This is a genomic window from Litoreibacter sp., assembly GCF_058136045.1.
Map to the genome: position 1 here is coordinate 222901 of NZ_JBYVDD010000004.1, position 110022 is coordinate 332922.

The 110022-nt window shown below is 56.9% G+C and carries 116 protein-coding genes, 1 tRNA gene and 1 other RNA gene (2 of these 118 cut by a window edge); 63 read left to right on the forward strand and 55 right to left on the reverse strand.

The annotated features are described in order from the left end of the window. Positions 1–100, reverse strand: the beginning of a protein-coding gene (locus AC3Y7R_RS06505) for a nucleoside hydrolase (RefSeq protein ID WP_490041213.1). The gene continues 845 nt to the left of window position 1, outside the view; the window shows 100 of its 945 coding nt (coding positions 1–100); the start codon lies at positions 98–100; its stop codon lies beyond the left edge, outside the window. Further along, positions 97–1404: an HlyC/CorC family transporter gene (locus AC3Y7R_RS06510; protein ID WP_490041214.1), complete on the reverse strand. Its 1308-nt coding sequence runs from the start codon at positions 1402–1404 to the stop codon at positions 97–99. The genes AC3Y7R_RS06505 and AC3Y7R_RS06510 overlap by 4 nt, the downstream gene beginning before the upstream one ends. 79 nt (positions 1405–1483) lie before the next feature. Here AC3Y7R_RS06510 and AC3Y7R_RS06515 point away from each other — a divergent pair, with 79 nt between their 5' ends. Then, positions 1484–2311: a metallophosphoesterase family protein gene (locus AC3Y7R_RS06515; RefSeq protein ID WP_490041215.1), complete on the forward strand. Its 828-nt coding sequence runs from the start codon at positions 1484–1486 to the stop codon at positions 2309–2311. A 12-nt stretch (positions 2312–2323) separates the two neighbouring features. Here the strand turns inward: AC3Y7R_RS06515 and AC3Y7R_RS06520 are convergent, their stop codons facing one another. Genes AC3Y7R_RS06520 through AC3Y7R_RS06530 form a run of 3 tightly spaced genes read right to left on the reverse strand, consistent with a single transcriptional unit; the run spans position 2324 to position 4966 of the window. Next, complete coding sequence (locus AC3Y7R_RS06520) at positions 2324–3244, reverse strand: site-specific tyrosine recombinase XerD (RefSeq protein ID WP_490041216.1); 921 nt, start codon at positions 3242–3244, stop codon at positions 2324–2326. A gap of 14 nt (positions 3245–3258) precedes the next feature. After that, positions 3259–4842 carry a hypothetical protein gene (locus tag AC3Y7R_RS06525; protein WP_490041217.1) on the reverse strand — a complete coding sequence of 528 codons (1584 nt, stop codon included), beginning with the start codon at positions 4840–4842 and terminating at the stop codon, positions 3259–3261. Further along, the gene (locus AC3Y7R_RS06530) at positions 4832–4966 is read right to left on the reverse strand and encodes a hypothetical protein (protein WP_490041218.1); all 135 of its coding nucleotides are present in this window, start codon (positions 4964–4966) and stop codon (positions 4832–4834) included. The genes AC3Y7R_RS06525 and AC3Y7R_RS06530 overlap by 11 nt, the downstream gene beginning before the upstream one ends. Positions 4967–5079: 113 nt before the next feature. Between AC3Y7R_RS06530 and AC3Y7R_RS06535 the strand changes: the two genes are divergently transcribed. Continuing rightward, positions 5080–5661, forward strand: a complete 582-nt coding sequence (locus AC3Y7R_RS06535; RefSeq protein WP_490041219.1) for a shikimate kinase — start codon at positions 5080–5082, stop codon at positions 5659–5661. Then, positions 5645–6763, forward strand: a complete 1119-nt coding sequence (gene aroB / locus AC3Y7R_RS06540) for a 3-dehydroquinate synthase (RefSeq protein WP_490041220.1) — start codon at positions 5645–5647, stop codon at positions 6761–6763. Before AC3Y7R_RS06535 ends, aroB begins: the two co-directional genes overlap by 17 nt. 54 nt (positions 6764–6817) lie before the next feature. Here the strand turns inward: aroB and AC3Y7R_RS06545 are convergent, their stop codons facing one another. Then, positions 6818–7429, reverse strand: a complete 612-nt coding sequence (locus tag AC3Y7R_RS06545; RefSeq protein ID WP_490041221.1) for a lytic transglycosylase domain-containing protein — start codon at positions 7427–7429, stop codon at positions 6818–6820. Positions 7430–7598: 169 nt separating this feature from the next. Between AC3Y7R_RS06545 and ssb the strand changes: the two genes are divergently transcribed. Then, the gene (gene ssb, locus AC3Y7R_RS06550; protein ID WP_490041222.1) at positions 7599–8138 is read left to right on the forward strand and encodes a single-stranded DNA-binding protein; all 540 of its coding nucleotides are present in this window, start codon (positions 7599–7601) and stop codon (positions 8136–8138) included. A 318-nt stretch (positions 8139–8456) separates the two neighbouring features. On the opposite strand, the gene AC3Y7R_RS06555 is transcribed toward ssb, so the two are convergent. Next, positions 8457–9788, reverse strand: coding sequence for a DEAD/DEAH box helicase (locus tag AC3Y7R_RS06555; protein WP_490041223.1), 1332 nt, complete (start codon positions 9786–9788; stop codon positions 8457–8459). Positions 9789–10086: 298 nt separating this feature from the next. Here AC3Y7R_RS06555 and AC3Y7R_RS06560 point away from each other — a divergent pair, with 298 nt between their 5' ends. Further along, positions 10087–10494 (forward strand): Fur family transcriptional regulator, encoded by a 408-nt coding sequence (locus tag AC3Y7R_RS06560; protein WP_490041224.1) that lies wholly within the window; start codon positions 10087–10089, stop codon positions 10492–10494. A 103-nt stretch (positions 10495–10597) separates the two neighbouring features. Here AC3Y7R_RS06560 and dgt read toward each other — a convergent pair whose 3' ends face one another. Then, positions 10598–11929 carry a dGTP triphosphohydrolase gene (gene dgt, locus AC3Y7R_RS06565; protein WP_490041225.1) on the reverse strand — a complete coding sequence of 444 codons (1332 nt, stop codon included), beginning with the start codon at positions 11927–11929 and terminating at the stop codon, positions 10598–10600. 195 nt (positions 11930–12124) lie between these two features. Between dgt and eno the strand changes: the two genes are divergently transcribed. The 3 genes from eno (at position 12125) to AC3Y7R_RS06580 (ending at position 14630) form a co-directional block, all read left to right on the forward strand. Further along, positions 12125–13402: a phosphopyruvate hydratase gene (eno, locus tag AC3Y7R_RS06570; RefSeq protein ID WP_490041226.1), complete on the forward strand. Its 1278-nt coding sequence runs from the start codon at positions 12125–12127 to the stop codon at positions 13400–13402. 143 nt (positions 13403–13545) lie between these two features. Further along, positions 13546–14196: a GNAT family N-acetyltransferase gene (locus AC3Y7R_RS06575; RefSeq protein WP_490041227.1), complete on the forward strand. Its 651-nt coding sequence runs from the start codon at positions 13546–13548 to the stop codon at positions 14194–14196. Then, complete coding sequence (locus tag AC3Y7R_RS06580; protein WP_490041228.1) at positions 14193–14630, forward strand: cupin domain-containing protein; 438 nt, start codon at positions 14193–14195, stop codon at positions 14628–14630. The genes AC3Y7R_RS06575 and AC3Y7R_RS06580 overlap by 4 nt, the downstream gene beginning before the upstream one ends. On the opposite strand, the gene AC3Y7R_RS06585 is transcribed toward AC3Y7R_RS06580, so the two are convergent. Further along, complete coding sequence (locus AC3Y7R_RS06585; RefSeq protein ID WP_490041413.1) at positions 14614–15720, reverse strand: anhydro-N-acetylmuramic acid kinase; 1107 nt, start codon at positions 15718–15720, stop codon at positions 14614–14616. The genes AC3Y7R_RS06580 and AC3Y7R_RS06585 overlap by 17 nt on opposite strands. A gap of 88 nt (positions 15721–15808) precedes the next feature. Here AC3Y7R_RS06585 and tyrS point away from each other — a divergent pair, with 88 nt between their 5' ends. Beyond that, positions 15809–17059, forward strand: a complete 1251-nt coding sequence (gene tyrS / locus AC3Y7R_RS06590; protein WP_490041229.1) for a tyrosine--tRNA ligase — start codon at positions 15809–15811, stop codon at positions 17057–17059. 76 nt (positions 17060–17135) lie between these two features. On the opposite strand, the gene AC3Y7R_RS06595 is transcribed toward tyrS, so the two are convergent. Continuing rightward, positions 17136–19430 (reverse strand): NADP-dependent malic enzyme, encoded by a 2295-nt coding sequence (locus AC3Y7R_RS06595; protein ID WP_490041230.1) that lies wholly within the window; start codon positions 19428–19430, stop codon positions 17136–17138. 177 nt (positions 19431–19607) lie between these two features. Continuing rightward, entirely contained in the window at positions 19608–20375 is a 768-nt protein-coding gene (locus AC3Y7R_RS06600) for an NAD kinase (protein ID WP_490041231.1), read from the reverse strand. A 182-nt stretch (positions 20376–20557) separates the two neighbouring features. Between AC3Y7R_RS06600 and glyA the strand changes: the two genes are divergently transcribed. Beyond that, a complete protein-coding gene (glyA, locus tag AC3Y7R_RS06605) occupies positions 20558–21853 on the forward strand; it encodes a serine hydroxymethyltransferase (protein WP_490041232.1) in 1296 nt (431 codons plus the stop codon). 22 nt (positions 21854–21875) lie between these two features. Here the strand turns inward: glyA and AC3Y7R_RS06610 are convergent, their stop codons facing one another. Both AC3Y7R_RS06610 and AC3Y7R_RS06615 read right to left on the reverse strand, forming a co-directional pair. Then, a complete protein-coding gene (locus AC3Y7R_RS06610) occupies positions 21876–22490 on the reverse strand; it encodes a 3'-5' exonuclease (protein ID WP_490041233.1) in 615 nt (204 codons plus the stop codon). A 21-nt stretch (positions 22491–22511) separates the two neighbouring features. After that, the gene (locus AC3Y7R_RS06615) at positions 22512–23153 is read right to left on the reverse strand and encodes a TetR/AcrR family transcriptional regulator (protein ID WP_490041234.1); all 642 of its coding nucleotides are present in this window, start codon (positions 23151–23153) and stop codon (positions 22512–22514) included. Positions 23154–23330: 177 nt separating this feature from the next. On the opposite strand from AC3Y7R_RS06615, the gene AC3Y7R_RS06620 reads away from it, so the two are divergent. The 9 genes from AC3Y7R_RS06620 to AC3Y7R_RS06660 all read left to right on the forward strand — a co-directional run bounded on the left by AC3Y7R_RS06620 (position 23331) and on the right by AC3Y7R_RS06660 (position 30420). Then, entirely contained in the window at positions 23331–23936 is a 606-nt protein-coding gene (locus AC3Y7R_RS06620) for a class I SAM-dependent methyltransferase (RefSeq protein WP_490041235.1), read from the forward strand. A gap of 1 nt (position 23937) precedes the next feature. After that, positions 23938–24234 carry a putative quinol monooxygenase gene (locus AC3Y7R_RS06625; protein ID WP_490041236.1) on the forward strand — a complete coding sequence of 99 codons (297 nt, stop codon included), beginning with the start codon at positions 23938–23940 and terminating at the stop codon, positions 24232–24234. An 8-nt stretch (positions 24235–24242) separates the two neighbouring features. Beyond that, positions 24243–24995, forward strand: coding sequence for an AraC family transcriptional regulator (locus tag AC3Y7R_RS06630; RefSeq protein WP_490041237.1), 753 nt, complete (start codon positions 24243–24245; stop codon positions 24993–24995). A gap of 129 nt (positions 24996–25124) precedes the next feature. Then, positions 25125–25424, forward strand: coding sequence for a hypothetical protein (locus tag AC3Y7R_RS06635; RefSeq protein WP_490041238.1), 300 nt, complete (start codon positions 25125–25127; stop codon positions 25422–25424). Between the two features lie 73 nt (positions 25425–25497). Further along, positions 25498–26781: a homoserine dehydrogenase gene (locus tag AC3Y7R_RS06640; RefSeq protein WP_490041239.1), complete on the forward strand. Its 1284-nt coding sequence runs from the start codon at positions 25498–25500 to the stop codon at positions 26779–26781. Between the two features lie 7 nt (positions 26782–26788). Next, positions 26789–27463: a ceramidase domain-containing protein gene (locus AC3Y7R_RS06645; protein ID WP_490041240.1), complete on the forward strand. Its 675-nt coding sequence runs from the start codon at positions 26789–26791 to the stop codon at positions 27461–27463. A gap of 55 nt (positions 27464–27518) precedes the next feature. Beyond that, complete coding sequence (gene glpX, locus AC3Y7R_RS06650) at positions 27519–28487, forward strand: class II fructose-bisphosphatase (protein ID WP_490041241.1); 969 nt, start codon at positions 27519–27521, stop codon at positions 28485–28487. Next, the gene (gene recJ, locus AC3Y7R_RS06655) at positions 28487–30241 is read left to right on the forward strand and encodes a single-stranded-DNA-specific exonuclease RecJ (protein WP_490041242.1); all 1755 of its coding nucleotides are present in this window, start codon (positions 28487–28489) and stop codon (positions 30239–30241) included. Before glpX ends, recJ begins: the two co-directional genes overlap by 1 nt. A gap of 104 nt (positions 30242–30345) precedes the next feature. Then, positions 30346–30420, forward strand: a tRNA-Glu gene (locus AC3Y7R_RS06660). 72 nt (positions 30421–30492) lie between these two features. Here AC3Y7R_RS06660 and AC3Y7R_RS06665 read toward each other — a convergent pair. From AC3Y7R_RS06665 to AC3Y7R_RS06680, 4 genes are all read right to left on the reverse strand, one after another. After that, a complete protein-coding gene (locus tag AC3Y7R_RS06665; protein WP_490041243.1) occupies positions 30493–31575 on the reverse strand; it encodes a diguanylate cyclase domain-containing protein in 1083 nt (360 codons plus the stop codon). A 35-nt stretch (positions 31576–31610) separates the two neighbouring features. Further along, positions 31611–32213, reverse strand: coding sequence for a heme NO-binding domain-containing protein (locus AC3Y7R_RS06670; RefSeq protein WP_490041244.1), 603 nt, complete (start codon positions 32211–32213; stop codon positions 31611–31613). Between the two features lie 85 nt (positions 32214–32298). Further along, positions 32299–33855 carry a trimethylamine methyltransferase family protein gene (locus AC3Y7R_RS06675; protein WP_490041245.1) on the reverse strand — a complete coding sequence of 519 codons (1557 nt, stop codon included), beginning with the start codon at positions 33853–33855 and terminating at the stop codon, positions 32299–32301. A gap of 137 nt (positions 33856–33992) precedes the next feature. After that, positions 33993–34718, reverse strand: coding sequence for an HAD family hydrolase (locus AC3Y7R_RS06680; RefSeq protein WP_490041246.1), 726 nt, complete (start codon positions 34716–34718; stop codon positions 33993–33995). A 55-nt stretch (positions 34719–34773) separates the two neighbouring features. Here AC3Y7R_RS06680 and AC3Y7R_RS06685 point away from each other — a divergent pair, with 55 nt between their 5' ends. Both AC3Y7R_RS06685 and AC3Y7R_RS06690 read left to right on the forward strand, forming a co-directional pair. Beyond that, positions 34774–35232, forward strand: a complete 459-nt coding sequence (locus tag AC3Y7R_RS06685) for a MarR family winged helix-turn-helix transcriptional regulator (protein ID WP_490041247.1) — start codon at positions 34774–34776, stop codon at positions 35230–35232. Positions 35233–35242: 10 nt separating this feature from the next. Further along, the gene (locus AC3Y7R_RS06690; protein WP_490041248.1) at positions 35243–38425 is read left to right on the forward strand and encodes a reductive dehalogenase; all 3183 of its coding nucleotides are present in this window, start codon (positions 35243–35245) and stop codon (positions 38423–38425) included. A 225-nt stretch (positions 38426–38650) separates the two neighbouring features. On the opposite strand, the gene hemC is transcribed toward AC3Y7R_RS06690, so the two are convergent. Then, a complete protein-coding gene (gene hemC / locus AC3Y7R_RS06695; RefSeq protein ID WP_490041249.1) occupies positions 38651–39598 on the reverse strand; it encodes a hydroxymethylbilane synthase in 948 nt (315 codons plus the stop codon). A gap of 100 nt (positions 39599–39698) precedes the next feature. On the opposite strand from hemC, the gene hemE reads away from it, so the two are divergent. Both hemE and AC3Y7R_RS06705 read left to right on the forward strand, forming a co-directional pair. After that, positions 39699–40742 (forward strand): uroporphyrinogen decarboxylase, encoded by a 1044-nt coding sequence (gene hemE / locus AC3Y7R_RS06700; protein ID WP_490041250.1) that lies wholly within the window; start codon positions 39699–39701, stop codon positions 40740–40742. Positions 40743–40796: 54 nt separating this feature from the next. Further along, entirely contained in the window at positions 40797–42197 is a 1401-nt protein-coding gene (locus tag AC3Y7R_RS06705; protein WP_490041251.1) for a mechanosensitive ion channel domain-containing protein, read from the forward strand. A 3-nt stretch (positions 42198–42200) separates the two neighbouring features. Here the strand turns inward: AC3Y7R_RS06705 and AC3Y7R_RS06710 are convergent, their stop codons facing one another. Beyond that, entirely contained in the window at positions 42201–42662 is a 462-nt protein-coding gene (locus tag AC3Y7R_RS06710) for an Lrp/AsnC family transcriptional regulator (protein WP_490041252.1), read from the reverse strand. A 126-nt stretch (positions 42663–42788) separates the two neighbouring features. On the opposite strand from AC3Y7R_RS06710, the gene phhA reads away from it, so the two are divergent. After that, positions 42789–43595 carry a phenylalanine 4-monooxygenase gene (phhA, locus tag AC3Y7R_RS06715; protein WP_490041253.1) on the forward strand — a complete coding sequence of 269 codons (807 nt, stop codon included), beginning with the start codon at positions 42789–42791 and terminating at the stop codon, positions 43593–43595. Beyond that, positions 43588–43932 carry a 4a-hydroxytetrahydrobiopterin dehydratase gene (locus AC3Y7R_RS06720; protein WP_490041254.1) on the forward strand — a complete coding sequence of 115 codons (345 nt, stop codon included), beginning with the start codon at positions 43588–43590 and terminating at the stop codon, positions 43930–43932. Before phhA ends, AC3Y7R_RS06720 begins: the two co-directional genes overlap by 8 nt. Before the next feature lies 1 nt (position 43933). Here AC3Y7R_RS06720 and hemF read toward each other — a convergent pair whose 3' ends face one another. Next, positions 43934–44824: an oxygen-dependent coproporphyrinogen oxidase gene (gene hemF, locus AC3Y7R_RS06725; protein ID WP_490041255.1), complete on the reverse strand. Its 891-nt coding sequence runs from the start codon at positions 44822–44824 to the stop codon at positions 43934–43936. Positions 44825–44915: 91 nt separating this feature from the next. On the opposite strand from hemF, the gene AC3Y7R_RS06730 reads away from it, so the two are divergent. Together AC3Y7R_RS06730 and AC3Y7R_RS06735 are read left to right on the forward strand one after the other, a co-directional pair. Further along, positions 44916–45305 (forward strand): hypothetical protein, encoded by a 390-nt coding sequence (locus tag AC3Y7R_RS06730; protein WP_490041256.1) that lies wholly within the window; start codon positions 44916–44918, stop codon positions 45303–45305. A gap of 204 nt (positions 45306–45509) precedes the next feature. Then, the gene (locus tag AC3Y7R_RS06735; protein ID WP_490041257.1) at positions 45510–46925 is read left to right on the forward strand and encodes a D-alanyl-D-alanine carboxypeptidase family protein; all 1416 of its coding nucleotides are present in this window, start codon (positions 45510–45512) and stop codon (positions 46923–46925) included. 8 nt (positions 46926–46933) lie between these two features. Here AC3Y7R_RS06735 and AC3Y7R_RS06740 read toward each other — a convergent pair whose 3' ends face one another. From AC3Y7R_RS06740 to AC3Y7R_RS06760, 5 genes are all read right to left on the reverse strand, one after another. After that, positions 46934–48529, reverse strand: a complete 1596-nt coding sequence (locus AC3Y7R_RS06740; RefSeq protein ID WP_490041258.1) for an ABC transporter ATP-binding protein — start codon at positions 48527–48529, stop codon at positions 46934–46936. Continuing rightward, a complete protein-coding gene (locus AC3Y7R_RS06745) occupies positions 48526–49632 on the reverse strand; it encodes an ABC transporter permease (protein ID WP_490041259.1) in 1107 nt (368 codons plus the stop codon). The genes AC3Y7R_RS06740 and AC3Y7R_RS06745 overlap by 4 nt, the downstream gene beginning before the upstream one ends. After that, entirely contained in the window at positions 49629–50714 is a 1086-nt protein-coding gene (locus AC3Y7R_RS06750; protein WP_490041260.1) for a microcin C ABC transporter permease YejB, read from the reverse strand. Before AC3Y7R_RS06750 ends, AC3Y7R_RS06745 begins: the two co-directional genes overlap by 4 nt. Positions 50715–50747: 33 nt before the next feature. After that, positions 50748–52649 carry an extracellular solute-binding protein gene (locus AC3Y7R_RS06755; protein ID WP_490041261.1) on the reverse strand — a complete coding sequence of 634 codons (1902 nt, stop codon included), beginning with the start codon at positions 52647–52649 and terminating at the stop codon, positions 50748–50750. A 183-nt stretch (positions 52650–52832) separates the two neighbouring features. Then, complete coding sequence (locus tag AC3Y7R_RS06760; protein WP_490041262.1) at positions 52833–53354, reverse strand: c-type cytochrome; 522 nt, start codon at positions 53352–53354, stop codon at positions 52833–52835. A gap of 108 nt (positions 53355–53462) precedes the next feature. Here AC3Y7R_RS06760 and AC3Y7R_RS06765 point away from each other — a divergent pair, with 108 nt between their 5' ends. Further along, entirely contained in the window at positions 53463–54296 is an 834-nt protein-coding gene (locus AC3Y7R_RS06765) for a prephenate dehydratase (RefSeq protein WP_490041263.1), read from the forward strand. Between the two features lie 9 nt (positions 54297–54305). Further along, positions 54306–54743, forward strand: a complete 438-nt coding sequence (locus tag AC3Y7R_RS06770) for an NUDIX hydrolase (protein ID WP_490041264.1) — start codon at positions 54306–54308, stop codon at positions 54741–54743. A 28-nt stretch (positions 54744–54771) separates the two neighbouring features. On the opposite strand, the gene AC3Y7R_RS06775 is transcribed toward AC3Y7R_RS06770, so the two are convergent. Next, complete coding sequence (locus tag AC3Y7R_RS06775; protein ID WP_490041265.1) at positions 54772–55257, reverse strand: SRPBCC family protein; 486 nt, start codon at positions 55255–55257, stop codon at positions 54772–54774. 27 nt (positions 55258–55284) lie between these two features. Further along, positions 55285–56250, reverse strand: coding sequence for an NAD(+) diphosphatase (gene nudC / locus AC3Y7R_RS06780; protein WP_490041266.1), 966 nt, complete (start codon positions 56248–56250; stop codon positions 55285–55287). 92 nt (positions 56251–56342) lie between these two features. Between nudC and ffs the strand changes: the two genes are divergently transcribed. Beyond that, positions 56343–56441, forward strand: an RNA gene (ffs, locus tag AC3Y7R_RS06785) — signal recognition particle sRNA small type. 21 nt (positions 56442–56462) lie between these two features. Here ffs and AC3Y7R_RS06790 read toward each other — a convergent pair. Then, positions 56463–57335 carry an alpha/beta hydrolase family protein gene (locus tag AC3Y7R_RS06790; RefSeq protein WP_490041267.1) on the reverse strand — a complete coding sequence of 291 codons (873 nt, stop codon included), beginning with the start codon at positions 57333–57335 and terminating at the stop codon, positions 56463–56465. A gap of 78 nt (positions 57336–57413) precedes the next feature. On the opposite strand from AC3Y7R_RS06790, the gene AC3Y7R_RS06795 reads away from it, so the two are divergent. The 7 genes from AC3Y7R_RS06795 to AC3Y7R_RS06825 all read left to right on the forward strand — a co-directional run bounded on the left by AC3Y7R_RS06795 (position 57414) and on the right by AC3Y7R_RS06825 (position 62446). Further along, positions 57414–57971: a TetR/AcrR family transcriptional regulator gene (locus AC3Y7R_RS06795; RefSeq protein WP_490041268.1), complete on the forward strand. Its 558-nt coding sequence runs from the start codon at positions 57414–57416 to the stop codon at positions 57969–57971. Positions 57972–58055: 84 nt separating this feature from the next. Further along, on the forward strand, positions 58056–59807 hold the full coding sequence (locus AC3Y7R_RS06800; protein WP_490041269.1) for a DNA polymerase III subunit gamma/tau: 1752 nt from the start codon (positions 58056–58058) through the stop codon (positions 59805–59807). 1 nt (position 59808) lies between these two features. Further along, on the forward strand, positions 59809–60201 hold the full coding sequence (locus tag AC3Y7R_RS06805) for a hypothetical protein (RefSeq protein WP_490041270.1): 393 nt from the start codon (positions 59809–59811) through the stop codon (positions 60199–60201). Positions 60202–60227: 26 nt separating this feature from the next. Further along, complete coding sequence (locus tag AC3Y7R_RS06810) at positions 60228–60572, forward strand: YbaB/EbfC family nucleoid-associated protein (protein WP_490041271.1); 345 nt, start codon at positions 60228–60230, stop codon at positions 60570–60572. 18 nt (positions 60573–60590) lie between these two features. After that, the gene (gene recR, locus AC3Y7R_RS06815) at positions 60591–61190 is read left to right on the forward strand and encodes a recombination mediator RecR (RefSeq protein ID WP_490041272.1); all 600 of its coding nucleotides are present in this window, start codon (positions 60591–60593) and stop codon (positions 61188–61190) included. A gap of 113 nt (positions 61191–61303) precedes the next feature. Beyond that, a complete protein-coding gene (locus tag AC3Y7R_RS06820) occupies positions 61304–61852 on the forward strand; it encodes a YeeE/YedE thiosulfate transporter family protein (protein WP_490041273.1) in 549 nt (182 codons plus the stop codon). A gap of 3 nt (positions 61853–61855) precedes the next feature. Continuing rightward, on the forward strand, positions 61856–62446 hold the full coding sequence (locus AC3Y7R_RS06825; RefSeq protein WP_490041274.1) for a YeeE/YedE thiosulfate transporter family protein: 591 nt from the start codon (positions 61856–61858) through the stop codon (positions 62444–62446). A 43-nt stretch (positions 62447–62489) separates the two neighbouring features. On the opposite strand, the gene AC3Y7R_RS06830 is transcribed toward AC3Y7R_RS06825, so the two are convergent. Then, entirely contained in the window at positions 62490–63194 is a 705-nt protein-coding gene (locus AC3Y7R_RS06830) for an HAD family hydrolase (protein WP_490041275.1), read from the reverse strand. A 112-nt stretch (positions 63195–63306) separates the two neighbouring features. Between AC3Y7R_RS06830 and clpS the strand changes: the two genes are divergently transcribed. Genes clpS through AC3Y7R_RS06845 form a run of 3 tightly spaced genes read left to right on the forward strand, consistent with a single transcriptional unit; the run spans position 63307 to position 65508 of the window. Next, entirely contained in the window at positions 63307–63627 is a 321-nt protein-coding gene (gene clpS / locus AC3Y7R_RS06835) for an ATP-dependent Clp protease adapter ClpS (protein WP_490041276.1), read from the forward strand. Positions 63628–63651: 24 nt separating this feature from the next. Continuing rightward, the gene (locus AC3Y7R_RS06840) at positions 63652–64662 is read left to right on the forward strand and encodes a class I SAM-dependent methyltransferase (protein WP_490041277.1); all 1011 of its coding nucleotides are present in this window, start codon (positions 63652–63654) and stop codon (positions 64660–64662) included. A gap of 39 nt (positions 64663–64701) precedes the next feature. Beyond that, positions 64702–65508 carry an SDR family NAD(P)-dependent oxidoreductase gene (locus AC3Y7R_RS06845; protein ID WP_490041278.1) on the forward strand — a complete coding sequence of 269 codons (807 nt, stop codon included), beginning with the start codon at positions 64702–64704 and terminating at the stop codon, positions 65506–65508. A gap of 106 nt (positions 65509–65614) precedes the next feature. Here the strand turns inward: AC3Y7R_RS06845 and AC3Y7R_RS06850 are convergent, their stop codons facing one another. Then, the gene (locus AC3Y7R_RS06850) at positions 65615–67573 is read right to left on the reverse strand and encodes a bifunctional 2',3'-cyclic-nucleotide 2'-phosphodiesterase/3'-nucleotidase (RefSeq protein ID WP_490041279.1); all 1959 of its coding nucleotides are present in this window, start codon (positions 67571–67573) and stop codon (positions 65615–65617) included. Positions 67574–67735: 162 nt separating this feature from the next. Between AC3Y7R_RS06850 and AC3Y7R_RS06855 the strand changes: the two genes are divergently transcribed. Continuing rightward, on the forward strand, positions 67736–68812 hold the full coding sequence (locus AC3Y7R_RS06855; protein WP_490041280.1) for an NAD(P)H-dependent flavin oxidoreductase: 1077 nt from the start codon (positions 67736–67738) through the stop codon (positions 68810–68812). 39 nt (positions 68813–68851) lie between these two features. On the opposite strand, the gene AC3Y7R_RS06860 is transcribed toward AC3Y7R_RS06855, so the two are convergent. Beyond that, positions 68852–69604, reverse strand: a complete 753-nt coding sequence (locus tag AC3Y7R_RS06860; RefSeq protein ID WP_490041281.1) for a DUF1013 domain-containing protein — start codon at positions 69602–69604, stop codon at positions 68852–68854. 140 nt (positions 69605–69744) lie between these two features. On the opposite strand from AC3Y7R_RS06860, the gene AC3Y7R_RS06865 reads away from it, so the two are divergent. Beyond that, positions 69745–70377 carry a ribonuclease T2 family protein gene (locus tag AC3Y7R_RS06865; protein ID WP_490041282.1) on the forward strand — a complete coding sequence of 211 codons (633 nt, stop codon included), beginning with the start codon at positions 69745–69747 and terminating at the stop codon, positions 70375–70377. Between the two features lie 57 nt (positions 70378–70434). Here AC3Y7R_RS06865 and AC3Y7R_RS06870 read toward each other — a convergent pair whose 3' ends face one another. Further along, positions 70435–71421 carry an NAD(P)H-quinone oxidoreductase gene (locus AC3Y7R_RS06870; RefSeq protein ID WP_490041283.1) on the reverse strand — a complete coding sequence of 329 codons (987 nt, stop codon included), beginning with the start codon at positions 71419–71421 and terminating at the stop codon, positions 70435–70437. A 9-nt stretch (positions 71422–71430) separates the two neighbouring features. Continuing rightward, the gene (locus AC3Y7R_RS06875; protein ID WP_490041284.1) at positions 71431–72114 is read right to left on the reverse strand and encodes a COQ9 family protein; all 684 of its coding nucleotides are present in this window, start codon (positions 72112–72114) and stop codon (positions 71431–71433) included. A 110-nt stretch (positions 72115–72224) separates the two neighbouring features. Here AC3Y7R_RS06875 and rpsU point away from each other — a divergent pair, with 110 nt between their 5' ends. Beyond that, complete coding sequence (gene rpsU / locus AC3Y7R_RS06880) at positions 72225–72431, forward strand: 30S ribosomal protein S21 (RefSeq protein WP_121023675.1); 207 nt, start codon at positions 72225–72227, stop codon at positions 72429–72431. 82 nt (positions 72432–72513) lie between these two features. On the opposite strand, the gene AC3Y7R_RS06885 is transcribed toward rpsU, so the two are convergent. After that, the gene (locus AC3Y7R_RS06885; protein WP_490041285.1) at positions 72514–72849 is read right to left on the reverse strand and encodes a winged helix-turn-helix transcriptional regulator; all 336 of its coding nucleotides are present in this window, start codon (positions 72847–72849) and stop codon (positions 72514–72516) included. 135 nt (positions 72850–72984) lie between these two features. Between AC3Y7R_RS06885 and AC3Y7R_RS06890 the strand changes: the two genes are divergently transcribed. Next, complete coding sequence (locus AC3Y7R_RS06890; RefSeq protein ID WP_490041286.1) at positions 72985–73458, forward strand: SRPBCC family protein; 474 nt, start codon at positions 72985–72987, stop codon at positions 73456–73458. A 10-nt stretch (positions 73459–73468) separates the two neighbouring features. Here the strand turns inward: AC3Y7R_RS06890 and AC3Y7R_RS06895 are convergent, their stop codons facing one another. The 5 genes from AC3Y7R_RS06895 to AC3Y7R_RS06915 all read right to left on the reverse strand — a co-directional run bounded on the left by AC3Y7R_RS06895 (position 73469) and on the right by AC3Y7R_RS06915 (position 77484). Then, entirely contained in the window at positions 73469–74062 is a 594-nt protein-coding gene (locus AC3Y7R_RS06895) for a hypothetical protein (RefSeq protein WP_490041287.1), read from the reverse strand. A 9-nt stretch (positions 74063–74071) separates the two neighbouring features. Beyond that, positions 74072–74206, reverse strand: a complete 135-nt coding sequence (locus AC3Y7R_RS06900; protein WP_490041288.1) for an aa3-type cytochrome c oxidase subunit IV — start codon at positions 74204–74206, stop codon at positions 74072–74074. 81 nt (positions 74207–74287) lie between these two features. After that, on the reverse strand, positions 74288–74746 hold the full coding sequence (locus AC3Y7R_RS06905) for a DUF6173 family protein (protein WP_490041289.1): 459 nt from the start codon (positions 74744–74746) through the stop codon (positions 74288–74290). Positions 74747–74749: 3 nt separating this feature from the next. Beyond that, entirely contained in the window at positions 74750–75781 is a 1032-nt protein-coding gene (locus tag AC3Y7R_RS06910) for an MBL fold metallo-hydrolase (RefSeq protein WP_490041290.1), read from the reverse strand. Then, positions 75778–77484: an acyl-CoA dehydrogenase gene (locus AC3Y7R_RS06915; RefSeq protein WP_490041291.1), complete on the reverse strand. Its 1707-nt coding sequence runs from the start codon at positions 77482–77484 to the stop codon at positions 75778–75780. Before AC3Y7R_RS06915 ends, AC3Y7R_RS06910 begins: the two co-directional genes overlap by 4 nt. Positions 77485–77624: 140 nt before the next feature. On the opposite strand from AC3Y7R_RS06915, the gene AC3Y7R_RS06920 reads away from it, so the two are divergent. After that, positions 77625–78560, forward strand: coding sequence for an L-threonylcarbamoyladenylate synthase (locus AC3Y7R_RS06920; protein WP_490041292.1), 936 nt, complete (start codon positions 77625–77627; stop codon positions 78558–78560). Positions 78561–78571: 11 nt separating this feature from the next. Here AC3Y7R_RS06920 and AC3Y7R_RS06925 read toward each other — a convergent pair whose 3' ends face one another. Then, positions 78572–79141, reverse strand: a complete 570-nt coding sequence (locus tag AC3Y7R_RS06925) for a YqgE/AlgH family protein (RefSeq protein ID WP_490041293.1) — start codon at positions 79139–79141, stop codon at positions 78572–78574. 116 nt (positions 79142–79257) lie between these two features. Here AC3Y7R_RS06925 and AC3Y7R_RS06930 point away from each other — a divergent pair, with 116 nt between their 5' ends. Continuing rightward, positions 79258–80082 (forward strand): protein-disulfide reductase DsbD domain-containing protein, encoded by an 825-nt coding sequence (locus AC3Y7R_RS06930; protein WP_490041294.1) that lies wholly within the window; start codon positions 79258–79260, stop codon positions 80080–80082. Here the strand turns inward: AC3Y7R_RS06930 and AC3Y7R_RS06935 are convergent. The 6 genes from AC3Y7R_RS06935 to AC3Y7R_RS06960 form a co-directional block, all read right to left on the reverse strand. Then, entirely contained in the window at positions 80079–83402 is a 3324-nt protein-coding gene (locus AC3Y7R_RS06935; RefSeq protein ID WP_490041295.1) for an efflux RND transporter permease subunit, read from the reverse strand. The genes AC3Y7R_RS06930 and AC3Y7R_RS06935 overlap by 4 nt on opposite strands. A 3-nt stretch (positions 83403–83405) precedes the next feature. Next, the gene (locus tag AC3Y7R_RS06940; RefSeq protein WP_490041296.1) at positions 83406–84860 is read right to left on the reverse strand and encodes an efflux RND transporter periplasmic adaptor subunit; all 1455 of its coding nucleotides are present in this window, start codon (positions 84858–84860) and stop codon (positions 83406–83408) included. Between the two features lie 87 nt (positions 84861–84947). Further along, positions 84948–85490, reverse strand: a complete 543-nt coding sequence (gene moaB / locus AC3Y7R_RS06945) for a molybdenum cofactor biosynthesis protein B (RefSeq protein WP_490041297.1) — start codon at positions 85488–85490, stop codon at positions 84948–84950. An 18-nt stretch (positions 85491–85508) separates the two neighbouring features. Next, positions 85509–86288 (reverse strand): uracil-DNA glycosylase, encoded by a 780-nt coding sequence (locus AC3Y7R_RS06950; protein WP_490041298.1) that lies wholly within the window; start codon positions 86286–86288, stop codon positions 85509–85511. A 339-nt stretch (positions 86289–86627) separates the two neighbouring features. Then, positions 86628–87005 (reverse strand): hypothetical protein, encoded by a 378-nt coding sequence (locus tag AC3Y7R_RS06955; RefSeq protein WP_490041299.1) that lies wholly within the window; start codon positions 87003–87005, stop codon positions 86628–86630. Between the two features lie 85 nt (positions 87006–87090). Beyond that, positions 87091–87372 carry an accessory factor UbiK family protein gene (locus tag AC3Y7R_RS06960; RefSeq protein ID WP_490041300.1) on the reverse strand — a complete coding sequence of 94 codons (282 nt, stop codon included), beginning with the start codon at positions 87370–87372 and terminating at the stop codon, positions 87091–87093. Between the two features lie 47 nt (positions 87373–87419). On the opposite strand from AC3Y7R_RS06960, the gene lgt reads away from it, so the two are divergent. The 4 genes from lgt to AC3Y7R_RS06980 all read left to right on the forward strand — a co-directional run bounded on the left by lgt (position 87420) and on the right by AC3Y7R_RS06980 (position 90711). Continuing rightward, positions 87420–88349 carry a prolipoprotein diacylglyceryl transferase gene (lgt, locus tag AC3Y7R_RS06965; RefSeq protein ID WP_490041301.1) on the forward strand — a complete coding sequence of 310 codons (930 nt, stop codon included), beginning with the start codon at positions 87420–87422 and terminating at the stop codon, positions 88347–88349. Then, positions 88346–89410, forward strand: a complete 1065-nt coding sequence (locus AC3Y7R_RS06970; RefSeq protein ID WP_490041302.1) for a class I SAM-dependent methyltransferase — start codon at positions 88346–88348, stop codon at positions 89408–89410. Before lgt ends, AC3Y7R_RS06970 begins: the two co-directional genes overlap by 4 nt. Continuing rightward, entirely contained in the window at positions 89407–90159 is a 753-nt protein-coding gene (gene pgeF / locus AC3Y7R_RS06975; RefSeq protein ID WP_490041303.1) for a peptidoglycan editing factor PgeF, read from the forward strand. The genes AC3Y7R_RS06970 and pgeF overlap by 4 nt, the downstream gene beginning before the upstream one ends. A 342-nt stretch (positions 90160–90501) precedes the next feature. Continuing rightward, positions 90502–90711, forward strand: a complete 210-nt coding sequence (locus AC3Y7R_RS06980; RefSeq protein WP_490041304.1) for a hypothetical protein — start codon at positions 90502–90504, stop codon at positions 90709–90711. A gap of 93 nt (positions 90712–90804) precedes the next feature. Here the strand turns inward: AC3Y7R_RS06980 and AC3Y7R_RS06985 are convergent, their stop codons facing one another. Further along, positions 90805–92466 (reverse strand): tetratricopeptide repeat-containing sulfotransferase family protein, encoded by a 1662-nt coding sequence (locus AC3Y7R_RS06985; RefSeq protein ID WP_490041305.1) that lies wholly within the window; start codon positions 92464–92466, stop codon positions 90805–90807. Next, a complete protein-coding gene (locus tag AC3Y7R_RS06990; protein ID WP_490041306.1) occupies positions 92466–93470 on the reverse strand; it encodes a sulfotransferase family protein in 1005 nt (334 codons plus the stop codon). Before AC3Y7R_RS06990 ends, AC3Y7R_RS06985 begins: the two co-directional genes overlap by 1 nt. An 80-nt stretch (positions 93471–93550) precedes the next feature. Between AC3Y7R_RS06990 and AC3Y7R_RS06995 the strand changes: the two genes are divergently transcribed. Continuing rightward, complete coding sequence (locus AC3Y7R_RS06995; RefSeq protein ID WP_490041307.1) at positions 93551–94339, forward strand: Hint domain-containing protein; 789 nt, start codon at positions 93551–93553, stop codon at positions 94337–94339. A gap of 2 nt (positions 94340–94341) precedes the next feature. On the opposite strand, the gene AC3Y7R_RS07000 is transcribed toward AC3Y7R_RS06995, so the two are convergent. Beyond that, positions 94342–94842: an Lrp/AsnC family transcriptional regulator gene (locus tag AC3Y7R_RS07000; RefSeq protein WP_490041308.1), complete on the reverse strand. Its 501-nt coding sequence runs from the start codon at positions 94840–94842 to the stop codon at positions 94342–94344. Positions 94843–95010: 168 nt separating this feature from the next. Between AC3Y7R_RS07000 and trxB the strand changes: the two genes are divergently transcribed. Then, positions 95011–95952, forward strand: a complete 942-nt coding sequence (gene trxB, locus AC3Y7R_RS07005) for a thioredoxin-disulfide reductase (protein WP_490041309.1) — start codon at positions 95011–95013, stop codon at positions 95950–95952. 129 nt (positions 95953–96081) lie between these two features. Beyond that, positions 96082–97794 (forward strand): bifunctional sulfate adenylyltransferase/adenylylsulfate kinase, encoded by a 1713-nt coding sequence (locus AC3Y7R_RS07010; RefSeq protein WP_490041310.1) that lies wholly within the window; start codon positions 96082–96084, stop codon positions 97792–97794. A gap of 77 nt (positions 97795–97871) precedes the next feature. Here AC3Y7R_RS07010 and AC3Y7R_RS07015 read toward each other — a convergent pair whose 3' ends face one another. The 3 genes from AC3Y7R_RS07015 to AC3Y7R_RS07025 are packed head-to-tail and all read right to left on the reverse strand — an operon-like array spanning position 97872 to position 99391. Continuing rightward, the gene (locus tag AC3Y7R_RS07015) at positions 97872–98747 is read right to left on the reverse strand and encodes a PhzF family phenazine biosynthesis protein (RefSeq protein ID WP_490041311.1); all 876 of its coding nucleotides are present in this window, start codon (positions 98745–98747) and stop codon (positions 97872–97874) included. Continuing rightward, entirely contained in the window at positions 98744–98974 is a 231-nt protein-coding gene (locus AC3Y7R_RS07020) for a DUF1150 family protein (RefSeq protein ID WP_490041312.1), read from the reverse strand. The genes AC3Y7R_RS07015 and AC3Y7R_RS07020 overlap by 4 nt, the downstream gene beginning before the upstream one ends. A gap of 6 nt (positions 98975–98980) precedes the next feature. Beyond that, a complete protein-coding gene (locus tag AC3Y7R_RS07025) occupies positions 98981–99391 on the reverse strand; it encodes an Hsp20 family protein (RefSeq protein WP_490041313.1) in 411 nt (136 codons plus the stop codon). A gap of 173 nt (positions 99392–99564) precedes the next feature. Here AC3Y7R_RS07025 and AC3Y7R_RS07030 point away from each other — a divergent pair, with 173 nt between their 5' ends. The 4 genes from AC3Y7R_RS07030 (at position 99565) to AC3Y7R_RS07045 (ending at position 102217) form a co-directional block, all read left to right on the forward strand. Continuing rightward, positions 99565–99783 carry a YdcH family protein gene (locus tag AC3Y7R_RS07030; protein ID WP_490041314.1) on the forward strand — a complete coding sequence of 73 codons (219 nt, stop codon included), beginning with the start codon at positions 99565–99567 and terminating at the stop codon, positions 99781–99783. A 57-nt stretch (positions 99784–99840) separates the two neighbouring features. Further along, positions 99841–100332, forward strand: a complete 492-nt coding sequence (purE, locus tag AC3Y7R_RS07035) for a 5-(carboxyamino)imidazole ribonucleotide mutase (protein WP_490041315.1) — start codon at positions 99841–99843, stop codon at positions 100330–100332. Further along, on the forward strand, positions 100325–101404 hold the full coding sequence (locus AC3Y7R_RS07040; protein WP_490041316.1) for a 5-(carboxyamino)imidazole ribonucleotide synthase: 1080 nt from the start codon (positions 100325–100327) through the stop codon (positions 101402–101404). The genes purE and AC3Y7R_RS07040 overlap by 8 nt, the downstream gene beginning before the upstream one ends. A gap of 66 nt (positions 101405–101470) precedes the next feature. Further along, a complete protein-coding gene (locus AC3Y7R_RS07045) occupies positions 101471–102217 on the forward strand; it encodes a hypothetical protein (protein WP_490041317.1) in 747 nt (248 codons plus the stop codon). 36 nt (positions 102218–102253) lie between these two features. On the opposite strand, the gene AC3Y7R_RS07050 is transcribed toward AC3Y7R_RS07045, so the two are convergent. After that, positions 102254–103102 carry an alpha/beta fold hydrolase gene (locus tag AC3Y7R_RS07050; protein WP_490041318.1) on the reverse strand — a complete coding sequence of 283 codons (849 nt, stop codon included), beginning with the start codon at positions 103100–103102 and terminating at the stop codon, positions 102254–102256. Between the two features lie 208 nt (positions 103103–103310). On the opposite strand from AC3Y7R_RS07050, the gene topA reads away from it, so the two are divergent. The 5 genes from topA to AC3Y7R_RS07075 all read left to right on the forward strand — a co-directional run bounded on the left by topA (position 103311) and on the right by AC3Y7R_RS07075 (position 108656). Further along, entirely contained in the window at positions 103311–105941 is a 2631-nt protein-coding gene (topA, locus tag AC3Y7R_RS07055; RefSeq protein ID WP_490041319.1) for a type I DNA topoisomerase, read from the forward strand. Continuing rightward, the gene (locus AC3Y7R_RS07060; RefSeq protein ID WP_490041320.1) at positions 105938–106072 is read left to right on the forward strand and encodes a hypothetical protein; all 135 of its coding nucleotides are present in this window, start codon (positions 105938–105940) and stop codon (positions 106070–106072) included. Before topA ends, AC3Y7R_RS07060 begins: the two co-directional genes overlap by 4 nt. 49 nt (positions 106073–106121) lie before the next feature. Further along, positions 106122–107321, forward strand: coding sequence for a glycerophosphodiester phosphodiesterase family protein (locus AC3Y7R_RS07065; protein WP_490041321.1), 1200 nt, complete (start codon positions 106122–106124; stop codon positions 107319–107321). Between the two features lie 73 nt (positions 107322–107394). Beyond that, complete coding sequence (locus tag AC3Y7R_RS07070) at positions 107395–107973, forward strand: nitroreductase family protein (RefSeq protein WP_490041322.1); 579 nt, start codon at positions 107395–107397, stop codon at positions 107971–107973. Beyond that, the gene (locus AC3Y7R_RS07075; protein WP_490041323.1) at positions 107970–108656 is read left to right on the forward strand and encodes an EI24 domain-containing protein; all 687 of its coding nucleotides are present in this window, start codon (positions 107970–107972) and stop codon (positions 108654–108656) included. Before AC3Y7R_RS07070 ends, AC3Y7R_RS07075 begins: the two co-directional genes overlap by 4 nt. Positions 108657–108664: 8 nt before the next feature. Here AC3Y7R_RS07075 and AC3Y7R_RS07080 read toward each other — a convergent pair whose 3' ends face one another. Beyond that, positions 108665–108940, reverse strand: a complete 276-nt coding sequence (locus AC3Y7R_RS07080) for a DUF1467 family protein (RefSeq protein WP_490041324.1) — start codon at positions 108938–108940, stop codon at positions 108665–108667. Next, entirely contained in the window at positions 108940–109344 is a 405-nt protein-coding gene (gene mce / locus AC3Y7R_RS07085; protein ID WP_490041325.1) for a methylmalonyl-CoA epimerase, read from the reverse strand. Before mce ends, AC3Y7R_RS07080 begins: the two co-directional genes overlap by 1 nt. A 169-nt stretch (positions 109345–109513) precedes the next feature. Between mce and AC3Y7R_RS07090 the strand changes: the two genes are divergently transcribed. Next, on the forward strand, positions 109514–110022 hold the 5' portion of the coding sequence (locus tag AC3Y7R_RS07090; protein ID WP_490041326.1) for a response regulator. Its footprint extends 214 nt past the window's final position; the window shows 509 of its 723 coding nt (coding positions 1–509); the start codon lies at positions 109514–109516; the stop codon falls past the right edge of the window.

The following is a 110022-nucleotide window of genomic DNA, read 5'->3' on the forward strand; positions in this document are numbered from 1 at the left end:
GCACCTCCAGGTCCTCCGGCGAGGCCAGCGCCAGCAAAATTGCCACGGCGTCATCTTGGCCGGGATCCGTGTCGATAATAATTTTGCGAGGGGCACTCATAACGGGCGTACTTTCAATTGGGTCAGACGGTTTTTGTGGCGTTCTATCACTTCGATACGGAAGCCATGGAATGAGAAAACCTGACCAACAGTCGGGATCGACTGGGCCTCGTGGATCACCAAGCCGGCAAGGGTATTGGCTTCCTCATCGGGCAGCGACCACTCGGCCATTCGGTTGAGGTCGCGGATTGTCACCGCCCCCTCAACGACATAGCTGCCGTCGTTTTCTGGCTTCAAGGCCGCCACTTCGGCTTCGTCAAATTCATCGGTAATTTCGCCCACGATCTCTTCGAGAATGTCTTCTAGTGTCAACAACCCTTGCAGCGCACCATACTCATCCACAACCAACGCAAAATGCGAATGCCGCTTCAAAAATTGGCGCATTTGGTCATCTAGTGCCGTGGTCTCAGGCACGAAATACGGCCTGCGTACCACTGCCATAATGTCAAAATCCGACAGGTCAGCGGACATACCACCCGGCCCGCGCACCGCCTCGTTCACCGCACGCAGCAGATCTTTGGCATGCATGACACCGACGATATTTTCCTGCTCCCCTTGGAATACCGGCAGGCGCGTGAAGCGGCTTTTCAGGCATTGGTCAATAATCTCGCTGGGTGGGTCTTCCGCGTTGATCATCTCGATCTCGGAACGGTGAAGCATGATCTCCTCCACGTCCCGCTCGTTCAAATCCAGCGCGCCTAAAAGCCGGTCGCGTTGTTCTTTGTGCACCACGCCTTCCTCATGACCCAGTGCCAAGGCCCCTGCGATTTCCTCGTTCACCGACAAGATGTGGCTATTGGGATCAATATCAACACCAAAAAGCTTCAAGATTTGACGCACCAAGGCGCGCACGGCGGTCACAATCGGCGCAAAGACCAGCACCACAATCGATATGGGACCTGAGACCATTGCGGCGGCCCTCTCGGAATTGGTGATGGCATATGTCTTTGGCAAAACCTCCGCGAAGATCAACACCAACAGCGTCATCACCAACGTCGCCCACGCCACGCCGCTTTCGCCCAATACTTTGGTAAACAGCGCGGTAGCCAAAGACGCTGCAAGAATGTTGACCAAGTTGTTGCCCAGTAAAACCGAACCGATCAACCGCTCGTTATCCTCGGTGATGTTTAAGGCCCGCTTGGCCCCTGGCGAGCCCTTGTCGGCCTGCGTGCGCAGCTTGCCGCGCGAGGCGGCAGTCAGGGCCGTCTCAGAGCCAGAAAAGAACGCCGACAAAAGCAACAAAACGACAATGCCGCCCGAGGTCAGCCAAAAGGCAGTATCAAAGAGTGTTGATGCGTCGTCCATCCGGGTTTTAGACCTTATCAATTGAGGTTAGACATAGGTTATGGGCTGCGCGCCCGAACCATTCAAGGGTAACCCGCAAATGCTCTCTACTCGCCCCTATATCAAGGACCTCGGAATTTTGCAGGGTGATGTCTTGCTGTTTGGCGGTGCCTATTCGAACTTGCAGGCGTGGGACGCACTCAAATCTCTTGCCGAAACTGCGAATTTCGCCCCTTCAAACCGCATTTTCACTGGTGATTTAATCGCCTATTGCGCGCAGAGTTTAGCGGTGGTCCGCTCCTCCCGTGGCCTCTTTGAGGTCCAGTCAATTTTGGGCAATTGCGAAGCGCAGATCAAGGCGGGTGCCACTGATTGCGGTTGCGGGTTCGAGAACGGCACCGCGTGCGATCTTGCCTCCAAAGTTTGGTTCACCCGTGCTTGGGCCGATTTACACCGCGAATTCCCTGATCCCGCCCTGTTGTTCAAAGACACGCCCGACATGTTGGTCTTTCGTCACAACGGCAAGCGCTATGTGGTGATCCACGGCGGGTTCACGGATGTGGCACGGTTCATTTGGCCCTGCTCACCAGAGAGCATTTTTGCCGAGGAACTTGCGGCGATTGAGCATGAGATCGGCTCGTTTGATGCTGTTATTGCAGGGCATTCAGGCATTGCCTTCGAGCGCCATATAGCTGGCAAGCAGTGGATCAATGCGGGGGTCATCGGGATGCCGCCCCATGATGGCCGCCCCGAGACCCGCTATGGCGTGTTGTCAAACGATGGCGTGCGGTTTCACAATCTGAGCTATGATTTTGAGGCCGCCGCGCAGGCGATGGAAGACGCAGGCCTGACCCAAGGCTACGAGACGGCATTGCGAACGGGCATTTGGCCTTCCGAGGATGTTTTGCCGCCGGAATTGCGCCGCTAGATTACAAATGCTTTAGCCTTTGGCCAAAGGGTGGTGCTCTAGAACCAACTCCTTCAACCGCTCGTCCAGCACATGGGTATAAATCTCGGTCGTCGAGATATCCGCATGGCCCAGCAGGGTTTGAATGGCACGCAAATCGGCCCCGTTGGCCAAAAGATGCGTCGCAAATGCGTGGCGGAGCGTGTGCGGCGTAACCTTGGATGGATCAACCCCACCCTCAAGCGCCAATTCCTTGATCAGCATGTAAAACCGATGCCGTGTCAGGTGGCCATCTTTGCTGCGCGACGGGAACAAGAACTTGGAGGACGGTTTACCGTCTTTCTGTGCCGCCTCATCGCGCATATCACGCGTGGTAATCCAAGCCGCCAGCGCATCGCGCGCCGAGCCTGCCAACGGCACCATGCGCTCTTTGCCGCCTTTGCCTTTGACCAGCAACATGCGCGGATCACCACGCGCCGCCGACACTGGCAACGTCACCAGTTCGCTCACGCGCATTCCGGTCGCGTAAAGCAACTCCATCAGGCAAGTGTTGCGCAGCCGGTCATCCTTGCTGCGTGCCGAGGTTTGCGCCGCACCTAACAGGCGGTCCACTTCCTCGACGCTCAGGGTTTTGGGTAGGGATTTCTGACGCCCCGGCCCCTTGATTTGCATCACCGGATTATCTTCGCGCCACCCTTCTTCATAGGCAAAGCGATAGAGCTGTTTAATCGCCGACAAGCGCCGTGCGCGGGTGGCCGACGCCAGACCTTGGGCGTCGCAATGGATCAGGTAATCCTCAACATCACTGCGCGCCACCGCCTCAAACTGTGTGCCGCGATGGTCCAACCAACTGGCAAAATCCAACAAGTCGCGCCCATAGGCCAACCTTGTGTTTTGCGCCGCATCCAACTCGGCGGCTTGCGCATCTAGAAAGGTCTCGATCCAACGCGACATATCCGCAGGCAAGCTCACCCGCGCGGCCTTGTGATCAAGGTATAAAGCGCCATGCGGCGGGCAAAATCATCAAACCCCAAGTGGCGTAACGTACGCAGCCCGCTCTCTAACGCGGAGGGATCGGCACCCGCGCCATCCTCCATCAACTTCACCGCCTTAAGCATCGCCAAGCCGAAGTTTCCAGCCTCAACCAACGTGGCCAGATCGCTGGCTGGCCCTGCGGTTGTGAATGCGGCAGCAATCGCGCTTTCTAACGGGTCCAACCCACCGGCCCCTACAAGTTGCGAAATTTCAGCTCCGTCGCCCCGCGCCACCGCGCGCCATAGCGCAGGTATCTTTGCGGCAATCGCCTCGGAGTTCGCCGCGCTCTCGTAGGCGGGCGACAACATAACCAGCCGAACCGCGTCCTCTTGGGCCGCATCTAAAAGGGGCAAGCCCAGCAAGGCCTCTCCGAACATATTGGCCAAGGCAGGCTCTAGCCCGGCGCGGCGCATGGAACGCACGGCATCCGGCAATTGCGCGGCCACCGAACTTGGATCACGGGCCGTTAGCGCCGTCTCAAAAGCCTGCACCGCATCCACCCGATCCCAGACCCCACCCGAGGCTGCCGGTTGCCGCTCGGAATAAATCGCCAACAGGCGCGAGGGCAAAATCGCACCCGTGCGCGCAAGGCGTTCGGCGGCAGTGATGCGTGGCTTCCACCCGCCATTCTCCGAAAGCGCCGCATAGGCAAAGGCATTGGGTAGCGTCGACAAAGACAGCGGCTCGCCAATGGCCTCATGCATCCGAAAGCTTAACGGGGTGACGCGCGATGGCGCGGGCAACGGTGGCTCCCCCTCGAACACCTCAGGATCAAGGAACCGCGCCATAAGCGCATCCTCGGCGGGGGTGATAACTTTTAACGTCTGCGCCGTGCTCAGCGTCAGGTTGGCCGCGTCCCAATCCCCAGCGCGCGCCATGCAGAAAATGCGCGCCGGATAGGTCGGTGCCATATCAGGTTGGCGCAACATGCGCTTGCAAGCCACGTCTTCCTCGCCAGTCAAAAGGCTGGCATCAAACCAGCGCCGGAACAAAGATGGGGTGCCGGGATCAGCCCGGTCCAGCAAAGCCTTGGCCTGATCTAAGGCCCCCAAAGCCAGCAACACGTCAACACGGGCGTGGAACAAAACCTCCGCCTGAGCAGTGTCTAAGGGGGGCGTCAACTCGGCCAACAACACCGTGTGTATAAGCTCGGCCAATGGTGACGGTAGGTCCGGGCGTAAATCGTTTAATGCGGCACTCAAAATGACGGACCGGCTGGACCCCCAAAAATTGGCAGGCAACCCGGTCACGGCCCCCGGCACCAAGCCGACACCATCGCGGCTGGGTGCACCAAGGGTCGTCGTCGTCACAACGCTGGGCGTGGCAGAGCGCGCAACATCGTCGGCGTGTTTGACCTTTGGGGCCTGTGGCAATTTTGGCGGGGCAACCACGACAGGTGTCGCCACCACGTCAGACAACCAGTCAATCGCAGACAGCGGCTCCTTCGCATGCGCCAGAGGCACCAGCGTCAAAAAGCACGATACAGCAAGGGTCGCTACGTTTTGTTTACTTCGCATCCAGCGTAACCGGTTGATTAACCTCGACCCTATTTGGCGACAGGTCGCCCAAATACGCATAGCCGATAATACCGACGATGCCCATCACGATCAGGAAAATCAGAGCCTTTAGGAGCCTTATCACGCTTGTTATGCCTTTATTATGGGCGACTTATGTCACCGCCCTTTGCGCCTGTTGTTTGATTCATATATGGAATTTCTAACAAGTTCACGCAATTCAAAACAGAAAATGATAAATTGAGCGAGAGAACGCCACCCAAAGTCCTAACTCTGACCCGCCCCTTGGTTCTTGTGGGCATGATGGGAGCCGGAAAAACCGCCATTGGCGGGGCCGTTGCGCGCATACTTGGCGTGCCTTTTCTGGATAGCGACGAGGAGTTGGTACGCGCCGCCGACCGCTCCATTGCCGAAATTTTCGAGCGCGACGGCGAGGCCTTCTTTCGCGCCCGCGAGACCGAGATCATTGCGCGCCTGCTTGACGGGGAGCCCGCAGTTCTGTCCACGGGCGGCGGAGCATTCCTGAGCGAGGACAACCGCGATCTGGTCGCCTCCAAAGGGGTCTCGGTCTGGCTGAAGGCTGATCTGGCGCTGCTTTGGGACCGTGTTCGCCACAAAACAACTCGCCCGTTGCTGCGCACTGACGATCCCTATGCCTCATTGCGCGACATCTACAACGCCCGAACGCCTATTTACGCGCAGGCGCAACTCTACGTCGAAGCCCGGGCGGAATATTCCATTGACGACATGGCCAAACAGGTCGTCACCACCCTGCATGACGCCCACCTACTGAAAGAAACGCCCCATGACTTACCCACATGAAACCGTTCAGGTTAAGCTTGGCGATCGCAGCTACCTCATTGAAATCGGCCACGGGCTGCTGGCACAAGCTGGCGCGCAGGTCACCCCCCTGCTGACCCGCCCGCGCGTGGCGGTGGTCACGGACGCCAATGTGGCAGACCTGCACCTAGAGGATTTACGCGCAGGCTTGGCCGCCTCCGGCATCGAGATGACCCATCTGACCCTGCCCGCAGGCGAGGCCACGAAAAGCTGGCCATACCTAAGCCAAACGGTCGAATGGCTGCTTGAGCAAAAGATCGAGCGCGGCGATATGGTCGTGGCGTTTGGCGGCGGCGTGATCGGTGACTTGGTGGGCTTTGCAGCAGCGATTTTGCGCCGGGGCGTGCGGTTTGTGCAAATCCCGACCTCGCTGCTGGCACAAGTCGACAGCTCTGTTGGCGGCAAAACCGCAATTAATTCCCCCCATGGCAAAAACCTGATCGGCGCCTTCCATCAGCCGTCACTGGTGCTGGCGGATGTGGCCGTGCTGGGCACATTAACCCCGCGCCACGTCCTTGCAGGTTATGGCGAAGTGGTAAAATATGGGCTGCTAGGCGATGCCACCTTCTTTGACTGGCTCGAGGTAAACGCGCCAGATTTGGCCGCCGGAGATGTCACGAAACGCATCGAGGCGGTCCGCTGGTCATGCCAAATGAAAGCCGACATCGTGGCACGCGACGAGACCGAGCAAGGCGACCGCGCCCTGCTCAATCTGGGCCATACATTCGGCCACGCGCTGGAGGCCGCAACCAGCTACTCCGACCGCTTACTGCACGGCGAAGGCGTTGCCATCGGTTGCGCCTTGGCGTTCGAGGTGTCTTCACGCCTTGGGCTGTGCGCGCAAGAAGACCCAAGCCGGGTCCGCGCACACCTAAAAGACATGGGCATGAAAACCGACCTGCGCGACATTGAGGGCAACTTACCTGATGCCGACGCACTGATCGCTCTGATGGGCCAAGACAAAAAAGTCACCCAAGGCACGCTCAACTACATCATGGCACGCGGCATCGGTCAGGCTTTTGTGACCAGCGACGTACCCCCCCAAATCATACACGACGTCTTAGACGACGCACTCCGCCGCTAACTATCATTGTTCCAAAAATATCCCGGGGGAGTGGGGGCTGGCCCCCACTAAATCTTAGCTTCCCAAAATCTTGCGCACATAATTGCGGGTCTCGCGGTAAGGCGGCACCCCGCCGTGCTTTTCAACCGCGCCCGGCCCCGCATTATATGCAGCCAAAGCCAGCCGCCAACTGCCAAACTTGCGGTACATCTGCTTGAGATAACGCGCGCCGCCTTCAAGGTTTTGCTTGGGATCACGTGGATTCACCCCCAGCTTACGCGCAGTCCCCGGCATCAGCTGGGCCAACCCAATAGCGCCGGCATGAGACACCGCATGAGGCTTCCAACCACTTTCTTGCTGCACCAGACGCAGGAACAAATCCGTCGGCACACCATGCTTACGCGCTACGCGTTTAGCATCCCCAAGATAGGCACTTTTTTGCGACCCACGATAGCGCGGGATCGCCGTTTTGGTGGCATAAATGGCCTTCTTGCTTTGCGGCTGCAATTTTCTGGACGCTTTATACTGCGACGACAACCGGCCATCCAGAAGCCGCGCCTGAGTGCTAAAAACTCTGGAGCGGTTGCTCGTTGAGCCAGACGAAGACAGCCCCTCGGCGATTAAGATTTGCGAGGAAAGCGGCATCAACGAAGCCGCTGCCACCAATACCACCAATAACTTACGCATTCATCCGGTCCCACTCACCGCCTCTAATTGCGCGCAATATAGTCAGTTTTTGTGGTTAAACCACCCCCTGAGCCAATACTCGCCCACTACACAGTGTGGTTGTAAGTCTCTCGTTAACCAAATACCGCTGATATAAGAGCATCAATTCAAGATTCGGGAGACCCAGCACATGGCCGGTTCAGTTAACAAAGTTATTCTTATCGGCAACCTAGGGCGCGATCCCGAAGTGCGGAGTTTTCAAAATGGCGGCAAGGTTTGCAACCTGCGCATCGCCACCTCCGAGACATGGAAAGATCGCAGCACCGGCGAGCGCCGCGAAAAAACCGAATGGCATTCAGTCGCCATTTTCCAAGAAGGTCTGGTCCGCATTGCCGAGCAATACCTGCGCAAAGGCTCCAAGGTCTACATCGAGGGCCAGTTGCAGACCCGTAAATGGCAAGACCAAAGCGGCGCTGACAAGTACAGCACCGAAGTTGTGCTGCAAGGTTTTAACGGCTCGCTAACCATGCTCGACGGACCGAACGGTGGCTCCAGCGGCGGTGGTGGCGGTTATGGCGGTGGCGGTGGTGGCGGCGACCCAATGGGTGGCGGCGGCTACGACAGCGGCCCATCGGGTGGCGGTTATGGTGGCGGCTCCGGCGGCGGTGCTAGTGGTGGGGGCGGCCAATCCAGCCCATCGAGCGACATCGACGACGAAATTCCGTTCTAAACCAATTAGAACAGTCAAAAACAAAGGGGCCTTCATGGCCCCTTTTTCATGTCTCAAGTTGATAACTTGGCTATTTTCGCCAAAGCAACACAGTCACTATGAGAAGCCCCAAGAAGACTGCTCCTGGCATCAACACCATGTATTGCAGATCTTCACCAGACAATTGCCAAGGCATTTTCAGGCTACAGTTAGCACTGTTCGAGAACGCACAAGCCATCCCGGAAACGTACAAATACCCGAGCGCCCACAAACCGCCAAAGCAGGTTGTGAGCACCGTCATGATAATTGCCATTGCGCGCTGGAACCGGCTCATCCGGACTATGCCGCAGCAGACGTCGGAGCTTGGCCGCGACGACGGCGGTTACGCTTGCGCTTAGGTGCGCCGCCCGATGGGCCTTCGCCGCCACCCGCCGCTTTTGGCTTACCTTGGCCACGACGACCTCCGCCTCCGCCACCTGGACGGCCGCCTCCGCGATTACCGCCACCGCCGCGTTTCGGCTTGGCTTCTTCCTCGGATTTGGCCCAACGACGACCGCCAGCCACCGGAATAGTGATTTTCAACAGCTTTTCGATGTCCTTCAATTCGCCCATCTCATCGGGGGCGCAAAAGGAAATCGCCTCGCCTTCACGACCAGCGCGTGCAGTCCGCCCGATGCGGTGCACATAGCTTTCTGGCACGTTGGGAAGGTCGTAGTTGTAGACAAAACCAACACCCGGAATGTCGATCCCACGCGCCGCTACATCTGTCGCAACTAGAACGCGCAACGCGCCAGATTTGAACGCCGCTAGTGAGCGATCGCGATGGTTTTGCGATTTATTCCCATGAATGGAGCCGGCAGCAAACCCTTTGCTATCAAGCAACTTCATCAGCTTTTCCGCGCCATGCTTTGTACGGCAGAACACCAACGCGAGATCATCGCGGTGCTTGTCCATCAGCTCAATCAGCAGATCATTTTTAGCCGCCTTAGCGATGTAGTGCACCGATTGCGTGATCTTGTCAGCAGTCTTGCCCGGCGCAGTGACCTGCACGCGGCGCGGGTGGTCAAGATAGGTCGCGGCCAACTCTTCCATCAGCTTCGGCATAGTGGCCGAGAAACACAGGGTTTGGCGCTCTTTGGGCAGCAGCGGCGCAATTTGGCGCAGTGCGTGAATGAAGCCCATGTCGAGCATCTGGTCAGCCTCGTCGAGCACCAAATACTTCGCATCGCCCAGCATCACGGATTTTTGCTGCAACAAGTCAATTAGGCGACCGGGGGTGGCGACCAGAATATCTGTACCGCGCTCCAACGCCTTCTTTTGTGGGTTAATAGAGACGCCGCCAACAACCATGTTGATTTTCAAATGGCCATTACCTTGGAACATTTTCAGGTTGTCACAGATTTGCTTTGCCAACTCGCGGGTCGGCGCAAGGATCAAGCCACGCACAGTGCGCGACGCAGGTTTAGTGCCTATTTTGATTAGATTGTGGATCATCGGCAGACCAAAGGCCGCAGTTTTACCGGTGCCGGTTTGGGCCAAGCCCATAACATCGCGGCCACCCAAAATGATCGGGATCGCTTCTTCCTGGATTGGTGTTGGCGTTGTGATGCCGTTTTCGGCAAGCCTTTCGGCAATTTTGGGGGAGATCCCCAAAGCTTCAAATTTATTCAAGTCATGTCCTCTCGTGACATGTGGCCCCACGCCTAACTGGCTGTGGGGGCGCGTTAAAATGGTCGTGGAGGCGGTTCCCCCACCGGACCCATTCGCGTGAATTTCGGGAACGTATAACACTGCGGCGGTGCATCGCCCCGAACAATAGCGGGGCACACGCGGCACCATTTGTGCGCAGGCTTGAGGGGGAAATGGGCTTCTGCGCACAATAAGTCAAGGCTAGGGTGAAAATTGGGGGTGGAGGCCAAGCACATGCGCGCCTAAAATGCACCTCAAAGCCCCAAGGGAGAGCCGCAAAATGGCCAAGTCCATCATCAGCCGATCGACCGAGAGAGGCCTGCGCATGACCGGCCAACGCCGAGTAATAGCGCAAGTTTTGGAAGAGGCAGAGGACCATCCAGACGTGGAAGAGCTGCACTCTAGGGCTTTGAAAACAGATAGTAATATTTCAATTGCCACCGTGTACAGAACAGTAAAGCTGTTCGAGGAAGCGGGGCTATTGGAGCGGTTGGAATTTGGCGACGGGCGCGCGCGCTACGAAGATGCAGAGCGCGACCACCACGACCACCTGATTGACATGCAAAGCGGTGAAATCATTGAGTTCGTCGACCCCGAGATTGAGGCCCTGCAAGAGAAAATCGCCAAACGGTTGGGGTATCGCCTCAAAGGTCATCGGTTGGAGCTTTACGGGGTCAAGGGCCGCTAAATCAGAGCCCGTTTCAGTACAAGGCGTACAGCACGTACGGAATTTTATACAAATGGTTCGGTTTGAGTGAGGATGAAGCCCCCACCACCCGAATAATAAAGGGCTACGTCCCTGACACCATGCGCGCTATTTTTACAGTGTACCTATCAGTCATCCCTGAAACGAAGTCGGCAAGGGAATGTAGCGCATCATTAGTACTGTTGATGTCCCGCAAATCCAAATCGAGGGCCCGGACCAACTGCACGTCATATCCTTCCAGTTTATTCGGGTCCCACTCAAGGTTACTAAGATTTTCATAAATCGGAACAACCCCGTCTAGGACTCGGTGAAGTACATTCCTTCCTGAAATTTCCAACTCAGTTTTCCGCTTAGCAGTAAAAATTCGGCTTTTTGCTACACGCTTAATTTCTGCAAATTCCTCACTTTTATCCGAAACCTCGATCAAAGAAGATGAAAATGACCCGTCCATGATCTTCGTATAATTTTCTTTGAAGGCTTCCACACAGGCATTGATCGCTGCTCCGATACCGCGGGCTCTCATGTAGGCTATACACTCGCCTTCGGTTTTGTCTGACATATCTTGATTTGATGTTCCTACCAATGGAGTAAGGCAACGTGAAACGGCATCGAACCCCAAATCCCCAGAAATATACGCATCTTCTATATCAAGAATATTGTAGCAAATATCATCGGCTGCCTCGACGAGAAACACCAATGGATGCCGCCGCCACCAATAACCATTTTTATTTTGCTCTCGCTGTAACCCCAGTTTTTGAGCGACTTCAGAAAAAATAAGTTCTTCAGATTTAAATAACCCAAACTTTTTAACGCCACAGTAGCTGGTATTCTCTGCGCTCTGTACATGCTCCGTAGCTGGGTATTTTGCAAACGTGCCCAAGACGCTATTCGACAGCCTCATACCGCCCTGATTTCGGTGCATTTCTAACCGAGTAATAATTCGGAACCCTTGTGCATTCCCCTCGAACTGCTCAAACTCGCCGCGCAGTTCTGCGGCCATCGAACCAAATATACCGTCGGATTTTCTAAATCTTTCTTTGAACCATTCACCGATTGCCTCTTCTCCTGAGTGCCCGAACGGAGGATTGCCAATGTCATGCGCAAGACAAGCGGCTTGAACCACACCTGCAATTGCATGCCGATCGCCAGCGTGAACAAATTTCTCTTTTTCCAACCAAGACCCGACTTGCATACCAAGTGAGCGCCCTACACTACTGGTTTCAACGCTATGGATTAAACGGTGATGAATGTGATCATGATCATACAAAGGATGTACTTGGGTTTTATTTGCCAGCCTTCGAAATGGCGCCGAAAAAGTTATACGATCCGCATCTTGTACGTAAATTGGGCGATGTGGTTCTTCACTATACGTTGGATCCCCCAAGCGGTCCGCGTTCAAAAGAAATTTCCACTCCATTAAAATCTTCTCTCAAAAATTATCTTTTAGGTTTTTCGCACCCTACCTGATGTCGGGAATGGATGAAGCCATTAATTGAAAATTTTTAAGGCCAAGCGTAACTCTTTTCTACCGCCTTTGCCCAAAACTTGCCCTTATTCCACAGCACATCTATACCTGCCCCAACATTAGACCCATCTTAAGGATTGCCCTGCTATGAGCACCATTATCGACATTTACGCCCGTGAGATTCTTGACAGCCGTGGCAACCCGACTGTGGAAGTTGATGTGACCTTGGAAGACGGCTCTTTGGGGCGCGCGGCGGTGCCATCGGGGGCATCAACTGGCGCATATGAGGCCAACGAGAAACGCGACGGCGACAAAGGCCGCTATGCAGGCAAAGGCGTGTTGGACGCGGTTGCCAATGTGAATGGCGAGTTGGCAGAGAACCTTGTCGGCGAAGACGCCACAGAGCAAGTCTCTATCGACGAGATGATGATCGAGCTGGACGGCACCGACAACAAATCCCGCCTTGGGGCGAACGCCATTTTGGGTGTCTCGCTGGCGGTGGCAAAGGCCGCGGCAGAATTCTCGGGGCAGCCCTTGTACCGCTATGTGGGCGGCACCAGCGCACGGGTTTTGCCAGTACCGATGATGAACATCATCAACGGCGGCGAGCACGCGGACAACCCGATCGACATCCAAGAGTTCATGATCATGCCCGTGGCGGCGACGGACATCCGCGAGGCGATCCGCATGGGCGCGGAAGTGTTCCATGTGCTGAAGAAAGAGCTGTCGTCGGCAGGCTTCAACACCGGCATCGGTGATGAGGGCGGGTTTGCGCCTAACATTTCCAGCTCGCGCGAAGCATTGGATTTCATCCTGAAGTCGATCGAGAAAGCCGGATACAAGCCGGGCGAAGACATCCACCTAGCACTGGATTGCGCCGCGACGGAATATTACCGCGACGGCAAATACGACATGAAGGGCGAAGGCAAAAAACTGTCTTCCGAGGAAAACGCGGCTTACTTGGCCGCCTTGGTTGCTGACTACCCGATCATCTCGATTGAGGATGGCATGGGCGAAGATGATTGGGACGGTTGGGCCGCCCTGACCGCAGAGTTGGGCGACAAAATCCAATTGGTGGGCGACGATTTGTTCGTGACCAACCCAACGCGTTTGGCCGAGGGTATCAAGCGTAAATCGGCGAACTCCATGTTGGTAAAAGTGAACCAGATCGGGACGTTGACCGAAACCCTGCGCGCCGTGGACATGGCGCACCGCGCGGGCTTCACCAATGTGATGTCGCACCGCTCTGGCGAGACCGAGGACGCGACAATTGCCGACTTGGCCGTGGCGACAAATTGTGGCCAGATCAAAACCGGCTCGCTATCGCGCTCTGACCGTTTGGCAAAATACAACCAGCTGATCCGCATCGACGAAATGCTGGGTGATGCGGCGGTTTACGCAGGCACCTCGATCTTAAAAACCTAGGCCTGAAGCGGGGGGCGAGTATCGCTCTGCTCCCCCCGCGCCGTTTGGCTAGTGTGCCCTTGCTGAGAACTTTACGGTCAGCGAGCCTTGCATCAAAATAAATGGGCATTAGCACCACTACTCCCGTTCATGGAGCACCCTGCATGACATTCTCATTCCCAAGCCATGCTTGCATAACCGGCCAATGGTGTGACTTGGAGCCCGTGGGCCTCGTGCATTTGGACGAGCAATGGGAAGTCTGCAATGGCGAGGCCAGCAGTTTTGCCAACACCCGATATGGCCCCTACCCCACCATTGACGCGTTACGTGCACAGTTGACAGATTTCGCCACGCGAGAGCACCAGCCATTTTGGGCCGTGCGCCCAAAGACAAGCGGGCGGGCCGAGGGTTGGCTTTCGATCTGTGACGTGGACCAAGAGGTTGGCGCATTTGAAATTGGCGCCATCTGGTACGCCCCGTGCCTACAGCGCACAGCGGCAGCAACCGAGGCCATCACTTTATTGCTGCACCACGGCTTTGAAACACACCATTACGCCCGCGCGGTTTGGCGCTGCTACGCCCATAATGCAGCATCGCGCCGGGCTGCTGCGCGCTATGGGTTTCAACCCGAAGGGATTTGGCGCGAAGGTGGGCGGCTAGACGGGATTGCGCGTGACGTCTGTTGGTATTCAATTCTGGCACGGGAATGGCCAAACCGGCGAAACGCGATGGCATCATGGCTAGCAGCAAGCAATTTCGACACCGATGGCAGAGCACGATCGTCCCTGTCGCACAGCATGGAGAACAAGGCATGAGCGACGCAGAGGCCCTCATCAAACGCCTTGACCTTGCGCCGCACCCCGAGGGTGGCTGGTATCGCCAGACTTGGGCCGCGACGGGCGATGGGCGGCCTGCGGGGACGTGCATTTACTTTTTGTTAAAGCAGGGCGAGCGCAGCCATTGGCACCGCGTGGATGCCGGTGAGATTTGGCATTTCTACGCTGGCACGCCGCTGATCTTGTCGATCTCGGACACCGATGCGGGGCCTGCCGTTGATCATGTTTTAGGGCCGGATTTCGCGGCCAACCAGCGCCCTCAGATCGTAGTCGAAGCAGGGCAATGGCAAGCAGCCTCGGCCCCAGACGGGTGGGCATTGGTAGGCTGCACTGTATCACCGGGTTTCCAGTTTAGCGGGTTTGAATTGGCCGCCCCCGAGTTTGATATCCCACGCGCTAAGACGGGCGACTAACCGTTCCACCACCGACATTTGCAGCAACGCCCGTGGTGCTGGGGCAGCTTGTTGGCAGGCCCCGCGCGACACGCACAGCGAGGTAGGCGAAGGCCTGCGCCTCGAGCATGTCACCATCCAAGCCGTGGTCGTCGATATTGTCGAATTGTACCGTTGTGAGGGCTTGCAGGCAGGCCATCAGGTGGGTGTTCCGCCTGCCCCCGCCGCACACAAGAACACGCGAAACGGGCTTTGGCATATGCTCTAGCGCGCGCGCGACAGAGGCGGCGCAGCATTCGGTCAGCGTCGCGCAGGCATCCGCATCGCTGAGCGGTTCGACCTCGAAGGCCAGCGTCGCGAAATCATCCCGGTCCAGAGATTTAGGCGGCATTCTATAGAAGTAGGCGTGAGTTAAGAATTTCTCCACGATTTGGGCGTTTACTTGGCCTTGTGCGGCGAGTTTTCCGTCACGATCAAAGGGCAGGTTTTGGCGGGCCTGCATAAGGTCGTTGATCGGGGCATTGGCGGGCCCCGTGTCAAAGGCCAAAAGCGCACCATCGTCCTCAGGCTTGTCATAACTGGGGTCAATATAAGTGATATTACCCACCCCGCCGAGGTTCAGGAAGGCCGTGGGCTTTGTAAGAGAGAGGTATTTAGCGCAGGCAAAGTGAAAAAACGGCGCAAGCGGTGCGCCTTGGCCACCAAACTTAACGTCTGCGCTGCGAAAGTCCCAAATCACGGGACATTGCAAAATTTCTGCAAGCAATGCGCCATCACCCGTTTGATGCGTTTTACTATTGGCAGGATCATGGGCCAACGTCTGGCCATGAAAACCGATAATCTTAGGATGTTGGTCTGGGTCCATCGCCATCACGCGGGTTAGCAATGCTGCGTGGGCAGTCTCGACGGTTTCGGCGGCGACCGGGACCTGTGCGCCATCCGGCCATTGGCCAAAGGCCGCAGAGATCTTGGCGCGCTCATCTTGCGAATACGGGCGGTAGTCGCTTATGCCAAATGCCGTGATCACTTCTCCATCTGTCTGGAGCATGGCCGCATCCACCCCGTCAAGCGAGGTTCCCGACATGGTGCCAAGCGCCCAAACCGACCCCATATTGCGATCTTCAATGGTCAAAGACTTTCCCTTCCCTGCCCGCCCGCCTATAAGGCGCGGAACGCCGTTTTGCAGGGACGATACCTCAATGACCTACCATGCCAAATCCGAATTTCTGTCTGTCATGATGGAGCGTGGCTTTCTGGCCGATTGCACCGACTATCAAGGCTTGGACGAGGCTTTGTCAAAGGGCGTGGTTCCGGCCTATATCGGTTTTGACGCAACAGCTTCTTCGCTGCATGTGGGCTCGTTGATCCAGATTATGATGCTGCGCTGGCTGCAAAAAACCGGCCATAAGCCGATTGTGCTAATGGGCGGCGGAACCACAAAAGTGGGCGACCCGAGTTTTCGCGCTGACGAACGACCGTTGCTAACGACGGAACAAATCGACGCGAATATCGACGGCATTAAGCAAGCATTTTCAGCCTATGTTACATTTGGTGACGATCCGACCGATGCGATGATGGTCAACAATGCAGAGTGGCTGGACGGGCTGAATTACCTGGAATTTTTGCGTGACGTCGGGCGTCACTTCTCGGTCAACCGGATGCTGGCTTTTGAATCGGTGAAGTCCCGTCTCGACCGCGAGCAATCACTGTCGTTTCTCGAATTTAACTACATGATCTTGCAAGCCTATGATTTCATGGAACTACACCGTCGCCATGGCTGCCTTTTGCAAATGGGCGGCTCGGATCAATGGGGCAATATCGTCAACGGTATCGACCTGACGCGCCGCACGTTAGAAGGACAAATTTTTGGCCTGACCTCCCCGCTGCTAACGACTTCTGACGGCAAGAAGATGGGCAAAAGCCAAGATGGCGCGGTTTGGTTAAACGCTGATTTGCTATCGCCCTACCAGTTCTGGCAATTTTGGCGCAACACCACGGACGCCGATGTTGGCCGTTTCTTGAAGCTCTATACTGAGTTGGCGGTGGACGAATGCGACCGCCTTGGCGCGCTGGACGGGGCCGAGATCAACCAAGCCAAAATCACATTGGCAAATGAAGTCACCACGCTTTTACATGGTCGCGAAGCCGCACAGGCGGCGGAGGCCACCGCACATGAAGTATTTGAAAAAGGCGGGACAGGCGATGATTTGCCAACTTTGACGCTTACCGCTGAGGACTTAGGTGAGGGCATTTCTATCGTGCAATTGCTGGTGCGCTCTGGCCTGGCGGGCTCTGGCAAGGAAGCGAAACGGCTCATCTCGGACAATGGCGCAAAGATGAATGACGAGGCGCTGACCAGCGCTGGTGTTTTCATCACTGCCGAACAACTCGTGACACCGATCAAACTCTCTGCGGGCAAAAAGCGCCATGCATTAGTGATGTTGTCATAACCCCAGCCTCAACCACCGGGCGAGGGCTCTGCCCTCGACCCAAAACATGTAGGGCCGAAGGCACATTAAGGTCAAACTACCCGTAAATCGATACGGGAGTGCCCGCTACAGCGGACATATTTAGCAAACCACGCGCCGTGATTGATGGCGTAACGATGTGCGCTTTATTGCCCATACCCATCAAAATTGGCCCCACCTCAAGCCCACCGGCTTTCATCTTTAAGATGTTGCGCACGCCCGATGCCGCGTCGGTATTGGCAAACACCAAAACATTCGCGGAGCCTTGAAAACGGCTGTCAGGCATAATTTTATTGCGTAATTCTTGATCCAGCGCGGCATCCGTGTGCATTTCACCTTCATATAAAAAGTCACGCGGCTCGGCATCCAACATGGCCAGAGCGCCGCGCATACGGCGGCCAGTTTCACTATTGAGGTTGCCAAATTGTGAGTTCGAACAAAGCGCGATTTTTGGCTCCACCCCAAAGCGGCGCACATGGCGCGCAGCAGAAATTACGGTTTCTGCGATTTGCTCCGAGCTGGGCTCTGCATGCACATGGGTGTCAGCGACGAACAATGGGCCGTCTTCCAAGATCATCAACGACAGCGCGCCAACTGGGTGCAATTCTTCGCTGCCAAGCACCTGCGTGACGTAGTTCAAGTGCCACAAGAACTGGCCAAATGTCCCGCAAATCAGGCTATCCGCGTCCCCGCGGTGAACCATAACCGCGCCGATTGCCGTCGTATTCGTGCGCATAATCGCGCGGGCTAAATCGGGGGTCACCCCGCTGCGCGCCATGATTTTATGGTAGGTCTGCCAATACTCACGGTACCGGGGGTCATTTTGTGGGTTTACCAGTTCAAAATCCCGTCCGGGTTTGATGGACAGCCCGGCGCGCTCGGCACGGCGTTCAATCACTTCTGGGCGGCCAACAAGGATTGGCATATCTGTGGTGTCTTCCAGCATGGCATTCGCTGCGCGCAAAACCCGCTCGCTTTCGCCTTCGGTGAACACAATCTTGCGTGAAACGGTTCTTGCGGCCTCAAAAACCGGACGCATGATAAGGGCCGATTTGAATACCGAGCCGTCAAGCTCCGCCTTGTAGCTTTCCATGTCTTCCAGTGGCCGCTTTGCCACACCACTTTCCATCGCAGCACTGGCCACGGCGGAGGCGACAACGCCCATCAAGCGCGGATCAAACGGCTTTGGGATCAAATACTCAGGGCCAAATGTCATCTGTTCGCCCTGATATGCGGCGGCGGCTTCGGCGGAGGTTGTGGCACGCGCAAGGGCCGCGATCCCCTCGACGCAATTGATTTTCATCTGGTCATTGATGGTCGTTGCACCGACATCTAGCGCCCCTCGGAATATAAAGGGGAAGCACAAAACATTGTTCACCTGATTGGGATAGTCGCTGCGACCCGTAGCGATAATGGCATCCGGGGCTACTTTTCGCGCGTCATCAGGAGAAATTTCAGGGTTCGGATTGGCCAGCGCAAAGATGATCGGCTGGCTCGACATTTTAGCGACCATTTCCGACTTCAACACCCCCGGACCAGACAGGCCGAGGAACATATCCGCGCCCCCAATGACATCCATCAACGTCCGCAGGTCGGTTTTTTGGGCGAATTCAGCTTTTTGCGGTGTCATTTCCTCGGTGCGGCCCTCATAGACCAGCCCGGCAATATCACACAACCAGACGTTTTCGCGTTTAACGCCCAGTTTCAGTAGCATGTTCAGGCAGGCAATCCCCGCCGCACCACCACCTGTTGAGACGATCTTAACATCCTCGAATGTCTTGCCTGCAACCAGTAAAGCATTGGTCGCAGCGGCCCCGACTACGATGGCGGTGCCATGTTGATCATCGTGAAAGACAGGAATATCCATCCGCTCGCGGCAAATTTGTTCAACGATGAAACAATCCGGCGCTTTGATGTCTTCTAGATTGATTGCGCCAAAGGTCGGGCCAAGTGCACAGACAATATCAGCCAGCTTTTCGGGGTCTTTTTCATCCACTTCGATGTCGAAGCAATCAATATTGGCAAACTTCTTAAACAGGACGGCCTTGCCCTCCATCACAGGCTTAGAGGCCAGTGCGCCTATATTTCCAAGGCCCAAAACTGCGGTCCCATTGGTCACCACGCCGACCAAATTGCCCCGCGATGTGTAGTCCTGAGCGGTCTCTGGGTCGGCTTTGATCTCGAGGCAGGCCTCTGCCACACCGGGAGAGTACGCACGGGCCAAGTCGCGACCATTGGCCAGTGGCTTGGTCGCCCGAATTTCCAGCTTTCCGGGTTTTGGGTAGCGGTGATAGTCCAATGCTTCCTGCCGGAGCGCTTGTTGGCGGTCCTTTTCATTGCGATTATCAGCCATGTCGCTCCTCCCAGAGAAATTAGTTTAACATTAAACTATTACTTAACGTCACCTGCTATGTCGCCCATTCCGCGGTGCAAAGCAAGTCTAGCATATGAAAGTTTCCACGCCCATTCCGCTATGATCCGTGTCACCATGAATAGCCCAAAAGAGTAGTTCCAGCCCCTTTACAATAGCTTAAGCGAATTGTTCGCGGATCAGGCGCTCTTCCAGCCCGTGACCGGGATCGAATAAAATGCGGTGCGTAACAGCCTCTTCCGAGGTGACCTCGACCGAGACCACATTCCCCGCAGAGCGCCCGTCTGCATCCGCCATTACCGGACGCTTGCGCGGTTGCAGCACATCAAAGCGGATTTTAGCCTCGCTGGGCAAAAGCGCCCCACGCCAACGACGTGGGCGGAACGCCGACATCGCCGTTAGGGCCAAAACGCCTGATCCGATGGGCACAATTGGACCGTGCGCGGAATAGTTATAGGCGGTCGAGCCTGCCGGTGTCGCGACCAATGCGCCGTCGCAGACCAGCTCTGGCATCCGCTCGCGGCCATCAATAAAAATGCGCAACTTGGCGGCTTGCGAGCCCGCGCGTAGGAGCGACACTTCGTTGATCGCCAAAGCCTCGTGGATGGTGCCGTCTTCGCGGATCGCTTTCATGCGCAAAGGATGGATCGCCTCTTCAACCGCCTCGGCAAGGCGTTCGCGCAGGTTTGGCTCGTGATATTCGTTCATCAAGAAGCCCACGGTGCCACAGTTCATGCCATAAACAGGTGTATCCAGATGTTGGGTGCCATGCAGGGTTTGCAGCATAAAACCGTCGCCCCCTAAAGCCACGATCACCTTCGCATCTTCGGGCTTCACATCGCCGTAATTTGCCACCAGAGCTTTGCAGGCTTCTTGGGCCACAGCGGTTTCCGAGGCCATGAAGGCAATTTTTTCAACGTCAGGCATAGGGCACATTTCCAAGTCTTTCCAAAACCTTCGCGTGCCTCAGCAGGAAACACAAGACCATCATCGGCTACGCTATGACGCCTCTTGATGCTCGGAAGTCGCTTTGACGGGTTCCGGTCCGCGCGTTTTCACCTTAAAAGGCCCTCAATTCTTGCGCTGCCCCCAAGGGAAGGACCCTAACTATGACCGCATCTCACCGTGACGCTGGCTTTTTCACCGAGAGCTTAGAGAGCCGTGACGCCGAGCTATTTGGCGCCATCACCCTAGAGCTGGGCCGCCAGCGTGACGAGATCGAGTTGATCGCGTCCGAGAACATCGTGAGCCGCGCCGTCATGGAAGCGCAGGGGTCGGTTTTAACCAACAAATACGCCGAAGGTTATCCGGGACGCCGCTACTACGGCGGCTGCCAATACGTTGATATTGCTGAAAATCTTGCGGTTGACCGCGCCAAGAAATTGTTTGGGTGTGAGTTTGCCAATGTGCAGCCGAACTCTGGCTCACAAGCCAACCAAGGGGTGTTTCAGGCGTTGCTGAAACCCGGCGATACCATTCTGGGCATGAGCCTTGATGCAGGCGGTCACCTGACCCACGGTGCGAAGCCAAACCAATCGGGCAAATGGTTTAACGCAGTACATTACGGCGTGAAGCCCGACACGTTGCGTCTGGATTATGAGCAAGTTGAAGCGCTGGCGCTGGAGCATAAACCGAAACTGATCATCGCCGGTGGCTCTGCCATCCCGCGCCAAATTGATTTCGCGAAAATGCGAGAGATTGCCGATAAGGTTGGCGCGTTTTTACTGGTGGACATGGCGCATTTTGCTGGCCTTGTCGCTGGTGGGCAGCATCCATCGCCGTTCCCGCACGCACATGTGGCAACCACCACGACGCATAAAACCCTACGTGGGCCACGCGGCGGGATGATCTTGACCAATGACGAAGCACTGGCGAAGAAGTTCAACTCGGCCATCTTCCCCGGCATCCAAGGCGGGCCATTGATGCATGTAATCGCGGCCAAAGCAGTGGCCTTTGGCGAAGCGCTGCGCCCCGAGTTTAAAGACTATCAAGCGCAGGTTATCGTGAACGCAAAAGCCATGGCAGATCAGTTGATTAAAGGCGGCTTGGACATCGTGACCGGCGGCACCGACACCCATGTGATGTTGGTCGATTTGCGCCCCAAAGGCGTAAAAGGCAACGCGACCGAGAAAGCGTTGGGCCGCGCACATATCACCTGCAACAAGAACGGCATCCCGTTTGATGATGAGAAACCGATGATCACCTCGGGCATCCGGCTAGGCTCCCCCGCGGGGACAACACGCGGGTTTGGCGAGGCAGAGTTCCGCGAAATTGCGGACCTGATCGTCGAAGTTGTGGACGGTTTGGCTGCCAACGGCGAAGATGGAAACGCAACGGTTGAAGCCGCGGTGAAAGCCAAGGTCGAGGCTATGTGCGGCAAGTTCCCGATCTATCCGGACCTATAAGCTGCTGCTATTGAGAGACTGTTTAAGGCTCCCTTTTGGGGGCCTTTTTCTTGGGCGTCTTGGGTGTTGGGCCGCTCAAAGCCTCAAACTCCATCGACATATGGGCTTCGGCATGAAGCACCACTTGAGCGGCGGCACGCGCGTCTTCGCCAGCGTCATGGTGCAAGAATCTGAGATCTAGCACCTTCTTCAAATTCGCCAAACCGTGGCCGCCGTTCCCCTTCAGCTCAGGCCAAGCGCGGCGTGCGATTTTGACGCTATCGTTCCAACGTAAATCAGGCGCGGTGAGGCCACATGAACGGCAGGCAGCAGTGATCGCCTGCTTGTCAAAATTGCTGTGCTGAATCAGGTGGTGGCGACGCAACAGGGGTAAAATTTGCCCCAGCGCCTCGGAGAAATGCACGGCGTCCATGACCGTCTCCGGGCCGATCCCGTGCAGCCGAATGTTAAAGCTGTCAAACCGCGTCTGCGGGTTTACCAACATCGAAAACGTCTGGATTTCATTGTCCATCGCCACGCAAGCCAGCCCGATCTGGCAAATACTGGCAGCATCACGGCTGGCAGTCTCGACATCAAGAGCAATGAAGCGAAAGTCGCCTTGCGGCACGCGTTTTGCGTGATTAAGGGGCGGGCGCATGTCTATCAACGGGTCCCGAAACTACTCTGCCGCCGTCTGCTCTGCTTCCAACTTGCGCTGGCGCTCTTTCCAACGCGGCATACGGACGGCTTTACCCGCCATGTCGGAATAAATCGCCTCGACACGCGACAACGACAGGCGGCCATCGGGCTTGTACCAACTGGTCACCCCGTTCAGCATCGCAATCAGCGCCAAGGTCGTCAGCTTGGTGTCATCTACATCAAACGCGCCCTCGTCTTGGCCCGTCTTTAGGATCGCCTCCAGAGCGTCCTCGTATTGGCGGCGCATATCACCGAGAGTCTTGAAATTATCCGCGTTGAGATTTCGTAGTTCCATATAAGAGATAAACACCTGCTCGGGGCGCTCTAGGTGAAACCGAATATGAAAACGAGTGAAGTTTTCCAACTGCGCCACGGGGCCAGCAGGTTTTTCCTGCGCGTCCCATGCATCAAGCACCTCTTGCATATGCTCATGCAACAAGTCGGACAGCAGCGATTGTTTATCGGGCGTATATAGGTACAGCGCCCCCGCCTGCACGCCAACCTCGCTTGCGATTTGACGCATGGAAACAGCGGCAAAGCCATGGGCGGCAAACAGCCGTAAAGCCGCCGCGCGAACGCGAGGGCCGGTGATATCAGCGTGTGATCCAGTTTTACGTGCCATAGGGGCATGCTATCTGAACACACGTTCAGAACAAGCCTATTGTAAAATCATGAGGTTTTTCGACTTTTCTGCCACGATTTGGGCCGCGCGGACCAGCCTAGGCACTCTGGCCGTTTCAAGCAGATAGCTGTCACTTGGACGTTAGCGCGGGCGTATCTGCGCAGGCATTCTAGGACCATGAATACAATTGCCAGATACAATCGCGCCGCCCCCAATTGGGAGCAACGCCTTTCCCGAAACGGGTATCTCGCGGCCTATGAAGAGTTTCTCAAGGGTAATGTGAATGCCTCTGGTCCAGTTTTAGATATCGGCACTGGCACTGGTACATTTGCGCGGGTCTGGGTCGAGGCTGGAGGCAGTCGCGATCTGACATTGCTTGATCCCTCGGTGGAAATGCTGGCAACAGCGCAGTCCAATCTTACAGGCCTCCACGTCGCCCCTCAAATCGAGCAGGCCTATGTGGAAACCTTTGATCCACCGGCCGCTTATTCCACAATATTAGCCGCCCATGTGATCGAGCATTGTACCCTCCCGGATATGGCAATGCACCGGCTTGCCACTTGGCTAAAGCCGGGTGGAAAACTCCTTCTCGTGGTTTCAAAACCGCATTGGTGTAATTGGCTCATTTGGCTGCGTTTTCGGCACCGGTGGTTTAGCGCGACCAGCGTGCTGCGCATGGCTGATGACGCCGGTCTAACCGCCCTTAAAATCCACACTTTTCAATCCGGGCCACCCAGCAGGACGAGCCTCGGTTACTTTTTCATCAAACCCGAAAGGATATAATATGATCGTAGCACATGTACACTTTAGCGTTGCCGCCAGTAGGCGTCAGGCCGCACTGGATGCACTTCTCGCCGAGGTGGAACTGGTTCGGACAATGAAAGGATGCTTGGCGTTTACTCCATTTGCCGATCCTACAGACAATACACGGCTGGGGGTTTTACATGAGTGGGCTGCCGGAGAAGATTTTGCTGCGTATATAGCATCAGATGCATTTACAACCTTGGGGCAGGTTTTGCGCCCAATGATGACAGCACCACCAATCAGTCGCCGCTTTGACGCGACACTGCTGGCGACATAAGCTGAGCCATGGAACCCGAAGCATACTGTTTTCACAAAGAATTTTCCCCTGGAGAGCCTACTGAGTTTCAGGTGGGGCGGCATTATCTTCTATATGCGCGTGAAGGCATGGTTCGGATGGAATCGGAGGGGCAGCGTTGGACGTTGCCCCCAGCGCGGGCTGCTTTGATTGCGGCGGGGCATCCGGTCACGATCACAGTTCTCTCCAAGGTTGTCTCGGCTTCGGTTCTGTTTGCCCCAGAATTCATCCCCCAGCCGTCCCGTAGCTTGTCCGTTTTTGATGTATCGCCTCTCGCTCGCGAACTTATTGGGGAGTGCCGGAACTGGGGGGCTGAAACTGGCCCGCTCACGCCCTACTCAAAACGTATCTTTGAAACATTAGCCTTTGTCGTGTTGGATCTGGCCCAAACCCCCAGCCCATGTGTTCTGCCGATACCACGTAGTGCGGCAGTGGTACGCGCTGTTGCACTGACCGAAAACCGATCATCCGACACCCCGCGATTTGATGAAATCGCCCGCGCAACAGGCCAATCACCACGAGCATTGGCGCGCCGCTTTTCAGAAGAAATGGGGATGACATGGAGCGAGGTGTTGCGACGTATCCGCGTAATCCGAGCGGTGGAAGCCCTAGCTGGAAGTAAAGCCACCGTTACCGAGGTCGCAATGGGCGTCGGCTACAATTCGCTCTCCGCGTTCAATGTCGCGTTTCGAGACCTTATGGGCATGAGCCCGACCCAGTACCGCGCAACATTTAACGGCTAAATACACCTTTTATTTCTGGCCCTGCTGTCCATTACGGCGGATCACCCTGACAAGGGGTATTGTCGTGCTGGACGCCTTCGCCCTAGCGCTTTAGGGTGCGTCTTAGTATTTTTTACTCGGACTGGCTCTATGCGCTGCACCTTTTCTGCCCTCATTTTTGTGCTGCTATCTGCGTGCACTGCCAACCTGCCTGACATTGATGCCACCATCAGCGCGGCGGCTAGAAATGCGGACTACCCGACCCTGCACCCCCTGCCTGATCTGATCTCACAATCCGAGGCGGGCAGCACCATTGAGGTGCAAACGCAGGCCTTAGCGGGGCGTGTTGCGCGACTAAAAGCGCGGGCGCGGGCCTTAAAGGGGCGCTCGATTATTGACGGGGCGACGCGGATAAAGCTGCTCAACGCTGTGCAGGGTCGCACGCTCTGACGCCCCCTTGCATTGCACCCTTGGACGATACGCGCTAACGAGCGCCAAACACCTATTTTAATGGAGCATATTCATGTCTGACCCCCTTCGTCTTGGTATCGCTGGACTTGGAACTGTGGGCGTGGGTGTAGTGCGCATCATCCGCCAAAAAGCGGCCTTGTTAGAGGCACGCACCGGACGCAAGGTTGTGATCGCGGCGGTCTCTGCACGCTCGCGCAAAGATCGCGGCGTACCGCTGGACAGCTATGCGTGGGAAGATGATCCGGTGAAACTGGCCATGCGCGACGATGTGGATGTGTTTGTGGAGTTGATGGGCGGCGCTGACGGCCCCGCCAAAGCCGCCACCGAGGCCGCGTTGAAAGCAGGCAAAGACGTGGTAACGGCCAACAAAGCGATGCTGGCAGAACACGGCCAAGAGTTGGCGTTACTGGCCGAGGGCGAGGCGCGCGTGCTGCGCTTTGAGGCGGCAGTTGCGGGCGGCATTCCGGTCGTCAAAGCGCTGACCGAAGGGCTGGCAGGCAACAAGATTACCCGCGTGATGGGGGTGATGAACGGCTCGTGCAACTACATCCTGACCCGCATGGAAAACGCCAACCTGACTTATGAGGAGGCCTTTGCCGAGGCCGATGGTCTGGGCTATTTGGAGGCCGATCCGGAGCTGGATGTGGGCGGCATTGATGCGGCGCATAAGCTGGCATTGCTGGCGGCGATTTCATTTGGGACACAGGTAAAGTTTGACGGCGTACAGCTGGAAGGCATTGGCCGCGTGACCATCGAAGACATCCGCCAAGCGGCTGATATGGGCTATAAGATCAAACTGTTAGGCACTGCACAGATGACGGGCCGCGGCTTGGTGCAATCCATGTCGCCGTGCCTTGTGCCTGCAACCTCGCCGCTGGGACAGCTGGAAGGCGGCACCAATATGGTGGTGCTTGAGGGTGATCATGTGGGCCAGATTGTGCTGCGCGGCGCTGGCGCTGGTGAGGGGCCGACGGCCTCGGCGGTGCTGTCAGATATCATCGACATTGCGCGCGGGCTACGCTTGCCGACATTCGGGCAGCCTGCTGAGACGTTGAAAACCACGCCATCGGCCAATTCCGGCACGCCTGCGCCGTTCTATTTGCGCATGAGCTTGTTCGACAAGCCCGGAGCTTTGGCCAAAGTTGCCACATGTTTGGGTGATGCGGGTGTGTCGATCCACCGGATGCGTCAATACGATCACAAAGACGATCAAGCGCCAGTTCTGATCGTAACGCACACCACATCGCGCGACGCGTTGGACGCGGCATTAAGCGCCCTGCCCGCAGCGGGCGTTTTGGCGTCAGAGCCAGTCGCATTGCGCATCGAAGAGGTCTAAGCGCACCATGAATTGGACTGCCGCTGTCGATATTTACTGTGAACGGCTGGGGCCTGAGTTCTGGGCGGAACCTTGGAATGCCCTTTCAAATTTGGCGTTCATTTTGGCCGCCTTTTGGGCTTGGCGAACGGCACGGGCCATGGGCGTGCAAAGCATGGCTATCAGTATTTTAACCGCATTGGCATTTTGCATCGGCATCGGCTCGTTCCTATTTCACACCTATGCGCAGGTGTGGTCAGAATTTGCTGATACCATCCCGATCTGGACGTTTGTGGCCGGCTATATCGTGACCAGCATGCATGTGATGGGCGGCGTAAAACCGGGCCGGATTGCCGTTATCGCCTTGGGCGTCGCGGTGATTATCATCGTCTCGACCATCGCCTTTGACAGCCCCAACGCGGTGCCGTCAGAGCCAAGCTGGACCAACGGATCGGAGCAGTATTTACCTGCGGTGATCGCCATGTTGGTGCTGTCGGGCCTGACTTTGCGTCGGCGACATCCGCTGCGCCTATGGTTTATGGCCGCGACCGTGACTTTCCTTGTGTCACTGGGATTTCGCACGCTGGACGTCCATGTTTGCGCCGCGCTGCCCATCGGCACGCATTTCATTTGGCATATCCTGAATGGCGCGATGATCGCTTTACTGCTGCAAGCTTTGATACGCCACCGCACCTTGCCTTGAACCCAAGCCCACCGCCCGTTAAACGGGGCTCAACTGCCAATTAAGGGATATTCCAATGACCGTCTCCAACGACCAATTCCAAGACCGCATGCTGTCACTGGGCCTTGCCCGTGTTTCCGAGGCGGCAGCAATTGCTTCGGCCAAACTGATCGGGCGCGGTGACGAGAAAGCCGCCGACCAAGCCGCCGTGAACGCCATGCGCGAGCAGCTTAATAAGCTTGATATTGCAGGTGTTGTGGTGATCGGCGAAGGCGAGCGTGATGAAGCCCCAATGTTGTACATTGGTGAAGAGGTTGGCACGGGCAACGGCCCCGGCGTGGACATCGCGCTGGACCCATTGGAAGGCACCACGCTGACCGCCAAAGACATGCCAAACGCGCTGACGGTAATCGCAATGGGGCCGCGCGGCTCGATGTTGCACGCGCCTGATGTGTACATGGACAAGCTGGCCATCGGGCCGGGCTATGCGGTGGACACAGTGACCATGGATATGTCGGTAAAAGAGCGCATCGCGGCATTGGCTAAGGCCAAGGGCTGCGCTATGGACGGTGTGACGGTATGTGTGCTGGAGCGCCCGCGCCACGAGCAAACAATTGAAGATATCCGCTCGACCGGGGCTGCTATCCGGTTGATCACAGATGGCGATGTTGCGGGTATCATGCACTGCGCCGAAGCCGCGACAACGGGCATCGACATGTATATGGGCGCGGGCGGCGCACCGGAAGGTGTGTTGGCGGCGGCGGCATTGAAATGTATGGGCGGGCAAATGTATAGCCGCCTGTTGTTTCGCAATGATGACGAGCGTGGCCGTGCTGCCAAGGCTGGTATCACTGATTTTGACCGGATTTACACCCGCGATGAGATGGTTACCAAGGATGTTATTTTCGCCGCGACTGGCGTTACGGATGGCTCGATCGTGAGCGGTATTCGTCGTGAAGTGGGCTATTTGACCACTGAGACGATCCTGATGCGCTCTAAAACTGGCTCGGTGCGGCGCATGACTTACCGCAACCCAACTAGCTAATGGCAGATGCCTTTCTTGGTGTTGAGAGTTCTCTGACAGGGCGCCGTTGGGTGGGCCTGTCAGTTGAGCAAGAGCGCCAAGCCGAGGCCACCGCACAACAAACGCAACTGCCGCGCCCGTTATGTGCGACGCTTGCGCGCCTTGGCGTTCCGGTGGATGAGGCCGAGGGATATTTGACCCCTGCCCTGCGTGATTTATTGCCCAATCCATCCGTGTTGAAGGATATGGATGTGGCCGCCGAGCGGTTGGCTGTGGCTGTGCGCAAGCGCGAAAAGATTGCTATTTTTGCCGATTATGATGTGGATGGCGGGTCATCAGCGGCGCTGTTGATTTGTTGGCTACGCGATATGGGGCTGGCTTCTACGCTGTATATTCCCGACCGAATTGACGAGGGTTATGGCCCTAATGTACCCGCCATGGCCACACTGGCAGCCGATCATGATTTGGTGATTTGCGTTGATTGCGGGACGCTATCGCATGAGGCATTGGGCGCTGCGACCGCCGCAGATGTGATGGTCATGGACCACCATTTAGGCGGCGAGACCTTGCCGCCAGCACTGGCCGTGGTGAACCCGAACCGCCAAGACGAAGACGGATCACTGGGGCATTTATGCGCGGCGGGGGTGGTATTTTTGCTGTTGGTCGCGGCGAATCGCGTGTTGCGCGACGAGCGCAGCGTGCCCGATTTGATGGCAATGTTGGATTTAGTGGCCTTGGCCACGGTTGCAGATGTGGCCCCGTTGATTGGCGTGAACCGCGCGTTGGTGCGCCAAGGGTTGAAGATCATGGCCGGGCGGCAGCGCCTAGGGCTGCGTGTGTTATCAGATGTGGCAAAGATGGATACGGCGCCGACATCGTATCACCTTGGGTTTTTACTGGGGCCGCGGATCAATGCAGGCGGGCGTATTGGCGCGGCAGATTTGGGTGCTCGGTTGTTGTCCACCGACCAAGAGGCCGAGGCACAGGCCTTGGCCGAGCGGCTAGATATGTTGAACGGCGAGCGGCGCGAGATTGAGGCCACTGTGCGTGAAGCAGCAATAGCGCAGGCCGAGGAGCGTGGGTTTGATGCCCCTCTGGTTTGGGCCGCTGGCGAAGGCTGGCACCCCGGTGTGGTAGGGATTGTCGCGGCGCGCCTGAAAGAGGCCAGCAATCGGCCTGCGGTGGTGATTGGGCTTGATGGCGATGAGGGCAAGGGGTCTGCGCGATCGGTATCTGGCATTGATTTGGGCGCGCAAATTCAGCGCTTGGCGGCTGAGGGGCTGTTGATCAAGGGTGGCGGTCACAAAATGGCGGCAGGCCTGACAGTAGCGCGAGACCAGCTGGAACCTGCCATGGCGCGCTTGAGCGAGTTGATGGAGAAGCAAGGTGCCGGACTGCTGGGGCCGTCTGATCTGAAAGTTGATGGGTTGATGATGGCGGGGGCTGCGTCGGTAGAATTGGTTGAGCGGATCGAGCAAGCTGGCCCGTTTGGGGCGGGTGCCGCTGGGCCACGTTTCGTGTTCCCTGATCAGCGTATTTTATTCACCAAACCAGTTGGTGAGGGGCATTTGAAAATCAGCTTTGGGGATGGTGGGCCTATGCGCCTGGATGCTATTGCGTTTGGGGCGTTCAATTCGCAAATGGGACCCGCTTTGGAGGGTCATTCTGGTCGGCGATTTCATCTAGCAGGGCGCGTAGAAATCAATACTTGGCGAGGTCGGCAATCTGTTCAGTTGCGCCTTGAGGATGCAGCGTTGGCACAGAGCCAGACATAAGCAGGCAAGCCATGGACGATTGTCTGCACTTTCCGCACCTAAGAGATCATTTTCCTCTTGCCAGCGCGGCACGCCTTGCCTAAATACGCCCTCACGATCCCGGTGCTCCCTTCGTCTATCGGTTAGGACGTCAGGTTTTCAACCTGAAAAGAGGGGTTCGATTCCCCTAGGGAGTACCACTTTTATCTCCGCTAAATTATAAGTCAGCTCGGGTATTGCTTGAGATTACGCGTCGGCGCTTCATGCGCGCGTTAGTCGGGTGCCACGTCAAAAGTTTCTGGGTTGAAAACGGTGTGGCAGGCACGGCCTTGATCCTTGGATGTGTAGAGTGCGCGGTCCGCATCATTAAGCATCCGGTCGGCTTCCGGCTCTGCATAGAAACTTGATAGGGTTGTTCCGATACTGGCCGAGATACGGCAAACGGCATCGTCAAAGGGAATCGGTTCCTCAAGGCGAGAGATAATCCGCCACGCGATGCGATCCAAAACCTCCAGATCAACACAGCCTTTAAAGATCAACACAAACTCGTCCCCTCCCACCCGCGCAACCAGATCGCCACCGCGAGTTTCGTCTTGCAAGACAATCGCGACCCGTTTCAAAACATGATCACCCGCCTGATGGCCGAAAGTATCATTCACTTGCTTGAAGTAATCCAAGTCTAGGTGCATCAAGCCGAAAGGGCACCCTGAATGCGCTAACTGCTCAAGCATTGCATCCATGCCGCGACGATTTTGCAACCCCGTAAGGGTATCGGTGAAGGCCTGTTCTTCTGCTGCAACCCGCGCCCCTTCAAGGCGCGAATTCAACCGTTTAGATTCCTCAAGCGCAATAGTCTTCGCCTCGATCAAGTATAGCATATCGACAGTGGGATCTGAGGGGGCAAAATCTGCACTACTCAAATCATATTTCTGCACAGCATCAACCACGTTAACGCCCAAAGACAGGTTCACCACAGCCCCAAACCCGGCCGAGTTTGCATCACTTGAAAGCGCACCTACCGGGCGCAAAACCATCGGTGAAGCCCCCCCTGCCCGCCGGTCGGCTTGCATAGCCTGATAAGGGGAGATCGGGACAAAAACCCCTTTCATGATGAACTTATTTCCAGCACGAAACCGCGCACGAATAAGACAGTTTCCCTGCGCTAGTAGGTCTTGAAAAGAATGGATGTGCAGGGGACGTTTAACCTCAAAAAGCTCCAAAAACCTTTGCCCGACGAGGGCTTCATTTGGCCGCAGCTTGGCCAAAGTCGGACCGACAGAGGCGACGTGACCTGTTGGGGAAATTTGGAGGTGCATTGGCATCAACGCCCCAAGCGCATGTGCGGCAAGGGGCACTAAACCTCCATGGTGAAATTGATGCGCACTGGTCGTCATTTCGCTACATGCTCCGCCACAAGGCCAAAGTCGCGACCAACGGAAAAATCTACCTCAAACAATTCCACGCGCACTTGCTCGGTGTGACCGTCTTCGCGTAGCGCGTCGCTGCGCTCTAGGACCGCCAACGCCCCATAGTCATCCGCCATTGCCCGTAAGATGCCCAACAGCACCGCACCAAATCCAGGCCGAGCAAAATGCACCAAAATATTGAAATCAGTCTTGGAAAACACCTCAACTTCCAGTCGCGGCAAGTCGAGATCCGGCAGGGCCAGCTTCACCCTATCGTTGAGGTCATCCAGCGACATGATAAATTCTTCAAATGTTGCGCCGCCAAACCGCAGCAACCGCCGCACAGAATCCATCCGGGGGTGGGAAACCAAATAGGCGCCCACATCTTCGGTCATTTGCACCTGTGTCGTGCCCAAGCGCGACGCCAAGGCTTTGAGGACATCATCGAGACATGCGTCCGGGTAAGCGAACATGGCTTCAAAATCATGAAACGGCAGGTCCGCGTCTGACACCACCTGATCCCAGACGGCCTCACCATAAGTATCTTGTGCAAAACATTGCACCGCGCGATGAACCATGCCGTACATCTGGTACCTCTCCAAAACCCTGGACAGACACCTGAAGCAAAACTATTAAAAAACCACCAATAAAGTATTACGAAAACCCTAAGGGCTAGAAATCTGTTGGCACCCCGCCCTCGGCTTTACGCCGCGTCACAAACTCTGCCAGTTCCTCGCGGATGGCCTCGTCCATGGGAGGCGCCTCGAACTCTTCGATGATGCCTTTATACATCTCGTGGGCACGTTCTGCGGTCCAAACACCCCCTTTCAAATCCCAAGCCTCATAATTCGACCAATCGGAAATTAGCGGCGAATAGAATGCAGTCTCGTAGCGGTCCTGAGTATGTTGGCAGCCGAAAAAGTGGCCATCTGGGCCGACCTCAGCAATCGCATCAACCGCGATATCACCGGGGGTCGTAGCATAGGTTGTGGGCTCCATATACCGTTGAATTTGTTGAATAACATCGCAATCCATGATGAATTTTTCGGGCGAGGCAATCAGCCCGCCTTCGAGCCAGCCCGCGGCGTGATAGACCATATTGGTGCCAGATTGCACCGCCGCCCAAAGCGAATTTGACGTCTCCCACATGGCCTGCCCGTCGGGCACATTTGCGGCACATACCCCCGACGAGCGGATAGGCAAGCCGTAGAAGCGCCCCATCTGGCCGGTTATCTGGGTCGCGCGCATATATTCAGGTGTGCCAAACGCTGGCGCGCCAGTTTTCATATCGACATTCGAGGTAAAGGTGCCGATGCCCACAGGCGCGCCGGGATTGATATATTGCAACAGCACAATCGCCGCCAAGCCTTCGGCCAGAGAGAGCGTCACCGCACCCGACATTGTGACCGGAGCCATGGCCCCTGCCAGCGTAAACGGCGTCACGATCACCGGCTGGTTGCGGCGCGTGAGGATCATCGCGCCCTCCAGCATGGGGAAGTCATGTTTCAGCGGCGAGACCGAGTTGATATTGGTATACATATGCGGCTTGGCGTCGAAGTCCTCGCGGGTCATGCCACTGGCGATGCGGGTCATCTCCATCACGTCCTCGACCCGCTCGCGGCCCAGCGAATAGGCATGCACTACTTTGTCGGTCAGGGTCAGTTTCTCAAACAGGCAATCGAGGTGGCGCTCGCGCGGGTGAATGTCGATCGGCTCCACCGGATAGCCGCCAGCAAAGTGGATGCAGTTGAAGAATTGGGTAAGTTTGATGAAGTCCTTATAGGTCTCAAAATCACCGGAGCGCTTGCCGCGTTTGATGTCCCAAGAATTGGGCGGCGAGGAGACATTGCCAAACAAAATATACTTGCCGCCCATGGTGATACGGCGGTCAGGGTTGCGCGGGGTGATGTCGAATTGCGCGGGCGCATGACCGAGCATCTCCATCACGAAATCCTCGTCCATTTTGACGTTGGTCCCCTCGACCTTGCAGCCCGCTTGCTTGAGGATTTTACAGGCTTCTGGATTTAGGAACTCGATGCCGATCTCGGATAGGATACGCATGCAACCTTTGTGGATGGCTTGCACGCCGTCCGCATCCAGCGGTTCGGTCGGGCGGTCGGTGTTGATGGGCAAGCGCCATGGCATTTGCTCGGGCAATTTAGAGGTGGTGCGCCGCGTATTCCCGGCCCGGCCACCGCCGCGTTTTCTGCGTGTGGGTTGATCTGCCATGCGTCGCGCCTTCCGTATTAGCTGTCCACCCAGAGTGCACATCTTACAGCGCACAGGTATGGCAAATACCGACGCCGCGCGTCGCTTTTGGCCCAGAGGTGTCGTATCAAACTCGCATGAAAGTCATGCAGAGGTAACTACGTCCTCGCACCTTCAGCCCCAGTCAACCATGCAGGCAGATCGGCCACGCTATCAAGCACCACGTCCGCATGTGGCTCCAGGTCAGTGCGGCTGGCCGGGCCGGTGAGCACACCAATGCACACCATCCCCGCCGCGCGACCTGCATGTAGATCATGGGTGCTGTCACCGATCATCGCCACCTGTTCAGGGGCAAGGTCACATTGGCTTGAGAACGCCCAAAGCATCTGTGGCGCGGGCTTGCCGCCGTAGCCGGAATCAAAGCCCAAGATATGTGCGAAACGGCCCTCTAACCCCAAGGCGTGCATATGGCTGCGGGCCGAGCTTTCGGCATCATTGGTCGCAACCCCACACACAAGCCCCATGGCATCAAACTGGTCAAACAATTGCGGCAACGGGCACGGGGCGACCAGCGGCGCGCGGGCGGCCATTTGATTGCCATGCGCCAACAATCTGTCAAAATCCCAGTCAGGCAAAAACGGCAAAAGCAGATTGATCGCCACCTCGGCGGTGCCTGCGATAACCGGGCTGCTGGGCTGGAAAACCCCGCGCGCCACATCATAGCCAATCGCCGCGCCCATGCGTGCACTCAGAGCCGCGTCACCGCGCGCCAAATCGTGCAAAAACCCCGCAGCCCATTGCCCCCAAGTCGCGTCAAAATCCAGCAAGGTGCCATCTTTGTCGAACAGCAAGCCTTTGATCTCTTTTGTGATCTGCCCAACCATATTCTTGCCCCTTAATCCCTTGACCCGCTCCGCGTGCTTCGAGACAGTGACAATTATGAGCACCGAGAACAAGCGCTACGCGCTACATGCCTCGCTTGGGTATCAAGCCACCCTTACGTCGCGCGCCTTTGAGCGCCGCCTTGAAGAGCGGTTGCGTATATTGGGCCTGTCGCGGCTAAGCTGGTGTATCTTGCTGGCCGTTGGGGAGGAGCAGATGAAAAGCCCCTCCGATATTGCTGGCTTCATCGGAATTGATCGTACCGCGATGTCACGCGCGCTCAAAAGTCTGGAAGCCGACAAGCTGTTGGTCCGTTCAGAGAGCCGGGATGATCGGCGGCGCACCTGTGTGACGTTGACCGCAACGGGGAGCGCATTGCTGTCACGCGCAATTATTCAAGCCCAAGAAAACGCGGGTCATTTCACGGCTAAACTAAGCGAAGAAGAGCAAGGCCAACTAAGTGAGTTACTGACGAAACTGCGCGCAGGCGAGGAACGCTTGCTCTCCAACTTCTGACGCGCGCCTGATGTCAAAGTTATTTTCATACCGCAATCGGCCGGTACATCTTGGCCCCTACCCGCTGGAAAGCCTGCCCCGCACGGACGTTGTGTCGCTGAGCGGCGTGCCTGATATTGCGCAGGTGAGTTTCCGACGCCCTGAAGATCCGCAGAGTATCGTCAATGCGATGCAAGAATACCAAGCGATGCTGGACGCCACCCGTGAGGGGCTGGTGAAGCGCGAGGTCGCGGATATTCCTGATGATTTGGTCGAGCGCGCCAACCACCTCAAGGCATTCGGCACCTATTGCGACGCCTCCATGGTGGGCACATGCAAAGTCCCGGCTGAGGCGTGGTTGAGCGCCCCCACAACGAACCCCGATGTCGCGCGACTGGCCGAGAAAATCAAAACCTTGCAACCCAAAACTTTGGCCGCGGGAATTGATGTGATCATGGCGGGTCTGCGCGAAAATATGCGCGCGCCGCCACAGGCGTGCAGCCATCACACCCATGCGCTGGTGTTCTTGTACGATATGCCACGCAACCCGGAACCGGGTGAGCGCGGCGGCGATTGGATCGAGGGCGCGCAACAGCAGCGTGCGTGTTTGCGCGCGATGGAAACGGCGGTGACAATGGCCTCGTACATTCGCAGTTTAGGCCATGATGCGCGCGCCCATTCCATGGCGGCCAGCGATGTGCATTTGGGCAAACTGGCGGTAGCCTCGGGGTTGAACCATGCCGATGGGACCAACCCGTTTTTGGGCACACGATACGGGCTGGCAGTGGTGACAACCTGCTTGGATGTGGCCTGCGACCGACCACTGGCCGCAGGGGCAAAACCGGGGCGTGAATGGGTTTTGGGGCTAGGCGCGCAGGCCAAATCTGCGCGCAACCGCGACCCCTTTGCCAAACGGCGTTTTGCAGATGGCCCGCACCCGTTCGAGACGTTGAAGCGCGTGGAAAATCCCACCACATATATCGACACGCCCAATGTGGCGCGGGTGCCAAAGCGCGCCAACCTGTTTGCCCGCGCATTGTTTGGCGACATGGGGAAACCCGTGCAAGAGGCTGCCAAGAACGGCAATTATGTGCGCAAATCAGCCGCTGCTTTTGCGTTCCGCCCCTCGCTGGGCGCCTTTGTTTTGCTGCAAGATGGCGATGCGAGCCAAGTGCACGACAGCACCCATGATGCCCAGCGAAACGCGGCCAATATCAAGGCCGCACTCTACTGGCTTGGGGTCGATGCGGTCGGTCTCTCTGCCTGCCCGGATTGGGTTTATTATAGCCATGACGCGGCGGGGCAAAAGATCACGCCCTACCACAAAAACGCCATCTCGATGATCATCGACCAAGGCCATGAGACGATGGAGGGCGCATCGGGCGACGACTGGATCGGCTGTGCGCAATCCATGCGCGCCTATTTGCGGTTCTCGCTGCTCGGCGGGGTCTTGGCGCAGCATTTGCGCAACCTCGGCTACACCGCGCGGGTCCACTCGGTCATGGACGACGAGGTGCTGCACCCGCCCCTGTTGTTACTCTCGGGATTGGGCGAAGTTTCACGTATTGGCGAGGTGATTTTGAACCCCTTCCTAGGGCCTCGACTGAAGTCCGGTATTGTGACCACTGACATGCCGATGACCCACGACAAGCCGATTGATTTTGGGCTGCAAAGCTTCTGCGAGGCCTGCAATAAATGCGCGCGCGAATGCCCGTCGGGGGCAATCACTGCGGGGCCGAAACTGATGTTCAACGGCTACGAGATTTGGAAATCCGACAGCCAGAAATGCACCACCTATCGCGTGTCTCAAAAGAATGGCGCGATGTGTGGTCGGTGCATGAAAACCTGCCCGTGGAACTTGGAAGGCCTGTTCGCGGAGGCCCCGTTTCGCAAGCTGGCGATGACTGTTCCAAAGGCGGCCAAAGCCTTGGCAAAGCTGGATGATTTCGTCGGAAATGGAGAAATAAACCCCGTCAAAAAATGGTGGTGGGATTTGGAAATGGTCGATGATGGCGCCTATCGCCCCTCCGCGCATCCAGTCAATGCGCGCAGCCTGCAAAAGCAGCTCAATCTGCGCCATGAAGACCAAACTTTGGCGGTGTATCCCGCCCCTCTGGCCCCGCCGCCCTATGCCTATCCCTACCCGATGGATCGCGAGGCGGGCATCGAAGCCTATCGCGCGATGATCCCCGCCTCCGAGCACCGCGCGCGGCGCGCAAATGGCCAGTCGCCAGAGCACATCTACACCGCTGACCAAAGCGACAGCCCAGTGATTGGCGCGGTGATATCCGGGGTGAATCGCATGAGCGATGGCGTGACCAAATATGAGTTTGCAATGCCAGACGGATCAGACATGCCGCGCGTCGCTGCGGGGGCGCATATCGACGTGGTGGTGGCGCCAGAATTCTTGCGCCAATATTCGCTGTCGGGCGACCCTGCGGACCGCTCGAAATACCAAATTGCGGTGCTGCGCGAGGATCAGGGGCGTGGTGGATCGAAGCTGATGCACCGGATTTTCGAGGTTGGGCGCAGGGTTCATATCTCCAAGCCGATCAACCATTTCCCGCTATATGAGGAGGCCTCGTTTAGCTATCTGATGGGCGGCGGTATTGGGGTGACGCCGATGATTGCTATGGCGCATCGGCTGCATGCTTTGGGGGCAGATTTTGCGCTGCATTATTCATGCGCGACGCGTACGGGAGCTGGGTTTTTAAGCGAGCTGGCGGCGATGCCATGGGCGGATAAGGTGCACTATCATTTCTCGGATGAGGGATCACGATGTGAGCTTGGCACGACGTTGAAATGCCGCGATGGCGCGCATGTCTATACGTGCGGGCCAGAGGTCTACATGGAGGCGGTGATGGCGGCGGCGCAGGCGAACGGGTTCCCCGAGGAGGCGCGCCATTTGGAGTTTTTCTCGGTGCCGGAGCAGCCTGATTATATCAACCACGACTTCACTTTGCGGCTGGCTAAATCGGGGCGTGATATTGCGGTTCGTGCCGACGAGGCCCCGACCGATGCGCTGCTGCGCGCGGGCATTCATGTGGATGTAAAATGCGCGGACGGGCTGTGCGGCGTGTGCAAATGCACGCTGGTCGCAGGCGAGGTCGAGCACCGCGATTTCGTGCTCTCGAACGCAGGACGCGCCACGTCGATGATCTTGTGCCAGTCCCGCGCGGCTAAGAAGGACGGCGTGGTGGAGGTTGAATTGTAAGACCACACAAAGGCAAACATTCCAAAGGCTTATGAACTTTCACTCACACGCATCTATGAGAATATTTACAGGTTGGGCGCATAAGGTTAGCCCCCGCAACCTGAACCAAGCTTAGGGGCATATTACCAAGCGATATGTGCTAAATAATATGCGCCAAAATGGAAAAGCCTCGCCCCTTCCACTAGCCCCCCGGATCCCTCAGAGTATTTTTGGCAAAAAGAAACCTTAAGAGCGCCAGTCGAAGAACCCGTTTGGAGCACGTGCTGTCAGGCGATCGGCAACAGCACGCCCCATCTCGGCGGCATCTTCTATGGTGGAGCTTTCCGCGTCGGTGAGTGTCTCGGTTCCGTCAGGGCGCAAGATTTCAGCACGAAAACGGATCGTGGTGCCGTCAAGTTCGGCCAGCCCAGCAATCGGGGTCTCACAAGAGCCTTCTAGTTGCGTCAGGTAGGCTCGCTCACAGGCTAGCCGTTGGCCGGTGGGAATGTCGTGGATTGCCTCTAGCATCTCGGCCATACGCAAGTCATTTACGCGTCGTTCAATTCCGATAGCCCCTTGGGCTACGGCTGGCAGCATGTCTGTCGTCGCGATCCCTGTTGCTGGCACATCTTTTAGCCCAAGCCGTTTCAGGCCCGCCATTGCCAGAAAAGTACAGGTGGCAATGCCTGCATCAAGTTTCTTGAGGCGGGTTTGCACGTTGCCGCGAAATTCCACCACATTCAGGTCAGGTCGGCGGTTCAATATCTGCGCTTTGCGTCGCAAGGACGAGGTGCCAACGACCGCACCTTCCGCCAAATCGGCGATGCCTTTCGCGTGCAAAGACACAAACGCATCGCGCACGTCTTCGCGCGGCAGATATGTGTCCAGCAGCAGGCCCTCGGGTTGTTCAATCGGCATGTCTTTCATTGAGTGCACTGCGATGTCGATCTTGCCCGACAGCATGTCATCCTCGATCTCGCGGGTGAACAGCCCTTTGCCGCCAATCTCTTTTAGCGGGCGGTCCAATACCGCATCGCCAGTGGTTTTGATCACCACCACCTCGAACGCCTCCTGTGCCAAATCAAACGCCGTCATGAGGCGCGCGCGGGTCTCGTAGGCTTGCGCCAATGCCAGCGGTGATCCACGGGTGCCAATTCTAAGCGGTGAGGTCGGGGAGGGAAGGTTCAATGCCATAATGACCTGCATAAATGGGTCACAGAATGCTGACAAGCTGTCGCCTTGACAATTCACCAACATCCGCCGGACAAGTGGTCGCAACAAAGGGAGTATGGCCATGGCCGAGCAAAAGAAAATCATGCGTGCGTTGGCCGGAGAAACTCTGGACACCCCACCGATTTGGATGATGCGCCAAGCAGGCCGCTACCTGCCCGAATATAAGGCCACCCGCGCGCAGGCCGGTGACTTTCTGTCGCTGTGCTACAACCCGGAACTGGCGACTGAGGTCACCTTGCAGCCGATCCGTCGTTACGATTTTGACGCGGCCATTTTGTTTGCTGATATTTTGTTGCTGCCCCAAGCACTGGGTGCGGATTTATGGTTTGTCACGGGCGAAGGGCCGCGCCTGTCTACGATCACCAAGCCGTGCGAATTCTCTCAACTGAAGGGCCCGGAAGACATACATGAGCACCTTGCCCCGATCTATGAAACCGTCAAAAACGTATCGCGAGCATTGCCCAAAGAGACGACCTTTATCGGCTTTGCTGGCGCGCCATGGACCGTGGCGACCTACATGATCGCGGGCAAAGGTACGCCCGATCAGGCCCCCGCGCATAAGTTGCGTCTTGAGCAACCGCAGGTCTTTGACGCCCTTATCAACCTGATCACCGACGCCACCATTGAATACCTTGCCATGCAAATCGAAGCCGGTGCCGAAGTGGTCAAACTGTTCGACAGCTGGGCCGGATCGCTGAAAGGCGACGCCTTCACCAAATATGCATTGAAGCCGACCCAAAAGATCATCACCGCGCTCAAGGCCCGCTACCCGAGCACCCCCATCATCGCCTTCCCGCGCGAGGCAGGTGACGGCTACATTGGCTTTGCCAAAACCACTGGCGCGGATTGCGTTGCGATTGATAACTCGGTGTCCGCAGACTGGGCCGCCGCCAATGTACAGGTTGACGGCTGCGTGCAGGGCAACCTTGCCTCGCGTCACATGGTCACCGGCGGGCAAGATCTGATCGACGAGACCCGCACCATCGTCAAAGCCTTTTCCAACGGGCCGCATATCTTCAACCTTGGGCACGGCATCACGCCCGACGGGAACCCCGACAACGTGCAATTGATGATTGATACGATCCGCGACACCGCGTCCAGCTGATTTCACCCAATTTTCACTGGCCCCCAAGCGGCATCGCCCGCTAAGGTCCGCATCATGTTGACCCGTTTCATTTTCGCGCTTTGCGCCATATTCGCCTTATCGTTCCCCGCACTGGCCCAAGAGACCGCGGACGCGGCCTCTGAGGAGGTAACCGCGCCGACCCAGGCCGTGTCGGTCGAGCCAGTCGCGCGCGACGAAGAAATCGCCCAACGGATCGTCGAAATTATGCGTGCCACGGGGTGGTACAAGTTCTCGCGCGTGGAGGTCACCGACGGGATCGTGTTCCTTGACGGGCGCACCTCCAGCCTCGACCACAAAAACTGGGCGCGCGATTTGGCGACCAAAACCCAAGACGTGGTGGCGGTGGTGAACCGCATCCAAGTTATCCAAGAAACCAACTGGTCCTTCGCCCCTGCCCTTAGTGAAATTAAAGGCTTGGGCAATCGGGTCATCACCTCGCTGCCACTGATTTTATTGGCATTGATCGTTTTGCCGTTCACATGGTGGCTGTCATCCATGGCCGCCAAAGGCTTACGTCGCTGGCTTTTGGGCGGCATCGCATCGTCATTCTTGCGCGACATCGTGGCGCGCGCCTTGGCGTTACCGATCTTCTTGCTGGGCCTGTTCGTGGTCTTGCAAGTCGCGGGCCTCACCCAGATTGCGGTCTCTGTTATTGGCGGTGCCGGGGTTTTGGGCATCGTGGTCGGCTTTGCCTTCCGCGACATCGCTGAAAATTTCCTAGCCTCATTGCTGCTGTCCATTCGCCGCCCCTTCCGCGCTGGCGAATATATCGAGGTGACGGGCATGGCAGGCACGGTTTTGTCGATGAATACCCGCTCCACCGTATTGCTGTCGTCCGAGGGCAACCATATCCAAATCCCTAACGCGGCGATCTTCAAGAACACCATCGTGAATTATTCCGCCTCGGCGAACCGGCGCGCCACGCTTGAGGTCGGCATCGGCTACGACGTCTCTATCGCGCGCGCGCAGGGGATCATCCTCGACGTTATCCAAGCCCATGAGGCTGTGTTGGGCGAGCCTGCCCCAATGGTTTTGGTGGATGGGTTGGCCAGCTCCACCGTCAACGTCAAAGCCTACTTCTGGGTGAATGCGCGGGATTATTCCTTGATCAAAGTGAAGTCCGCTTTGCTGCGCTTGGTCAAAAAGGCGCTGACCGAGGAAGGTATTTCCATGCCGGACGACGCGCGCGAAGTGATCTTCCCACAAGGCGTTCCGGTGCTGCAACTGGGCGGCGTGGCGGAACAACGCGCTCAAGAGTTGGCCTCCCAAGAGATCACCGACAGCGCGCGATTGGCGGCGGATTTGGGCGAGCCGGACAGCACCGCCTCCGAGGCCGAGGGCAACCTTGGCAACGAGCAAGAAGAGATCGCCGAGATCGCCGCAGATGCGCTTGTCGAAGAGGGTGAGGCTGACCTTTTGGCGGATAAATCTTAGGGGCTATTTCACCGGCAATGCTACACCGGATTTTGTACTGCGCAGCACAAAATTAGTGTTCGAGGACCGCACAAGCCCCGAGCCCAAAATCCGCCGCATCAGATAGCTTTCCAAGTCTTCTGGATCGTCTGCCACGACCTTCAACACAAAATCATTGTCGCCGGTAATAGAGCTGCATTCCGTAATCGCATCGTCAGATTGAACCAACCGGTCAAAGGTTTCGATTGAGGTGGACGTGTGGTCGATCAGCGAGACATGCACATAGGCCATCGCCTGCAAACCCAACTCTTTGCGATTGAGCACGGCAACGTAGCCCTCGATCAGCCCCGCCTCCTCCATTCGCTTGACCCGACGCCAACACGGCGAAACGGACATATTGACCGCTGCCGCCAAATCTTTGGTGCTAAGGCGGGCATCCTTTTGCAGCAGGTTCAGCAGTTTTTTATCTATGTCATCCAATATCATTGCCAGTATTTACCTCAAAACAGTTAAATCGTGAAATATATTACCTCAAATTTGCCAATTCACATAAACTTTAGAACAAAATCTCCCCCGAACCCATCGTATCTTACCTTTAACGGAGGATACGACATGGCGAAAATCAGCGCGTATACGGCCAAAGCCGCAAATGCTTTGGGCAACATCAACTACACACCCCAAGAGGACGCCGTTTGGCGCGACCTTTATGCACAACAGCTTCCCAACATCCGCGACCTATGTGCCAAAGAATACCTCGCTGGATTCGACACGCTTGGCCTTCCATCAGACCGCGTGCCGCAATGCACAAACGTGTCCGAGAGCCTGCGCGCGCTCACGGGTTGGCAGGTTGAACCTGTTCCCGCCCTCATTGGCTTTCGGCAGTTTTTTACCATGCTGGCAAACAAGACCTTCCCCGCCGCTTCGTTCATTCGCAGCAGAGCCGACTTTGACTACATAAAAGAGCCTGATATTTTCCATGAAATCTTCGGCCACACCCCCTTGTTAACTGACCACCGCTTTGCCAAGTTTTCGCAGGCAATCGGCAAAGCAGGCAAAGCCGCTGAAGCCAAAGACCACGCTTGGCTGATCCGGCTTTACTGGTTCACCATCGAGTTTGGGCTGACACGCCACAACGGGGCGATAAAGGCGCTCGGCTCCGGCCTTGCATCTTCCCCGACCGAGTTGCCTCACAGCGTGCATGGGACCAACGTAGAGCGACGCGAGTTTAACGTGATGGACATCCTTCGCACGCCCTACCGCATCGACATCCACCAACCCGTTTATTTCGTTCTAGATGACATCGATACATTGTTCCAAGCCGCCGAGCGTGATCTCATCGCAGATGTTCACGCCGCGCAAGACCTTGGGCTATTTGCCCCCGCATATCCCCCAAAAACAAAGGTAAGTTACCATGACTGACAACCAAGATCTGAGCCAGAAAACTTGCACCGTATGCGCAGGTGGCGGCCCCCCTATGACCCCAGCCGAGGCCGAGGCACAGCTAAGTACGCTCCACGCGGAATGGGCCTTGGACGACGACCGCAAGCAATTAAGCCGCGAGCTGAAATTCAAAGGGTTCGCCAAGGCCGTCTACCACGCCAATATCGCGGCGTACCTTGGCGACAAAGAAGGCCACCACCCCGACGTCCAATTCGGGTGGGGCTATTGCAAGGTGATCTTCACCTCGCATGAGCTGGGCGGCTTATCCCAGAATGACTTTATCTGTGCGGCCAAATTTGACGCGCTGGTAGCCTAACTCAAATCCACTTCGCCAGCGGTGGCAGGCTCATCAACACCGCATTAGCGTCATGGCCTGTTTCCAGCCCGAATTTGGTCCCGCGGTCATAGACCAGATTATATTCCGCATAGAGGCCACGGTGCACGAGCTGCGCCTCTTTGTCGGCCTCGGACCATGGCGCATCGCGCCATTTCTCTGTGACCCCCATAAAGGCGGGCAGGAAGGCGCGGCCAACGTCTTGAGTGAAGGCAAAATCTTTGTCCCAGTCACCCGTGTTCAGGTCGTCATAAAAGATGCCGCCAACGCCACGGGCGCGATTGCGGTGAGGCACGTAGAAATATTCGTCCGCCCATTTCTTAAAGCGCGGGTAATACTCAGCATCATGCTTGTCGCAGTATTTCTTTAACACGTTGTGAAAGAATTCCGTGTCCTCATCGCGCTCGAGACAAGGGTTCAGATCAGAGCCGCCCCCGAACCACCACGCGCCGGGGGTCCAGAACATGCGGGTATTCATGTGCACCGCCGGGGTCTGCGGGTTTTGCATATGCGCCACAAGGCTGATGCCAGACGCCCAAAATCGCGGGTCGTTTTCCATGCCCGGAACGCCGCGCGCCGCCATCGCCTTTTGGGCCTTCTCGCCCAGCGTGCCATAGACGGTCGAGACATTAACGCCGACCTTCTCAAACACCCGCCCGCCGCGCATCACGCTCATCAAGCCGCCCCCCGCATCCGAGCCATCGCCCGAGGACCGCGTGGTTTCCGACACTTCAAAGCGCCCCGCTGGCAGGTCCGCGAACGGGCCGCTCGCTTGGCTGTCTTCCAGCCCCTCAAAAGCCGCAACAATATCGTTGCGCAGGCTGCGGAACCAAGCCGAGGCTTGGGCTTTTTGGGCGTCAAAGTTTGTAGTCACAGGATCGTCCTATCTGGTTTATGTTATGCTAACATTTGACAGGTATCAGTGTCACGTTCCCAAGCGGCCCATAGACGGGTAATATTGTCTCATGAAACGAATCCTTCTTGCTCCGTTATTGCTGCTCGCAGCCTGCGCCAACCCGCGTGAGGCTTGCCTGCAAAACGCCGTTGGGGATCTGCGTATCGTTCAGGCGCTCATCTCGGACACCGAGGCCACGATCAAGCGCGGCTACGCCATCCAAACCGAGACGCGCACAGTGATCTACACCAATTTCTGCGTTGGCACCGGGATTGGCAGCAACGGGCAATTTAGTTTTTGCAACTACCCCCAACCCGTGACCACCCGCAAACCGGTCGCCGTCGATTTGTCGCTAGAGCGGCGTAAATTACACTCGTTGAAGCAAAAAGAGGGTGAATTGAAACGCGCCAGCCTGTTGAAACAGCAACGCTGCGATTTAGAGTTCCCAACAGAGACCTAACCTCAACTCTCAGGCATCTTGTGGTTGAGGTGCAATCGCACACAACATATGGCAGTGTCACTTCAACGACACCCTTAAACTCCCTGAAATTAAACTGTTTTCTGAAACTTACCTTTGTGCTAGTCCTTTTTCAAAGGTCGGCAATCGACTGATAAACATAAATGGGAATGCAACGTCATTCCCGAGGCAAAATGGGCAGGCGTCGTGGTTTTACGTCTTTTAAACACAGTCCGTGTAGGGCTGTTTTTCGTTGTGTTGTCGGCATGGGCCGGGGCTTCTTTTGCGGCCCCCTATGCCGCGTTGGTTATTGATGCGCGCACGGGCGAAGTCCTGCATTCGCGCAACGCAGATACGCGGCTGCACCCTGCGTCGCTGACCAAAATGATGACACTCTATGTGACATTCGAGGCAATCCGGCATGGTGAGCTAACGCTGGACACCAAGATTAAAATTTCGCGCAAAGCCGCCGCCGAGCAGCCCTCCAAACTGGGCCTAAAAGCCGGCCAACGTATCGCGTTGCGCTACTTGATCCGCGCCGCTTCCGTGAAATCCGCCAATGACGCCGCCACTGCTTTGGGCGAGGCTGTTGCAGGCTCCGAGGCCGCATTCGCGCGCCGTATGACCGCGACCGCCAAAGCGCTTGGCATGACCCGCACCACATTCAAAAACGCCCATGGCCTGACCGAGAGTGGGCATTTATCCACTGCGCGCGACATGACCACGCTGGGCCGCCACATGATCTATGACTACCCGCAATATTATAACCTGTTCTCGCGCCAAACGACCCATGCAGGCATCAAACAGGTGTCCAACACCAACCGCCGCTTGCTGCAAAACTACAAAGGCGCGGACGGCATTAAAACCGGCTACACCCGCGCTGCTGGCTTCAACCTTGTCGCCTCAGCCGAGCGCGGCAACGAGCGCATTATCGCAACAGTATTTGGCGGAACCTCATCTGCCGCACGCAATGCGAGGGTCGCCGAACTGCTGGATATGGGCTTTAAACGCGCCCCGTCGCGGGCAAGACTAAACAAGCCGAAACTGCCACTCTACAATGGTGCTGCACCGATCCCGAAAGTCATCAAAGTTGCGCCGACGATCACCGCGCGCCCCACCAGCCCGCGCCCGTTGCTGCGCCCCGACCGCGCGCCTTCCGCTGACATGATGCTGGCGATTGTGGAGAGCATCGACAACAACGTAATCAATTCGCGCAACGAGGTCGCGACCCGTGCCCAGCAAGACACCCAGCTTGCCAGCGCAAGCCCGACGGTCACCCCGATCCGGCGGCCAAAAAACCTGGTTCAGACCGTTATTGAAACCACCGAGCCGCGGCGCAAACCCGCACCGCGCCGTGTAATCACCCGCGCCTCCACCTCGGGCGGGCGCCATTGGTCGATATCGCTGGGCCATTACACCACGCGCAACACCGCCGAACGGCTTTTGCTGAAAACCGCGCTGCAAGAAATCGGCACGTTGGACGAGGCATTGCGTAAGGTTGTAAGCCGTCCGCGCGGTTGGCAGGCCAACTTTGTCGGGCTGTCCCAGAGCAAAGCAACGCTCGCATGTCAGCGTCTGAGCGCGCGTGGTCATAGTTGTGAAGTGCGCGGCCCCGGCGCGTAACTGAGCCTTTAGCTCATCTTGAGTTCAAGCGCCGCCGCCAACAGTTCCTGCGTATAAGGAACCTGAGGATTGGCGAAAATCGCTTCGCTCTCGCCCGTTTCAACCACATCGCCCTGCTTCATCACCAACACCTTATGTGACATCGCACGCACGACTTTCAGATCGTGGCTGATAAACAAATAGGCCAGCTTATATTTCTGCTGCAAACTGCGCAAAAGCTCTACGATTTGCACCTGAACGGTCATATCCAGCGCCGATGTCGGCTCGTCCAATACCACCAGTTTGGGACGCAAAATCATCGCACGCGCGATGGCAATACGCTGCCGTTGCCCGCCGGAAAATTCATGCGGGTAGCGGTGCATCATCTCCGGCTCCAGCCCGACCTCGACCATAATTTCGGACACCATATCCCGGGGGTTTTTCCCAGCTTCAACGCCATGAACACCAAGGCCTTCCGCGATGATTTGCTCGACCGTCATACGCGGCGACAGAGAGCCATATGGGTCTTGAAACACGATTTGCATATCCGCGCGCAGCGGGCGTAGCTCTTTGGATCCCAGCCCTTGAATATCACGGCCTTCAAACTGGATCGCGCCCTTGCTGGAAATCAGCCGCATGATGGCCAGCGCAAGCGTCGTCTTGCCCGAGCCACTTTCGCCAACAATGCCCAACGTCTCGCCTGCACGCACGGAGATTGTCGCGGCATTAACCGCTTTGACATGGCCCGTTGTGCGCTTCAACAGCCCCGTTTGGATCGGAAACCAAATGCGCAGCTCATCGGTCGAGACCATCTCGCGCGCCTCGACGGGAACCGGATCGGGGATGCCTGTGGCCTCGGCCTCCAGCAAAAGTTTGGTGTAGGGGTGCTGTGGGTTGTCAAAAATTTCCGCCGTGGGGCCGGTCTCCACGATCTCACCATGCTGCATAACACAAACACGGTCAGCAATTTTACGCACCACGCCAAGGTCATGGGTGATGAACAGCAGTGACATCTTCTCGCGGATTTTAAGGTCAGCCAGCAGGTCCAAAATCTGCGCCTGAATGGTCACATCAAGCGCTGTTGTCGGCTCGTCCGCAATCAACAATTCCGGCCCATTAGCCAGCGCCATGGCGATCATCACCCGTTGACGCTGCCCGCCAGATAATTGATGCGGGTACGAGGACAGACGGCTGGCCCCGTCCCGTATGCCAACTTTTTCAAGTAATTCAATCACCCGCGCCCGCGCCGCGTCGCCACGCAAACCTTGGTGCAAAGACAGGCTCTCGGTGATCTGCTTTTCCAGTGTGTGCAGCGGGTTCAGTGAGGTCATCGGCTCTTGAAAAATAAAGCTGATGTCGTTGCCACGCACTTGGCGCAACTCTTGCTCAGTGGCATTGCTTAGGTCGCGGCCATCATAGGTAATCTGGCCGTTAACAATCGCGCTATCGGGCAGCAATTGCACCGTAGACAGCGCAGAGACAGATTTGCCAGAGCCGGATTCCCCCACCAACGCAACAGTCTCGCCACGGTTCACATGGAACGACACCCCCTTAATGGCAGCCGTCGTTTTGCCATCTTGGCGGAATCCGACACTGAGGTTTTTAACGTCAAGTAGCACGCTCATTGAAAGGTCTTTCGCGGATCGAACGCATCACGGATGCCCTCGAAAATGAACACCAACAGCGACAGCATGACGGCGAATGTGGTGAAGGCGGTGAAGGCCAACCAAGGGGCCTGTAGGTTCTGTTTGGCTTGCAGCGTCAACTCTCCCAACGAGGGTAATGACGACGGCAGCCCGAAGCCAAGGAAATCCAGCGACGCCAACATGCCAATCGTGCCCGCCACGATAAACGGCAAGAAAGTCAGCGTCGCGACCATAGCGTTTGGCAGCATATGGCGGAACATAATGGTGGTGTTGGACACGCCAAGTGCGCGGGCGGCGCGGACATATTCAAAGTTGCGCGCCCGCAGGAATTCCGCCCGCACCACGCCGACCAATGCAGGCCAGCCAAACAAGATTGCAAGGACCACCAGCAGCCAAAAACTGCGACCCAAAATGGCGAACATGATGATGATGACATAGAGGCTGGGCGTCGCGCTCCAAATTTCCAAGATGCGCTGGAAAATCAAGTCCACCCAGCCGCCGAAAAAACCCTGCACCGCCCCCGCCATGACGCCGATTACCGACGAGATAAGCGTCACCAACAAGGTGAACACAATGGACAGGCGGAAGCCGTAAATCACCCGTGCCGCGACATCGCGCGACGTGTTGTCAGTGCCCAGCCAATTGATCGCATCAGGGGCCGCAGGCGCGGTGCCGGGGCGGTCCACGATGGTGTTGAAACTGAACGGAATAATCGGGGAGATGATCCAGCCTTGTTGTACCGGATCGCCTGCGTAAGTGCCGGTTGCGGCCTCTTTCATCACCGCCACTGGGTCGTCCCAGCAATCCTCTATGCCGCCGGATTTGATCAGGCATTGGACCTCAACATCACGGTAAACAGCTTCTGTGCGCAGGTCGCCTCCGAAGGCCGTCTCGGGGTAGAAGCTGACAATCGGGACGAACAGCTCGCCATGGTATTTGATCAAGATCGGCTTATCGTTGGCGATCAACTCAGCGAACATCGACAGGCCAAATAACGCCGCAAAAATCCACAGTGACCAAAAGGCTCGCCGGTTGCGCTTGAAGTTGGCCCAGCGGCGCTCGTTTAATGGCGACAACTTCATGTCTCACGGCTTTCAAAGTCGATACGCGGGTCCACGAAAACATACATTAGATCAGACAGGATCCCGACAACAAGGCTGATCAGGCCAAAGAAATACAACGTCCCGAACACCACCGGATAGTCGCGCGCAACCGTCGCCTCAAAGGCAAGGCGGCCCAACCCGTCAAGGGAGAATATCGTCTCGATAATCAGCGACGAGCCGACGAAAATACCAAGGAACAGGCTTGGGAATCCCGCAATCACAATCAGCATCGCATTGCGGAAAACATGGCCATACAGGACTTGGCGCTCCGACAACCCCTTGGCTTTGGCGGTGACGACATATTGCTTTTTGATCTCGTCGAGGAACGAGTTTTTCGTCAGCAAAGTCAGCGTTGCAAACGCCGCAATGGTCGAGGCAATAACCGGCAACGTAATGTGCCACAGATAGTCGCCGATCTTGCCCAATAGGCTAAGTTGGTCAAAGTTGTCTGAGGTCAAGCCGCGCAGCGGGAACCACTGAAAATATGACCCGCCCGCAAAGACCACCAACAGCAAAATGGCGAACAAAAAGCCCGGGATCGCATAGGCGACAATGATCACAGCCGAGGTCCAGGTGTCAAAACTGGTGCCATCGTGAATGGCCTTGCGGATGCCCAACGGGATCGAGATCACATAGGCGATCAACGTCGACCACAGGCCCAGCGTGATCGACACGGGCAGTTTTTCCCACACCAGATCCAACACGCCGACAGAGCGGAAATAACTCTCGCCGAAATCAAAGCGTAGATAGTTCCACATCATATTTAGAAAGCGTTCCAGCGGCGGCTTATCGAAGCCAAATTCCTTCTCCAACTTCGCGATAAATTCCGGCGGCAGGCCACGCGCACCCTCGTATTTGCTGTTCGCGCTAAGGCTCTCTAGCTGGCTGTCGTTACCGCTGCCGGAGAACCCCTCGAACACATCCCCCTGCCCTTCCAGATTGGCAATGATTTGCTCAATCGGGCCACCGGGCACGAACTGCGTCAGCGCGAAATTAACCAACATGATCCCAATCAATGTCGGGATGACCAGCAACAGCCGTCTGAGGATATATGCGCCCATATCGGGGTTCTTACCGCCTGTTTTACCGCGCCTCTACAGAGCGCCTTTTGCCTTCAAGGCCGCAGCCTTATCGGCGTTGTACCACCAAAAATCCAGATGTCCCAATGCTAGGGGGGGAAGTTTTTCAGGGTGCTCAAACATATCGAAATACGCCACCCAGAAAGTGTCGTTATACCATGCAGGCGTCATAATGCGCGCGGCGCGCAGGATGCGGTCAGTCGCCCGAACAGCGGCCTGCATTTCGCCTAGTTTTTTGGCCTCAAGCATCTTCACGATCAACGCGTCTACCGCTGGGGAATGGTAACCTGACGGGTTGAACAGCGAATAATCTGCGTCTTCCGTACCAAAGCGCTGCGAGATGCCGTTACCCTCTTCAAAGCCATTCACATAGCCATCGTAGATCATATCCCAGTCAAACCCACGTTCGCGGTTGGTGTATTGAGCCGGGTCCACACGGTTGTAATTGGCGTCAATCCCAAGCCGTTTTAGGTTCTCGATATAGGGCTGGATCAAGCGGTCATAGGCCGGGTTAGACGCGAGGAATTCAATCTCCAACACCTTACCGTCTTTGACCAGCTCGCCCTTGTCATTGGCCTCCCATCCGGCTTCGGACAGCAACTTATTAGCCTTGCGCAAGTTCTTGCGGTCCAATTGGCGCGCGCTACTTTCATGGGCATTCACCACTGGCTCGGTCAGGACGGATTTGTCCTCCAACAGGTCTTCTACCGATTTCAGGTACTCCAACTCCAGCCCTTCGGCCACGCCTTGGGCGGCCAGATCAGTGTTTTCCCAGTAGGAGCTACGTTGCGCAAACAGGCCGAATTGCAGCGTCTCATTGGTCCATGTGAAGTTGTACATCAGTTGCAAAGCTTCGCGAACGCGGATGTCGGAAAACTTATCGCGGCGCAGGTTGAATACCAAACCATAGGACGGCGGCAAATTGCCATTGGGCAGTTCTGCCTTTGCGATATTGCCATTTTTGATGCCCGGAAAATCATAAGCCGTGGCCCATTTCAACGAGCTGCTTTCGCGCCGGAAGGTGTAAACTCCGCTTTTGAAGGCCTCCATCGCCGCAGTGGAATCGGCGAAATATTCGATACGGATGCGGTCAAAGTTATGTCGGCCAATGTTTAGCGGCAGGTCTTTGCCCCAATAGTTTGGGTTGCGTTTGTAGACGATGCGACGTGGCGGATCGACTTCAAGCGGTACATAGGGGCCGGAGCCAATGGCAGATTCTAGGCGTGGTTCCTTGATGGTGGCGTTGTTTTCATCGAACCACTTTTTCGAGAATGCAATCGACGCGCCCGCCTGCGAAATCAGTCCCTTGCGCGGGATACCCTCATTAAAAGTAAACTTGATCCGGTGATCATCCAGCGCCTCGTAACTTTTATAAAACTTGGAGACCGCCTGCGCAAAAGACGGCAACCCATCGGTCAGAAACGTCTTTACCGAGAACACCACATCATGGGCCGTCACTGGCGTGCCGTCCGAGAATTTAGCCTCGGGACGCAGGTTGAAAATCACCCATTCTTGGCTTTCGGGGTATTCCAGCGTTTCGCACAACAGGCAGTAGACGCCGTAAGGATCGTCATCGACGCTATCCATCAGCCGCTCATAGGGCGTGGAGGACAGCGCGCCGCCGCGGCCCTTTCGGCTGAACGGGTTCATGCTGTCGAACGTGCCTTGCGCTGCCACCGAGATTTCACCGCCCTTGGGCGCGTCGGGGTTTACATACTCCAGATGCGCGAAGCCATCGGGGTATTTCACCTCGCCGAAGTCGGAAAAGCTGGTGGCCTTGATAATCGTCTCGCTGCGCGCCATTGATACCGATGCCATGCCCGCCGCGATCACCAGCAGCCCCGCGCTCATCCACCTCGCGCCACGGCTGATCATGGTGCTAGCTTTGGTCGTGGCTGAGGGCTGGGGGCGCTGCATATAATATCTCCTAGGGCCGCCCGTAGGCGCGTCACATATCAGTTAAACTAAATGAGGCCGGATGTGGCCAACAATCAAGGGCGATTGCACGATTGTGAGCAGATGTGGCCACCCGGAATGCAAAAGACCGCCCCAAAGGGCGGCCCAGTCGTAATTCTTAAGGCAAAAGCCGTTAGCCGCAAATTAGCCGCCGATGCTTTGCAAATAGGCGATGATGTTTGCGCGGTCCTGAATTTTCTTCAACCCAGCAAAACTCATTTTAGTGCCCGGTGCCCAGTTCTTCGGCTTCTCAAGGAACCCATTCAGATTTTCAATGGTCCAAGTTTCGCCTTTCCCCGCCAATACATCGGAATAGCCAAAGCCATCGACCGACGCGATGGCGCGCTCAACCACACCAAACAGATGTGGGCCAGTCGCGTTCGCGCCGTCTTCGATTTTGTGGCAAGCCTTGCATTTGGAAAAGACCTTCGCGCCTTTGGCAACATCGGCAGAGGCCATAATCGAGGCGAAGTCTACTTCTTCGACAACTTCTTCCGCGTGGTCATCACCACCCTCAACTTCGATAACATAGGCTTGTTCATGGTGGTCCCCATGCCCGCCTGCGCTACCGTAAAGGGCGTCGGCCCCCCAGCTTCCCAACAGGAAAATCAAAAGCGAGCCGCAAAGAGCGCCCATTACTTTGGTCATTGTCATAGTGTCGAACATGTCTGCATCTCACCTGTTTGGCGTTTCGGCTGTGTCTACTGCCTTCCCAATAGGTTCCGCAAGAGCTAGAACCCGCGACTAAACGCCCATATAGCGGAAATTCGGACCATGACACAGAAAATTACCTTTCAAGGGGAGCTTGGCGCCTACTCGCACGAGGCCTGCGTCGTGGCACGCCCCGACATGGAGCCACTGCCCTGCGCCACCTTTGAGCAAGTAATTGAGGCCGTGCGCACCGGCGAGGCCGCATTGGCCATGCTGCCGGTTGAGAATACCACCTACGGACGGGTCGCCGACATCCACCGCCTCTTGCCCGAATCCGGGCTGCATGTGGTTGACGAGGCATTCGTGCGGGTGCGGATCAGCCTGATGGCGCCTAAGGGCACAGCGCTAGATAGCATTCGTGTCGTACGTGCGCATCCCGTGCTGATCCCGCAGTGCCGCGCCTTCTTGAGTGCCCATAATATTCATGGTGAGGCCAGCGTCGACAGTGCAGGTGCCGCGGCAGAGTTGGCCAATCACCCCGAAGAGGGCGTCGGGGTTTTGGCCTCGGAAATGGCAGCGCGCACCTACGGGCTGGACGTTCTAGCGCACGATATCGAGGATCACGACACCAACACCACCCGCTTTTTGATCATGTCCCCCAAGGCCGATATGTCCAACCGCGGGGAACACCACATGATCACCTCATTCGTTTTCAATGTGCGCAACATTCCTGCCGCGCTCTACAAGGCGATGGGCGGCTTCGCGACCAATGGCGTCAACATGACCAAGCTGGAAAGCTACATGGTTGACGGGGCGTTCACGGCCACGCAATTCTACGCCGATATCGCAGGCCACCCCGAGGACCCAGCGGTTAAGCGCGCGATGGAGGAGCTGGAGTTCTTCACCTCCGAGATCAAAGTCCTCGGCACTTACCCCGCCGCTTTCCCGCGCGACTAAAGCGTGGTCATGCGCCCAACCCTACGCCCGACCTTGGCGGCAATTGCTGTGGTCATACACGAAGACCACGCCTTACTGGTGCAACGCCGCAACCCGCCAAATGCCGGGACATGGGGCTTTCCCGGTGGGCATGTGGAGCTGGGCGAAACTGCCCTAGAGGCGGCGGTGCGCGAGCTGGCAGAGGAAACCGGCGTCATAGCGACACCAATCCGGTATTTGACCAATATCGACGGCATCCACCGCGATGCTCAAGGCCAAATCCTGCATCACTTCCTTCTCGCCGCGGTTCTTTGCACCTATGTCAGCGGCACGCCAAAGGCGGATGATGACGCGCTCAATGCGGCATGGGTCCCGCTTAATGATGTCTTGGATGGCACCCGAGCCCAGTCACCAGAAGTAGATACAGTGCTGCGAATGGCGCTAAACGCCCGCGATCTGTCCCACTAAAAATGAAGCGCGCCTGAAAGGCGCTCCTTTAGGTCACACCCGCAGAGCGCAGGCCTTTTTTGTGACGCTCTTCCAAATCCGTCGCAAAATGCGCGACCCGGGTTTTATAGCGCCGGTTCAGCGTATTTCGCGCCAATTTGGCCGATTGCATCAACAGGCGGGCAGATAGGGTTTGTGGCCGCACGTCCAGCTCGATGCGCATCCGTGTTCGGGCGCGCGACAGGGCCACCAGCTCAACTAGGAAGTTCCCGCCCATGTTCTTTGTGGCCACCTCGAACAACATCTGGTTCGGGCGGTCGTACTCCACCAGCTTCACATCGAAATCTCGTGGCTTACCACGGACTTCCGCCCGCGCCTTCCACATCAACCCGACGCCAACCTCGGTCATTTCATCGGTACGCGTCACATCGGCTCCATGGCGCAATACCGCACGCTCGAACCCGTCGAAATCCGACAGCATTTCGAACACATCACTAATAGGGACCTCAAGGTCTTCCTTGGTGGAGAACTTCATAACTAATTGCTCATTATTCGACTAAGCCTAGTCTAACGTATCCCGAAGCCAGTTAAGCAATAGGAAATGTGCAATTGCCCCCTCACGCGCTGGTTTCATATCAGGATTGTTGCCCGCAAACGTCTCCATCATCTCTTCACGCGTCACCCACAAGGCATCTTCGATCTCTTCAGGGTCAATTTTAATCTCAGAGCTGAGCGCATGGCCGTGGCATCCGATCATCAGTGATGCTGGAAATGGCCATGGCTGGCTCGACAAATACTCAACCGCACCAACATCTATGCCCGCCTCTTCAAATGTTTCGCGCCGCACCGCCGCCTCGATGGTCTCGCCCGGCTCCACAAAGCCCGCAAGGCACGAATACATTCCATCCGGCCACCCCGGAGAGCGCCCCATCAGTACAGAATTTCCATGCGTTATCAGCATGATAACAACAGGGTCCGTGCGTGGAAAATGATGCCCGCCGCACGCTGCGCAATCACGCTGCCACCCCGCCATACTGATCTGGCTTTTCTCTCCGCATCGGGCGCAGAACCCATGGGTCTCGTGCCAACTGCCAACGGCCTTGGCCGTCGCTATCAGCTCTGCATCTCGCGCGCTCAGTTGTGTCATAACCCCACGCAACTCTGAGAACCGCTCACCGCGCGGCATACCGGGGAAATGTTGCTCGGACGGGTCAAGAAACTCGCTCATGGCATCAAGATTTTCATCTGGCTCCCAGCCCGACACATCACGCGAAAACCGCGCAACGCCCTCGTCCAACCCCAAAAATATCGGGGCTTCATCCGCATGGGCAAAAATCGGATGATCCGCCGATTGCCACGCAGGCGCGTCACGATTCTCTCCCGCAACAAGCGGTTTGCCGCGCCACAGTGGCAAAACGCCCGTGCTTGGCACCGCAAGCATATCTGCCAAAGCCTGCGCATCCCCGCGCAAATGTGCGGCCCGATCCAGGCCCGACCCGCCAAAGGTCACTGTCTCTGCAATTTTCAATGCTCTGCCTCTCATCACTAGACTTATTTCTGGCACGCAGACACAGCCATAGCAAACCTTGCATTCTATAATCGTGCCGCCTATATGGGCTGCGAGGGGTTGGCGCGGGCAAGTGCCTCGCCAACCTGGTCAGATCCGGAAGGAAGCAGCCACAACGAGCCCCACTTGGGTCGATGTCCAACCTCTCACCTTATCGCCTGCGGCGCTGTCCGCTAGGCGATTATATCTCCCCAGCACGCTGCATTTCGCGAATCAAACACCCCGATATGGCCGATTGCGTTCAGCCCATACGCCTCGGGCCGTAGGGTCTTTTGTGATTTCGGGGCTCCGCGATAGAAATCCATAGACCGCCACACGGCCAAGGGCGGGACCATAACATCGTCCTCCACCGCCACGAATTTCGCCGGAGCACGCAGGCTAGACCAATCGGGATACGGCAGGCTGGCACCAATATCACGGGTCGCAAAATCACGTCGCGTACAAAAATTGCGCCACTGCCAGTAAACCTCCGGCGGCAAATCCCGTCCAATCCCCAAACGTTTACCCGGCAAATACCCAAGCCCCAGCGTCGCCACAGGCCCCGCCCCGTACCAAAACAAACGTGCCAATGCCTGATAGGGCCACGGGTGCTCGGACACATGAACAGGGCCGCTGGCCACCGTGATCAAGCGGTCAATATTATCAAGATTTTGCTGAAACGGGATCAGCAAAGCCCCCAACGAGTGGCCGATCACCCACAGCGGCACACCCGGCATTTGAGCGCGCATAAAATCGCGGGCCGCCTGTTGGTCATGCACCCCCCAATCCACCATTGTGGCCCTAGATTTGCGCACATGCCCGCGCGCGGAGGCCCCGAAATCACGGTAATCATACAGCAAACACGCCATCCCGCGCTCGCGCACCAGCCACTCCGCAAAGGGGCGGTAAAAGCGTTGTGTTACGGCGGTTGCCGGGTTCAGAACAACCGCAGCCCGAGGTGTTTGCACCGGGTGAAACAACTGCCCCACAAGCTTTTGCCCGCCTGACAGAAAGCGAACATCACGCACCAGCACTTCATCTGGCTGTATCAACTTAATCATAGTCATTCGGAGGCTCCGACGGGTTGGACTGATCGGTCTAGTATCACGGCTGGACTGATCGGTCTAGTCGTGAAACAATACGGCATGGCTAAACTCCCCCCCACCCGCGAGCGCCTCGTGATGGCAGCTGCTTTGTTGTTTCAGCGCAAAGGATATCACGGCGTTGGCGTAACGGAAATTTTGGAGACAGCCGAGGCCCCCAAAGGCTCGCTCTACCACCACTTTCCAAACGGAAAATCCGATCTTGCCCAAGCCGCAGCCAAGTTTTCGGCAGACCAAACCCTGATCATTTTGGATGCTTCGTTTAAGGATGCCGCAGACACCCGTGACGGGATAACTACCTTTTGCTTCAAACTCGCTAAACTCTTTGCCCTCAATGATAATTGGGTCGGGTGCCCGATCAGCGCCACCCTGTTTGAAAGCCCCGGCAACATTGAGTTTCGCGACAGCACCCGCGCTATTTTCGAGGTCTGGCACGCCGCAACCAAAGCCCACGCCATTGCCAAAGGCACCCCGCCAGAAGAGGCTTCCATGTTGGCGGACGCCCTTTGGATGTCCTTGCAAGGCGCATGGACAATGGCACGGGTGCGCAACACGTCGGACCCGATCAAGCAAGTGCCAAAACTGGTTTTCGGCCCGTAACCCGCGACTTAAAGAGTAGTCTTCGGTGGACCTTATGCCCTCCCCGATTTAGTCTCTAGGCGCAGACGAATCCAAGGATCACCCATGAGCGAAACGACCAGCGGCGGCTATCAGGTTCTAGCGCGTAAATACCGACCCGCGACCTTTGCCGACTTGATCGGCCAAGACGCCATGGTCCGCACCCTTAGAAATGCCTTCGAGGCCGGGCGTATCGCGCAGGCCTTCATCATGACCGGCATTCGCGGCACCGGTAAAACCACCACCGCGCGGATCATCGCCAAGGGCATGAACTGCATCGGCACGGACGGCACCGGCGGCCCCACCACAGAGCCTTGCGGCACTTGCGACAACTGCGTGGCCATCGCTGAGGGCCGCCATGTGGACGTGATGGAAATGGACGCGGCATCGCGCACGGGTGTGGGCGATATCCGCGAAATTATTGATAGCGTGCATTATCGCGCCGCCTCTGCGCGTTACAAAATCTACATCATTGATGAGGTGCACATGCTGTCCACCTCCGCCTTCAACGCGCTGCTAAAGACGCTGGAAGAGCCACCCGAGCACGTCAAATTCATCTTCGCCACCACGGAAATTCGCAAGGTTCCTGTCACCGTTCTGTCGCGCTGCCAGCGTTTCGATTTGCGCCGCATCGAGCCGGAAGTGATGATTGCCCACCTCGCCAATATCGCCACCAAAGAAAGCGCACAGATCGCCGAGGACGCACTGGCGCTGATTACCCGCGCGGCTGAAGGCTCGGTGCGCGACGCGATGTCCTTGATGGATCAGGCCATCTCGCATGGCGCAGGCGAGACCACCGCGCCCCAAGTGCGCGCCATGCTAGGCCTCGCGGATCGGGGTCGCGTGCTGGACCTGTTTGATCTGATCATGAGAGGCGATGCCGCAGGCGCGCTGCAAGAGTTGTCGTCGCAATACGCCAGCGGGGCCGATCCCATGGCCGTGCTGCGCGATCTGGCCGAAATCACCCATTGGGTCAGCGTCATCAAGATCACGCCCGAGGCCGCCGATGACCCAACCGTTGGCCCGGACGAGCGCACCCGCGGCGCGGCGATGGCCGAAAACCTACCGATGCGCGCCATGTCGCGGATGTGGCAAATGTTGTTGAAATCCTTGGAAGAAGTCGCCATTGCGCCGAACGCCATGATGGCCGCCGAGATGGCTATTATCCGCCTAACCCATATGGCTGACCTGCCCTCGCCCGAGGAACTCGTGCGCAAGCTGCAAGACACCCCACCGCCGCCCGCACCCACTGGCGGCACGACGCCCTCCCCGCAAGGCGGCGGCCAAGGCTCCAGCATGACAACTGCGCGCGCACAATCGCAGACGGTCACACTGGGCGGCGGCACATCCGCCGCTTTAAACGTGGCGCCCGAGGCTGCCCTTGCGCAATACGCCAGCTTTCCGCAAATCCTGACCCTGATCCGCGCCAACCGTGACGTGAAGCTTCTGGTCGAGGTCGAGGGCTGCGTGCAACTGGCCCACTATTCCCCCGGTCGGATCGAATTTGTACCCACTGACAATGCGCCTCGCGACTTGGCCGCACGGTTGGGCGCGCGTCTCCAGCAGTGGACAGGCCAACGCTGGGCCGTGATTTTGGTGAATGAGGGCGGCGCGCAAACCATCGCCGCCGAGCAGGATGCAGAGGCCAACGCGCTAAAGGCCGAAGCCAAGGAACACCCGTTATGGAAGGCCACCTTACTGGCTTTCCCAAAGGCCGAAATCACCGGCATCGCGACCGCCGCTGATCTGGTGCAAGAGGCCGCAATCGAGGCCCTGCCAGAGGTCGAGGACGAATGGGATCCCTTTGAGGATGACTAAAGTGCACCTCGTCCGCCACCTCGCAACGCTTGCATGCATCATCGCCCCCATGTCCGCGATGGCCGAGGTTTGCGATAAGGAACGCCCCAATTGGGACGGGCTGCCAATTTCGGGTTTTGCCGAGGCGCTCACCCAATTCAGCTCCCCGGCCGCGCTGTTTTTACTCGCGGCTTCTGCCCTTGCGATCCGGTTTCGCAACCAATGGGCGGCCCTCGCCGTTATGCTGCTATGGACTGGGTTAATTTCCATCATCACAATGATCGACCCAAGTGGCGTAAACGCTGCCGCAAGGGCCGAAGGCTGCGCAGGCTCTGCCACCTTGTTCATCGTTGCTGTGACTGCAATATGTGTGGGAATGATACTCTACACAGCACCGCGCACCGCGCGGCCCTGACACTAAATATAGATGGAGAATAACACATGCTTAAAGGACTAAGCGGGCTTGGCGACATGGCTGGCGTGATGAAAAAAGCCAAAGAGATGCAAGACAAGATGGGCCAAATGCAGGAAGACCTGCAAAACATCCAAGTCCAAGGCGAAAGCGGCGCGGGGCTGGTGAAGGCCACGGCCACGGCCAAAGGCACCCTTATTGGCTTGGACATTGATCCGTCCATTTTTCATCCTGACGAGAAAGAAGTCGTCGAAGACCTTATCCTTGCGGCAATCAAAGACGCACAAATCAAGGCCGCTGATAAAGCTGCCGCCGAGATGGGAAAACTGACCGAGGAAATGGGCATTCCAGCCGGAATGAAGCTGCCGTTCTAGGGCAGTCGGGGCGCTAAATTGTCAAATGCAACCAAAGACCTAGACCATCTGATCGACATGATGGCGAAGTTGCCGGGCCTAGGCCCGCGGTCGGCACGGCGTGCTGTGTTGCATATGATAAAGAAGCGCGCATTGCTGATGATTCCACTCGCCGACAGCTTGCAACATGTGGCCGTCACCGCGCGCGAATGCCTGACCTGCGGCAATATAGGCACCACCGACTTATGCGACATCTGCACCTCGACCAAGCGTGCAATCGGTGAGATCTGCGTGGTCGAGGACGTCGCCGATCTATGGGCGATGGAGCGCTCTGGCGTCTTCAAGGGCCGCTACCATGTGCTGGGCGGCACCTTGTCGGCACTGGACGCCATCGGGCCAGAGGAGCTGCGTATTCCCAAGCTAATGGATCGCGTCAGGGACGAGCAAATCACCGAAGTGATCCTCGCCCTGAACGCCACAATCGACGGGCAAACAACGGCGCATTACATTGCTGGAGAATTGGACATTCGAGGCGTCATGGTAACATCTTTGGCGCAAGGCGTCCCCATTGGTGGCGAGTTGGATTACTTGGATGATGGGACCATTTCGGCCGCTTTGAAAGCCCGAAAGAAGCTTTAACAGACCGCGCCGCCGTGAATAGATGCACCTCAAATACTTGACTTAAATCAATGGCTGCCCTCTCAAATCATATATATTCACTAACATGAATGTGAATTTGAGAGAGACAAATCATGGCACTTAACTGGAAATCTGGCGGACTGCTGCTCGGCGTGGTGTTTTTCCTCGCTGTCGCACTGGTCAAGCCAATCGGCGTTTCGACGCAATTCGTAATCCTTGACGGAATTTTATGGGATGCCGTCAGCCCTGACGTGGTGACCGCAACCGATGATGGCTACACCTCGACCAACGCATATCTGGCCAAATCCAACGGGAAATACGCCAAATCTGTCAGCAACCCAATGAACTACAGCTTTATCTTCGTTCTTGCGATGATGGCGGGGGCGGCCCTTTCTGTACTGGCGCGCGGCGGGTTGTCGCGTGACGAGAAAACCATACCGGAAATCTGGCGCAGCACCATCGGCTCAGGCACCACCAAGCGCTATGCCGTTGCCTTTATTGGCGGGGCTGTTGTCCTCTATGGCGCACGTTTGGCGGGGGGCTGCACGTCCGGGCACATGATGTCGGGCATGATGCAAACCGCGCTGTCGGGCTATATCTTCGCAGCCGGGGCATTTCTTGCCGCAATTCCCGTCGCCATCATGATGTATAAGGAGGCCTAGGCCATGACATCTATTCTTCTTGCCATTGTAATCGGCGTGGCTTTTGGTGCCGTGTTGGACCGCACCGGGGCCACCAACCCCTCCCTTATCGGGCGCATGTTGAACCTGACCAACCTGCACTTGATGAAAACAATACTGCTCGCCATTGGCACTGGCTCCGTGCTGATGTTCGGCGGGCAAATGCTAGGGCTGATCGATGTCGGCCATATGTCGGTCAAATCCGCGTATATCGGCGTCTTTATCGGCGGCCTTATGCTTGGTGCTGGCTGGGCCATGACCGGATATTGCCCCGGCACTGGCGTATGTGCCGCCGCATCCGGGCGCAAAGACGCGCTGTTCTTCATTGCTGGCGGATTGTTCGGCGCTGCCGCCTATATGGGGACCTACCCCGCGTGGAAAGCCAGCGGTTTGCTGGACAAAATCGCCGGTGGAAAAGTCACCTTGGGGACGGTTCCCGGATCATCTTATGACGGGCTCACCGCCATATCCGGTGATATCTTAGGGCTAGCAATCGGGGCGATATTCATGCTCGTCGCGTTCGTGCTGCCCGAGGCCCCACGTCCAAGCGGCCAAACACCTGTGCCTGCCGAATAAGTAAGAAATCAAAGCCCGAGACACATATCCTCTCGGGCTTTGACTATACCTCTAGCTCCGCTATCAGCGCCTCCAACCCGCCTAAATCCTTCAAAACCCGAAACCGCGGGTGGCTCGTCGGGGTTTGCGCCTTCTCTATTTCCCACTCGTATTTTGCTGGCACATGGACGCCCCAGCCACCGGCATCAATCGCCGGGACAACATCTGACTTCATCGAGTTTCCGACCATCATTGCGCGCTCCGGCCCGTCACCATGACGCATGAAGGCCTGAATGTAGGTCTTGGGTGTCTTATCGGCCACAATCTCAACCGCATCGAACAAGTCACCCAAGCCTGATTGCGCCAATTTACGCTCCTGATCCAGTAAATCACCCTTGGTGATCAGGACCAAACGATAGCGCCCCCCAAGCGCCTCAACGGCCTCGCGCGCGTGGGGTAGCAGGTGGATGGGGTGGCGTAGCATTTCTTGGCCCGCGTCAATGATCTGCGCAATAACCGAAGCCGGAACACGTTGCTCCGTCACCTCAATCGCGGTCTCAATCATCGACAGCATGAACCCTTTGATGCCGAAACCATAATGCCCGAGGTTCTTGCGCTCAGACTGCAAAAGTCGCGCGGCCAAATGCTCGGGATCGGCATAATCTTGCAGCAAACTGAAGAACAAATCTTGCGTCAGACGGAAGAATTCCTCATTTTGCCAAAGGGTATCATCAGCATCAAAGCCGATTGTGGTGATATTTTGTGACATATGACGCAAGGGGCCCCTTTTCTGGACTATACCCCCGCTTATATAGTAGGGCTCGCGAACCGAAAGCCTGCCTGCCGCCAAGGAACACCCTGTGACGCCTTTTGAAATCACTATGTCTGACCATGACGACGACGCCGATGGTGACGTGGCCGTGGCCACCAAGACCAAGCCAAAGACCCAAAAGCCGCCCCTGTATAAGGTGATGCTGCTCAACGATGACTACACGCCGATGGAGTTCGTCGTGTTGATTCTAGAGCGCTTTTTTGGCCTTAACCACGCGCAATCAGTGGATATCATGATGACGGTTCACCAAAAAGGCTTGGCTGTTGTGGGCGTATTCGCCCATGAGATTGCCGAGACCAAGGTGACCCAAGTGATGGACCTTGCCCGCCAAAACCAACACCCGCTGCAATGCACCATGGAGAAAGAGTAGGCCCCGCCTGCTCCCCACACCCTTATGACTGATTCTCGCTTTTCCCTCGCCCTTGATCAGGGCCTGTTAAGTTTGCCGGACGGCATGATGAACATCTTGAACGCCAGTGGCGACATGAATGTCTCGTTTACAGCGCCCGACCGCCTGCACCTGAGCCAAAGCTTCTACCCCGACCACCATGCGTTAACCTCGCGCGGATTATCTGTTGGCGTCGTGACCGAGGCCCCCGCGCAGGCCAGCCTCGTGATGTGCCACCGCTCCAAACCTGCGACCTATGACCTGCTCGCCCGCGCCATCACTCTGACCAACGTTGGCGGCACCGTCGCCGTTGAAGGGGCCAAAACTGACGGCATCGAATCGCTGTTGAAAGCCGTGCGCGCGCGCTTTGATAGCGTCGAGGTCTACTCCAAGGCGCACGGCAAGCTGTTCTGGTTCACCCGCCCTACAACCCTGCCCGATATGTCCGATTGGGTCGCCAAGCCAACACAACTGCCCGGCGGCTTCACCACCGTCCCTGGCGTGTTTTCCGCCGATGGGGTGGACAAAGGCTCGGCCCTGCTGGCGCAAAATTTACCCGCCTTTAAAGGCCCCGTTGCCGATCTGGGGGCTGGCTGGGGATACCTGTCGCGCCAAATCCTGACCTCCGAGACCGTCAAAGAGCTGGACCTCGTCGAGGCCGACCATCACGCCCTAGAGGCCGCCAAGCTGAACATAGATGACCCGCGCGCCAAGTTTTTCTGGGGCGATGTCACCTCCCACACCGGCTCCAACTACGCCGCTGTGGTATCAAATCCGCCGTTCCACATTGGCCGTAAACCTACGCCAGAACTGGGCCAAAAATTCATCAACCGCGCGGCCGACATGTTGATGCCCAAGGGGCAATTCTGGATGGTCGCGAACCGCAACCTGCCCTACGAGCAAACCCTGTCCGAGCGGTTTGGCCAAGTCGACACAATCGCCCAAACCGCAGGTTTCAAAGTGATCTGCGCGCGCCGCCCAATGAAGCCCGCGCAAAACACTCGCTCGAAACGCTAATTTCCCCTATCTTGACCGAATCCAACCGGAGGCATTTCCATGTCCTTTTCCATCGCGGGCAAAACCGCAATTATCACTGGTGCGGCCAACGGGGTCGGCTTGGCCATCGCCCGGCATTTCATCGCTGAGGGGGCCAACGTCATGATGGCCGACCGCGATGAAGAACACCTCCGCGAAGAAATGGGCGATACATCCGACGACGAAGGCACCGCGCGCATCTTCTCTTGCGACCTGCGCGAAAAGCTAAGTCAGGCCAACCTGCTATCCGCCACAATCGATGCCTTTGATCGCGTCGACATTTTGGTAAACGCCGCGCGCCAGGTGATGCCTACAAACCCGATGGACGACGAAGACGACTCAGTCGAGCAACTGTTGCAACAAAACCTAATATCCAGCCTGCGCCTAAGCCAACTCATCGCCAAACGCATGATCAAACAGTCCGGCGCCAATGAAGACGGCGAGATGGCCGGCTCCATCGTGAACCTGTCGTCGATTGCCGCGCGCCGCTCGCGCCCCGGCTTGATGGGCTACTCGATCTCTTGCGCGGCGCTGGAGCAAATGACGCGGACCATGGCCATCGCCTTGGCGCCCAACCACATCCGCGTAAACGCCGTGGCGTTCGGCTCCGTCATGAGCGCGAGCTTGCAAACCTCCCTAAAGGAAACCGACGGGCTGCGCGAAGACATCGTTGAGCACACCCCCATGAGCCGCATCGCCGCCGCCACCGAAGTGGCCGAGGCCGTGCAATTCCTGTGCTCTCCCAGTTCCAACTTTATGACCGGGCAAATCATGACCGTCGACGGCGGGCGCTCCCTCCTCGATCCAGTCGAGACCGCCGCCCACTAGCCCCCTTAAAGGTTTCTTTTTTCCCTAAATACCTCGGGGGATTGGGGGCAGCGCCCCCATTAAGACATCATGCGTGCCGAAGGCACCCAATCAGGTCACGCCTAAATCACAGCGCAATACGGTAGCGTGCAAACCCCTCAGGGCCATCACCCGCAGGCTCAATCTTCACGCTGGTCACATCGCCAATATATTTGGTCGCCGCAGGCCCCGTGTCAAACAGCACCGACGTGCCCTCCATCGGTGCAAAGCGCCAGTTGGCATCCGCGCGCGGGCTAACCGTGCCCTGATCCACAATATAGCGCACCAAAACATCGCGATTGGTATCCGGCCCTTCAAACACAATTGTGTCGCCAGTGCCGGGGAAGCTCCCGCCCCCGGACGCGCGGTAATTATTCGTCGCGATAATAAATTCTTGGGCAGGGTCAAGCGGCTTACCCTCAAACGTCAGGTCCACAATACGACTGGCATCAGCGTTCAACGCCTCGCCTTTCGATGTAAACTTGGACGGCTGAGATAGATCAATCCGATATTCCACGCCGTCGATGACATCAAAGTTGTAGCTCGGGAAATCAGGGTTCAGCAGAACTTGATCGGCCTCTCCGGCAGTCACTTGGTTAAAGATACCAGCCGAGCGCTCCAACCAGTCTTTCACCTGCGCCCCCGTGACCCGCACCGCGCGCACCGTGTTGGGGTACAGATACAAATCAGCCACGTTCTTAATCGCCACGTCACCTACCGGCACGTCGGTGAAATACTCAGCCCCACCACGCCCGCCAGCCTTAAATGGTGCCGCGGCAGACAGGATCGGCAAACTCTCGTGCTCCGTCCCCTTAAGTTGCTCCTTGATGTACCAAACCTGCGCATTCGAGACGATCTGCACCGACGGATCATCCGCCACCAGCGCGAAATAGCTGTGCAATGGCGCATCCGTTTTGCCCACCGCACGGCGCACATAGGCCAGCGTTTCCTCGTGTTCTTTCGCCACTGACGCCAGCACCGCCGCGTCGCTTTCCACTAGGGCAGTGGTCGATCGGTCCTCGTTGCGCTTGGAAATTGGCCGCGCCTCGGACATGTGCGACACAACCTTCCACTCATTGCCGGATCGCTCCAACATCAAATCAATCACCCCCAGATGCGAGCCCCAAAAGCCCCCCATCGCGGCGGGTTTTCCATGGATTGTCCCATTGGTCGCATCAACGCCCGCGAAGTTTTCAAACTTAGGGCCGGGGAACACCAAATGGCTGTGGCCAGTCAAAATGGCGTCAATCCCGTCCACCATCGCCAGTGGCACGGCGGCGTTCTCCATCCCGTCACTATGATCCGCAGAGCCAATACCAGAATGGCTAAGTGCAATGATAATGTCCGCGCCCTGCTCTTTCATCAAAGGCACATAGGCCTTGGCCGTATCCACAATATCGCGCGCCTGCACGCTGCCTTCCAAATGCTTGCGGTCCCAGTTCATCACCTGTGGCGGCACAAACCCAATCAGCCCCACCTTGATAGGGTGGCTGTTGCCATCGCCGTCCGTCACGGCACGATCTAAGATCACAAACGGCGGCAGCAGGGTTTTGTCCTTGGTCGGCTCCGACCCCATCTCCTTGACCACATTGGCCGACACAATCGGGAAGTCCGCGCCCGCCAGCGTCTTGGTCAGAAACTCCAACCCGTAGTTAAACTCGTGGTTACCCAGCGTAGAGGCGTCAAACCCAACCGTGTTCATCGCGGCAATGACCGGGTGCATATCCCCCTCCTTCATGCCGCGCTCATAGGCGATGTAGTCGCCCATCGGGTTCCCTTGCAAAAAGTCACCATTATCAATCAGCATAGAGTTCGTTGCCTCGGCGCGGATCTCGCCAATGATAGACGCCGTGCGCGCCAGCCCAACGGTGTCGCGCGGCTTGTCCGCATAGTAGTCATAGGGGAAGACATGCACATGCAGATCGGTGGTTTCCATGATGCGCAAATGGGCCTGATTGGCGCTCGCACGGGCAGAAAACGGATGCACAGCAATCAGCGCGGCGGTGCCCATCAGAAAATGGCGGCGGTCGAATGTCAGCTTGGTCATGATAAATCTCCCTATGTAATGGCTCAAGTTGGCAACAGTTTACCTGAGTCTCACAACAAGTTTTTGACAAATGCCGGAAGTTTGCCGCAACCCAGCGCAGCCTATTTGTATGTTCCTGCTGTTTAAGTTGCTACGCCTCGCAATTTTTCTTAGGCTAACTTCATGAATTTTATTGAACAACTGCAGCTTCACCACCCTATCATCCAAGCGCCCATGGCTGGGGTCTCCACCCCCGAGCTTGCCGCGAATATATCTAACGCTGGCGGGCTTGGCTCGCTTGGGGTCGGCGCAACCAACGCCAGCGGCGCGCAGGCAATGATTGAAGAGCTACAAAGCCGCACCTCAAAAGCCTTCAACATAAACCTTTTCGTGCATGCCACATCTGAGCCGAACGCCCAGCGAGAGGCCGATTGGCTCTGCGCGCTAAAGCCTGCCTTTTCAGAGTTCAATGCAGAACCTCCAAAGTCACTTCAGGTGATCTACCGCAGCTTTGCTGAGGATGATGAGATGCTTGCCGCACTGATTGCCCTTGCTCCACCGGTGGTCAGTTTTCACTTTGGCCTGCCATCACCAGACCGCATTGCCGCCCTGAAAGGGGCCGGATGTCTACTGATGTCGACCGCAACCAATCTGACGGAAGCCAAAGCCGCCCAGCAGGCAGGAATAGACGCGATTGTCGCGCAAGGCATCGAGGCCGGTGGCCACCGCGGCATGTTCGACCCTGAAGCGCCGGATGACTGCCTTAGCGCATATGCGTTAACTGCGTTACTGACCAAAGAGATCGACATGCCGGTCATTTCTGCCGGCGGGATCATGTCTGGACACGACATTAACACCGCACTCAGGCACGGGGCTGTGGCGGCTCAGCTTGGCACCGCATTTATCCGCTGTCCTGAGAGCAGCGCAGATGATGCCTATCGGCAGGCCCTTCAGGGCGAAAGCGCCAAACACACGTCTATGACCAAAGCCATTTCGGGACGGCCTGCGCGGTGCCTGCAAAACCGTTTCACCGAATGGGCACAGCGTCACAGTGATATCGCAACCCCAGGATATCCAATGACCTATGACGCGGGAAAGGCCCTAAACTCAGCGGCCAAAAAGCATGGAGAAACCGGTTTTGGGGCGCAATGGGCCGGACAGGGCGCAGCACGCTCGCGCAGCATGGCGGCCGCTGATTTACTCGAAACCCTCGCGGCAGAAATGCAAGCACCCCCCAATAAAAACGCCGCCACCCGTTAAGGGTCGCGGCGCTTCACTTCATACATTTTCGGCGACTAATTAGTCGTCATCCCCATCCGCACTTGGTGCGTCCGGCAGATTGAACAGGGTGTCGGCATCAACCAGCAACGTGTCATCCTCGTCTTCATCATCAACGTGATCCGACAATTTGAAGGCCTCTAGGCCAGAAATCGCGGTGGGCAGGTCCGGCTCAGGGGCCAAGCCCAAGGATTGCTCGGTTGAGACCAGCTTGCGGCGCTCTTCGTCGGATAGGGCAGTGCCTTCTTTCAAGCGCTTGGCGTTGGCTTTTTGCACCGCAGCGTCCAGCTCGGACTGCTTACACAGGCCCAAGGCAACCGGGTCAATCGGCTGGATGTTGCTAATGTTCCAGTGGGTCCGCTCACGAATCGCGTTGATCGTGGGCTTCGTGGTCCCGACCAGCTTGGAGATTTGGCCGTCAGTCAGTTCTGGGTGGAATTTCACCAGCCACAAAATGGACGCTGGGCGGTCTTGGCGCTTGGACAGCGGAGTGTAGCGCGGACCACGACGCACCTGCTCGCCCTCGGCGGCGGCGTTAAATTTCAACTGCAAGCGATACTTGCGGTCGTTGACCCCTTTGTCGATCTCGTCTTGGGTCAACTGGTTGTTGGTAATCGGGTCAAACCCTTTGACACCTTGCGCCACATCACCGTCAGCGATGCCTTGGACCTCCAGGTCATGCAGGCCACAAAAGGCGGCAATCTGAACGAATGTCAGGGTGGTATTGTCCACAAGCCAGACGGCGGTGGCTTTTGCCATGATAGGTAGTGCCATTATTTTCTCTCCTACTTACCGCAACTGCGGATACACCTTCCCCGTCACCCGGCTTAGGGGCTGTCCCGGTTGGAACAAGTTCGTGATGTTGGGGAACTTGAAGGCTATATAGGGGCGGATTGGGTCAAGGGGAAGAGAAAATGCGCGCAGTGTTAATCGGGTTGATGTTGTGGGCCGCACCCGCATGGGCAGATGGCGAGCGCGCGGGGGATTTTGACTACTACGTTTTGGCGCTGAGTTGGTCGCCAACATGGTGCGCTCTGGAGGGGGACGCACGTGGCGCGGACCAGTGCGAAGACAAACACGACTACGGCTGGACCCTGCACGGGCTATGGCCCCAAAACGAGCAAGGCTGGCCATCCTATTGCCGCACGCCGAAGCGCGACGCCCCACGCGGGCTGACCAATTCCATGACGGATCTGATGGGGTCCGGCGGCTTGGCGTGGCATCAATGGAAAAAGCATGGGCGATGCTCTGGGCTGTCTGCCGAGGACTACTTCGAGACATCCCGCCGCGCTTATGCCTCAGTCACCCGCCCGACAGTATTTCGTAAACTGAAAGACCCGATCAAATTGCCTGCGCGTGTGGTCGAGGAAGCCTTTTTAAAAGCCAACCCATCACTCTTCGCCGACGGCTTAACCGTGACCTGCAAAAACCGCCGCATTCAAGAGGTACGGGTTTGCCTGAGCAAAGATTTGGAGCCCCGCAAATGCGGCCGCGACGTGAGCCACGATTGTACAATGACAAATGCATTGCTCGATCCCGTGCGCTAACGCGCCAAATCTCTGGCACAGAGATTTACTAAGAGCCTGTGTCAGGCTCTTACCCGCTCACAGCTTCAAAACAATCTTTCCGATATGAGCCGAGCTTTCCATATGAGCGTGCGCCTTCGCCGCATCCTCCAATGCAAACTCACTATCCATAACAGGTCCAATGCGGCCCGACGCAATCAGCGGCCAAACATGCTCGCGTAGTTCCTGCGCAATTTGCGCCTTCGCCAGATCACTTTGCGGACGCAGCGTTGAGCCAGTAATCGTCAGGCGCCGCATCATCACATGAGCAAAGTTCAACTCGACCTTGGGGCCGTTCAGGAACGCGATTTGCACCAGCCTACCGTCATCAGCCAATGCCCGTACGTTGCGTGGTAAATAATCACCGCCAACCATATCCAAGATCAGATCGGCACCACCTTCCGCACGTAAAACCTCAACGAAGTCCTCATCGCGATAGTTAATCGCGCGCTCTGCCCCTAGGCCCAGACACGCCGCGCATTTGACGTCCGAGCCCGCAGTGCTAAACACCCGCGCCCCCATGACATTGGCCAACTGAATAGCCGTTGTTCCGATCCCGCTAGAGCCGCCGTGAACCAAAAACCGCTCGCCTGCTTTCAAGCCACCGCGCATAACCACGTTGGAATAGACGGTGAAGAACGTCTCGGGCAGCGCCGCCGCTTGCGCCATGCTCAACCCATCTGGCACCGGCAGGCAGTGCACCGCAGGCGTGCTGACATATTCCGCATAGCCACCACCGGGCAACAAGGCGCACACTGTGTCGCCCTCGCGCAGGCCAGATACACCGTCCCCAACGGCGAACACCGTCCCTGCGCCCTCCAGCCCCGGATAAGGCGAGGCCCCTTTGGGTGGCGCATAGAGCCCTGCGCGCTGCAACGCGTCGGGGCGGTTTACCCCTGCGTAGTCCAGCTTGAGAATCACTTCGCCCGCCTTCGGGCTAGGCCGCGCGGCCTCTTTCATCTTTAGCACATTCGGAGGGCCGGGTTGCGTGATCTCGATCACGCGCATCATTTGCGGAGCCGCCATTTTCAGTCCTTACTTAGAATTCGTATGTCCGGGCAAATCAGTATCGAATCCCGACCCCGGCGCTTTCAGCCGTGACAGCAGCCAGTTGGGGCCAGCCAACAGCTTGGACGCCACGGGGCTGGCGTTAACCTGCGCCTTTACCTTCTCAAACTGCATGACATTCTCAATCCGGCGATCGAGAAACTCCCAAGTTGCCGCATGGCCATCGCTCTCGTCGCCCAGCCAAAACAGAACCGTCGCGCCATAGACCGCCGACAAGGTTGCCCGCTTGGTGTACCAATTGTGGTCCTGCGATTGGTCCCCCAAGGCGGTCCATATCGCATCCGCAGTGCCCCAAACCAGCTTTGCACCCTGCGCCGCGTTCAACGGCAAAGCAAACAGGGCCGTGCCCCGGCGCACAGCCTCTTTATTCTCACCCACAGCCTCTAGGCGAAACCTGACACCAGCCGCGATTCGGTCGCGAAAACGCGTCGCCAGCAGGTTCTCCGTCTTCAACCGCTCCACCATCTGCGCGTCGCCACGCTGATGGAACGCCACAGCCAAATCAAACGCGCCACGCGGGAATAAGGTCTGAGCCAGCCCCACCTCCACGCCGCTATCAACCAAGGCGGCCTCAAACGTCTCCTTAGACCAGCCGTCAAAGGTCACATGGGCCAAACTGGCATCTAGAATTCGGTTTTTTGCATCATCCATTTCAGGCTCCTGTCAGAGTGCTTGCATCCCTTGTAGACAAGTTCCGCCGCCCTTGCTATATGGCCCCTTCCTGCAATCTTGCAATTTTAACCTAGGAAGGTGGTGACACCATGCAGGTAAGCGTTCGCGACAACAACGTCGATCAGGCTCTTCGCGCCTTGAAGAAAAAACTTCAACGTGAGGGCGTTTTTCGGGAAATGAAGCTCAAGCAACATTACGAAAAACCGTCTGAGAAGAAAGCACGCGAGAAAGCCGAAGCAATTCGCCGTTCCCGCAAGCTGGCTCGTAAGAAGCTCCAGCGCGAAAACGGCGGGTAGAACCCGGTTTTCAAGCACAAGAATAACTGCCCCCGTAGCGCACCGCGCTGCGGGGGTTTGTTTTTGGGCAGGCCTGAATGGGTTACGCTAGATGCTCTTGCCACCAATCATGCATCGAGGTGAAAACAGGGGCCAATCCCAACCCCGCAGAGGTCGCGCTATATTCCACCCGCGGCGGAACCTCTGCATAGACCTTGCGCGACACAAGCCCGTCGGCTTCCAGCGCGCGCAATTGATTTGTCAGCATTGTTTGCGTGATGCCATCAATCATTTTGCGCAATTCTCCAAACCGTTTTGTCCCTCGAAAAATCAGTATTTGCAAAATCAGCAACTTCCACTTGCCTCCAATCATGCCAATCACCACAGGCGCAGGGCAAGGCAACACCACTGAAACGGGGTTTTTCTTTTCTTCATTCATGCATGTTTTCCAGCATTAGTATGATTTCCAATGCTATATACAAAAAATATGCCTACTTTCCAAACCAAACTTCAATGCGCAAAAGTGGCCCGATAAAAGCTAGAAACCACATCACTAAAAGGCCTGCGCAATCCCATGAACACCGAGAACTACACCGCCTCGTTTTTAACCGCAGCCAGTAGCGCGACCTGCTACCGTGCCGCCACCTGTAACTACGACAAGTGGTGGACAGCACCCGACCGCGCATTGAAAGCCGTCGGTGATCAGGCTAAATTCACCTTCGCACCCGGCCAATCCTATTGGGCCTTTGAAGCCACCCGCCTTGAGCCAAATTCACACATCGAAATGACATGCGTCGATGCGCTACATATCCATGAGGGCCAGCCAAAAGAGATCGAGACCGAGTGGCTCGGCACGACCCTGACTTGGGATTTCGTCCCCGATGGCAACCAAACGCGTGTCACCATGGTTCACGCAGGCTTAACCCCGCAACTATTATGCTACGACGTCTGTCAGGCAGGTTGGGATTTTTTCTTTCGCGACAGCCTCAAAGCTTATCTCGAGACAGGTCAGGGAAAGCCGCATACAGCCCCCGACCGATCAACCTAAGACAGGGATTTCACCCGCCGCCGGGCAGCTTGCCAGAGTTGTCGTCGGGGTCGTCGTCATAGACCGTGCGGGTCTTCACGCCGGGCAACTTGGCAAAGGCTTCCATTGTCTTGATCGGGAAGTAGCTGGTCTTGATGCTCTCGAACCCAGGCAGCCGCCCCAAAATGATGCTGGAGGACAAGGAACACGCTGCCGAAGGCACCGCGCCATAGGCGGCGGCCTCATTCAAGGCCAACTCTGCCACCTCGGGCGAGACTTGCAGCTCTTGAATGACCGTGCGGTAGGTTTCGCGGGTGTGGTAGTCGACATAAACGTCGACCATCCGGTCCGTCATCCCGTAGTGCAGGTCATTGCGTTCCGGCGCGTTTGGGCTCCACCAAGTGCCCGCCGGATCCCAAACCACGCGCTGCGATCCGTTGATAAGTAGCCCCGTATGCCCGCCTGCACCGGACCGGTTGTTAATCACCGTAATCAAGGTCAGCGTTGACGGCCCGGGGTGGTGATAGGCCTTGCCCCGGATGTCTTCATCCGGCGCCCAGACGCTCTCGACCCCGCAGGCCGCCAAGAAGGCAACCAACCCAAAAGATAAAAATAACCGTTTCATTAGAACGCGTTAGCCGCCAACCAATGCAAGGAAAATCAAGAAAATAATGACGCCAATGGTGAAGTAAGTTGAAATCTTCACAAAAGCCGCAAAGGTCTTTTCTTGATCCGTAATGTCCATAGAACCTTGTTTGTGTTCAGCCATTTGGGTCTCTCCGTTGAATAGTGTTTTTTGTGAGTAGCTGATTTTTTCGGGACTGTCACGCGTCAGGGGGACGCGGGCGCTCTACCCGACCTCTAAATCCCGCGCGAGCCGGAAGCCAATCCGGTTCGGCTCTGGCTGGTCCGCCTCTTTTGGTAGGGTCCGCAGTTGCACATTTAGCTGGCTGACATGCTGGATTTGCTGAGTGCGTGTGCCGCTCGGGTCTGCACCGTAGAAGGTGATGATGTCGGGGGCATAAAAGCCAATACCCTCGATACGCATGACGCCACTATCACCGCCGACAAACCCCATCGCAATCTCGTGATCGTTATCCAGCTTCTCCTCAAAGTTCTTAATGTAGAGAATCAACCGCTCATAAGCCCACTCGGCGGGGGATTTCTGCTCGATCGGGGTCTTGGAGACCGACGCAGGCAAATCTTCTTGCTCTGGCGTCGAGCCGCAGTCAGTCACATGAACCACCCCTGCACGACGCAAGGCAGCAGCCTCTACAACCTCGGCGGTGGTCTGAATTTCATCGCCCATATATCAGGCCTCTTTGCGCAAATAGGTATAAGCCCCATCTTCGCGCAGGGTGCGGGTAACTTGTCCAGCCAAATATAAATGAGCACAATGCGCCACGCTCTCGACCAGCGCCAAACCGTACTCGCCACCACGCACTTCGCGCTTGAACAGCGGCAAAAAGCACTCATGCGCAGTCTTCGGCGTATCCATATAGTTCAGCAGCCGCACCAATGCGCCGTGATGGTTGTCGATCAATTGTCGCATCCGCGTGGGCAAGCCAGTGAACGGCAACTTGTGACCGGGCAGCACCAACTGCTCTGGCGTGGCAAATGCCGCCAATCGCTCACAGGCCTCAAGCCAGTCTTCCACCGGGTCCGCGTCCGGCTCGGTCGGATAAACCCCAAGGTTCGGGCTGATCGAGGGCAGCAGTTGATCGCCCCCCAAAACCACGTCGTCAGCCCATAGCGTCGCATGTTCCGGTGCATGACCATTGCCCATACGAACAACCCAGTCACGCCCGCCCGCGTGCAGGCTATCCCCCTCGCGAATACGGCGATATCCCAACGGCATCGAAGCCACGCAATCGGCGAAGTTAAACGGGCGCTCACCTGCGCGTTGCGCATAAATCTCGGGGTCCATTCCGGCATGCTGCCAAAATTTCAGCGTCTCAGGTGTGGGTCTATCCTGCTCGTCCAGCACCAGCATCCGCGCCATCAGCCATGCGGTGCGCGTGGTAACCAATTCCGCGCCATGCTCGGTTTGAAACCAGCCTGCCATGCCAATGTGATCAGGGTGGTGATGCGTGACGATAACGCGGCCAACCGGCTTGCCTTTTAGGGGACCCGCCAACATTTTTTCCCACAGAGCAACGCCGGGCTTAGAAAAAAAACCCGTGTCCACAACCGTCCAACTGTCACCATCATCCAGCGCATAAATGTTTACGTGGTCCAGCTTCATCGGCAGCGGCAGGCGCATCCATAAAATGCCCTCGGCGACCTCAATGGCCTCTCCCTGTGCGGGAATGTCCGGGAACGGGTAGCTAAGCTTCCCGCTCAACCGCCCAAATCCTCATCGCTCACCGCATATAAATCAGCCGCCCCCAAACGGACCTGATCGGCCAGTCCGCCATGCTCGGGCAAAAGTCGGTTCACATAAATCGCTGCCATGCGAGCGCGGTCCGAACTCGGCCCCGCAGCATTCCCAGCACACAGGTGATAGTAGCCCCCCAAAACCCGCGCGAACAGGCGCAGGTACGGCACAGCCCCGGCAAAACGGTCGTTCATTTCCTGCTCCACCAGCCACTCGGTGGCTTCGCGCAACGTCTCGGCAGCGGTAAAAACCGGACCGGCTAGCGCAGGAACAATAGCTTTGCAACCATCCGCATAGGCCTCAATCTCGTCGATCAGCGCATAGGCCGCTTCGCCGCCGTCCATCATTTTGCGCGCCACAAGGTCCATGGCCTGAATGCCGTTGGTGCCCTCGTAGATAGCAGTCACACGGACGTCGCGCAGATATTGCGCGGCACCTGTTTCCTCGATGAATCCCATACCCCCGTGGACCTGAATACCCTGATCAGCCACGGCAATACCCGTGTCGGTGCCAAAGGCCTTGGCAATCGGGGTTAGCAATGCTGCACGGGCGGCCCATTCCGGCGCGCCAGTGGCGGTTTGCATGTCAATCGCCACCGTGCAAGCCGTAGCAATAGCGCGGGCAGTGAAGATATCTGCCTTCATTTCCGCCAACATCCGGCGCACATCGGCGTGGCCCAAAATACTGTCGCCCTGCACAGTTTTACCCTGCTTGCGATCTTGCGCGTAGGCCAATGCATGTTGGTACGCGGCCTCTGCCACGCAAATGCCCTGCCCGCCGACGCCGACGCGCGCATTGTTCATCATGGTAAACATTGCAGCCATGCCACCATTCGGTTTGCCGATCAGCCAGCCCGTGGCACCATCATACTGCATAATCGCGGTCGGGGAGCCATGCAGCCCCATTTTATGTTCCAGCGAGACCACCTTCAACGTGTTGGCCACACCCGGCTTGCCGTTCTCATCCGGGATCAGCTTGGGCACCATAAACAGCGAAATGCCTTTCGTGCCCGGCGCCCCGTCAGGCAGCCGCGCTAGGACCAAATGGCACACATTTTCGCTGAAATCATTGTCGCCCCAACTGATAAAGACCTTCTGGCCGGTGACCGCATAGGTGCCATCCCCATTATCTGTAGCCTTCGACTGCAAAGCCCCCACATCTGATCCGGCCTGCGGCTCGGTCAAATTCATCGTGCCACACCATTCACCGGAAATCAGCTTCGGCAAATACAAGTCCTTGATCGCATCCGAGGCATGGTGCTCCAGCGCCTCAATCTGCCCTTGGCTCATCAGCGGGTTCAATTGCAACGACAGACACCCGCCGCCAATCATCTCGTTCACCGCATTTTGCAACGAGAACGGCAGCCCCATGCCGCCGTGTTCCGGGTTGGCGGCCATGCCGATCCAGCCGCCCTCCGCGATGGCTTTATACCCATCCCCGAACCCAGGAGAGGTGCGCACAACGCCATTTTCCAAGACCGCCGGGTGCAAGTCACCGCTGCGGTTCAGCGGGGCAATTACCTCATCGGCCATCTTGGCCGCCTCACCCAAAATTGCAGAAACCATATCCGGAGTAGCTTCCGCAAACCGCTCTGTTGCAGTGACCTTTTCCAGCCCCACCACATGATCAAATAGAAATTGGTAGTCGGCTGCTGGTGCACGGTAAGGCATACGCGATCCTCATAAAAATTTTCGCCGCTTTGCAAGGCTTTGCGGCATCAGTAAAAGAGTTAAACATTAACCGCTTGCAGTTTGCCGCCCTCACCTCAAGGCATCAAGCGGAACGCAACGTCAAAAACAGGTCCAAATACATGGCCAGCCTCGATACAATCTCCCTCGCCCCCGCCAATTTAGCGCAAGCCGCTAATCTATTGCAGTCCGGGCGACTTGTCGCATTCCCGACAGAAACTGTCTATGGGTTGGGTGCGGATGCCCGCAATGGCGCGGCAGTTGCGGCCATTTATGCCGCCAAAGGCCGGCCAAGCTTCAACCCGTTGATTGTCCATGTCGCCTCGCTTGAACACGCTCAGGCGCTGGCTCACTTCAACGATGACGCACTGAATTTGGCACAGGCATTTTGGCCCGGCCCGCTGTCTTTGGTTGTGCCGTTGAAAGAGGGCCACGGACTGTCATCCCTCGTCACCGCTGGCCTCGACACCGTGGCAATTAGGGTGCCCGCGCAGGCCTTGGCCCGCGCCCTACTTGAACAGGCGGATTGCCCTATCGCCGCGCCGTCTGCGAACCCGTCCGGCCAAATCAGCCCCACAACCGCCGCGCATGTCCTCGCGGGCTTGTCTGGGCGCATCGACGCCGTACTTGATGGCGGCCCCTGCCAAGTCGGCTTGGAAAGCACCATCGTGGGCACCACGCCTTTGCAATTGCTCCGCCCCGGTGGCTTGCCGCGCGAGGCCCTAGAGGCCGCCATCGGCACCAGCCTAGCCGATGACCTAAACCCCGATAAGCCCAGCGCGCCCGGCCAACTCACCTCGCACTACGCCCCCAATGCTGCGGTTCTTTTGAACCAGACCAAAGGCGCGTTAATGTTGGGGTTTGGGGCCGTTGACGGTCACTTAAATTTATCGCGGGCTGGGGATCTACAAGAAGCCGCTGCAAACCTGTTCGCAATGCTGCGCCAAATTGATCAACGCGCAGACGGCGACACTACGATCTGCGTTGCCCCGATCCCGATGACCGGGCTTGGGCTTGCTATCAATGACCGCTTAACACGGGCAGCCGCCCCCAGATAATCGCCCCCAGATCAAGCTGAGCCGCCACTGGGCGATAACATCAACGGATTAATCCCCATCAAGTCCAGCGCGCCCGACCATTTGGCGCTGTTTGCACCTTTGAAAATCAGGTCGCTGTCCGCGTCGCAGATCAACCAACCGTTGTGCTGTATCTCCGCCTCCAACTGCCCCGGCCCCCAGCCCGCATAGCCCATCGCCAGCAAAAACTGCTCCGGCCCTTCGCCTTGCGAGATGTCTTCCAGCACATCCAGCGTCGCGGTCAGCCCATAGCCACCCTCAATCATCATTGTGCTCTCCTCGCTGCGATAGTCTGGCGAGTGCAGCACGAATCCGCGCCCGTAATCGACCGGTCCGCCCACATGAACCGGTATCCGGCGCGCGCGCGCCGTGGTCGGAATATCAAGCTGCTTAAGCAGATCCCTGAATTTCAAGTCTCGCGCGGGCTTGTTCACGATCAGCCCCATGGCGCGCTCGCTAGAGTGGGCGCAAATGAAAATGACTGACCGCTCGAACCGCGGATCACCCATATCTGGCATGGCAATCAATAACTTGCCTTCCAGTTGTGTCGAATCAAAACTCATGTACCCAAACTGGCGTCTCGTGGCGCAGCATTCAAGCGTTGCGGGGGGCGTTGATATGTCACGATCTCGCTCAAATGTGAGTTTATTGTCATATCGACACCCGCTATCGAGGTTACATGACCTACAAACACCTCCTTTCAGCCCTTACCGCCCTGTGTGTTGGGATGGTTGTGCCACCCTCCGCATCGGCTCAATCTTTGGGCAGTCCGGCGTCAGATGTGGTTGAGGTCAGTTTCCTGCAAGGATGGCGCAAGGCAGATGGCACCCATATGGCTGCGCTAAAATTCACTCTGGCACCAGGGTGGAAAACCTATTGGCGCACGCCCGGTGACGGCGGCGTGCCGACCCATATGGACTGGTCAGGGTCGTCCAACCTCAAGGCGGCTCAAATTTTATGGCCTTTGCCGAAAGTGTTCCACATCAATGGCATTCGCTCAATTGGCTACCAAGACGAGTTCATCGTGCCTTTGGCCTTTGAGGCCAAAACCGTCGCCCCGATTGCCGTCATGGGCTACTTGGATTTCGGGGTCTGCCGTGACATTTGCATCCCCGTGCACCTACAGTTGAACCAAGCGCTACACTCCGAAACAACATCCGACGTCGCGGCAATCAGCGCCGCACTTCGCAGCAACCCGACCCCGGCGGATCAGGCCTATGTCAAAGACGTAGAGTGCAGCATTCGGTACGACGCAGGCACCGCACAAATAGACCTCACCATCGACATGCCGCAGCTTGAAGGCGCAAACGAGGCTTTGGTCATCGAGCCATCCGAGCCTGCTGTTTGGGTCAGCGAGCCGACCTTGCGGCGTGACGGCAACCTACTACACGCCCATGCCAGACTGGCGACCCCCGACGGAAAGCCCTTCACCGTGAACATCTCTCAGCTTCGCCTAACAGTCCTAACTGCGCAGGCTGCTGTCGACATTATGGGATGTCGTTAAGCCTGTTTTTCCCGTGCAAAGCCAATCGCCAGCATCGCCACCAACCAGCTCGCAAACAACAAGCCCCCCGTCCCCGCAAGAAACAGCGCCAATGCAGATGTTACCGCCTCCCCTGTGAACACCGCCACTCCAAGAGTTGCCGCGAACCACGCCACGACCACAGCACCTAGGCCAAGATTCACCCAGCGCAATTTCGTGCGGGACCGGACAGCCCGCCTCAAGGCCGAGATTTGTCGCGACACATCCGCCTGCATTGCCATCAGTGACGGCACAACCAGCAACACCAGCACCAAGCCAAAGCCCAACCCGTAGCACAAGGTGATCACCGTCGGCTTCAGAAATTGCGCCTGCGAAGACGTCTCGAACAACAGCGGGGCCAGCCCCAAAACCGTAGTCAGTGTCGTCAGCAATACGGGGCGTAACCGATCCGCAGTGCCATCAATAATCGCGGGGATCAGGCCCCGCTCTTGGGCGTATTCATCCACCGTAGACACCAACACGATTGAATCGTTAATGATGATCCCCGTCATGCCAATCAGCCCCACCACCGTGAACATCGACAGCGGCACCCCCCATGCGTTGTGGCCGTAAATCGTGCCAACCAGCCCGAAGGGAATAATCAGCATAATTACCAAGGGCCGCGTCCAGCTAGAGAACACCCAAGCCAACGCTAAATAGATACCGATCAGGCACAACAAAAAGCCAAGTCCCGCGTCGGTTAGGAAGTCGGCCTCCTGCTCGGCCAGTCCCGACTGCCGCGTAGCCACGCCAAAATCTTGCTCGATTTGCGGTAAAATCACCTCTTGCAGCGCCGTCATAATCTCTTCGGCGCGGGTTGGGTCATCTTCGGAAATATCACCCGTGACTGACACCAGCCGCACCCCGTTTTCGCGCCGGACAGTGGAAAATCCTGACTGTCGGGTAACCGACACAATATCGCTTAGCGGTACATACTCTCCCGCCTCTGCCCGTAGGAACGTCCGGTCAAGAAAGTCAGCGGTTAGCTCGCCCTTGGGCAACTCCACCCGGATCGCCGCGGAGCGTGGCCCGTCAGGATAAGTCGCCGCCTCAATCCCGTTCAAACGATTGCGCAACACCCGCCCCAAACTGTCAATCGTGAAGCCCAAAGCCTGCCCCTGCGCGGTTAGATCAAGGATCAGCTCTTCCTTGTCATAGGCCAGATCATCCTCCAGCGCCGAGACCTCGCCAAACTTCGAAAGCTCCGCCTTCAACGCTTCGGCCGCGCGCTTCAACACCTCCGCTTCGGCCCCGTAAATCTGCACATCCAGCGCGTCTCCACCGGGGCCAGATCTCCAACCCCGGAAGCTCACGGCCTCCAACATCGGATGGCGGCGCACCGCGTCTTGCAACTCGCCCACAAACTGAAAACTGGAATATGTCCGCAGGTCCGCATCAATCAGCTCAATCGCGATAGAGCCAAGCTGATCCGCGTCCTTCGTTTCTTGCCCCGCAAGGCCACGCCCCGTTGTGCCACCGACCTCGGCCAGTACAAAATCAATCGGATTACGGCCGTGTTCAGTTTCATATTTTTGGGCTAACTCATTGGTTGCACGTTGCATTTCACGCATCATCTCAAGCGTGTCATCGCGCGTTGCTCCCGGCAACATCGAGAAGTTCCCAGAGATTGACCCGCGCTCCGGCGCGTTAAAGAACCGCCATGTCACGTCACCCTTGATAAACAAGGACGCCTGCGACATCAGCAATAAAACCGCCCCCGCCATGACCGGATAACGCGCCCAAATCACCCCCGCTATAAACGGGCGAAACGCGTTGTCGCGCAGCCAGTTAAAGCCCCGCGTGACAGTGCGTGACGGCCAGTCATACCACCGCTCTTTCGCGACGGCGGCCAGCGCGTGGGACATGTGATTGGGCAAGATCAAAAAGCACTCTATCAACGAGGCAATCAGCACCACGATCACCGTGAACGGGATGTCGGAGATCAAGTCGCCAAACCGCCCGCCCACGGCCACCAAGCCAAAGAACGCAATGATCGTGGTGATCGTTGCAGCAAACACCGGTTGCGCCATGCGTCGCGCCGCATTTTCGGCGGCAGTGGCAGGATCTTCCCCCAATGTATGAGCCCGAAAATCCGCGTGCTCACCCACGACAATCGCGTCATCGACCACAATGCCCAAGGTGATAATCAGCGCGAACAGAGACACCATATTGATGGTAATCCCGGCCACATACATCAAGCCGATGGCCCCGAACATGGCGACAGGTATCCCCGCCGCGACCCAGAAGGCGGTGCGCGCGTTCAGGAACAAAAACAGCAGCAATACAACCAACCCAAGCCCCACCAACCCGTTGTCGAGCAAGATATTCAGCCGACCGGAAATTGCCTCGGACCTTGTGCGGATCAGCTGCACCTTGGTGCCCTCAGGCAACGTCAACTCCAAGTCATCTGCGACCCTTTGCACCTGTGCCTGTATCTCGATGGCGTCGCCGCGACTGGATCGGTCCACCCGAATAGATATCGCTGGGTTTTCGCCCACAAAGTAAGCGCGCTCGCGGTCAGTTCCGCCCACAAAAATTGCCGCCACATCGCCGATTATCAACTTTGACCCGTCAGCATTTGGCCGCAATACAATGTCCGATATCTGGTCCGCGCTGCGCTTGGCCACACCTGTACGTACCCGCGCATTGGCCCCGGCCACGTCACCGGCGGGATCGGCGGATGCCTCGCCACGAATGGCCTCCGCGATCTGCGCCATGGTCACATCGTTGCGGATTAAGGACAGCGACGAAACCTCTACCACCGTCTCTGGCGCGGCCACGCCACGTATGCTAGCCCGCGTGACACCTGCGGCAAACAAACGGGTGACGAACTCATCGGCAAACCGGCCCAACTGGTCGACAGACACCGGTCCGGTAATCACCACATCCGTCACCCGGTCGCGCCACGCGCCGCGTCGCACATTTGGCTCCTCTGCGTCGTCGGGTAGGGTGGAAATGCTATCGACGGCCACCTGAACCTCGTCCGCAGCGCGCCCCATATCCCAACCGGCTTCAAACTCTAAGTCGATGTTGGCGCTGCCTTCGCGCGACCGCGAAGAGGAGCTTTCCACGCCTTCCACCGCCAGCAAGACCGGCTCCAGCAATTGCACGATGGCCCCGTCCACGTCGTCGGCTCCCGCCCCCTCCCACCGGACACTGACAGCCACGTTATCAATAACCACATCGGGAAAAAACTGGGTGTTCATGCGCGGTGCTGCGACCACACCCATGGCCAACATTATCACCAGTAACAGGTTCGCCGCCGTGCGGTGACGGGTGAAATACGACAGCACCCCGCCCATACCCTAGCTGCCCATGCGGCGTTCCAGCCGCTCTATCATCTCGGCGGAAACCTCGGGTTCAGCCAGTTTTGACAACATCCGCTCGCGCACGTCTTTGGGGAGGCGGGTGTTCGCCTCAACGAAGGCAATCAGCTTGCCGCGGCGCTCGGCGTCCAACGTCACCATCTCAGGGGCTTCAGGCATCACACGCGCACCGCGCAACGGCTTCACCTTGATACCAGCGCCCAACAATTGCGAGCGTTCTGCCACGATTTCACGCCCTTGCAAGCCGCGTGCGCGCACAATCACATCATCTCCTTGCCGACGTAGAACCTGAACCTCGCCAACCTCCAACCGGTCATCATCCCCCAGAACCAAAACCGCACCTGACGCGTTCACAGCCGTCGAAGGGATCATCGCAACTTGCTCCAACTTCGCCTCGTCAATCGCCACAGTCACAAAATCACCGGGCCGCAGTCCCCGCGTGTCATCCAACACCGCGAACAGCAAACGCCCCGTTGTGCCTTCGCTCACCGCAGCACTTTCGCGGGTCAGACGGCCGTCAAAACTAAGGTCGGTTCCAAACACTTCCAACGTCACCTGCACCGGGGTTTCCAGCAACTCGCCGTCTTCGTTTAGCAGGCGGATATATTGTGCGGTCGAGACCCGAAACGACACTTCCAACGCGTCAGGGTCAATCAATTCCGCCAGCCGCTCGTTGTTGGCCACAAGTCCGCCCTGCGTGATCGTCACGCCGGACAAACGCCCGTCAAAAGCCGCAAACATCTCAGTATCGGCCAGCAACCGCTCGGCATTGGTCAAATTAATACGGCGTCGCTCGATCAAGATTTGGGTCTGACTCACCCGCGCCTGCGCTTGCTGAATGGCTTGGCGCCGTGACAGCACCGCTTGTTTGGCGCTCGCATCTGCCAATTCGGAGGTCTCCACCGAGGCCTCGGTGCCAACACCGCGCTCTTTGAGGTCACGCTGGCGTTGTAGCGCGCGGTTTCGCAAGGCCAATTGCTCTTGCGCCGCACCCAAATCATCCTCGGCCAGTGCCAACGCATTGCCCGCCTCGCGCAAATCTGCCTCGGCCTCGGTCACATCGGTGCGCAAAACATCCACTGCGGTTTGTGCGTCCGCGGGATCAATGCGCGCCAAAAGTTGGCCTTTTTGAACCGTGCCACCTTCTTGGAATTCCGCTGCCAGCTCTACAACCGTACCCCCCAAAGGCGCGCGCAAATCAAGCGTCCGCCGCGAGCGCACTTCGCCAAAACTGGTCAGCACAGGCGTCACCCTTTGAGGCACGATCTCAACCACATTCACCGAGAACACCCGTTCGCGCGCAGGCCGCGACCCGCTTTCGCGCGCCAACCGCTCCTGCAAGGCGCTCGACACCATGCTGCCCCCCACGGCTAAAAGTCCGACGGTTAAGGCCATTAGAAACAAGCCAACAAGGCTGCGGCGGAAGAATCGCATATGCAGATAAGCTCCGAAAAATACAGTATATATGTAGGGCGCGAGCCGCCCCGCGTCCAATCCGTCTACCTTAAACGTGCCAAAATGTTATTTCCGTCGCTTGTGTTCGTCCAATCGCGGAAAAATCTCAACAAAGTTGCAAGGCCGATGGCGAATATCCAATTGCAGCGACAAAATCTCGTCCCAAGCGTCCTTGCACGCGCCGGGACTGCCGGGCAGCGCGAACAGATACGTGCCGTTAGACACCCCGCCCGTGGCACGGCTTTGCACTGCCGAGGTGCCGATCTTTTTCATCGACACTATAGTAAACACCGTTCCAAACGCCTCGATCTCTTTTTCATATACATCGCGGTGCGCCTCGACAGTAATGTCGCGCCCCGTCAAACCAGTGCCGCCGGTCGAGATCACCACGTCAATGTCAGGGTCCGCACACCACGCGCGCAACTGATCCGCAATCTGATCCCGCTCGTCACGCAAAATATGGCGTGCCGCCAAAACATGCCCCGCCGCCGTCAGCCGCTCCTCCAAAACATCACCGGATTTATCATCCTCGATTTTCCGCGTGTCTGATACCGTCAGCACTGCAATGCGCACCGGCACAAAATCCATCGTCTCGTCAATGCGGCTCATGGCGTCTTCCTTGCTCTCTTATTTTGCAAGCGCACGTAACTTGGCTTGCAGGCTCAATAAATCGGCCCAAGCCTCTCGCTTGGCGCTTGGCATACGCAGCAAATAAGACGGGTGTAGCATCGGCAAAACAGGTTTACCCAGCGCCTCGGCCCAGTTGCCCCGCAGTTTGGTAATGCCCTTTTGACCCAGCACCGCACTGCACGCATGATTGCCCATCACTACCAAAATATCCGGGTTCGCCAATGCGACATGACGCTCAAGGAACGGAGCCATCATCGCCAGATCACCCGGGTCCGGGTCCCCCTTGCGCGAAATCCGCCAAGGCAAGGCACTCGTTAGATAAATCGGGTTTTCACTGTCCGAACGCCCATGCCCAATCGCCGCAAACATGGCGTCCAATAGCTGGCCCTCGGCGCCCACGAGCGGCACGCCTTTGCGGTCCTCGTCGCGCCCCGGCGCATCCCCGATCACCATGACCCTCGCCCCCGGCACCCCGTCGCAGAACACCAGATTGCGCGCGCCGTTTTTCAGATCGCAATGCGCAAAATCCGCCATCGCCGCGCGCAGCCCCTCAAGGTCTTGCGCACCCTGTGCCATCTCACGCGCCACGGCCACCGGATCAGGCCCCGCCTGCGCCACCACGGGCGCGGCAACCACTGCCGCCTTCGCGGCTTTGGGCGCTTGTTTGGGCACCTCATAGCGGTTGATTGGCGCATCCCCGATCGCCTCATCCGCGCCAAGGTCAACGTGCCATTCCAACAGCGCTTTGGCCGTGTGAAAGTCTAGGGTCGATTCCATACCCCAAGCCTAATCGGGCCACGACGCGCGGACAATGCCCTATCCGCGCCCTATCCACCCGTAACGAGAAAGAAGTATTCGCCAAAAGTGGGCTTTCCCGGAACGACCAAAATTGGCGAAAAATTTGAGGGGTGCTTGAGAAAATCCTTCAAATAGCCTTCAAACTCATATAAATTAGGCATTTCGGGCGCATTCAGCCCGTAATTAGGAATTCTTCGAGGGTCATTTTTTGGCGCTTAAAACCACATTCCAGCAGGCCAACAACACGCCCGAACACTGGGCTATCGAGGCTCCGCATTCAAATTCGAAGCGATCGCTTCGAACCCAAGTGAGTATGGATTACCTCAAAGATGGCTCTTCATTTTCTTCAGAAAACCGGCCTCGGTCTAGAAATATGCCAAGTGATTGTATCGCGAATTCAGAAAGATGAAGCCATTCCCTTGAGCTTTTGAACCACTGTATATCCCAAGTGTTTTCTGCCGTAATACTGGTAGCGGCATCGGCAAGTTTTATAAACTCGGCAATAGTTTCTTTTTCTCTTGTGCTGAACACTTTGGGCGCCTCGTCGTAGTTCAGCGGCAGACAGTCATCCACCATGCACACCACTTCAAAAGCTCCTAATCTGGCGAGGTCCTCCAACGAAGAATGTAACTCCAACAACTCGATGACACGGTTACGGATCCGTTGGGAAAGTAACAAAAGGCTGATCCGTTCCATGAAACATTATTTACACTGAGATTGAATACTTCATGGCTGGCTAAGGCACAAACTCGCCCCCAGCATCAAGCCATAGAAGGTAGGATCAGGATTTCGCAGCCGCTGGTTTCTTCTTCGCTGCGGGCTTTTTATTGGCCTCAAGCGCATCTAGGCGCGCAAGCAATGTCGCGTTCTCTTCGCGGGCTTTTTGAGCCATCAGGCGCACGGCCTCAAACTCGTCGCGAGTTACAAAATCACGATCTGCCAGCCAGCGATCCATAACACCTTTTATGGCATTATCGGCCTCAGACTTAGCCCCTTGCGCCACGCCCATAGCGTTGGTCATCAGTTGCGACATGTCGTCGAAAAACTTGTTGCGGGTCTGCATAGGGTCACTCCTTCGTGTGTTCCCTCTATATGGGGCGGCATGGTGTTATGCACAAGGTTGACTTCGCCGCAGGGGCAGCGCACCAAACGCGCATGACAATATTTGCCCTCCCCTTCCCCGATATCGCGCCCGAGATTTTCACTATCGAGCTGGGCAGCTTTGCCTTTGCACTGCGCTGGTATGCGCTGGCCTATATCGCCGGGTTGGTGATCGCGTGGCGCATCGTGGTCGGGCTGGTAAAGCGGCCAGACCTTTGGGGCACTGGCGGCGCGCCAATGACCAAAGAGCAGCCCGAAGACTTGCTGACATGGATAATTTTAGGGGTCGTTCTTGGTGGGCGTTTGGGGTTTGTTCTGTTCTATCAGCCGGGCTATTACCTTGCCAATCCAGGTGATATTTTGAAGGTCTGGGAGGGCGGCATGTCCTTCCATGGTGGCTTCCTTGGGGTTGTTGTTGCGGGGCTGCTCTATTGCTGGAAATACAAGCTGCCTGCTTTGCGTGTTGGGGACGCGGTAGCGGTCTCCTCGGCGTGGGGGTTGATGCTGGGGCGCATCGCCAACTTCATCAACGCAGAGCTGTGGGGCCGCCCCACCGATGTGCCATGGGCGTTCATCTTCCCCGGACAAAGCGCGCAAAATTGTCCGGATGTGCTGGGCCTGTGCGCGCGCCATCCCTCGCAGCTCTATGAGGCCGCATTAGAAGGCCTGCTGCTGGGCACAATTATGCTATTCCTTGCCTACCGGCGCGGCTGGCTGATGCGCCCCGGTGCCATGATAGGTGTGTTCCTGACCGGCTACGGATTGGCACGTTGCTTTGTCGAATTCTTCCGCCAACCAGACGCGCAATTTGTCACGCTGGGCAACCCGCTGGGCTTGGCATGGCACATAGGCGGCTACGGGTTGACGATGGGGCAAATCCTATCGGTCCCGATGATCTTGCTTGGCCTGTGGATGATTAAACGCGCCAAAGCCTTATGACGGCCCTGCGCGATCTGTTGATACGCCAAATCGCCCATGACGGGCCGATAAATTTGGCCAGCTATATGCAGACCTGCCTGCTGCACCCCGAACACGGCTACTATGCCACGCGTGATCCGTTCGGCGCGGCGGGTGATTTCATAACCGCCCCCGAGATCAGCCAGATGTTTGGCGAGTTGCTGGGCCTGTGTCTGGCACAAGCATGGATGGACCAAGGCCAGCCCGACGCCTATTTGGCCGAGATCGGCCCCGGTCGTGGCACTTTGATGCGCGACGTGCTGCGCGCCACCAAGGCAGTACCGGGATTTGCGCGCAAGGTGGTTTTGGTCGAGGCCAGCGCCCATTTGCGCGGCGTGCAAGCTGACACTTTACATGATGCAGATGTCACATGGGTCGATCACGCAGGCGAGCTGCCCGATGGCCCGATCCTGCTGCTGGCCAATGAGTTTTTCGACGCCCTGCCCATTCGCCAATTCATCCGCGCCAAATCCGGCTGGAGCGAACGCCATGTTAGCTTCGACAATGACGTCTTATGTTTTGGGCGCACCGGCGAGGCTCCCGTGGACGCTTTATCGCACCGCCTAGAGGACACTCGCGCAGGTGATGTCGTAGAAATCTGCCCCTCTGCTGCGCCAATCATGGGTGAAATCGCATCGCGCGTGGCACAAGGCGGCGCAGCGCTGATCATAGATTACGGCAACTGGCACTCGCTGGGCGATACATTTCAAGCGCTAGAAAGCCACGCACCAGTAGACCCGTTGGCGCGCCCCGGCATGGCCGATTTGACCGCACATGTAGATTTCGAGGCGCTCTCGATGGCAGCACCACACTGCCAGACCAGCGCGATGACGACGCAAGGCGTGCTGCTGGAGCATCTAGGCATCACCCAACGCGCCCAAGCTTTGGCGCGAAATATGCATGGCGATACGCTCGATAACCACATCGCCGCACATAGACGCTTGACGCACCCGGCAGAAATGGGGAGCCTGTTCAAAGCAATTGCCCTTGCGCCAAACGGCGCGCCCCTGCCCCCCGGCTTTGAGCAAGCGAGCCCCGCATGACTTTGGAAATCCTGACCGCCGATATTTTATCCCCTATACGCCACGGGTTTTTCACCCGCAAAGGTGGGGCATCTTCCGGGGTGTTTGAGGGGCTAAATTGTGGCCAAGGATCATCCGATCAATCAGATGCCGTGCAAATCAACCGCGCGCGTGTGGCCGGTGCCATGGATGTGGCGCATGACCACCTGATAACCCTGCACCAATGCCATTCTGCCGATGTGGTTGTTGTGGACGCCCCGATTGTGGACAAACCCAAAGCTGACGCGATGGTGACATCCACACCGGGTTTGGCCCTTGGAGTTCTAACAGCAGATTGTCAGCCCGTGTTATTTGCCGACACAAATGCAGGCGTGATCGGCGCGGCTCATGCAGGTTGGGGTGGTGCAATGGCTGGTGTGCTCGAGAATACGATCAAAGCCATGGTCGGCTTAGGTGCCACGCGCGAAAACATCCAAGCCGTGATTGGGCCGTGCATTAGCCAAGCCGCCTATGAGGTTGGGCAAGAATATTTCGAGCGTTTCTGCGACGCCGACCCCGACAACGCGCAATTCTTTGCAAACGGCCAAGGGGATAAGATGCAGTTTAATCTGCCGGGTTACGGGCTGCACCGGCTGCGCTCTGCGGGCGTTCAAGCCGAATGGACACGTCATTGCACCTATGGTGACGCGAGGCGGTTCTTTTCCTACCGCCGTAGCGTTCACCACGGTGAAGCCGATTACGGCAGGTTAATCGCAACAATCCGGCTGTGATCCGGCTGTTGTTTCGCAAAACGTGACGGTGACGTGGCATTTCACGGCCTTAATCCCGCCTTAAACTCTAGCTGTTACGACTCGGGGCATGGAAACATTAACCTCATACGCCCTTGAATTGCTGGCCTTTGCCGGGCTCAGCCTATGTGTCGTACTGCGCCACAATCATCTTCAGAAAAATTTAGAAAACTTTAAATCACGACATGCTGATGCCCCATTGAAGTGGTGAATTGAGAGCGTCCCAAAGCGGGACACGAATTCATCAGATGAGGTCGGAAGGCTGCACCAAAGTAGCTGGCACCTCTATCAACTGAAGCCGACACATAATAACGGAGCAAAAAAATGGGCAAAAACAACCGCTGGATGACTTGGGTTCTTGAAGAGAGCGCGCGCACAAATGTAACCATGCCATGGGCGCGGGGAAACCGCCCTGACTGGAAACAGCGTTTGGCAATTGAATCGCCAGGGCTTGCCAAGATTTTGCAAACTCAAGGGGCGCAAAACGCATCAGTCAATCGTGCCGTACGCCTGCCACGCCAAGCCGCATCTTAGTTCAAGGTATGGCAACGCGAATTCAGCACCCTACATGGGAGCTTTTTCGCCTCCTGTGCTTGCACTAGACTGAGGTCGCCTAAACTGGCCCAATCAAATCGGACCATAAGCCTTTAAAAACGGGGCAATATCAGCTTCAAACCGCTTCCACGCTCCGACTGAGGACGTATACATCGGCTGGCGCACTTGAGCCGCTGAAAGTGTGCGGACTTCGCGTTTCGTCTTGTAGAAGGAAAGGCACGCATCCTCCCAATCCAATCCGACCGCCGCCACTAATGCTTTGGATTGCGCCTCTGGGTTTGTGACGAGATCTTCATAACGGATTTCATAAAAAGCATCCGGGCATTGATCGCGCCAAAACCCCACCATTTTATCAAATTCTCGCAAGAAAAACGCAATGTTCTCAAGCTTGCTGGCATAACGATGCAGCCCATCACGAAACTGGTTTTTATAGATCGACAACGCGTTATCACGGGGATCACGGCGCACGACAACAAACCGAGCATTGGGCATGGCTTGTGCCATAAACCCCATAAATGCATAGCTTGAAATTGACTTATCCGTGATCATCGCCGCATCAGGAAATTGCTGCGCAATATAGGCACCAAAGTCATCAGCCGCGGCCTTACAAGCCGCCAAAAGCTGCGTGCCACTCACCGCGTTTTCGCTTTGCTCAGAGATCAGCAGCGCATCAAATTTAGGCTGTATGATCCCCAATTCACCACCGCCCTCGACCATCGAGTGCGATGCCAAGATTTGCTCCACCAAAGTTGTGCCAGAACGCGGGGCACCTGTCACAAAGATCGGGGCGGCGTCACTGCTGGGCGCGTCACCGGTTTTGAATTTTTCGAACAAATCTCGCACCCGCTGTGCGTTTTTACGGACTGTATCAACATCATAAGGATAAGCCCGCGCCATAGCGTCATTGGCCTGTTTCAAATAGGAAAATACGCGATCTGACTGACCGCTATCTTCCATTGCCTTAGCCAAGGCAAACCCAAACGCTGGAATGTCACGTTCACCTGCACGCTTGGTTTTCAACGCGGATTTCATTTGGCCAATATAGGGATCATCCGCCTCCATCTTGGTCACGGACGCATAAAGCGCAAAGCTTGCCCCAGCGCGAGGCGCGACTGCCATTGCGCGTTTCGCGACAGCACGGGCATCTTCAATGCGGCCCATTGTTTGCAAAAGCCCTGCTTTGCGAAACAGCAACATCTCGCTATTTGGGGACTTCGCGAGGCCAACATCAAACTGCTCAATCGCCAGATCATATTGTTTCAACTCCGCCAGCACCCCGCCATATTCTGCATATGCGCGAATTTGGCGAACCCCGCCATCCAATGCGGCCTTAAAGAATGCTGCGGCCTTGCTCCAAGCCTCGTCGCGCTGCGCGGCCAGCCCTTCGAAATAAGAAAATACGGCTGTCTTTGCCAAAACCGGTGCCGCTCGATTTCGTAAGATATCAAAGTTTTTCGGGTTAGGGTGGGTGCTCGCTAAATTCAGGTAACTAACCCAGATCGCGGCCTCATTTGGGCGCAGTTTTAAAGCCCGTTCAAAGTGTTCAGCCGCAAGAGCGATCTTTCCACGCTGCGCAAAAACCTCCCCCAGATTGAAGTACACCTCGGCAAGTTTCGGGCCGTCACGCAACAGGCGCTTGTAGGCACGCTCAGCCTCGTCCAGCTGCCCTTTTTGTTGGGCAGCGCGTGCTTTTGCAAACAGCGCCTTAATTTTCTGTGGATTTAGCTGCACCATTAACCTGTTTCCGATAGTAACATCGTCGCTGATGTGCCGGGGCTACGGCGCCATATCGGCAAGTTTGCCTGAGCCGGGCGGCGTGTCAGTGACTTTTTGAATGCAACGACCCGCCGCTCAAAGCGCCCCGACGCAACCAAAGGATGTGTTTCTATCTTTGGGAGCATACGTAAATCATGCGTAAATACAGCCTCGCGCAAGAAGCCATACATCACCGCAAGCACCCGTTCGGGGTCAGCCAGAAGACGGTCGTAATCAATCAACAAAAGCCGCTCGGCCTCAGGGCTATTTAACGCAGCTTGAATATGGCGCAATGGCGCGCCGATCGCACCATCTTGCGCCATCAAAGACGACGGAGCTTTGGCGTCGCCATTCTCCCCGGCCATTTCTGCCGCAATTTTTGCCGGATCACGCACCATGACGACAAACCGCGACAAGGGCATGATTTCGGCCAAGGCAGGAATATGAGGCAACCAAGCCGGATTGTTATCGACCACCGTCGCATCCAGCGGGCGCGCGTGGTGGACTGCATCCAACGCACTGCGCAGCAACGCAGTTTTCGTATCGCATCCCAACTCAGACAGGCGACCCGCGGATGGCGCCGTCTCATCTTGCAACAAATCAAACACCTGCTCGGCAGGGCTGTCATTCACCACTTCAAACCGGGAATTTTGTGCCAATAGATTAGCCAAGCAACGCGCCCCAGATTTTGGCATGCCCGCCACGAAGTGAAAGCGGGTCAGCGCCATGACCTTCAAAATCTGATCTTTACTCGACAGTTGCACCCTGCGCCTCGTTTTATAGGTGTCTTTTAATCTTGCTGGTGGTGAGCCCGTTGTGACAGACCGATTCGCGCCTGTCCATGGCATCATGCTGCAATCAGATGTTGGAATATGACGCGACAACGCCTTAACGCGAAACAGTCGCGGCGTTGCCCCCTGATTAACCCAAACCACGGTGCCATTAGGGCTAGATATTTGACTTTGCGGCGAGATGCTGGCCATTGTTTGAATATATTTTACAGCAAGTTCTGCGCGCCGGTGGGGGCCGACGCAGTCACGCCAAGACCCAAAAAGGGACGCGCATGACTTATTATACGGATGCCTCCGCACATATTAACGCCTCCATCGCGTCACATGGACAGTCGCTGACCTATGGCGAAGGCCAACGCCCGCGCACGCATGCTATGTCGCGCCCCTACAATATTGCGTGGCTTACGCGCCAAGGTGAGGCGCGGTTTGACACCGTTGTTGCCCCCTGCGTTCCGGTGATTGAAAGTGCCTGTGCCAGTATGGCTCGCGGTGCCTTGGTCGCCACAGATCAAGGCCTGGTCGCGGTCGAAGATTTAATCCCCGGCATGCACGTAATCACCTCCGAATACGGACCTATTCCGGTGCAGTGGATAGGGTCTTACGAGATGTCCATCCGCGAGGCACAAACCCCCGATCGCGGCATGTTATTTCGTGTCACCACCGACGCGTTTGGGCTGGCAAAGCCTGAGCAAGACTTATTGCTGGCCCCCCGCGCCCATATTTTGATGCGACACGCAGCCTGTCGGTCACTCTTTGGCTTAGAGATGGCTTTTGCCCCAGTGCGCGCTTTTGAGGATGGTATGGCCGTGTTCTCGGTCAAGCCCGCCTCGCCTGTATCGGTCTACAACCTTGGGTTCGATCGACAGGCCACAATCAAGGTCAACGGGATCGAATTGGAAAGCTTCCACCCCGGACCGCATGCAGAAACTTTGCTGGATGACGAAATGCTGTATTCATTACTACGGCTATTTCCGCAGGCGCGTGGGTTGAACTTCTTTGGGCAACATCTCATCCAACGCCTAACCAGCTTCGAAGTGCGGGCCTTGCGCGAGGGTGCCTAGGCCTAGCTAATCTGGGCTAAACGCTCTTCCACAACCTCAAACGGCACGCCCGGATCATCTTTTGCGACCCGGATCACCAGCGATGTTTTTACGCTGGCCACGTTTTCAGCTGAGGTCAGTTGCTCGGTCAAAAAGCTTTGGAAAGAACTCAAGTCCGGAGCCACGCATTTCAATATGAAATCGACCTCGCCGTTCAGCATATGGCACTCGCGCACCAGCGGCCAATCTTGACAGCGAACCTCAAAAGCCGACAGATCGGTTTCAGCCTGACTTTGCAGCCCGACCATGGCGAAGACCTTGACCTCGAACCCCAGCGCACGGCCCTCGACATCTGCATGGTAGCCGCGAATATAGCCCGATTCCTCTAGGGTACGGACACGACGCAAACACGGCGGGGCAGATATGCCAACACGCTTGGCCAACTCAACATTGGTCATTCGCCCGTCGGCTTGCAGCTCTGCAAGGATTTTACGGTCGATCTCGTCAAGTTTTGAAACGGCCATTTTAGCTCCTAGTTTGAAAATGTCTTACCGTTTGGGCGTCCTGCGCGCAATAATATTTCAACTCCACTCAATAAATTGATTCATCCGCAAAACACCTCTCCCCCCTTTCACTTGCACCGCGACACAATTATATGAGACGGGCTGCACATTTTTCCAAAAGGGTCCGCCATGTCCGAGACACGCCACACCAAAGTTCTGATCATCGGCTCCGGCCCCGCAGGATACACCGCAGGCATCTACGCTTCGCGCGCCATGCTCGAGCCCATCTTAGTGCAAGGCATCGAGCCGGGCGGCCAATTGACCACCACCACCGAGGTCGAAAACTGGCCCGGTGACACCGAGGTCCAAGGCCCCGATTTGATGGTGCGCATGCAAGAGCACACGAAGGCGATGGGCTGCGAAGTCATCTCTGACATCATCACCGATCTGGACACGTCCTCGCGCCCCTTTAAGGCCAAAGGCGATAGCGGCACGCTGTATACTGCCGACGCCGTTATTTTGGCCACTGGCGCGCGCGCCAAATGGCTGGGCCTAGAGACGGAAGAGAAGTTCAAGGGCTTTGGCGTCTCAGCCTGCGCCACCTGCGATGGTTTCTTTTATCGCGGCAAAGAGATTGTGGTTATTGGTGGCGGCAATACGGCCGTTGAAGAGGCGCTTTTTTTGACGAATTTCGCCTCCAAAGTAACGCTAATCCACCGCCGCGATGAATTGCGCGCCGAGAAGATCCTGATTGACCGCTTGGAAAAGAACCCCAAGATCGAGCCATTGTGGTTCCATGAATTGGTTGAAGTCACCGGCACCGATGCGCCGCTCAGTGTTGAGGGTATCAAAGTCAAAAACACCAAAACTGGCGAGATCACCGATATTGCCTGCGCGGGTGTGTTTGTGGCCATCGGCCATGCGCCCTCAAACGAGTTGGTCAAGGACGTGCTGGAAACCCATATGGGCGGCTATGTCGTGACCAAACCTGACAGCACCGAGACGTCAATTCCGGGCATTTTTGCAGCGGGGGATTTGACCGACCACAAGTACCGCCAAGCCGTCACAAGCGCGGGAATGGGCTGCATGGCGGCCCTAGAGGCGGAACGTTTCCTAGCTGAGAGCGAATAGCGAGGCTTTTGTACCTCATTCTTAACCTGACGTAAGACTACACTTGATAGCCGATGACCTTGAGGTCTAAACGCACTCCCAACGGCGCTTGGGGGAGCGCTTTAGTAATTTTAAAGAGAAAGACGCGACATGCAACCGACGAACTTGGCACCGATCCCCGAACTTTTTGTTTCCTATGACAGTGCTCAAAAGCTTAAACTTGAAGCCGGAGAGCTTAATTCCTGGGACTTAAGCCCGCGTCAAACCTGCGATCTAGAATTGCTGATGAATGGCGGATTTAACCCGCTTAAAGGCTTCTTGACCGAGGAAGATTACAACGGCGTTGTCGAGAATATGCGTCTGGCCTCTGGCGAACTTTGGCCAATGCCGATCACGTTGGATGTCGGTGAAGATTTCGCCAAAACGGTTGAAGTCGGCCAAGACATTGCCTTGCGCGACCAAGAGGGCGTGATCCTTGCCATGATGTCGGTCACCGACAAATGGGAGCCAAACAAAGCGCTTGAGGCCGAAAAGGTTTTCGGGGCCGATGATGATGCGCACCCGGCGGTGAACTATCTGCATAACCAAGCTGGCAAAATCTATCTGGGCGGCCCAATCACAGGTATCCAGCAGCCAGTGCATTATGACTTCCGCGGTAGCCGCGACACGCCAAACGAATTGCGCGCCTATTTCCGCAAAATGGGCTGGCGCCGTGTTGTCGCGTTCCAAACCCGCAACCCGTTGCACCGCGCGCACCAAGAGCTGACATTCCGCGCCGCCAAAGAAACCCAAGCCAACTTGCTGATCCATCCTGTTGTGGGCCTGACCAAGCCGGGCGATATCGACCACTTCACCCGCGTGCGTTGCTACGAAGCCGTGCTGGACCAATACCCGTCCGCCACGACGTCAATGTCTTTGCTGAACCTTGCCATGCGCATGGCTGGTCCGCGCGAAGCTGTCTGGCATGGTCTGATCCGCAAAAACCACGGCTGTACACACTTCATTGTTGGTCGCGATCATGCTGGCCCCGGCAAAAACTCTGCCGGTGAAGATTTCTACGGTGCCTATGATGCGCAGGACTTGTTCCGCGCCAATCAAGAAGAAATGGGCATCGAGATGGTCGACTTTAAGCACATGGTTTATGTGCAAGATCGCGCTCAATACGAGCCTGCCGACGAAATCACCGATGCTGATGATGTCACAATCCTCAACATCTCGGGCACTGAATTGCGTCGCCGTTTGGCGGAAGGTCTGGAAATCCCGGAATGGTTCTCGTTCCCGCAAGTGGTGACAGAGCTGCGCAAATCGCGCCCACCGCGCGCCAACCAAGGTTTTACCGTGTTCTTCACTGGCTTCTCTGGCTCTGGCAAGTCCACCATTGCAAACGCTTTGATGGTCAAACTGATGGAAATGGGGGGCCGCCCTGTGACCCTGCTTGATGGCGATGTTGTGCGCAAAAATCTCAGCTCCGAGCTGGGGTTTAGCAAGGAACACCGCGATCTGAACATTCGCCGTATCGGGTACGTGGCTTCTGAGATCACCAAGAACGGCGGCATCGCAATCTGTGCGCCAATCGCGCCCTATGCGACGACGCGGCGCGCTGTGCGTGAAGATGTCGAAGCCTTCGGGGCCTTCATCGAGGTGCATGTTGCGACCACGCTCGAGGAATGCGAGCGTCGTGACCGCAAAGGTTTGTACAAGCTGGCCCGCGAAGGCAAAATCAAAGAGTTCACCGGGATTTCCGATCCCTATGATGTGCCAGAAAGCCCCGAATTGTCAGTCGAGACTGAGAACGTCGAAGTAGACAATTGCGCCCATCAGGTTCTTTTGAAATTGGAAAGCATGGGGTTGATCAAGGCCTGATCCCCACCTCATAAAACCAAAAAAGGCTCCCAAGAAATTGGGGGCCTTTTTTGTGCATCGGAGAACAGCGCGCGAAGTTATGGAAGCACTTCGCCACGCATGACAATGCGCCCCTGCCCTGCGACTTTAACTCCCGTTATTGCATTACGCGCGCCCAAAACCTCCACGCGGGCACTGCCAGGGCGACCCATGCCGTGCCCTTGCTCCGCAACATAGCTGGGGCGCTCAACCAAGCCATGACACCATAGATAGGCCGCAGCACATCCCGTCGCAGATCCGGTGAACGGATCTTCGGCAGGATTGGGCGGCAGTAGCAGCAAGCGAGAATATGTGTCCCCGTCCTGTGTCGCTCCGTCCAAAGTAACCAGATACGGCTCCATCACTGGCGCACCATCTAGGCGCACATTTTCTTGAAACTCCGCCAGCCGTGGCACATCGACTTTGGCACGGCGCAACGCATCGTGATTTTTCAAAACCGTGACAACAAACGGCAGCCCCGTGGAAACAACTTGTGGCACTCCAAGGATGTCATCCGCAGACAGGTTCACCGTTGCAGCAACTTGCGCGGCGGGTACTGTTTGGCCAAACACTGGGGCGTTCTGAGACATCGTGATCCAGCCGTCCTGTGACACGTCAATTGTTATTATCCCCGCGCCCGTCTCTAGGGTTAACGTAGGGCCTGACACCCGCCCCCGTGACAAAGCCGATTTTACCGATGCAATGGTCGGATGCCCCGCGAAAGGTATTTCCTGCGTTGGAAAGAAGTAGCGCACTTTCATGTCCGCCACATCCGAGGGACCAATGAATGTGCATTCCACCAGCCCCGTCTCTTTGGTGATTTTCAGACAGGTCTCGGTGTCCAACCCGCCCTCGTCATAGACGACGGCACAGCCATTGCCCCCGAATGCGACCTCAGTGAACGCGTCAACCCAATCAAACGGGTAGCCCGTCAATGCACCGTTACCGGGGAGTAGTCATTTTGGCGCGCAAGAGTAAAGGCAAGGTGGCGGTCTTTGACCAACGCCAGCCGTTCCCCGTCCGAGGCATGCACGGCATAGACCTGATCTTGGCCATCCATCTCGTTGCGCACTTCTTCCGGTAATTCCGCAGCATCAACCGCGCGGACATAAACGATACGGGCTTCGCCGCCCAAAGTTTTCAGGTCAATTTGAGTGTCCATAACAACCTATCCTTTGTTAATCTTGATGGTCTGCACGATACTATCAGGCCGTGCGCGCTCCAAGTCGATGTGCAGCAACCCGTTCTGCGTGCTCGCCGCTCCGACCTCAACACCGTCCGCCAGCACGAAGGCTTTTTGGAATTGACGCGCCGCAATGCCACGATGCAAGAAAATGCGATCATCGTTCACATCGACCTGTTTGCCGCGCACTATCAACTGACGGTCTTCAACGGTAATGGTTAAATCCGCCTCACCAAAGCCCGCAACCGCGAGGGTGATGCGAAAAGAATTGTCAGCGGATTGTTCTATGTTGAACGGCGGGTAGCCATTCTCGGATTTGGCAGTGCGCTCCACCAGCCGCTCCAACTGGTCAAATCCCAGCAAAAAAGGGTGCGATCCCAAGGTCAGTTTTGTCATAGCACAGTCCTAAATGGTTAAGCGACTTTGCGAATTGCAGCCCTCGTAAGCAGCCGCCTGATGAAAATGGGGGTAGACTGATAGAGAATCAAGACCACTTTGCCTGAAACACTAGACAGAACAGGTTTGCGCCCCCACATTGCGTATAAACCAACGCCAAGGTCGCATACTTAATGAACACTCCCGAAAACATGAGCAAGAATGACGTGTTGCGCGTTGAACTTGAGGTCCTTAAGCGCGAGCACCGCGACCTCGACAACGCCATCACCGAATTGCAAGAAGAAGTTGGCCCTGACCAATTAGCTCTACGACGCCTGAAAAAGAAAAAACTGTTCCTCAAGGACCGCATTTCAGTCCTCGCGGACCAACTCACGCCAGATATTATTGCGTGACACCCTTAAGCCGCTATAAGGGCGACTTACTTTTGGCATCCTGAGAGCGGCCCGATCATGACAAACCCTGTTCCCGTAGGCATCATTATGGGCAGCCAGTCCGACTGGCCCACCATGAAAGAGGCCGCCGACATTCTTGATGCGCTCGGCGTGCCTTATGAGGCGAAGATTGTATCTGCGCATCGCACGCCGGACCGGCTGTGGGATTATGGCAAAACCGCAGCCGCGCGCGGTTTGCAGGTGATTATCGCAGGGGCCGGCGGGGCCGCACATTTACCCGGCATGATGGCCTCCAAAACCCGCGTTCCAGTGGTTGGCGTGCCTGTGCAAACCAAGGCTTTGTCTGGCGTTGACAGCCTCTATTCCATTGTGCAAATGCCGCGTGGATTTCCTGTTGCGACGATGGCAATCGGTGCGGCAGGCGCGGCCAATGCGGGGCTGATGGCCGCTGGCATTTTGGCGTTGCAAGATGATGCACTGGCCGCCCGTCTAGACAAATGGCGCGCTGATCTTTCTGCCTCTATCGCGCAGGAGCCGCGTGATGAATAACCCCCTGCCAACCGGCGCTACGATCGGCATTCTTGGCGGTGGCCAGCTTGGCCGAATGCTGTCTGTCGCGGCTTCGCGCCTCGGCTTCAAGACCTGCATTTTCGAGCCGGGCGCGAATTGCCCTGCATCGCATGTGGCCGATCACCATATTCAGGCATCCTACGATGACGTAGATGCCCTGCGCAGCTTTGGCGAAACTGTTGATGTCATCACTTATGAGTTCGAAAACATCCCGGCCTCGGCCCTTGATCAGTTAGAAACCTTACGCGAAGTGCGCCCGAACCGCCGCGCCTTAACCGTGTCGCAGGACCGCCTGACCGAGAAGGCATTCTTGCAAGATATCGGCCTAGAGGTTGCCCCCTTCATGGGCGTGGACACCCTCGACGACATGCACAAGGCCGTGGCCAAAATCGGCGCGCCTTCAATCTTGAAAACCCGCAGCTTCGGCTATGATGGCAAAGGGCAGGCCCGCCTAAAAGATACGGCTGACGCGGAGGCTGCCTTCAATGCAATGAGCGGCGCGAGTGCTGTGCTGGAAGGCTTCATCGACTTCTCTTGCGAAATTTCCGTGATTGGCGCGCGCGCTCATGACGGCCAAGTCGCTTGCTTTGATCCCGGCGAAAACGTGCACCGGAGCGGCATTTTACACACCACCACGGTTCCGGCCACAGTCTCGGCTGCGCTGCGAACCGACGCGGTGCTGCTGGCAGGGCGTATCATGAATGCGTTGGATTATGTGGGGGTTCTAGGCGTTGAGTTGTTCGTGACCCCAAAGGGCTTGATCGTAAACGAGATCGCCCCTCGCGTTCACAACTCCGGTCATTGGACCCAAAACGGCTGCATCATCGACCAGTTCGAGCAACATATCCGTGCAGTGGCTGGCTGGCCTCTGGGTGACGGTGCGCGCCATGCAAATGTGGTGATGGAAAACCTGATCGGGGCCGATATGGACCGCGTCCCTGCACTGGCAGCCGACCCCGCAGTGGCCCTGCATCTATATGGCAAGGAAGACGCCAAGCCCGGCCGCAAGATGGGTCATATCCACCGGATTAGCCCCATCAAAACCGCTTAGGTTGTTTTTTATCTGCCAGCATGAGTAAACTGTTAAAAACCAGACCACCGGATGGGGTGTTGCTTTATGCCTAAGTGCAAAATTTTCCTTGCCATTATATTTTTGATATTTGGCTTTACCGCATCGGCGCAAGCACTCGAAGACTACGACCCGAATTACTTCCCCAACGATCTACAGCGAACACGGTTTCCCGACTGCAAGGCCGCTATGGCAACTGACCGGACATGGCCCCTTACCACAACACGGAAACGCCAAAATGATGGGCGAATTGAGACCGCTTATACCTACTCTTTAGATGTGGATTTTTGGAAAACAGTGAGCCGTGATGGGGATATAGTCACGGTTAATCCAATACTAATCGTGAAAATGGGCTGCCACAAAAACATCCTCAGTCCGCGATTTTTTGAGCAATATGTTAGAAGTGTACAGGCCGGATTGAAAAAGAAAAAGCACAAGAAAATGAGCGCCGTTCAAACCGTCGAAGTGCCCGGCATTGGACGTGTATTCTATTTCACTGACGCAAGTCGCAAGAAGAAAAAGGGGGCCTCGGATTACGCCTATTTCTATTTCGCGCATAAGGGGATCAGCACGTCCGTTTTCATCTCTCTAACCCGGAGTGCGCCGCGCGGATATACCCGCAAATTGAAGGTTGGGCATGTTTATGACGAGACCATGGATTCGGGTAAGCGGGTCAACTTTCGCCTCACCTCACCCGCGCTTAAAAATTCTCTTGGGGCTATTTCAGGCACCCGCACAAAGGCACAAAATGACGCGTTTATAAGGGCCATGCTGACCTCCTTGCGGGGGCTTTGAGGGGGCGCTCAGGTATTCTGGCGCGACAAGGCCTGCTTAATCAGAGCCGCCGCCCCCCAATGTCTCTACAAGCTTATCCGCGACTGCGACCCCCGCGCTTTCTGCCGCTTCCGAGACCGCCTCCCCGACATCATCGGTTGCGTCCGTGATCACATCCCCCACCTCTTCGGCAACTTCACCGACAACATCGCTCAGTGTCAGATCCGCCTGAAACTCACCCTCCTCCAGAAAGCGGAGGGTTTGGGCCACGACAAGCGGTGCATTCATCATAAAGGTATGGGTTGCCGGGAATGTCATGTGGTCTGTCATGCCCTCGACTTTGGTGCTCTCGACCGACACTTTGCCATCGTCCGGCCCCGTGATTAGCGCCGAATAAAAAGGGTTCAACGTCTGTGTGCCCGCAATGACGCCAAGAGGAAACGCTACGGGCCCGAGCGAGTTTGGCACAGACGTCGGCCCTGTATGCAGCTGTGCGCCAGCGGGGCCGTTGATCCACTCGAACGGCTCCCAAGTGCTAAGCTGATCGACCAGTTCCGAGCCTTTGTTCGGCGGGGCCAGCATCACCACCCGCCCCAAATCCGCCAACTCATTCTCGGCCAGCCATGCGCGCACCAAAATTCCGCCCATAGAGTGGGTGACAAAATGGATAGGCACGTTCTGGTCACACTCGGACACCGCCGCGGGGATAGTAGCGTTCATAAGCTCGCCAATTGTGCTTTCGGTTGAGGGGTATGTCGGCGCTACGGTTTGGTATCCGCTTGCTTGCAAAGTGCGGGTCATAACCGAGAGCGAAAAGCTGCTACGAGCCAAGCCATGCAGCAGCACCACACAATCTGCCTGCGCCGTGACGGGGAAAAGGGCGGCTAGAAGTAGGAAATGTTTCATAGCTGCCTACTTAAGAGGTTTTGGTGGAGATTCCACCTTAACATAATGCAAACTTTGCAACATTTGGCACCTACTGCGTCAATTTCCCCGCGAATTAAGCGTGAAACCTGCTCCTATCGCATGCAATTGACCACACCCCCTGTTGACAAGCATAACGTCGCGGCCACATGTAACCGATCATCGAGTGGTCCCATAAGGAGAGGCAAATATGCCCGTAGTTGTCGTCGAGTCGCCCGCCAAGGCCAAGACTATCAACAAGTATCTCGGCCCGAATTATACGGTGCTGGCATCTTACGGCCACGTTCGCGATTTGCCGCCAAAAGACGGCTCCGTTGATCCTGACAATGATTTCGACATGCTTTGGGAAGTAGGCAGCGCCAGCAAGAAGCACGTCAAAGCCATCGCCGATGCGTTAAAACTCGACAACGAACTGATCCTCGCGACCGACCCGGACCGCGAAGGTGAGGCCATCTCGTGGCACCTTGAGGAGACCCTGCGCAAGCGCAAGGTGATCAAAAAGGACACCCCCGTCAGCCGCGTTGTGTTCAACGCCATCACCAAATCTGCCGTCACCGAGGCGATGAAAAACCCGCGCCAAGTGGACCAGCCACTTGTGGACGCCTATCTGGCACGCCGCGCGCTGGACTATCTTGTAGGCTTCAAACTCTCGCCGGTTTTATGGCGCCGCCTGCCCGGTGCTAAATCTGCGGGTCGTGTGCAATCGGTTTGCCTGCGCCTGATCGTTGACCGCGAAATGGACATCGAGAAGTTCAACGCGAAAGAATACTGGACTGTGAAGGCCCTGCTCGCCAGCTCGCGTGGCCAAGAGTACGAGGCGCGCCTGACCGTTCTGGCAGGCAAGAAGCTTGATAAATTCGATATCAACAATGACACCTCCGCCGAGTTGGCCGTCGCGGCAATCAACTCGCGCGACCTGAGCGTGACATCGGTTGAAGCAAAACCCGGCACGCGCAACCCGTCTGCGCCGTTCATGACATCAACTTTGCAGCAAGAGGCAAGCCGCAAGTTTGGCATGGGCGCACGTCAAACCATGTCGACCGCACAACGTCTCTATGAGGCCGGCTACATCACTTACATGCGGACAGACGGCATCGACATGGCACCAGAGGCCGTTCATGCCTCCCGCGACGCGATCAAGAATAAATTCGGTGCGGAATATGTCCCTGACCAGCCGCGCATGTACAAAAACAAAGCCAAGAACGCGCAAGAGGCCCACGAATGTATCCGCCCGACGGAACTGAGCAAAGGCATTGAAGATCTTAGCATCATCGACGCGGATCAGCGCAAACTTTACGATCTGATCTACAAACGCACGATTGCCTCGCAAATGGCCGCCGCCCGGTTGGAGCGTACAACAGTTCTGATCGGCTCGGATGACAAGCAGATAGAGCTACGCGCGTCAGGCCAAGTGATGATGTTCGACGGCTTCCTGCGCGTCTACGAGGAAGGCCGTGACGATGCGGTAATCGACGACGACGACAAGTCACTGCCGCAAATCAGCCAAGGTGAGGCCGCGCCTAAGAAAGTGGTCACACCAGAGCAACATTTCACCCAGCCCCCGCCCCGCTACACTGAGGCGACTCTGGTTAAGCGTATGGAAGAGTTGGGCATCGGCCGCCCCTCGACTTACGCATCTGTGGTGACAACGATCCAAGACCGCGACTATGTGCGCAAAGAGAAAAACCGCCTAATCCCCGAGGATAAAGGCCGCTTAGTAACAGTGTTCCTGTCCAACTTCTTTAGCAAATATGTCGAATATGATTTCACCGCCGCCCTAGAGGAAGAACTCGACGATGTGTCGGCAGGCCAGCGTAATTATAAAAACGTCCTAGAGCGGTTTTGGCGCGACTTCTCGGTCGCGATTGCCGAGGCGCTTGACCTGTCGATCACCGAAGTGCTGGAAAAAATCAACGACGTATTGGCCCCGCATATCTTCCCACCCAACGAGGAAGGCACTGATCCACGTATCTGCCCGAACTGTGGCGCGGGCCGCCTGTCGATGCGCACGGCGCGCTCTGGTGGGGCATTCATCGGCTGCTCCAACTACCCGGAATGTCGCTACACACGCCCCTTTGGCCCGCCAAACGCGGAGCTAGAAGCCAGCGCAATCCCACCCGAGGGCAAACTTCTGGGCGAGGATGAAGGCGACAAAATCTGGATCCACAAAGGCCGTTTTGGCCCCTACGCCCAGCGTGGCGAGCTGACAGAAGAAAACAAAAAGCCCAACCGCCAGTCTATTCCTAAAGAATGGCCGCCAGAAGACGTGACGCTAGAGACCGCCGTGAAGCTGCTGTCTCTGCCGCGCGAAATCGGTCCTCACCCTGAGGATGGCATCATGGTGTGGTCCAATATCGGGCGCTACGGCCCCTATCTCAAACACGCACCCTCCACCTCGGATCGTGGTGGCACCAATGCCAATCTCGAAGGTTTGGACGAGGTATTCACCGTTGGTATGAACCGCGCGGTGCAGCTTTTGGCCGAAAAAGTTGCCTCACGCGGCAATCGCGGTGGGGCTGCCAAAACTTTGCGTGATCTGGGGGATCACCCCGACGATGGCGGCGCGATCTCGATCATGGAGGGCAAATACGGGCCTTACGTGAAATGGGAAAAGGTCAACGCCACGATCCCCAAAGAGATTGCGCCAGATGATCTGACCGTGGATCAAGCCGTGCAATTGATCGTCGAGAAACAGGCCAAAAGTGGCACCAAACGCCGCGCACCTGCCAAAAAGAAGGCCGCTCCTAAGAAAAAACCGGCCGCCAAGAAGGCACCTGCGAAGAAGAAAGCCGCCCCTAAGAAAGCTGCGTCGAAAGAATGACCAAAGGGCTGCTGATTTTGCTGGCCATATTCTGCACACTCGTTGGCCTGCTGGTCTGGGCGAAGTCCCAGCCAGCCGTCGCCAGTGCACATGTGTTGCACAATATTCATATGGCTGACATCGTAGTGTAGTGGGCAAGCGTCAATTTGGACTCACCCCTTCTTCATAAAGGTGCTGCCAATGAAACTCCCCGCCCTGCCTCTTTTGCTGACCCTCCTCGCGGCCCCGGCTGTTGCTGACAACGTCCAAGTCGGGCCACGCCCGTTCTACCTCATGGATCAGATGGCCAACGGCCCCTTGAAGAACAAGTTGCTGTCTTGCGCAGATCAACCTATCCGCCGCACTGATTTTTCAATCGGGCATCGCGGCGCGGGGTTGCAATTCCCCGAGCATACGACCCAGAGCTACACCGCCGCCGCGCGCATGGGCGCGGGCGTTGTGGAATGCGACGTGACTTTCACCAAAGACCTAGAGCTGGTCTGCCGCCACGCGCAAAACGATCTGCACACCACCACAAATATCCTAGCCACACCGCTGGCCGCCAAATGCACCGCAGGGTTCACTCCGGCGCAAGACGGCGAGAAAGCCAACGCCGAGTGCCGCACGTCGGACCTTACCTTGACCGAGTTCCAAAGCCTGTCGGGCAAGATGGACGCCGCTGATAGCACCGCCAACACCGTGGAAGCCTATATGAATGCCACAGCTCCATGGCGCACCGATCTTTATGCCGCTGATGGCGGCGAATTGCTAACCCATGCGCAGTCCATCGCACTGATTAAATCTAAAGGTGCCAAATTCACCCCGGAGTTAAAATCCCCCGCCGTAGACATGCCGTTCAACGGCTTCACTCAGCAAGCCTACGCCCAGAAAATGATCGACGACTACAAGGCGGCAGGCATCCCAGCACAGGACGTTTGGGCGCAGAGTTTTGATCTTGAGGACATCCTTTACTGGGTCAAAGCAGAGCCATTGTTCGGCGCGCAAGCCGTCTATTTGGTGGCATGGGGCGGCAGTTTTGACGAACAGGACCCCGCGACATGGGCAGAAAGCTTCGACCAACTGCGCGCGCAAGGGGTGAATTATCTCGCGCCCTCGATGAATATGTTGCTGACGCTTGAGGACGGACAAGTTGTGGCTTCCAACTATGCCAAAGCCGCCAAGGCAGCCGGTCTGAACCTGATCGCGTGGACATTGGAGCGCTCCGGCCCCTTGCACGATGGCGGCGGCTGGTATTACCGCTCGATCACCGACGCGATCACCGATGATGGCGTTATGTTCGACGTGATCGACACGTTAGCTCAAGACGTTGGCGTGTCTGGCATATTTTCTGATTGGCCAGCCACTGTAAGCTACTACGCCAGTTGCATGGGATTGAAGTAAGCGCCTTGAAATCCCGCCCCTCGTGACCGACATAAGGTCAAACATAATATCGGTCACGAGGGGCTTCGATCCAATGACGACACCCAACCAAGCTGCACTAGACTTCCTGCTGAGCCGCCGCTCGCGCCCCTATAAGACGCTAACCGCCCCCGCGCCGGACCGCGAGGCGCTTTTGCCCCTGCTCACCGCCGCCGCGCGCACGCCCGACCACGGCAAGCTGGAACCTTGGCGCTTCATCGTGCTGGAACATACCGCTATGCAACGTCTTGGCGCATTAGCACGCCACCGCGCAGCAGAACTGGGTAAGCCCAGCGAAGACGCCGATAAAATTGGCTACATGTTTGAAGCCGCCCCCCTGTCGGTGGCGGTTATCGCCTCGCCAAAACCATCAGAAAAAATCCCCAAGGTCGAGCAAACCCTAAGCGCCGGAGCTGCCTGCCTTGCCTTGCTTAACGCGGGACTTGCCGCAGGTTGGGGGGCCAACTGGTTGTCCGGCTGGCCCGCGTTTGATCGCCCGTTTTTGACCGAGGGCCTTGATCTGGCAGGTCACGAATTCGTCGCAGGGTTCATCCACATGGGCACGCAAACATCTACACCACCCGACCGCCCCCGCCCGGACCTTAAAGCCATCACCAAGTGGGTGAGCGCATGATTTTCTCGGACTTTATGAAGGCCTTGGGCCAAATCGGCGACAGCCGTTTCTTGAAGGTGCTACTTACCGGCGTCGGCCTGACTGTCGCGCTTTTGTTTGCCTTCACAGTCGTCTTCGCGTGGACCGTGGGCCTTGTGGTGCCCGAGACCTTCAGCCTGCCCTGGATCGGCGAGATCACATGGCTCGACAATGCGCTATCATGGGCGGTGATCCCCGTCATGCTGGGCGCGTCGGTGTTTTTGATGGTCCCCGTGGCCTCGGCCTTCACCGGGTTGTTTTTGGACCGTGTGGTGGATGCGGTAGAGGCCGAGCACTACCCAAGCCAGCCAGCCGTCTCGCCCGTGCCATTTGCGGAAGCTCTGGTAGAGAGTTTGAAATTTCTTGGCCTGCTGGTCGTGGTCAACCTGCTGGCGCTTGTGCTTTATCTAATCTTCCCGCCCTTCGCGCCGCTGATATTTTGGGGCGTGAACGGCCTGTTACTTGGCCGCGAATACGCAACCCTTGTGGCACAGCGCCGCCTTGGGGCCGCAGGCGCAAAAGCATTTCGCAAGAAAAACCGCTGGCAAATTTGGCTCGCAGGCACCTTGATGGCCATCCCGCTGACGATACCGCTGGTCAACCTGCTGATCCCGATCCTAGGCATAGCCAGCTTCACCCATTTGTTTCACCGGTTGGCGCGTTAACGACCAAACTAACTGTCAGGGCCAAACCGTTTGTATAGGTCCATCGTATCGGCACTAATGAAGCCATAGATAATCGCCAAACACATGGGCACCCAGATCACCGTGGCGATCACCGTGGTTAGCATAAATTTGCGCTTCATCCGAGCATTGGCCGGAGCTGATTTAGGGGTGCCAAGCACCACTTCCCCAGCCTCCTCTTGGCTTTGCGCGTCAAAGGGCAACACGCAAAACAGCGTCAAAAACCACAAAACCGCGAAAACCACGATAGCAGAGGTAAACGCCATTAAACCTGCTCCAACTCGACCAGCGTGCCGGTGAAATCTTTAGGATGCAAGAACAGGACCGGCTTGCCATGCGCACCGATCTTAGGCTCCCCCGTGCCCAACACCCGCGCGCCGCTGGCACTTAGGCGATCGCGTGCCGCGATGACATCGTCCACCTCATAGCAAATGTGGTGAATGCCGCCCGAGGGGTTTTTGTCCAAGAACCCTTGGATCGGGCTGTTCTCACCTAGCGGGTAAAGCAGCTCAATTTTGGTGTTCGGCAACTCGATAAACACCACCGTGACGCCATGGTCCGGCTCGTCCTGAGGCGCGCCTACATTGGCCCCCAAAGTGTCTTTGTACAGCGCGCAGGCGGCGTCTAAGTCTGGCACCGCAATTGCCACATGGTTCAGTCTACCGATCATTGGGTGCTCCTGCGCGTTGTTCTCGGGTTAGGGGCGGTTATGGCGGCGGGAAATGGTGTTCGCAAGCAAAACGGGTGCGTAAAAACCGCGCTGTTCATCTTCTGTTAGCCATCGACAGGCAAGCATAGGGGTATAAACCGACTCACCCTCTTGCTGCCGGAGGCCTCAAATGCCCGAAGATTCAGGTTACATGTCAATGACCGCCCACGCGACCGCGCTACGCCCCCTGCTGGGGCTTACCGTTTTGGTCGTGGAAGACAGCCGCTTTGCCTCCGAGGCGATCCGGCTTTTATGCATCAGATCCGGCGCGCGTATCCGCCGTGCCGATAGCCTGACCGCTGCCCACCGTCATTTGCAGGTCTATCGCCCGGCTGTGGTGATTATTGATCTGGGCCTGCCGGACGGGTCCGGTATTGACCTGATCTCAGAGCTTGCCCGCGAAGACGATGCCATCCGCCCCGTCATGATCGCCACCAGTGGCGCAGATGGTGATGGTTTGGCAGAAGCTGCGGTTGCCGCCGGTGCACAGGAGTTTTTGCCCAAGCCCATCGCATCGGTCTCTGCCTTTCAGCAAACCATTTTGCGCCACTTGCCTGAAAACATGCGCCCACATGGCCCTCGCCTGTTAACAGACGAGATCATCTCCCCCGATCCGATCGCCTTGAACGAAGACCTGTC

Excerpts from the sequence above, each read along its gene's own strand:
- AC3Y7R_RS06680 (WP_490041246.1), bottom strand. The coding sequence starts at position 34,718 with ATGGTTGGGCAGATCACAAAAGAGATCAAAGGCTTGCTGTTCGACAAA.
- AC3Y7R_RS06795 (WP_490041268.1), top strand. The coding sequence starts at position 57,414 with ATGGCTAAACTCCCCCCCACCCGCGAGCGCCTCGTGATGGCAGCTGCT.
- AC3Y7R_RS06740 (WP_490041258.1), bottom strand. The coding sequence starts at position 48,529 with ATGAGCGTGCTACTTGACGTTAAAAACCTCAGTGTCGGATTCCGCCAA.
- AC3Y7R_RS06960 (WP_490041300.1), bottom strand. The coding sequence starts at position 87,372 with ATGCAGACCCGCAACAAGTTTTTCGACGACATGTCGCAACTGATGACC.
- AC3Y7R_RS06720 (WP_490041254.1), top strand. The coding sequence starts at position 43,588 with ATGACTGACAACCAAGATCTGAGCCAGAAAACTTGCACCGTATGCGCA.
- AC3Y7R_RS06925 (WP_490041293.1), bottom strand. The coding sequence starts at position 79,141 with ATGAGTTTTGATTCGACACAACTGGAAGGCAAGTTATTGATTGCCATG.
- AC3Y7R_RS06770 (WP_490041264.1), top strand. The coding sequence starts at position 54,306 with ATGCGCCCAACCCTACGCCCGACCTTGGCGGCAATTGCTGTGGTCATA.
- AC3Y7R_RS06845 (WP_490041278.1), top strand. The coding sequence starts at position 64,702 with ATGTCCTTTTCCATCGCGGGCAAAACCGCAATTATCACTGGTGCGGCC.
- ssb (WP_490041222.1), top strand. The coding sequence starts at position 7,599 with ATGGCCGGTTCAGTTAACAAAGTTATTCTTATCGGCAACCTAGGGCGC.
- AC3Y7R_RS06675 (WP_490041245.1), bottom strand. The coding sequence starts at position 33,855 with ATGGCAGATCAACCCACACGCAGAAAACGCGGCGGTGGCCGGGCCGGG.
- AC3Y7R_RS06870 (WP_490041283.1), bottom strand. The coding sequence starts at position 71,421 with ATGGCGGCTCCGCAAATGATGCGCGTGATCGAGATCACGCAACCCGGC.
- AC3Y7R_RS06575 (WP_490041227.1), top strand. The coding sequence starts at position 13,546 with ATGACATTCTCATTCCCAAGCCATGCTTGCATAACCGGCCAATGGTGT.
- AC3Y7R_RS06885 (WP_490041285.1), bottom strand. The coding sequence starts at position 72,849 with ATGAATGAAGAAAAGAAAAACCCCGTTTCAGTGGTGTTGCCTTGCCCT.
- AC3Y7R_RS06950 (WP_490041298.1), bottom strand. The coding sequence starts at position 86,288 with ATGGAATCGACCCTAGACTTTCACACGGCCAAAGCGCTGTTGGAATGG.
- glpX (WP_490041241.1), top strand. The coding sequence starts at position 27,519 with ATGACCGTCTCCAACGACCAATTCCAAGACCGCATGCTGTCACTGGGC.
- AC3Y7R_RS06985 (WP_490041305.1), bottom strand. The coding sequence starts at position 92,466 with ATGGTGCAGCTAAATCCACAGAAAATTAAGGCGCTGTTTGCAAAAGCA.
- AC3Y7R_RS06875 (WP_490041284.1), bottom strand. The coding sequence starts at position 72,114 with ATGGATGATGCAAAAAACCGAATTCTAGATGCCAGTTTGGCCCATGTG.
- tyrS (WP_490041229.1), top strand. The coding sequence starts at position 15,809 with ATGACCTACCATGCCAAATCCGAATTTCTGTCTGTCATGATGGAGCGT.
- AC3Y7R_RS06775 (WP_490041265.1), bottom strand. The coding sequence starts at position 55,257 with ATGAAGTTCTCCACCAAGGAAGACCTTGAGGTCCCTATTAGTGATGTG.
- AC3Y7R_RS07075 (WP_490041323.1), top strand. The coding sequence starts at position 107,970 with ATGATTTTCTCGGACTTTATGAAGGCCTTGGGCCAAATCGGCGACAGC.
- AC3Y7R_RS06865 (WP_490041282.1), top strand. The coding sequence starts at position 69,745 with ATGCGCGCAGTGTTAATCGGGTTGATGTTGTGGGCCGCACCCGCATGG.
- AC3Y7R_RS06560 (WP_490041224.1), top strand. The coding sequence starts at position 10,087 with ATGGCCAAGTCCATCATCAGCCGATCGACCGAGAGAGGCCTGCGCATG.
- AC3Y7R_RS06980 (WP_490041304.1), top strand. The coding sequence starts at position 90,502 with ATGGGCAAAAACAACCGCTGGATGACTTGGGTTCTTGAAGAGAGCGCG.
- AC3Y7R_RS06850 (WP_490041279.1), bottom strand. The coding sequence starts at position 67,573 with ATGACCAAGCTGACATTCGACCGCCGCCATTTTCTGATGGGCACCGCC.
- AC3Y7R_RS06710 (WP_490041252.1), bottom strand. The coding sequence starts at position 42,662 with ATGATATTGGATGACATAGATAAAAAACTGCTGAACCTGCTGCAAAAG.
- trxB (WP_490041309.1), top strand. The coding sequence starts at position 95,011 with ATGTCCGAGACACGCCACACCAAAGTTCTGATCATCGGCTCCGGCCCC.
- glyA (WP_490041232.1), top strand. The coding sequence starts at position 20,558 with ATGACCGCATCTCACCGTGACGCTGGCTTTTTCACCGAGAGCTTAGAG.
- AC3Y7R_RS06860 (WP_490041281.1), bottom strand. The coding sequence starts at position 69,604 with ATGGCACTACCTATCATGGCAAAAGCCACCGCCGTCTGGCTTGTGGAC.
- AC3Y7R_RS06990 (WP_490041306.1), bottom strand. The coding sequence starts at position 93,470 with ATGGCCAGCATCTCGCCGCAAAGTCAAATATCTAGCCCTAATGGCACC.
- AC3Y7R_RS06825 (WP_490041274.1), top strand. The coding sequence starts at position 61,856 with ATGACATCTATTCTTCTTGCCATTGTAATCGGCGTGGCTTTTGGTGCC.
- mce (WP_490041325.1), bottom strand. The coding sequence starts at position 109,344 with ATGATCGGTAGACTGAACCATGTGGCAATTGCGGTGCCAGACTTAGAC.
- recJ (WP_490041242.1), top strand. The coding sequence starts at position 28,487 with ATGGCAGATGCCTTTCTTGGTGTTGAGAGTTCTCTGACAGGGCGCCGT.
- AC3Y7R_RS06545 (WP_490041221.1), bottom strand. The coding sequence starts at position 7,429 with ATGCGTAAGTTATTGGTGGTATTGGTGGCAGCGGCTTCGTTGATGCCG.
- AC3Y7R_RS06625 (WP_490041236.1), top strand. The coding sequence starts at position 23,938 with ATGATCGTAGCACATGTACACTTTAGCGTTGCCGCCAGTAGGCGTCAG.
- AC3Y7R_RS06900 (WP_490041288.1), bottom strand. The coding sequence starts at position 74,206 with ATGGCTGAACACAAACAAGGTTCTATGGACATTACGGATCAAGAAAAG.
- AC3Y7R_RS06940 (WP_490041296.1), bottom strand. The coding sequence starts at position 84,860 with ATGCGATTCTTCCGCCGCAGCCTTGTTGGCTTGTTTCTAATGGCCTTA.
- topA (WP_490041319.1), top strand. The coding sequence starts at position 103,311 with ATGCCCGTAGTTGTCGTCGAGTCGCCCGCCAAGGCCAAGACTATCAAC.
- dgt (WP_490041225.1), bottom strand. The coding sequence starts at position 11,929 with ATGGAGTGGAAATTTCTTTTGAACGCGGACCGCTTGGGGGATCCAACG.
- eno (WP_490041226.1), top strand. The coding sequence starts at position 12,125 with ATGAGCACCATTATCGACATTTACGCCCGTGAGATTCTTGACAGCCGT.
- AC3Y7R_RS07025 (WP_490041313.1), bottom strand. The coding sequence starts at position 99,391 with ATGACAAAACTGACCTTGGGATCGCACCCTTTTTTGCTGGGATTTGAC.
- AC3Y7R_RS06745 (WP_490041259.1), bottom strand. The coding sequence starts at position 49,632 with ATGAAGTTGTCGCCATTAAACGAGCGCCGCTGGGCCAACTTCAAGCGC.
- hemC (WP_490041249.1), bottom strand. The coding sequence starts at position 39,598 with ATGGCATTGAACCTTCCCTCCCCGACCTCACCGCTTAGAATTGGCACC.
- AC3Y7R_RS06955 (WP_490041299.1), bottom strand. The coding sequence starts at position 87,005 with ATGGAACGGATCAGCCTTTTGTTACTTTCCCAACGGATCCGTAACCGT.
- AC3Y7R_RS07040 (WP_490041316.1), top strand. The coding sequence starts at position 100,325 with ATGAATAACCCCCTGCCAACCGGCGCTACGATCGGCATTCTTGGCGGT.
- AC3Y7R_RS06995 (WP_490041307.1), top strand. The coding sequence starts at position 93,551 with ATGACTTATTATACGGATGCCTCCGCACATATTAACGCCTCCATCGCG.
- AC3Y7R_RS06690 (WP_490041248.1), top strand. The coding sequence starts at position 35,243 with ATGTCAAAGTTATTTTCATACCGCAATCGGCCGGTACATCTTGGCCCC.
- AC3Y7R_RS06765 (WP_490041263.1), top strand. The coding sequence starts at position 53,463 with ATGACACAGAAAATTACCTTTCAAGGGGAGCTTGGCGCCTACTCGCAC.
- AC3Y7R_RS06915 (WP_490041291.1), bottom strand. The coding sequence starts at position 77,484 with ATGCCTTACCGTGCACCAGCAGCCGACTACCAATTTCTATTTGATCAT.
- aroB (WP_490041220.1), top strand. The coding sequence starts at position 5,645 with ATGACTTACCCACATGAAACCGTTCAGGTTAAGCTTGGCGATCGCAGC.
- AC3Y7R_RS06920 (WP_490041292.1), top strand. The coding sequence starts at position 77,625 with ATGGCCAGCCTCGATACAATCTCCCTCGCCCCCGCCAATTTAGCGCAA.
- AC3Y7R_RS06800 (WP_490041269.1), top strand. The coding sequence starts at position 58,056 with ATGAGCGAAACGACCAGCGGCGGCTATCAGGTTCTAGCGCGTAAATAC.
- lgt (WP_490041301.1), top strand. The coding sequence starts at position 87,420 with ATGCACAAGGTTGACTTCGCCGCAGGGGCAGCGCACCAAACGCGCATG.
- AC3Y7R_RS07065 (WP_490041321.1), top strand. The coding sequence starts at position 106,122 with ATGAAACTCCCCGCCCTGCCTCTTTTGCTGACCCTCCTCGCGGCCCCG.
- AC3Y7R_RS06760 (WP_490041262.1), bottom strand. The coding sequence starts at position 53,354 with ATGTTCGACACTATGACAATGACCAAAGTAATGGGCGCTCTTTGCGGC.
- AC3Y7R_RS07060 (WP_490041320.1), top strand. The coding sequence starts at position 105,938 with ATGACCAAAGGGCTGCTGATTTTGCTGGCCATATTCTGCACACTCGTT.
- purE (WP_490041315.1), top strand. The coding sequence starts at position 99,841 with ATGACAAACCCTGTTCCCGTAGGCATCATTATGGGCAGCCAGTCCGAC.
- AC3Y7R_RS06790 (WP_490041267.1), bottom strand. The coding sequence starts at position 57,335 with ATGACTATGATTAAGTTGATACAGCCAGATGAAGTGCTGGTGCGTGAT.
- rpsU (WP_121023675.1), top strand. The coding sequence starts at position 72,225 with ATGCAGGTAAGCGTTCGCGACAACAACGTCGATCAGGCTCTTCGCGCC.
- AC3Y7R_RS06820 (WP_490041273.1), top strand. The coding sequence starts at position 61,304 with ATGGCACTTAACTGGAAATCTGGCGGACTGCTGCTCGGCGTGGTGTTT.
- AC3Y7R_RS06615 (WP_490041234.1), bottom strand. The coding sequence starts at position 23,153 with ATGGCACGTAAAACTGGATCACACGCTGATATCACCGGCCCTCGCGTT.
- AC3Y7R_RS06830 (WP_490041275.1), bottom strand. The coding sequence starts at position 63,194 with ATGTCACAAAATATCACCACAATCGGCTTTGATGCTGATGATACCCTT.
- AC3Y7R_RS06855 (WP_490041280.1), top strand. The coding sequence starts at position 67,736 with ATGAATTTTATTGAACAACTGCAGCTTCACCACCCTATCATCCAAGCG.
- AC3Y7R_RS06930 (WP_490041294.1), top strand. The coding sequence starts at position 79,258 with ATGACCTACAAACACCTCCTTTCAGCCCTTACCGCCCTGTGTGTTGGG.
- AC3Y7R_RS07020 (WP_490041312.1), bottom strand. The coding sequence starts at position 98,974 with ATGGACACTCAAATTGACCTGAAAACTTTGGGCGGCGAAGCCCGTATC.
- AC3Y7R_RS06595 (WP_490041230.1), bottom strand. The coding sequence starts at position 19,430 with ATGGCTGATAATCGCAATGAAAAGGACCGCCAACAAGCGCTCCGGCAG.
- AC3Y7R_RS06810 (WP_490041271.1), top strand. The coding sequence starts at position 60,228 with ATGCTTAAAGGACTAAGCGGGCTTGGCGACATGGCTGGCGTGATGAAA.
- AC3Y7R_RS06640 (WP_490041239.1), top strand. The coding sequence starts at position 25,498 with ATGTCTGACCCCCTTCGTCTTGGTATCGCTGGACTTGGAACTGTGGGC.
- moaB (WP_490041297.1), bottom strand. The coding sequence starts at position 85,490 with ATGAGCCGCATTGACGAGACGATGGATTTTGTGCCGGTGCGCATTGCA.
- AC3Y7R_RS06730 (WP_490041256.1), top strand. The coding sequence starts at position 44,916 with ATGAAACGAATCCTTCTTGCTCCGTTATTGCTGCTCGCAGCCTGCGCC.
- phhA (WP_490041253.1), top strand. The coding sequence starts at position 42,789 with ATGGCGAAAATCAGCGCGTATACGGCCAAAGCCGCAAATGCTTTGGGC.
- AC3Y7R_RS07070 (WP_490041322.1), top strand. The coding sequence starts at position 107,395 with ATGACGACACCCAACCAAGCTGCACTAGACTTCCTGCTGAGCCGCCGC.
- AC3Y7R_RS07045 (WP_490041317.1), top strand. The coding sequence starts at position 101,471 with ATGCCTAAGTGCAAAATTTTCCTTGCCATTATATTTTTGATATTTGGC.
- hemE (WP_490041250.1), top strand. The coding sequence starts at position 39,699 with ATGGCCGAGCAAAAGAAAATCATGCGTGCGTTGGCCGGAGAAACTCTG.
- AC3Y7R_RS06840 (WP_490041277.1), top strand. The coding sequence starts at position 63,652 with ATGACTGATTCTCGCTTTTCCCTCGCCCTTGATCAGGGCCTGTTAAGT.
- AC3Y7R_RS06895 (WP_490041287.1), bottom strand. The coding sequence starts at position 74,062 with ATGAAACGGTTATTTTTATCTTTTGGGTTGGTTGCCTTCTTGGCGGCC.
- clpS (WP_490041276.1), top strand. The coding sequence starts at position 63,307 with ATGTCTGACCATGACGACGACGCCGATGGTGACGTGGCCGTGGCCACC.
- AC3Y7R_RS06610 (WP_490041233.1), bottom strand. The coding sequence starts at position 22,490 with ATGCGCCCGCCCCTTAATCACGCAAAACGCGTGCCGCAAGGCGACTTT.
- AC3Y7R_RS07030 (WP_490041314.1), top strand. The coding sequence starts at position 99,565 with ATGAACACTCCCGAAAACATGAGCAAGAATGACGTGTTGCGCGTTGAA.
- AC3Y7R_RS06620 (WP_490041235.1), top strand. The coding sequence starts at position 23,331 with ATGAATACAATTGCCAGATACAATCGCGCCGCCCCCAATTGGGAGCAA.
- AC3Y7R_RS07010 (WP_490041310.1), top strand. The coding sequence starts at position 96,082 with ATGCAACCGACGAACTTGGCACCGATCCCCGAACTTTTTGTTTCCTAT.
- AC3Y7R_RS06890 (WP_490041286.1), top strand. The coding sequence starts at position 72,985 with ATGAACACCGAGAACTACACCGCCTCGTTTTTAACCGCAGCCAGTAGC.
- AC3Y7R_RS06600 (WP_490041231.1), bottom strand. The coding sequence starts at position 20,375 with ATGCCTGACGTTGAAAAAATTGCCTTCATGGCCTCGGAAACCGCTGTG.
- AC3Y7R_RS06905 (WP_490041289.1), bottom strand. The coding sequence starts at position 74,746 with ATGGGCGATGAAATTCAGACCACCGCCGAGGTTGTAGAGGCTGCTGCC.
- AC3Y7R_RS06750 (WP_490041260.1), bottom strand. The coding sequence starts at position 50,714 with ATGGGCGCATATATCCTCAGACGGCTGTTGCTGGTCATCCCGACATTG.
- AC3Y7R_RS06670 (WP_490041244.1), bottom strand. The coding sequence starts at position 32,213 with ATGTACGGCATGGTTCATCGCGCGGTGCAATGTTTTGCACAAGATACT.
- AC3Y7R_RS06510 (WP_490041214.1), bottom strand. The coding sequence starts at position 1,404 with ATGGACGACGCATCAACACTCTTTGATACTGCCTTTTGGCTGACCTCG.
- AC3Y7R_RS06685 (WP_490041247.1), top strand. The coding sequence starts at position 34,774 with ATGAGCACCGAGAACAAGCGCTACGCGCTACATGCCTCGCTTGGGTAT.
- AC3Y7R_RS06630 (WP_490041237.1), top strand. The coding sequence starts at position 24,243 with ATGGAACCCGAAGCATACTGTTTTCACAAAGAATTTTCCCCTGGAGAG.
- AC3Y7R_RS06580 (WP_490041228.1), top strand. The coding sequence starts at position 14,193 with ATGAGCGACGCAGAGGCCCTCATCAAACGCCTTGACCTTGCGCCGCAC.
- AC3Y7R_RS07050 (WP_490041318.1), bottom strand. The coding sequence starts at position 103,102 with ATGAAACATTTCCTACTTCTAGCCGCCCTTTTCCCCGTCACGGCGCAG.
- AC3Y7R_RS07080 (WP_490041324.1), bottom strand. The coding sequence starts at position 108,940 with ATGGCGTTTACCTCTGCTATCGTGGTTTTCGCGGTTTTGTGGTTTTTG.
- AC3Y7R_RS07000 (WP_490041308.1), bottom strand. The coding sequence starts at position 94,842 with ATGGCCGTTTCAAAACTTGACGAGATCGACCGTAAAATCCTTGCAGAG.
- AC3Y7R_RS06515 (WP_490041215.1), top strand. The coding sequence starts at position 1,484 with ATGCTCTCTACTCGCCCCTATATCAAGGACCTCGGAATTTTGCAGGGT.
- AC3Y7R_RS06645 (WP_490041240.1), top strand. The coding sequence starts at position 26,789 with ATGAATTGGACTGCCGCTGTCGATATTTACTGTGAACGGCTGGGGCCT.
- AC3Y7R_RS06525 (WP_490041217.1), bottom strand. The coding sequence starts at position 4,842 with ATGCGAAGTAAACAAAACGTAGCGACCCTTGCTGTATCGTGCTTTTTG.
- AC3Y7R_RS06755 (WP_490041261.1), bottom strand. The coding sequence starts at position 52,649 with ATGCAGCGCCCCCAGCCCTCAGCCACGACCAAAGCTAGCACCATGATC.
- pgeF (WP_490041303.1), top strand. The coding sequence starts at position 89,407 with ATGACTTTGGAAATCCTGACCGCCGATATTTTATCCCCTATACGCCAC.
- AC3Y7R_RS06970 (WP_490041302.1), top strand. The coding sequence starts at position 88,346 with ATGACGGCCCTGCGCGATCTGTTGATACGCCAAATCGCCCATGACGGG.
- AC3Y7R_RS06935 (WP_490041295.1), bottom strand. The coding sequence starts at position 83,402 with ATGGGCGGGGTGCTGTCGTATTTCACCCGTCACCGCACGGCGGCGAAC.
- AC3Y7R_RS06705 (WP_490041251.1), top strand. The coding sequence starts at position 40,797 with ATGTTGACCCGTTTCATTTTCGCGCTTTGCGCCATATTCGCCTTATCG.
- AC3Y7R_RS06520 (WP_490041216.1), bottom strand. The coding sequence starts at position 3,244 with ATGTCGCGTTGGATCGAGACCTTTCTAGATGCGCAAGCCGCCGAGTTG.
- AC3Y7R_RS06585 (WP_490041413.1), bottom strand. The coding sequence starts at position 15,720 with ATGGGGTCGGTTTGGGCGCTTGGCACCATGTCGGGAACCTCGCTTGAC.
- AC3Y7R_RS06635 (WP_490041238.1), top strand. The coding sequence starts at position 25,125 with ATGCGCTGCACCTTTTCTGCCCTCATTTTTGTGCTGCTATCTGCGTGC.